This window comes from Citrobacter sp. On2M, assembly GCF_018035235.1.
Taxonomy (GTDB): Bacteria; Pseudomonadota; Gammaproteobacteria; order Enterobacterales; family Enterobacteriaceae; genus Citrobacter; species Citrobacter meridianamericanus.
Genome location: NZ_WPCV01000002.1, coordinates 519,045 through 634,387, shown reverse-complemented (window position 1 = coordinate 634,387; position 115,343 = coordinate 519,045). Strand labels below are relative to the sequence as shown.

The following is a 115,343-nucleotide window of genomic DNA, read 5'->3' as shown; positions in this document are numbered from 1 at the left end:
CATCGGCATTGAAACCTGCTTTCGCAACGATGCAGCGTGCTTCGCCTTTTTCGCTGTCCAGCAGCCAGAAAGAGTTCAGCAGGTCGTCGTTTGCAGCTTTAGTAATCTGGATACCTGTAATCATTTGATGCCTCCCCGGCAAAATTATTTGATCTCGGTTGGCCGTCATCCGGCCAATTGGTAAAACCATTGTTGCTTGAGTGTATATATACCCCTCACCCACCCTTGAATCTTTGATTTAAATCAACAAAAACCACACATCAAAAGTGGTGATAGGTGGATTTTATTGTTTTACATCAACTTACGTCATATTCAGCGCTAAACTTTTTACATAAATTTTCAACTATCTTTAAGGGGTAGCCCCTTGAGAAACGTACAGAATTTTGCGACGCTGAAAGAAGCAGTTAAGCTAGAGGGATTGAAAATTCGCAGGAGAGCGAGATGGCCACCGAATTAACCTGGCACGATGTGCTGGCTGAAGAAAAACAGCAGCCTTATTTTGTTAACACGCTGCATACAGTAGCGGGCGAACGTCAGTCGGGTATGACTATTTACCCTCCGCAAAAAGATGTATTTAACGCATTTCGCTTTACCGAACTTGGCGACGTTAAAGTCGTCATTCTGGGACAAGACCCCTACCACGGCCCAGGCCAGGCACACGGTCTCGCGTTCTCTGTTCGTCCGGGGATTGCCACTCCGCCTTCGTTGCTGAACATGTACAAAGAGCTGGAAGCAACAATTCCCGGCTTCACCCGCCCCACGCACGGATATCTGGAAAGCTGGGCACGCCAGGGCGTACTGTTACTCAACACCGTGCTTACCGTCCGCGCCGGCCAGGCTCATTCGCATGCCAGTCTCGGGTGGGAAACATTTACCGATAAAGTGATTAGCCTGATTAATCAACATCGGGAAGGCGTGGTTTTCCTGCTCTGGGGTTCTCACGCACAGAAGAAAGGCGCGATTATAGATGCGCAGCGTCACCATGTGTTGAAAGCGCCACACCCATCACCGCTCTCTGCGCATCGCGGGTTCTTTGGTTGCAATCACTTTGTACTGGCTAATAAATGGCTGGAACAACGAGGTGAAAAACCGATTGACTGGATGCCGGTATTACCCGCAGAAAGCGAGTAAAAAAATGCCAGCGATTCGCTGGCATTTTTATTATCAGGCTTTGTTCTGACGCCACCATTCCGCGAGCAGTACGCCGGTCGCGACAGAAACGTTGAGTGTTTCTACCTTGCCGGTACCGTCAATCGCCACGCACAGGTCGTCGGCTGAACATGCCGCTTCTGGCAGAGCTTCACGCTCACGCCCTAATACCAGCACCATTTTTTCCGGCAGCGTGGTCGTAAACAGCGGTTTGCCTTTCACGCTTGAGGTCATCACTACCGTGTAACCTGCGTTACGGAAATCGTCCAGCACATCGACAATACTGTCACCGGTAATCGGCTGAACGTGCTCTGCTCCACCTTCAGCAGTACGGATAGCCGCACCCGATTCCAGCAACGCCGCATCCTGCACCACCACGCCTTTCACACCAAAGTGCGCACAGCTACGCATCATGCCGCCCAGGTTATGCGGGTTGGCGATGTCTTCCAGCGCCAGTACGCAATCCTGCGCCCCCGCCTGACTCACCCACTGCTTAACGGTAGTACCGTTACGTTTTTTGATCAGGAAACAGACGCCACCATGGTGTTCAGTGCCGGAAGCTTTCGCCAGTTCGGCTTCGTCAACCACGTGGTAGGCTTTGCGGTTTGCCGCCATCCAGCGTAATGCTTCTTTAAAACGCGGGGTTACGCTCTGAACAAACCAGGCGCGGACGATAGCGTCCGGACGACTCTGGAACAGAGCCTGGCAGGCATTCTCACCGTAAACGCGCGTTTCTTCCGCGCGCTGGCGACGTAATACTTCCGGATCGATAAAGCTTTTGCCGCTGATACCGCCGTGATCGGCTTTTTCCGGTGCATCATCACTCGGTGCGCGGGACACGGTACGCCATGGTGAATCTTCACGTCTGCGGTCGCGTTCTACATCGCGGTCACGGCCACGTTCACGGCCTCGTTCGCTGTTCGGACCCTTTCTGTCATCACGGGCAGGGCGACGACCGCCTTCGGCTCGGGAAGTACCGGGGCGACCGCCGCCTTTACCAGTACGTGGATTTTGGGTGCGTTTGTCCGAGTCATCGTCACTGCGGACGTACATCACTTTGACCTTGCCGTTTTTGTTCTTCAGTTCGTCGCTCATGTTTTTCTCCACCTGCTCTGCGCGAAGCGCGCAGATTACCCGATGTGCACGTCGTTAGCCATTATTTCATTTAAAAGCTAAGGACTATTGTACTCATTGAATAAAACGCATTGTTGTTTAGAACAGACTCCCTGATAATATGTAACATAATAGAAACATACTGGCATTACTGCCGGGAAGTCCACTCCACTCATCCAGAGGTTAGTTATGAATACCGTTTGTACCAGCTGCCAGGCTATCAACCGCATCCCCGACGATCGTGTCCAGGAAGCGGCTAAATGCGGACGCTGTGGTCACGATCTGTTTGATGGGAAGGTGATCAATGCGACCGGTGAAACACTGGATAAACTGTTAAAAGACGATCTCCCGGTGGTGGTTGATTTTTGGGCCCCCTGGTGTGGTCCATGCCGCAACTTCGCCCCAATTTTTGAAGATGTCGCGGAAGAGCGTAGCGGTAAAGTACGTTTTGTGAAAGTGAATACGGAAGCCGAACGTGAGCTCAGCGCCCGCTTCGGTATCCGCAGCATTCCAACCATCATGATCTTCAGAAAAGGTGAAATCGTCGACATGCTTAATGGTGCCGTACCTAAGGCCCCGTTTGATAGCTGGCTTAACGAATCATTATAAACTCTGCGGGGCACATCTTGTGCCCCGTTTTGTCCTTTGAGACAATAGCATTTTTCAACGTGCTTCCCCATGACCAATAACGCCGTTCTCCAGTTACGTGCCGAGCGTCTTGCGCGCGCCACGCGCCCTTTTCTTGCCCGAGGTAATCGCATCCGTCGCTGTCAGCGCTGCCTGCTACCGCTGAAACTGTGCCTGTGTGAAACGTTGACACCAGCTCAGGCGAAAAGCCGTTTTTGCCTGGTGATGTTTGATACTGAACCGATGAAACCCAGCAATACCGGGCGTTTAATTGCCGATATCCTCCCCGAAACAACGGCTTTTCAGTGGTCACGTACCGAGCCACCGCAGGCGCTGCTGGAACTGGTGAAAAATCCGGATTACCAGCCGATGGTTGTATTCCCGGCCTCCTATGCGGGTGAAGAGCGTGAAGTGATTTTCACGCCACCAGCCGGTAAGCCCCCATTGTTTATCATGCTCGACGGCACCTGGCCTGAGGCACGCAAAATGTTTCGCAAAAGCCCGTACCTTGATAACCTGCCGGTGATCTCCGTCGATTTGTCACGCCTTTCCGCTTACCATCTGCGCGAAGTTCATGCCGAGGGGCAATATTGCACTGCCGAAGTGGCAATCGCTTTACTGGATCTGGCAGGCGATACGCAGGCAGCCGAAGGATTAGGTGAGCACTTCACGCGTTTTAAAACACGCTACCTGGCAGGAAAAACGCAACATCAGGGAAGCGTCACAGCAGACTCGCCAGAAAGCGTTTAAAATCATTCGGTCACTGGTGTCATTAAGGAAGCCGATATGAGTCAGCGTGGTCTGGAAGCACTCCTGCGACCGAAATCTATTGCGGTGATTGGGGCGTCAATGAAGCCTAATCGCGCGGGTTACCTGATGATGCGTAATCTGCTTGCAGGTGGTTTCAACGGACCTGTTTTACCGGTGACGCCCGCCTGGAAAGCGGTGTTGGGCGTACTGGCCTGGCCCAATATCAGCAGCCTGCCTTTTAGCCCCGATCTCGCCGTGTTGTGCACCAATGCCAGCCGCAACCTGACGTTGCTCGAAGCGCTTGGCGAGAAAGGCTGTAAAACCTGCATTATTCTCTCGGCTCCCACGACGCAACACGCGGAGCTGCTGGCCTGCGCATCACGCTACAACATACGTCTGCTGGGTCCCAACAGTCTGGGGCTTCTCGCGCCCTGGCAGGGGCTTAACGCCAGCTTTTCCCCCGTCCCCATCAAGCGCGGTAAGCTGGCATTTATTTCCCAGTCGGCGGCGATTTCTAACACCATTCTGGACTGGGCACAGCAGCGCGACATGGGTTTTTCCTGGTTTATCGCGCTGGGTGACAGCCTGGATATCGACGTTGATGAGTTGCTTGATTACCTTGCCCGCGACAGCAAAACCAGTGCGATCTTGCTGTATCTCGAACATTTAAGCGATGCCCGCCGCTTTGTCTCCGCCGCACGTAGCGCGTCGCGCAACAAACCCATTTTGGTGATCAAAAGTGGTCGCAGTCCGGCGGCTCAGCGCCTGCTGCATACCAGCGCAGGGATGGATCCGGCGTGGGATGCAGCTATTCAGCGCGCCGGTTTATTACGCGTACAAGACACTCACGAGCTGTTCTCAGCAGTGGAAACCCTGAGCCACATGCGCCCGCTGCGTGGCGACAGGCTGATGATCATTAGCAATGGAGCCGCGCCAGCCGCACTGGCATTAGATGAACTGTGGTCAAAAAATGGCAAGCTGGCGACATTGTGTGAAGATACCTGCCAGAAATTACGCGATGCGTTACCTGAACACGTTGACATCGCCAACCCGCTGGATCTGCGGGACGACGCCAGCAGCGAGCACTATGTGAAGACAGTGGATATTTTGCTTGCCAGCCAGGATTTCGACGCGCTAATGGTGATTCACTCACCCAGTGCAGCCGCCCCAGGAACCGAAAGCGCGCAAGCGTTGATCGAAGCAGTAAAGCATCATCCGCGCGGCAAGTTCGTCTCGTTGCTGACCAACTGGTGCGGAGAGTTTTCCTCACAGGAAGCACGCAGACTGTTTAGCGAAGCCGGATTACCAACCTACCGCACGCCAGAAGGCACCATCACGGCGTTTATGCATATGGTGGAGTACCGGCGCAACCAGAAGCAACTGCGTGAAACGCCTGCGCTGCCCGACAATCTGACCACCAACACCGCCGAAGCGCATAATCTGTTACAACAGGCGATTGCAGAAGGCGCAACGTCGCTGGATACCCATGAAGTGCAGCCAATTTTACAGGCCTATGGCTTACACACACTGCCGACATGGATCGCCAGCGACAGTGCAGAGGCCGTACACATTGCGGAGCAAATCGGCTACCCAGTGGCGCTCAAGCTGCGTTCTCCTGATATCCCGCATAAATCGGAAGTTCAGGGGGTAATGCTCTACCTGCGTACAGCAACAGAGGTGCAGCAAGCAGCCAATGCGATTTTTGATCGGGTGAAAATGGCCTGGCCGCAGGCACGCATTCACGGTTTATTAGTACAAAGTATGGCAAATCGCGCTGGCGCTCAGGAGCTACGCGTTGTCGTTGAACACGACCCGGTATTTGGCCCGTTGATTATGCTGGGCGAAGGCGGAGTTGAGTGGCGACCAGAAGAGCAAGCCGTGGTGGCCTTGCCGCCATTGAACATGAATCTGGCACGTTATCTGGTTATCCAGGGAATCAAAAATAAAAAGATCCGCGCTCGCAGCGCACTACGCCCGCTGGATATCGCCGGGTTAAGCCAGCTTCTGGTGCAGGTCTCCAACCTGATCGTCGATTGTCCGGAAATTCAGCGGCTGGATATTCATCCGCTGCTGGCCTCCGCCGGTGAATTTACCGCCCTGGATGTCACACTGGACATTGCCCCTTTTACGGGGGACAATGAAAGCCGACTGGCTGTCCGTCCCTACCCCCATCAGCTTGAAGAATGGGTGGAGTTGAAAAACGGGGAACGCTGCCTGTTCCGTCCCATTTTACCGGAGGACGAACCTCATCTGCAGCAGTTCATATCTCAGGTAACCAAAGAAGATCTTTATTATCGCTATTTCAGTGAGATCAACGAATTTACCCATGAAGATTTAGCCAATATGACGCAGATCGACTACGATCGGGAAATGGCCTTCGTTGCAGTACGCTGTAAAGATAATCAGCAAGAGATCCTCGGCGTAACGAGGGCAATCTCGGATCCTGATAACGTTGACGCCGAGTTTGCCGTGCTGGTACGTTCAGATCTCAAAGGGCTCGGGCTGGGTCGTCGGTTGATGGAAAAGTTAATTTCATATACCCGAGATCACGGACTTATACGTTTGAATGGTATTACGATGCCAAACAATCGTGGGATGGTCGCCCTGGCCCGAAAACTCGGGTTTGTCGTTGACGTCCAACTCGAAGAGGGAATTGTTGGGCTAACGCTTGATCTGGCCCAATTCGAGGAATCGTGAGTAAGGTACTGGAAATGTTGACCACATTAATGGGTACTGGTGGTATCATTGCCCGCTTATGTCGTCTGCATAGCACAGAGGACCCTCCAATGAACAGAGAAGAAATGCACTGTGATGTTGTCAAAATTTAAGCGTAATAAACATCAACAACACCTTGCCCAACTACCCAAGATTTCTCAGTCAGTTGATGATGTAGATTTCTTTTATGCTCCCGCTAATTTCAGGGAGACTCTGCTGGAAAAAATAGCCAGCGCGACGCGACGGATCTGCATTATTGCGCTGTACCTGGAACAGGATGACGGTGGCAAAGGCATTCTCGACGCGCTCTATGCGGCAAAACGGCAGCGTCCAGAGCTGGATGTACGGGTGCTTGTCGACTGGCACCGAGCCCAGCGTGGACGTATTGGTGCCGCGGCATCGAATACCAACGCTGACTGGTATTGCCGAATGGCGCAGGAAAATCCGGGTATTGATATCCCTGTCTACGGCGTTCCGATTAACACCCGCGAAGCGCTTGGCGTCCTGCATTTCAAAGGCTTTATCATCGATGATAGCGTCCTGTACAGCGGGGCCAGTCTGAACGATGTTTATCTGCATCAGCATGATAAATATCGCTATGACCGTTATCAGTTGATTCGCAACGCACAAATGGCCGATATTATGTTCGATTGGGTTACGCAGAACCTGATGAACGGTCGTGGCGTTAATCGCCTTGATGATATCAATCGCCCTAAAAGCCCGGAAATTAAAAATGACATCCGCCTGTACCGTCAGGAACTGCGTGATGCGTCATTCCATTTTCAGGGGGATGCGGATAATGAACAGCTTTCGGTTACGCCTCTGGTGGGCCTTGGAAAATCCAGTCTGTTAAATAAGACCATTTTCCACCTTATGCCCTGCGCGGAGCACAAGCTGACAATCTGTACCCCTTATTTCAACCTGCCAGCTATACTGGTGCGCAATATCATTCAGCTGCTGCGTGAAGGGAAAAAGGTCGAAATTATTGTCGGTGATAAAACCGCCAACGACTTTTTCATTCCCGAAGATGAGCCATTTAAGATCATCGGCGCGCTGCCTTATCTGTATGAAATTAACCTACGCCGTTTCCTGAGCAGACTGCAGTATTACGTGAATACCGACCAGCTGGTCGTGCGCTTATGGAAAGATGATGACAACACTTATCATCTGAAAGGCATGTGGGTTGATGATAAATGGATGCTGCTGACTGGCAACAACCTTAACCCTCGCGCCTGGCGTCTGGATCTGGAAAACGCCATTCTTATCCACGATCCTAAGCAAGAGCTGACTCCCCAGCGCGATAAAGAGCTGGAGCTCATCCGCACGCATACCACCGTCGTTAAGCACTATCGCGACCTGCAGAGCATTGCCGACTATCCAGTCAAAGTACGTAAGCTCATCCGTCGACTACGCCGTATTCGTATCGACAGATTAATTAGCCGTATTCTGTAACCAAGACCCCGTCCAGTGACGGGGTTTTTCCTATGGAGGCCACGGTGCGTCTGTTGATTCTTACCAGTATCCTGGTCATTTCTGGCTGCAGCCACATGGCTAACGACCGCTGGAGTGGGCAAGACAAGGCTCAACACTTTATCGCCTCCGCCATGCTTGCCGCAGCCGGAAACGAATATGCCCAACATCAGGGCAACAGCCGCGATCGCAGTGCGGCTATCGGCCTGATGTTTTCAGTCAGCCTGGGCGCGTCAAAAGAGCTGTGGGACAGCCGCCCCGCAGGGAGTGGCTGGAGCTGGAAGGACTTCGCCTGGGATGTTGCTGGCGCGTCTACCGGCTATGCGGTCTGGCAATTGGCACATTACTAGAGGCGCAGACCTTTCCCCTTCCCATGCAGCATCAATGATACCAAAAATGCGACGACTGCCAGCGCTGTAACGTACCAGAAGAATGTCGTTTCCATACCGACAGACTTCAGGGATAACGCAACATATTCGGCTGAACCACCAAACAGGGCATTAGCCACCGCATAAGATAACCCAACCCCCAGAGCGCGCACCTGCGCTGGGAACATTTCAGCCTTCAGAATACCGCTGATTGATGTATAGAAGCTCACGATCAACAAGGCACACATCACCAGAGTAAACGCCATGTACGGGGACGTCACGCTTTGCAATGCTGTCAGAATGGGAACAGTAAAAATCGCGGCCAACGCGCCGAAGCACAGCATTGAAGTACGTCTGCCAATCTTATCTGACAGAGCACCAAACAGCGGTTGCACCAGCATAAACACGCACAGCGCGGCTGTCATAATCCCACTGGCTACGTTGGCATGCATGCCGGCGGTGTTAACCAAATATTTTTGCATATAGGTTGTGAACGTGTAAAAACACAGCGAGCCAGCAGCGGTAAAGCCAAGCACCATGATAAACGCTTTACGATTACGCCACAGACCTTTCAGAGATCCCGCTTCTTTCAGCGCGCGAACATCCTGTTTCGAGGTTTCATCCAACTGGCGACGCAACCATAGCGCAACAATAGCCAGCACGGCTCCCAGCGCAAAGGGAATACGCCACCCCCACGCTCTTAGGGCTGAATCTTCTAACGTTTGCTGTAATATGACCACAACCAGCAATGCCAGTAACTGCCCGCCAATTAACGTCACATACTGGAATGAAGCATAAAAACCTTTCTTACCTTCAACGGCCACTTCACTCATATAAGTTGCACTGGTTCCGTATTCCCCCCCGACAGACAGCCCCTGAAAGAGTCTTGCCAGCAGCAATAGCGCAGGAGCCCATGTGCCGATGGTTTCATATCCCGGAAGACAAGCGATCACCAACGATCCCATACACATCATACAAACGGACAGTAGCATAGATTTTTTACGCCCATGCTTATCTGCGATGCGGCCAAACAGCCAACCGCCAATCGGTCGCATCAGAAAACCTGCAGCAAAAACGCCGGCGGTTTGTAAGAGTTGCGTTGTGGTGTTTCCAGATGGAAAAAAGATATGAGCAAAGTAGAGAGAGCAGAAAGAATAAATATAGAAATCAAACCATTCGACCAGATTCCCTGATGATGCTCCGACAATCGCCCATATACGGCGACGGGTATCGCCGTCTGTCAGCGCCCCGTTATCAGTTACACTGCTATCAGCCATTAAAATTGTACCCCTGCCAACGATCGCATGAATTTATCAATGATGGTTGTGTATTTTTTGGTGAATCAAATGTTATACATTTGTTATGCTTTATTGTGCGAGAAAGATCACGGTTTTAATTAGCAGAGAAAGGATTCAGATATGTTCGAGGAATAGATCCGAGTTATCGGTCAGATATAGTGCGGACTTTTGTGGGCCGGATAAGGCAGGCACGCCGCAGCCGGCGGATTTCACTGCGCACAGACGCAAAAAAGCCCATCCGGCAGGATGGGCTTCTTCACTTTATTTGATGCCTGGCAGTTCCCTACTCTCGCATGGGGAGACCCCACACTACCATCGGCGCTACGGCGTTTCACTTCTGAGTTCGGCATGGGGTCAGGTGGGACCACCGCGCTACAGCCGCCAGGCAAATTCTGTTTATCAACACACTTTTTAGTCTGTCGATGTCATCTGTATCAGGCTGAAAATCTGTCTCTTCGCCAAAACATCTTCGGCGTTGTAAGGTTAAGCCTCACGGTTCATTAGTATCGGTTAGCTCAATGTATCGCTACACTTACACACCCGACCTATCAACGTCATCGTCTTTAACGTTCCTTCAGGAGACTTAAAGTCTCAGGGAGAACTCATCTCGGGGCAAGTTTCGTGCTTAGATGCTTTCAGCACTTATCTCTTCCGCATTTAGCTACCGGGCAATGCCATTGGCATGACAACCCGAACACCAGTGATGCGTCCACTCCGGTCCTCTCGTACTAGGAGCAGCCCCCCTCAATTCTCCAGCGCCCACGGCAGATAGGGACCGAACTGTCTCACGACGTTCTAAACCCAGCTCGCGTACCACTTTAAATGGCGAACAGCCATACCCTTGGGACCTACTTCAGCCCCAGGATGTGATGAGCCGACATCGAGGTGCCAAACACCGCCGTCGATATGAACTCTTGGGCGGTATCAGCCTGTTATCCCCGGAGTACCTTTTATCCGTTGAGCGATGGCCCTTCCATTCAGAACCACCGGATCACTAAGACCTGCTTTCGCACCTGCTCGAGCCGTCACTCTCGCAGTCAAGCTAGCTTATGCCTTTGCACTAACCTCCTGATGTCCGACCAGGATTAGCTAACCTTCGTGCTCCTCCGTTACTCTTTAGGAGGAGACCGCCCCAGTCAAACTACCCACCAGACACTGTCCGCAACCCGGATCACGGGTCAACGTTAGAACACCAGCCATTAAAGGGTGGTATTTCAAGGTTGGCTCCACGCAGACTGGCGTCCACGCTTCAAAGCCTCCCACCTATCCTACACATCAAGGACCAGTGTTCAGTGTCAAGCTATAGTAAAGGTTCACGGGGTCTTTCCGTCTTGCCGCGGGTACACTGCATCTTCACAGCGAGTTCAATTTCACTGAGTCTCGGGTGGAGACAGCCTGGCCATCATTACGCCATTCGTGCAGGTCGGAACTTACCCGACAAGGAATTTCGCTACCTTAGGACCGTTATAGTTACGGCCGCCGTTTACCGGGGCTTCGATCAAGAGCTTCTCCTTACGGATAACCCCATCAATTAACCTTCCGGCACCGGGCAGGCGTCACACCGTATACGTCCACTTTCGTGTTTGCACAGTGCTGTGTTTTTAATAAACAGTTGCAGCCAGCTGGTATCTTCGACTGATTTCAGCTCCACGGGTAAACCGCTTCACCTACATATCAGCGTGCCTTCTCCCGAAGTTACGGCACCATTTTGCCTAGTTCCTTCACCCGAGTTCTCTCAAGCGCCTTGGTATTCTCTACCTGACCACCTGTGTCGGTTTGGGGTACGATTTCGTGTTACCTGATGCTTAGAGGCTTTTCCTGGAAGCAGGGCATTTGTCACTTCAGCACCGTAGTGCCTCGTCATCACACCTCAGCGTTAAAAGGTACCGGATTTACCTGGAACCTCCGCCTACATGCTTAAACCGGGACAACCGTCGCCCGGCCAACATAGCCTTCTCCGTCCCCCCTTCGCAGTAACACCAAGTACAGGAATATTAACCTGTTTCCCATCGACTACGCCTTTCGGCCTCGCCTTAGGGGTCGACTCACCCTGCCCCGATTAACGTTGGACAGGAACCCTTGGTCTTCCGGCGTGCGGGTTTTTCACCCGCATTATCGTTACTTATGTCAGCATTCGCACTTCTGATACCTCCAGCAACCCTCACAGGCCACCTTCAACGGCTTACAGAACGCTCCCCTACCCAACAACACATAGTGTCGCTGCCGCAGCTTCGGTGCATGGTTTAGCCCCGTTACATCTTCCGCGCAGGCCGACTCGACCAGTGAGCTATTACGCTTTCTTTAAATGATGGCTGCTTCTAAGCCAACATCCTGGCTGTCTGTGCCTTCCCACATCGTTTCCCACTTAACCATGACTTTGGGACCTTAGCTGGCGGTCTGGGTTGTTTCCCTCTTCACGACGGACGTTAGCACCCGCCGTGTGTCTCCCGTGATAACATTCTTCGGTATTCGCAGTTTGCATCGGGTTGGTAAGTCGGGATGACCCCCTAGCCGAAACAGTGCTCTACCCCCGAAGATGAGTTCACGAGGCGCTACCTAAATAGCTTTCGGGGAGAACCAGCTATCTCCCGGTTTGATTGGCCTTTCACCCCCAGCCACAAGTCATCCGCTAATTTTTCAACATTAGTCGGTTCGGTCCTCCAGTTAGTGTTACCCAACCTTCAACCTGCCCATGGCTAGATCACCGGGTTTCGGGTCTATACCCTGCAACTTAACGCCCAGTTAAGACTCGGTTTCCCTTCGGCTCCCCTATACGGTTAACCTTGCTACAGAATATAAGTCGCTGACCCATTATACAAAAGGTACGCAGTCACATCCCGAAGGATGCTCCCACTGCTTGTACGTACACGGTTTCAGGTTCTTTTTCACTCCCCTCGCCGGGGTTCTTTTCGCCTTTCCCTCACGGTACTGGTTCACTATCGGTCAGTCAGGAGTATTTAGCCTTGGAGGATGGTCCCCCCATATTCAGACAGGATACCACGTGTCCCGCCCTACTCTTCGAGTTCACAACCTGTGCATTTTGGTGTACGGGACTATCACCCTGTACCGTCGGACTTTCCAGACCGTTCCACTAACACACAAGCTGATTCAGACTCTGGGCTGCTCCCCGTTCGCTCGCCGCTACTGGGGGAATCTCGGTTGATTTCTTTTCCTCGGGGTACTTAGATGTTTCAGTTCCCCCGGTTCGCTTCATTACGCTATGTATTCACGTAATGATAGTGTGTCGAAACACACTGGGTTTCCCCATTCGGAAATCGCCGGTTATAACGGTTCATATCACCTTACCGACGCTTATCGCAGATTAGCACGTCCTTCATCGCCTCTGACTGCCAGGGCATCCACCGTGTACGCTTAGTCGCTTAACCTCACAACCCGAAGATGTTTCGTAAAACACCATCGTGTTGCGAAAATTTGAGAGACTCGAACACACCTTTTTTCATTTCTTATTACGGAGAAATGAAACAGTGTGTCGTTTCAATTTTCAGCTTGATCCAGATTTTTAAAGAGCAAAACTTCGCAGTGAACCTTTTCAGGTACACTCTGAAGTTTTCTTGGTTTGTTGCAGTAAAGATGGTGGAGCTATGCGGGATCGAACCGCAGACCTCCTGCGTGCAAAGCAGGCGCTCTCCCAGCTGAGCTATAGCCCCATCGTAGTTATCTCATTCACCTTAATTCTTGCTGAGACAAGGCGTGGAGCGGCGAAGCATACTGAAGTATGCGAGTCGTTTCACAACGCGGTATCAGAAAGAATTTGGTAGGCCTGAGTGGACTTGAACCACCGACCTCACCCTTATCAGGGGTGCGCTCTAACCACCTGAGCTACAAGCCTGCAGAGATTTTCTTACTGCTAATTTTCATCAGACAATCTGTGTGAGCACTACAAAGAACGTTTCTTTAAGGTAAGGAGGTGATCCAACCGCAGGTTCCCCTACGGTTACCTTGTTACGACTTCACCCCAGTCATGAATCACAAAGTGGTAAGCGCCCTCCCGAAGGTTAAGCTACCTACTTCTTTTGCAACCCACTCCCATGGTGTGACGGGCGGTGTGTACAAGGCCCGGGAACGTATTCACCGTGGCATTCTGATCCACGATTACTAGCGATTCCGACTTCATGGAGTCGAGTTGCAGACTCCAATCCGGACTACGACATACTTTATGAGGTCCGCTTGCTCTCGCGAGGTCGCTTCTCTTTGTATATGCCATTGTAGCACGTGTGTAGCCCTACTCGTAAGGGCCATGATGACTTGACGTCATCCCCACCTTCCTCCAGTTTATCACTGGCAGTCTCCTTTGAGTTCCCGGCCTAACCGCTGGCAACAAAGGATAAGGGTTGCGCTCGTTGCGGGACTTAACCCAACATTTCACAACACGAGCTGACGACAGCCATGCAGCACCTGTCTCAGAGTTCCCGAAGGCACCAATCCATCTCTGGAAAGTTCTCTGGATGTCAAGAGTAGGTAAGGTTCTTCGCGTTGCATCGAATTAAACCACATGCTCCACCGCTTGTGCGGGCCCCCGTCAATTCATTTGAGTTTTAACCTTGCGGCCGTACTCCCCAGGCGGTCGACTTAACGCGTTAGCTCCGGAAGCCACGCCTCAAGGGCACAACCTCCAAGTCGACATCGTTTACGGCGTGGACTACCAGGGTATCTAATCCTGTTTGCTCCCCACGCTTTCGCACCTGAGCGTCAGTCTTTGTCCAGGGGGCCGCCTTCGCCACCGGTATTCCTCCAGATCTCTACGCATTTCACCGCTACACCTGGAATTCTACCCCCCTCTACAAGACTCTAGCCTGCCAGTTTCGGATGCAGTTCCCAGGTTGAGCCCGGGGATTTCACATCCGACTTGACAGACCGCCTGCGTGCGCTTTACGCCCAGTAATTCCGATTAACGCTTGCACCCTCCGTATTACCGCGGCTGCTGGCACGGAGTTAGCCGGTGCTTCTTCTGCGAGTAACGTCAATTGCTGAGGTTATTAACCTCAACACCTTCCTCCTCGCTGAAAGTACTTTACAACCCGAAGGCCTTCTTCATACACGCGGCATGGCTGCATCAGGCTTGCGCCCATTGTGCAATATTCCCCACTGCTGCCTCCCGTAGGAGTCTGGACCGTGTCTCAGTTCCAGTGTGGCTGGTCATCCTCTCAGACCAGCTAGGGATCGTCGCCTAGGTGAGCCGTTACCCCACCTACTAGCTAATCCCATCTGGGCACATCCGATGGCAAGAGGCCCGAAGGTCCCCCTCTTTGGTCTTGCGACGTTATGCGGTATTAGCTACCGTTTCCAGTAGTTATCCCCCTCCATCGGGCAGTTTCCCAGACATTACTCACCCGTCCGCCACTCGTCACCCAAGGAGCAAGCTCCTCTGTGCTACCGTTCGACTTGCATGTGTTAGGCCTGCCGCCAGCGTTCAATCTGAGCCATGATCAAACTCTTCAATTTAAGTTTGATGCTCGTGAATTAAACTTCGTAATGAATTACGTATGTTCACTCAGAGACTTGGTATTCATTTTTCGTCTTGCGACGTTAAGAATCCGTATCTTCGAGTGCCCACACAGATTGTCTGATAAATTGTTAAAGAGCAGTTGCGACGCGCTTTAGCGCTCTGTCGCGAGGTCCCGTATATTACGTTTTCCTCATTCAGAGTCAACCCTCATTTTCAGGTTTTTCTCTTCAACCGGACCGGCTGTTTGTGTGAAGTGATTCACATCCGCCGTGTCGATGGAGGCGCATTATAGGGAGTCGAATCAGGAAGACAAGCGGAAAAATGCTTTTTTGTTTCAACCGCTCACCTTTTATCCATTACGCTTACTTTTGCTGCTTTTTTATCGCCATTGGCAGGTCTGCCAGACTATTTATGACCAAATCCGCCGCATTTTCTGCTTCCGGCGTAACAGGTTTCCCCGTGCGCACCAGAACCTTCGTGCCAACATTCGCAGCTGCCGCCGCCTGCATATCTTCTATTTTGTCGCCCACCATATAAGAAGCGGCCATATCGATGTGCAGGAAGTCTCGGGCGGAGATCAACATTCCAGGATGCGGTTTACGGCAGTCGCAAACCTGACGATACTCTTCTACAGTACCCTGCGGGTGATGCGGACAATAGTAGATGCCGTCCAGATCAACGTCGCGATCGGCCAGCGACCAGTCCATCCATTCGGTCAACGTTTCAAACTGTGCCTCAGTAAATTTACCGCGAGCGATACCAGACTGGTTCGTCACGACAATCAGCGCGTAACCCATATTTTTAAGTTCACGCATGGCATCAATAACGCCGTCGATAAACTCGAACTCGTCAATCTCATATACGTAACCGTGGTCCACATTAATGGTGCCATCACGGTCGAGAAAAATTGCGGGTACAGATTTTGCCACCTTTTATAGCTCCTGAATAAGGCATGTGGCCCTAGTATCGCATGTTTCGGCGGGCAAGAAAGTGCTCATCGTGCAAAGCCAGATTGATTTAGACGTCTGGATGCCTTAACATCCATCTTGTTGACGGCTTCGACCGTCCCTGACAGACGAAAATGCCACGACTAACTTAATTACGATAATAAATAACTAATGATAAAACTTTCGAATATCACCAAAGTGTTCCAGCAGGGGACTCGCACCATTCAGGCGCTTAATAATGTCAGCCTGCACGTTCCTGCCGGGCAGATTTATGGCGTCATTGGCGCCTCCGGTGCAGGTAAAAGTACGCTCATCCGCTGCGTTAACTTACTTGAACGCCCAACCGAAGGCAGCGTCCAGGTCGGCGGTCAGGAGCTCACGACGCTTTCTGAGTCAGAGCTGACCAAAGCTCGCCGTCAAATCGGCATGATTTTCCAACACTTTAACCTGCTCTCTTCCCGCACCGTGTTTGGCAACGTCGCGCTACCGCTGGAACTGGATAACACACCAAAAGAAGAAATTAAACGCCGTGTAACAGAGCTGCTGGACTTAGTCGGTCTTGGCGACAAGCACGACAGCTACCCGGCCAACCTTTCCGGTGGACAAAAACAGCGTGTGGCGATCGCCCGTGCGCTGGCAAGCAATCCCAAAGTGCTGCTGTGTGATGAAGCAACCAGCGCACTCGATCCGGCAACAACCCGATCGATTCTGGAATTATTGAAAGACATTAACCGTCGTCTGGGACTCACCATTCTGCTGATTACCCATGAGATGGACGTTGTAAAACGCATTTGTGACTGCGTGGCGGTCATCAGTAATGGTGAACTGATTGAACAAGACACCGTCAGCGAAGTGTTCTCACACCCGAAAACGCCGCTGGCACAGAAATTTATTCAGTCCACGCTGCACCTTGATATCCCGGAAGATTATCTGGAACGGTTAAAAGCCGAGCCAGAAGCAGACAGCGTGCCAATGCTACGCATGGAATTCACCGGTCATTCCGTTGATGCGCCATTGCTCTCTGAGACGGCCCGCCGCTTTAATGTGAATAACAACATTATTAGCGCGCAGATGGATTACGCCGGCGGTGTGAAGTTCGGCATCATGCTGACTGAAATGCACGGTACACAGGAAGATACACAAGCAGCCATTAACTGGTTGCAGGAACACCATGTAAAAGTAGAGGTACTGGGTTATGTCTGAGCCGATGATGTGGCTGCTGGTTCGCGGCGTATGGGAAACGCTGGCAATGACCTTTGTGTCCGGTTTTTTTGGTTTTGTGATTGGCTTGCCGGTTGGCGTGTTGCTGTACGTCACGCGCCCGGGGCAAATCATTGAGAACGCGAAGCTCTACCGTACACTCTCTGCGCTGGTTAATATTTTCCGTTCCATCCCGTTCATTATCTTGCTGGTATGGATGATTCCATTCACCCGCATGATTGTTGGCACATCCATCGGACTGCAGGCCGCTATCGTCCCACTGACCGTCGGCGCCGCGCCGTTTATCGCCCGTATGGTGGAAAACGCCCTGCTCGAAATTCCAACCGGGCTGATTGAGGCCTCCCGTGCGATGGGCGCCACGCCGCTGCAGATTGTACGTAAGGTTTTACTGCCAGAAGCGCTGCCTGGACTGGTCAATGCGGCCACCATAACCCTCATCACGCTGGTTGGTTACTCCGCGATGGGGGGCGCCGTTGGTGCCGGTGGTCTTGGGCAGATTGGCTATCAGTACGGTTACATTGGCTACAACGCTACCGTAATGAATACAGTGCTGGTATTGCTCGTCGTTCTGGTTTATTTAATTCAGTTATCCGGTGATCGCATCGTCCGGGCTGTCACGCACAAATAACGTTGCACACAACACAAAAAACTCATTAAGAAAAGGAAATAAGCATGGCGTTCAAATTCAAAACCTTTGCGGCAGTTGGAGCCCTGATCGGTTCTCTGGCACTTGTGGGTTGCGGTCAGGATGAAAAAGATCCTAACCACATCAAAGTGGGTGTTATTGTTGGCGCAGAGCAGCAGGTTGCCGAAGTCGCACAGAAAGTGGCAAAAGAAAAATACGGCCTGGACGTTGAACTGGTCACGTTTAACGATTACGTCCTGCCTAACGAAGCCTTGAGCAAAGGCGATATCGATGCCAACGCCTTCCAGCATAAACCGTACCTGGATCAGCAGATCAAAGATCGCGGTTACAAACTGGTTGCCGCAGGTAATACTTTTGTTTACCCGATTGCAGGCTACTCCAAAAAAATCAAATCACTGGATGAACTGCAGGATGGTTCACAGGTGGCGATTCCAAACGATCCGACTAACCTTGGCCGCTCCCTGCTGCTGTTGCAAAAAGTGGGCTTAATCAAACTGAAAGACGGTGTTGGCCTGCTGCCGACCGCGCTGGACGTGATTGAAAACCCAAAAAACCTGAAGCTGGTTGAGCTGGAAGCGCCGCAACTGCCACGTTCCCTGGACGATGCACAAATCGCACTGGCGGTCATCAACACCACCTACGCCAGCCAGATCGGCCTGACGCCGGCAAAAGACGGTATTTTTGTTGAAGATAAAGATTCCCCGTACGTAAACCTGATCGTGACGCGCGAAGACAACAAAGATGCTGAAAACGTGAAGAAATTCGTTCAGGCATACCAGTCTGACGAAGTATACGAAGCAGCAAATAAAGTCTTCAACGGCGGTGCTGTTAAGGGCTGGTAAATTTAGGCTGTTTCCAGAATCTGTAATATCATCAGGACGGGCGCTTGCCCGTCTTGTCATTTATGCAAGCACCTGATTCAATATCTGACGTTTAGATCATTCATTGAGGAAATATTATGCGTGCTTTACCGATCTGTTTAGTAGCACTCATGCTGAGCGGCTGTTCTATGTTAAGCAGATCCCCTGTTGAACCCGTTCAAAGCACCGCTACCCCACCTAAAGCGGAGCCGGAAAAACCAAAAGCACCGCGCGCGACGCCGGTAAGAATCATTACTAACGCTGAAGATTTAGTGGGCAAACCGTTCCGCGATCTCGGCGAAGTCAGCGGCGAATCCTGCCAGGCATCCAACCAGGATTCCCCTCCAAGCATTCCAACCGCACGCAAACGCATGCAGATTAACGCATCTAAAATGAAAGCAAATGCGGTATTGCTGCACAGTTGCGAAGTAACCAGCGGAACGCCGGGTTGCTATCGCCAAGCGGTTTGTATCGGTTCTGCACTGAACATTACGGCGAAATGAGCCATTTTCAGTTCGAGCAAATAGGCGTTATCCGCTCACCTTATAAAGAAAAGTTCGCTGTTCCACGTCAGCCAGGTTTGGTGAAAAGTGCCAGCGGCGAACTGCATTTGCTCGCACCCTATAACCAGGCCGATGCCGTTCGCGGCCTGGAAGCCTTCAGTCATTTGTGGGTGATTTTTGTTTTTCACCAGACAATGGAGGGTGGATGGCGTCCAACCGTGCGCCCTCCTCGCCTGGGCGGCAACGCCAGAATGGGGGTCTTTGCCACGCGTTCAACGTTTCGTCCTAACCCTGTTGGCATGTCGTTAGTTGAGCTGCGGGGTATTCGCTGTCATAAAGAGCATGTAATCCTTGAGCTCGGTGGACTGGATCTTGTTGATGGCACGCCGGTCATTGATATTAAACCGTATCTGCCGTTTGCCGAGTCGCTGCCCGACGCGCGCGCCAGCTATGCACAGAATGCCCCCCAGGCCAGCGTAGACGTGACGTTCAGTGACGAACTTGCTGAGCAACTACCAACGCTCGAAAAGCGTTATCCGCATCTTCGTCAGTTTATTGCCGAAGTGCTGGCGCAGGATCCGCGTCCTGCCTACCGTAAAAATGAGGAAGAAGGCAAAACCTATGCCGTCTGGCTGCTGGACTTTAACGTCCGCTGGCGTGTCACGCCGGCAGGATTTGAGGTCTTTGCGCTGGAAGCCCGCTAATTTGCGTCGTGTACTCTTTTGACATCCCTTTCTCGCTGGTAAACTAAACCACTTTTGTTTTGTGCCAGGCTCGTTTTGAGCCTGTTCGATCGTTCAACTGGAACCGTAACAACATGCGTACTAGCCAATATCTGCTCTCCACTCTGAAGGAGACACCTGCCGACGCCGAAGTCATCAGCCACCAGCTGATGCTGCGCGCCGGGATGATCCGCAAGCTGGCCTCCGGGTTATATACCTGGCTGCCGACCGGCGTGCGCGTCCTGAAAAAAGTCGAAAACATCGTGCGTGAAGAAATGAACAACGCCGGTGCGATCGAGGTGTTGATGCCGGTCGTTCAGCCTTCTGAACTGTGGGAAGAGAGCGGCCGTTGGGAACAATACGGCCCGGAACTGCTGCGTATTGCTGACCGTGGCGATCGTTCGTTTGTACTCGGTCCAACGCATGAAGAAGTGATCACCGACCTGATCCGTAATGAGCTGAGCTCTTACAAACAGCTGCCGCTGAACTTCTATCAGATCCAGACTAAATTCCGTGACGAAGTCCGTCCGCGTTTTGGCGTGATGCGCTCCCGTGAATTCCTGATGAAAGATGCCTACTCTTTCCATACTTCTCAGGAATCCCTGCAGGAAACGTATGATGCGATGTATACCGCATATAGCAAAATCTTCAGCCGTATGGGCCTGGATTTCCGTGCAGTACAGGCTGACACCGGCTCCATCGGCGGCAATGCCTCTCATGAATTCCAGGTACTGGCGCAGAGCGGCGAAGATGACGTGATCTTCTCTGACTCCTCCGACTACGCGGCCAACATTGAATTTGCCGAAGCGCTTGCGCCGAAAGAACCGCGCGCGGCGGCAACCCAGGAAATGACGCTGGTTGATACGCCGAACGCGAAAACCATCGCCGAGCTGGTTGAACAGTTCAACCTGCCGATCGAGAAAACCGTGAAAACCCTGCTGGTGAAAGCGGTTGAAGGCAGCAAATCTCCGTTGATTGCCCTGCTGGTTCGCGGCGATCACGAGCTGAACGAAGTCAAAGCGGAAAAATTGCCGCAGGTTGCCAGTCCGCTGACCTTCGCCACCGAAGAAGAAATTCGCGCGTTGGTGAAAGCAGGTCCGGGATCTCTGGGGCCGGTGAACATGCCGATTCCGGTAGTTATCGACCGTACCGTTGCGGTAATGAGCGATTTTGCCGCCGGCGCCAACATCGACGGTAAGCACTATTTCGGTATCAACTGGGATCGCGACGTGGCGACGCCGGAAGTAGCTGACATCCGTAACGTGGTTGCAGGCGACCCGAGCCCGGACGGTAAAGGTACGCTGATGATCAAACGCGGTATCGAAGTGGGCCACATCTTCCAGTTGGGTACCAAATACTCTGAAGCGATGAAAGCCGCCGTTCAGGGCGAAGATGGTCGTAACCAGACGCTGACCATGGGCTGCTACGGCATCGGTGTCACTCGCGTGGTTGCTGCAGCTATTGAACAGAACTTTGACGATCGCGGCATTGTATGGCCAGACGCTATCGCGCCTTTCCAGGTGGCGATTCTGCCGATGAACATGCACAAATCCTACCGCGTTCAGGAGCTGGCTGAGAAGCTGTACGCTGAACTGCGCGCGCAGGGTATCGAAGTGCTGATGGACGATCGTAAAGAGCGTCCGGGCGTGATGTTCGCCGATATGGAGCTGATCGGTATTCCGCACACTATCGTGCTGGGCGACCGTAACCTCGACAACGACGATATCGAATATAAATACCGTCGTAATGGCGAGAAGCAGCTGATTAAAACAGGTGACATCGTCGACTACCTGGTCAAAGCTATTAAAGGCTAATACCAGCGCAAGGCCCTGAGGATCAGGGCCTTTTTTACATGGATTGTATAAAATGCTTAAACCAATGGCGTATTACCGCCTGCACCTCCTCTTCTGTCTTCTGCTTTCAGCCTGCACGATTGACGTCAGTCAGCAAAATTCATCGGCAAAGGCTGTTGATGCCCAGGCAAAGAAATGGGAGGTAAAACTCCAGCATCAAAGCTCATTTACCGATCAAGCGCTGCATGAAATTACTGATACCGACCTCAGGCCAGGCGACCTGCTATTCTCCTCCAGTCTTGGGGTGACCTCATTGGGTATTCGCGCGTTCAGCACCTCTTCTGTCAGCCATGTGGCCGTTTACCTTGGCGGTAATGAAGTTGCCGAAGCGACCGGGGCGGGAGTACAAATCGTTTCGCTCAAAAAGGCTGAAAATCACAGTGATAAGCTTTTTGCTCTGCGGGTACCCGACCTCACACCGCAGCAGGCCGAAGAAATCAAAACATTCGCTTATAAAATCAAAGATAGCGGCTATAACTACCGCGGCATCGTCGAATTTATTCCGTTTATGGTGACCCGGCAAATATGTTCGTTGAATCCTTTCTCAGCGGATTTTCGCCAGCAATGCGTTAGCGGGCTGGCAAAAGCCCAGTTGAGCAATATCAGCGAGGGAGAAAAGAAGGCGTGGTTTTGCTCCGAATTCGTAACCGATGCGTTTGCCACCGCCGGACACCCGCTAACGCTGGCGCAGTCGGGCTGGATTAGCCCTTCCGACCTGATGCATATGCGCGAAGGTGATATTTCCGCGTTTAAGTCTGAAACGCAGCTACAGTATGTCGGCCACCTGAAATTAGGGATTTATATCAAAACCAGCCGTTTTGTTGGATTGACCCGATAAGGAAAAACTGCCCGGGCGATCGCCGGACAGTTTTTATAAGCAGCAGATCAATCAGCGCAACTCTGGCCAGGGATAAACTTAATTTCTTTATCCGCTCTTAAGGTTTTCACTGGCGCGCCCGTATCAGGATTTTCTTCCATCGTGAAGTGCCCTTCCACCGTAAGCAGAACTGCCTTATCCGTTGCACCACGCGCAGTCAGATAATCTCGCTCCAGTTGTGCATTGTTCGCGACAGAGACTCTTTTACCCGTCGCACAATCAGTGAAAGTTGCCGCGTCAGCCATATAGAAGTACATCCCTCGCATCGGCATTGGCGTCACCGGTAAGCTGGCGGAAACTGGCTGGAGGGTGTAGTTGAACTGCGACTCTATCGGATTACCTTCACGATCGAGCATTTCCAGCGCTTCACCTTTTGCGCGGTAGTACGATTTTTCGCCTTTACTGTCCGTCAGGACCAGTTTGTCGGCTGTACGCGCCCATGTGCCATAAGAGGCAAAAGAGGACGGTTCATCCCGTACGCCCTGGTAGCGTTCGTTCATCACCCATGTGCCGTCTTTTTCCAGGAACAGAGAAGTTTCAATCCCTTCGCAGTCCGCGCAAGGCAAAATGCCGCGCCAGCTTTGCTGCATCGGTTTTAATTCTGCCGCCCGCGTCGGCTGTAGTACTTCGACTTCAGTACGGTTGTTACAGCCGATCAAGGAAAAGAGCGTACATGCAGCGACTACAGACAATATTGCTGTTTTCACTATGAATTCCTTATAAATTTTAATTCCCGCTCGTCAGTCTTGCGTTCGACGAACTTTCCCGCGCAGTGCCTTCACTGTGGATTTTTGCGCCTTCGATGACAACCTGCGCTCTTTCGAGGCGCGCGTAGGGCGAGTTGCCTGTCGGCTTTTTTGCACCGCGGTTAATTCTTTTATCACCGCCACCAGCCGGGAGATTGCCGCTTCCCGATTTAGCTCCTGGCTACGGTATTCCTGCGCCTTAATGATAATCACGCCATCGCCTGTAATCAGATGATGGCTGGCAGCCAGCAAACGTTCCTTATAATACTCTGGCAGCCCAGAGGCCCGAATGTCAAAGCGCAAATGGATAGCCGTCGAGGTCTTATTAACGTGCTGACCGCCCGCGCCCTGTGCCCGAATCGCCGTGATTTCCAGCTCGTTATCTGGGATAGCGACATTTCGGGATATAACGATCATGAACGCGGCTGCCACGCGGCCAGATGAACTTCCAGATTATTCTGAGAATCGGACAGCCAGATAGCACCGTCCTGAATAGTCGCCTGTAGCGCCATTGTACGACCAGCAAAGTCACTCAGCTGTGCAAGCTGTTCATCATCCAGATACCACACGGTAAGATTTTTAAACTGCGCACACTTGCTCTGGTTTTGCTGCCACCAGATCTGAGCCGCACGGCTGTTGTAAGCAAACAGGGCTACCTCAGCGGACTGGGTACAGGCTTTCTTAATACGACGCTCATCCGGCAGACCCAACTCAATCCAGAGATCGATGCCCAGATGGTCGTTACGCAACCATGCTTCAGGCTCATCCTCCGCACTCAGGCCACGCGTGAACTGCAACCGTTCATCGGCATATTTAATCCAGGCCAGCAGACGCAGCATCATGCGTTCCTGGGTTTCAGAGGGATGACGCGCCAGCGTCAAGGCCGCGTCGAGGAACTGGTTGCGGTCAAGATCCGCGACGTTGACAACGGCTTTATAAATTGTCGCTTTAAGCGCCATGAGAGAACTCCTTTCGAATCAGGCGCACATTGTAGCGAAAACTACGGCAAAAGGCTGCTAACTGCTCCTGTATCAAGGCGCTGATATTGCTTGAATGAGTATGGTATAGTCACCTTGCTAAACAGAGTTTATCTTCGTAGGCTTAGACTTGCATCCACGGTTAAGTCAGAGTGCTGACAGGAGGGCATGTGGAAAAATATTGTGAGTTAATACGCAAGCGGTACGCGGAAATCGCCAGCGGAGATTTAGGGTATATCCCGGATGCGCTGGGTTGCGTATTGAAGGTGCTTAATGAAGTGGCGACAGACAACGCCCTTCCAGAGTCGGTCAGGGAAAAAGCGGCCTATGCTGCCGCGAACTTACTGGTGAGCGATTATGTCAATGAATGAAACATATCAACCCATCAACTGCGATGATTACGATAATCTAGAACTCGCCTGCCAGCACCATTTGTTACTGACACTGGCGCTAAAAGATGGCGAAGTTTTGCAGGCGAAAGCGAATGACCTGGTTTCACGCAAAAACGTGGAATATCTGGTCGCAGATGTCGCGGGCGAAACCCGGGAGCTTCGCCTCGACAAAATTGCCAGCTTCAGCCACCCGCAAATCGGTACCGTGGTAGTCAGCGAATCTTAACTTTTCTTGCACCTTATCCGGCCTACACATCCTCTGGAGAGTAGGCCGAATAAGCGCAGCACCATCAGACATGCCAAATCAGACTTACACCTTCTTCATCTACCGCCGCGCCCTCACGCGTCACAAAAACACCTGCAGCTGCAATCAACGTTTCACCATAAAACAGCAACGGCGTGGTATCTCGTCGCCAGGGTGGGATCCCCTGTTCCTGCCAGATTTTCTTTAATTTCCGCCCACCGTTACGCCCGACAATATGCAATACTCCTGGCGCTTTAAAACGGATGCTGACAGCTTCATCCGCTTGCGGCATGCGCAATTCGCCAGCAGAGATGAGCTGCACTGAGCCTAACCCGGCAGGCAGCGTCAGCGGCGTTTTCCAACATGGCCACGGAAGAACGGTTTCGCTTTGACCGTGGTTCGATTTAACCCACCACAGCTGTGACTGATAGCGACGAACCGCGTATTCTCCAAGGCGAAAACAGGGCGCAGCATCTTCCCGTGCCAACGCAACTTCCTGCCAAATACGTTCCAGCCCATCACGGGAAGGCATCGGCGCATTTAATCCCGCCAGCCAACGACGAAGCAGAGCGGCACGCCGCACATCGCTCATCATCATTAGCGGCGCCAGCAACAGTGTGCCCTGGGCCGTGACACAGTCGGCTAGATCGCTGGCAAGCAATTCATCCAGCAAGCACTCCTGCTCAGCGCACAGCGCGGCGCTACGGGCCGTGGCTTGTGCGAAGTGCGGCCAGCGCTGTTGGAGTAAGGGGGTAACGCGCAATCTGAGAAAATTGCGATCGTAGGTATCATCCTGATTGCTTTCATCTTCTATCCAGCATAATTCATGCTGTCGCGCCCATGCTTCAAGCGCCTCTCGCGTTTGCGCCAGCAACGGTCGAATCAGTTGGGTTCCGGCAAACGATGAGCTTTCCCCCATGGCGGAAAGTCCGGCGGGACCACTGCCGCGCTTAAGCGCCAGCAGGAAAGTTTCACACTGGTCATCCAGATGCTGGGCGGTCATCAGCACCTCACCCGGGAGTAAAGTCTGCGCAAATGCCTGATAGCGTGCTCGCCGCGCCTGAGCTTCAATGCCCAGCCCATCATCCTCAAGATGGACCCGCTCAACCACCAGCGGCACCTGCCACTGCGCACATACCGACTCACAGTGTTGCACCCAACCCTCTGCATGGGGGCTTAATCCGTGATGAATATGGATTGCGCGCAACACAACCCCAGGATTTTGTGCTCGCCACAGCACTAACTGATGCAACAGCACGGTAGAGTCCAGCCCGCCGCTAAAGGCGACCAGAATCGATTGGGAATTCAGCAGTGCAGTGTTCAACGTGAGTGTCGTCATGATGGTTTCTTACAATGGCATTGCCCGGCACGTTACCGGGCAAACGCCACAATGACAAGCCTTACAGCTCGTACAGTTCGAGGGGTAATCCGTCCGGGTCGTTAAAAAACGTAAAGCGTTTGCCGGTAAACGGATCGATTCGCACGGATTCGCACTTCACCTGGTGAGCTTCCAGGTGCGCGATCGCTTTTTCCACGTCATCTACGCTGAACGCCAGATGGCGCAAACCGCAAGCTTCCGGGCGGCTCGGGCGGCACGGCGGAAACGGAAAAGAAAACAGCTCAATCACATACTGTCCGTTCAATGCCAAATCGCCTTTCCAGGAATCACGTTCTTCCCGGTAGGCTTCGCTGATTAGCGTAAAGCCCAGCACATCACAGTAAAATCTCTTACTCGCCGCATAGTCTGTCGCAATAATGGCAATATGGTGAACCTGTTTTAATCCCAGCATAGCGTCATCGCCTCTTTCTTTTTTCTTTCAAAACGTTACTCGTGCGTAACAAGGTCAGGCAAGTCGTTATGCCATTTTCAGGACTCTCACGCGATACACACCATCCTCACCCAGTTTAGCGCCATGGATATCGGTTTCAAATCCAGGATAATGTTGCCCCACCGAACACAGCATCAGCAGAAAATCGAGCACCGTCCGGCTTTTCTCCGTGATCATTTCCCCTGGCATCAACAACGGCACGCCGGGAGGATAAGGCAGGATCATATTAGCGGAAACACGCCCCACCAGTTGATCGAGCGTCACCGTTTCGACTTCACCTTTGATCTGCCGCTGCCAGGCCTGATGCGGCGTCATTTTCATTTCCGGTAAGATATCAAACGCCCGCAACATCAGCCCAGAGAGATCGTGCTGGCGGATCAGTTTGTGGATCCCCAGCGCCAGCTCCTGAATACGCATATTACGATAGAAATCAGGATCTTCGGCATACAGATCCGGCAGCATATTTTTCACGCGTAAATTCAGGTCGTATGAACGTTTAAATTCCGTCAGGCCGCGTAGCAGCCCCATCGCCCGGGTTTTATCAATACCAATACTGAACAGGAACAACAGATTATACGGCCCTGTTTTCTCAACGACGACGCCGCGTTCATCGAGGAATTTCGCCACCAGAGCCGCGGGGATCCCCTCTTCGCTCATATTTCCTTGCTCATCCATCCCCGGTGTCAGAATGGTAACTTTCACCGGATCGAGGAACATGTGGTCGGCATCAGCATCGACAAATCCGTGCCAGTCTTCGCCTGGCGCTACCGGCCAGCACTCTGCTTCATCTACCTTTTCCGGCTGCCAGATATCAAAGAACCAACCATCTGACTCTTCTCGCAGCCGCTGGACTTCCTTACGGAAATGCAGCGCCCTCTCAACCGAACGATTGATCAGGCGCTTGCCTGAATTGCCACGAAGCATTGCCGCCGCCGTTTCGATAGACGCAACAATCGGGTAGCTCGGCGAAGTGGAGGTGTGCATCATAAAGGCTTCGTTGAACGTCTCTTCATCGTAGTCGCCCTTAATGTGGATTAACGAAGCCTGTGACAATGCCGCCAACATTTTGTGGGTAGACTGGGTTTCAAAAATCACCTTCCCTGGCACCCGCTCGCCGCTCATTCCGCTTTTCCCCTGATAGATCGGATGAAAATGGGTATATGGCACCCAGGCAGAATCAAAATGAATGGAGGGCACATCCAGGGTTTGCTTGATCCAGTTAGTGTTATACAACAGACCATCATAAGTGGAATTGGTGATGACCGCGTGGACTGGCCATTGCGCCTGAGGGCTCTCTTCTACCTTACGTTCTATACTTTCGCGAGTGAATTCCCGACGGGGTATACCGCCGAGGATCCCCAGCGCATTACGGGTAGGCTTCAGCCAGATTGGCACCACATCGCTCATCATCAGCAAATGCGCCAGCGATTTATGGCAGTTGCGATCAATCAGGAGCGTACTGCCTGAAGGCGCGGCATACATGCCGACAATCTTGTTCGACGTTGAGGTGCCGTTAGTCACCATATAGCTCTGTTCAGCGCCAAAGGTACGTGCGATGTACTCCTCGGCTTCCAGATGCGGACCGGTATGATCCAACAACGAGCCCAGCTCAGTCACGGAAATGGACACATCGGCCTTCAGCGTGTTACCGCCAAAGAAATCATAGAACAGACAGCCGACCGGGCTTTTCTGGTACGCCGTTCCCGCCATATGGCCCGGCGTGCAAAAGGTATACTTCCCTTCCTTCACATAGGTAAACAGCGCTTTGGTAAAAGGTGGCGTGATGTTGTCGAGGTATTCATTGGTGTACTGACGAATACGCGTAGCAATATCGTCAGACTGGCCCAATGCGTACTCAAAGAACCACAGCGCCATGCGTAGGTCGTGTGCGCTGACATCCATCGTCGAATGAGTATTAATAAAAGCGTAGAGCGGGAGATACTCATTGAGCTGATTGATGTCACTACACAGATCCAGACTGTATTCATCCCAGTCAAAAATGACGCCGCAAATTCGCGGGTTATGCTCGATAAACTTCAGCAGGTCGACGCTATTCTGCGGCCAGATAATCTGAAATCCCTGCTGCTGCAGCGCACGTTCAAGCTCCTTGATGGGCTCATCTTTATAAAAGACGCCATGCGGTCCCATGATGGCAATGATATTCATGCGTTCCTCCTGGAAAAACCTTAGTTAAGCATAGCCTGGTCAAACTGCAGGTAAAAAAAAGGGCCACAGCGTTGTGGCCCTTTTCAGAATTAATGCAGTTTACGCGTAACCATAGCTCATCAGACGCTGGTAACGACGGTTTTTCAAATCTTCTTTGCTTAACACGTCGAGATCGGCGAGATCGGCCAGCAGCTGTGCTTTCAGGGACGCCGCCATCACTTCCGGGTTACGATGGGCGCCGCCCAGCGGTTCCGGGATGATAGAGTCAATCAACTTCAGCTCTTTCAAACGAGGGGCGATGATGCCCATCGCTTCTGCGGCCAGCGGCGCTTTGTCGGCGCTTTTCCACAGAATGGATGCGCAGCCTTCCGGGGAGATAACGGAATAGGTGCTGTACTGCAGCATATTCACTTTATCGCCCACGCCGATCGCCAGTGCACCGCCGGAGCCACCTTCACCGATAACGGTACAGATAACCGGCACGCTCAGACGCGACATTTCACGCAGGTTGCGCGCAATCGCTTCAGACTGACCACGTTCTTCCGCGCCTACGCCCGGGTATGCCCCAGGGGTGTCGATGAAGGTAATGATCGGCATATTGAAACGTTCAGCCATTTCCATCAGACGCAGCGCTTTGCGATAGCCTTCCGGCGCTGGCATGCCAAAATTACGACGGATTTTTTCTTTGGTCTCACGGCCTTTCTGATGACCAATGATCATCACCGGACGGCCATCCAGACGCGCGATGCCGCCGACAATTGCTTTATCATCCGCATAGGCACGATCGCCCGCCAGCTCATCAAATTCATCAAATGCCAGGCGGACATAATCCAGGGTGTACGGACGCTGTGGATGGCGCGCCAGTTGGGCTACCTGCCATGCGCCAAGATCGGCGAAGATTTTACGCGTCAGTTCTACGCTTTTTTCACGCAGACGATGCACTTCTTCATCGATGTTAATATCCAGTTTCTCATCCTGACGGCTAACCGCAGTCAGAGAATCGATTTTTGCTTCCAGCTCTGCAATCGGCTGTTCAAAATCAAGGAAATTCAGACTCATAGTATTCCTGTATTAGTCAAACTCCAGTTCCACCTGCTCCGAACCAATAAGGCCACGGAGATCGTTTAGCAAACGATCGCTCGGAGAGACACGCCACGTTGCGCCAAAACGCAATCGCGCACGCGCATCCGCCCTCTGATAGTAGAGATGTACTGGAATTGTCCCAGAGCGGTGGGGTTCCAGAGACTGACGGAGTCGGTTTAAAAGCTGGTCATCAATTTGCCTGTCCGTCAGCGAGATAGCAAGCCCGCGAGCATATTTTTCCCGGGCTTCGTCAATATCCATGACTTCACGGGCCATCATTTTAAGCCCGCCGCTGAAGTCATCAAAGCTGACCTGTCCGCTGACGATAAGTATGCGGTCTTTTTCCAGCAATTGCTGGTATTTATCCAGAGCATCGGTAAATAACATCACTTCCAGACGCCCGGAACGGTCATCCAGTGTACAGATGCCGATACGATTGCCGCGCTTGGTGACCATTACCCGCGCAGCAATGACGAGCCCCGCAGCCGTGGTGACTTTACCACGTTCTGTCGGATGCATGTCTTTCAGCCTGTGGCCTCCAACATAGCGCTCAATTTCTTTTAAATACTGATTGATGGGGTGTCCCGTCAGATAAAGTCCTAACGTTTCACGCTCACCGTCTAATACCACCTGCTCCGGCCACGGTGTACAGTTGGCATAAGACTGTTCAATTTGTTCCGGCTCTTCCGCCAGTACGCCAAACATATCCGCCTGACCAATTGCCTCGGCTTTCGCATGCTGATCGGCGGCTTTTAGGGCATCGCTGAGTGAGTTCATCAACGCCGCACGATGCGGACCAAGGCGGTCAAACGCCCCGGACATGATTAACTTTTCCAGCACCCGGCGGTTAAGTTTTTTGATATCCGTACGCGCACAAAGATCAAATAGTTCGCGGAAGTAACCGCCTTCATTTCGCGCCTCAATAATAGCCTCAATTGGCCCTTCACCCACGCCTTTTATCGCGCCGATGCCGTAGACAATCTCGCCATCATCATTCACGTGAAAATGATAAAGCCCGGAGTTGATGTCCGGTGGCAGGATTTTGAGCCCCATGCGCCAGCATTCATCCACCAGTCCGACGACTTTCTCGGTGTTATCCATATCGGCGGTCATTACCGCCGCCATAAATTCGGCAGGGTAATGCGCCTTCAGCCACAGCGTCTGGTAGGAGACCAGCGCATAGGCTGCGGAGTGCGATTTGTTAAATCCGTAACCGGCGAATTTCTCCACCAGGTCAAAGATTTTCATCGCCAGTTCGCCGTCGACGCCGCGCTTTTTCGCCCCTTCTTCAAAGGTACCGCGCTGCTTAGCCATCTCTTCCGGTTTTTTCTTACCCATCGCACGACGCAGCATATCCGCGCCGCCAAGGGTGTATCCGGACAGCTCCTGGGCAATCTGCATAACCTGTTCCTGATACAGGATAATGCCGTAGGTCGGCTCCAGTACCGGTTTCAGACACTCATGCTGCCATTGTACGTCCGGGTAGGAAATCTCTTCACGACCATGCTTACGGTCGATAAAGTTATCTACCATCCCCGACTGTAGCGGACCAGGTCGGAACAGAGCCACCAGTGCGATCATATCTTCGAAGCAGTCAGGCTGCAGACGTTTGATCAGATCTTTCATGCCGCGGGATTCAAGCTGGAACACCGCCGTGGTCTCCGAACGTTGCAGCATGTCGAAGCTTTTTTTGTCATCCAGCGGGATAGCGGCGATATCCAACGGCGGTTCACCGTTCTTTTCACGGCGCGCGTTGATCATTTCCAACGCCCAGTTGATGATAGTGAGCGTACGCAGACCGAGGAAGTCGAACTTCACGAGGCCGGCGTATTCCACGTCGTTTTTATCAAACTGGGTGACCGGGTGCAGCCCTTGCTCATCACAGTACAGCGGCGCAAAATCAGTAATTTTGGTCGGTGCTATAACCACGCCACCGGCGTGCTTACCAGCGTTACGCGTGACGCCTTCCAGCTTGCGCGCCATATCGATCAGCGCTCTAACCTCTTCATCTGCCTCATAGATTTCCGGCAGTTGAGGTTCAGCTTCAAAGGCTTTGGCCAGCGTCATGCCCGGGTCGGGCGGCACCAGTTTCGAAATACGGTCAACGAAGCCATACGGGTGACCCAGTACGCGGCCCACGTCACGGATAACCGCTTTTGCCGCCATCGTACCGAAGGTAATAATCTGCGAAACCGCATCACGACCGTACATTTCCGCCACGTGTTCAATGACCTGGTCACGTTTTTCCATACAGAAATCAACGTCAAAATCGGGCATTGAAACACGTTCCGGGTTAAGGAAACGTTCGAACAGCAGGTCAAATTCCAGCGGATCAAGGTCGGTAATTTTCAGCGCGTAGGCGACCAGCGAACCAGCACCAGAACCACGTCCCGGGCCTACCGGTACGCCGTTATCTTTCGACCACTGGATAAACTCCATAACGATCAGGAAGTAACCCGGGAAGCCCATCTGGTTGATAACTTTAAGTTCAACTTCCAGACGTTCGTCATAAGGCGGTCGCTTCTGCGCGCGAACTTCAGGATCCGGGAATAAAAACGCCAGACGCTCTTCCAGACCTTCGCGTGATTTTGCCACAAGGAAATCCTCGGTGGTCATATCACCAGTCGGGAACTGTGGCAGGAAATACTCACCCAGACGCACCGTCACGTTACAGCGCTTGGCTATCTCAACAGTGTTTTGCAGCGCCTCCGGGATATCGGAGAATAGATCGCACATCTCATCTTCGCTGCGCATGTACTGCTGCGGCGAATAATTACGCGGTCGTTTTGGATCATCAAGGGTAAACCCGTCGTGGATTGCCACGCGGATTTCATGCGCGTCAAAATCACCGGTTTCAAGGAAGCGAACATCGTTGGTCGCCACCACCGGAAGACCACGCGTTTCAGCCAGTTCTACCGCAGCATGCAGATAATTTTCTTCATCCTGCCTGCCGGTGCGAATCAGTTCTAAAAAATAGCAATCAGGAAAATGTTCTTCATAAAACGCCACGCACTCATCAACCAGTGCGCTATTGCCGCGCAGCAGGCTGCGCCCGACGTCGCCCATACGGCCGCCGGAGAGCAAAATCAAACCTTCTTTTAGCTCGACCAGCCAGTCCCTGTCGATGACCGGCCCTTCTGCGCCATAACCGCGCTGATAGGCTTTTGATATCAACAACGTCAGATTCTGATAGCCGGTATTGTTAGCGGCCAGCACGGTGAGTTGCGTGAGTTCATCACCCAATAGCTCACTGCGGACATGAAAATCTGCACCAACAATCGGCTTGATACCCGCACCGTGACCCGCTCCGTAAAACTTCACCAGACCACACAGGTTGGTAAAATCGGTGATCGCCAGCGCAGGCATGCCTAACGCGGCCGCCTTTTTTACCAGCGGCCCGGTTTTCGCCAGCCCATCGATCATGGAGTAGTCGCTGTGCACCCGCAGGTGGACGAAACGAGGTTCAGACATCTTCAGATTCCTTCGACACAAGAATCAGGACGTGAGTCCCAGAGCGCGTTTGACGGGGCCAAAACTACGGCGATGGTGCTCTGTTGCACCATGTAGTGCCAACTTTTCCAGATGAAAAGCAGTTGGATAACCTTTGTGCTGTGCAAAGCCATACTGCGGGAAAACCGTATCCAGTGCCGCCATTTCAGCGTCACGGGTGACTTTTGCCAGTATCGAAGCAGCGCTAATCTCCGCCACGCGGCTATCACCTTTGACCACCGCCATTGACGGCATCGGTAATGCCGGGCAACGATTGCCGTCAATCAGTACGTATTCCGGCGCAATATGCAGACCCGCAACCGCACGCTGCATCGCCAGCATGGTGGCATGTAAAATATTCAGCTCGTCGATTTCATGCGGTTCCGCACGGCCCAGACTCCAGCTTAACGCTTTTTCTTTAATCTCATCAAACAGCGCCAGGCGACGTTTTTCCGACAGTTTTTTTGAGTCGTTCAGACCAATAACAGGACGAGCCGGATCCAGAATAACGGCGGCAGTAACAACCGCGCCGACCAAAGGACCACGTCCAACTTCATCCACACCCGCCACTAAATGCGTATGTGGATAAACAAACTCAATCATTGTGCTAACTCCAGGACTGCATCCGCCGCCTGCTCATCAGCATTGCAACGGATCTGCTGGTGCAGTTCACGGAATGTGTCGTGGATCGCATGGCTGGTTTTACTCTTCGCCAGCAACGGCAGCAGCGCTTGCGACAGCGCCTGCGGTTCACACTCTTCCTGCAACAACTCTTTAACCAGTTCTCTTCCTGCCAGCAGGTTAGGTAGCGAAACGTAATCCGTTTTCACCAGACGCTTCGCCAACCAGAAGGTAAAGGGTTTCATACGGTAGCCAACCACCATCGGGCATTTTGCCAGCATACATTCCAGCGCTGCCGTGCCTGAAGCCAACAGTGCTGCATCGCTGGCCACCATCGCTTCACGTCCCATCCCATTGAGCAGATGTACGGAAAGATCCGGTGCAACTTCAGCTTTGATACGCTCAAACTGCTCGCGACGTTTGGCATTCACCAACGGCACCACGACTTCGAGATCCGGATAATGCTGGCGCAACAGCTGCGCCGTTTTCAGAAAATCGGCACTGAGCATCTCCACTTCTGCGCCACGGCTTCCTGGCAATAGAGCCAGACAGTGAGCATCATGGGGAATACCCAGCACGTCGCGTGCCGCGTTTTTATCCGGATCCAGCGGCATGGCATCCGCCATGGTGTGGCCGATAAAGCGGCACGGAACGTTAAATTTGTCATAAAACGCTTTTTCGAAAGGCAGAAAGGCCAGCACCATATTGGTGGATCTGCCTATTTTGAAAACACGTTTCTGTCGCCAGGCCCATACAGAAGGACTGACATAATGAATGGTTTTTATGCCCTGCTTTTTCAGGTTGCCTTCGAGGGTAATATTGAAGTCAGGCGCATCAATGCCGACGAAAACATCCGGCTTAAGTTCAGTGAAACGGCGAGTGAGATCGGCACGAATATGTAGTAAGCGGCGCAGGCGTCCGAGCACTTCAACAATGCCCATTACCGCCAACTCTTCCATTTCGTACCAGGCCTCACAGCCTTCGGCCTGCATCAGCGGGCCCGCCACGCCAACAAAACGCGCATTGGGAACACGCGCCTTGAGTGCACGGATTAACCCTGCACCAAGAATATCGCCGGAGGTTTCTCCGGCGACGAGGGCTATCGTTAAAGGACGCTGTTCAGTCATTAACGAATCAGGCCACGCGTTGAGCGCTCAAAGAAATCGCTGAAAGCCTGGACTTCGGGGTACTGTTGCGCCAGTTCCGCGATTTCCGGCTTCGCTTCTTCCAGCGTTTTACCGTTACGGTACAACGCTTTATAGGCGTTACGAATCGCGGTGATCGCTTCGCGGGTAAATCCGCGACGCTTCAGACCTTCGATGTTAACGCCAAACGGCGTGGCGTGGTTGCCTTGGGCGATAACGTATGGAGGCACATCCTGGGCAACGCCAGAACAACCGCCAACCATCACATGCGCGCCGATGATGCAGAACTGATGCACCGCGGTCATGCCGCCGATGATAACAAAATCATCAAGCGATACATGTCCGGCAAGCGTGGCGTTATTTGCCAGAATACAGCGGTTGCCTACCGTACAATCATGCGCAACGTGCGCATTAATCATCAGTAAGTTATCGCTGCCCACCTTCGTCACTCCACCGCCCTGCACTGTGCCACGATGAATGGTGACGCTTTCGCGGATGCGGTTGCGATCGCCAATTTCCACGCGGGTTGGTTCGCCAGCATATTTCAGATCCTGGTTAACTTCACCGATGGAGGCAAACTGATAGATCTCGTTATCGCGACCAATTTTGGTATGGCCATTCACGACAACGTGAGACTTCAGTACGGTACCCTCACCAATTTCAACATGGGGTCCAACAATACAAAATGGGCCAATGTGAGCGTTAGCGCCAATGCTGGCGCCCTCTTCCACAATGGCGGTCGGGTGAATAAAGGCGGATTTATCAATCACGTATCAGGCCTCCCGGCTACGGGCACACATCATCGTTGCTTCGCATACAACTTTACCGTCGACCAGCGCAACCCCTTTAAAACGGGTCAGGCCACGGCGCGTTTTCTCGAAAGTCACTTCCATGATCATCTGATCGCCAGGTACGACAGGACGCTTAAAGCGTGCTTCGTCAATGCCCGCGAAATAGTACAGTTCGCCTGGTTCCAGTTTTCCTACGCTTTTAAACGCGAGGATGCCGGTGGCCTGCGCCATCGCTTCCAGAATCAGTACGCCTGGAAAAATAGGTTTACCCGGGAAGTGGCCCTGGAAGAAAGGCTCGTTAACGGATACATTTTTCACTGCGCGCAGAAAACGACCTTCTTCAAAATCCAGCACGCGGTCAACCAGCAAAAACGGAAAACGGTGCGGCAGAAGTTCTAGAATCTCTTCAATATGCAGAGTATGAGTGTTAGTAGTCAAAATACTCTTCCTGTCAAAATATACTAAAAGGCAATAATAACACGGCCTGTCGCAATCGTATGAATGGGACAGGCCGAAAAGTCAGACATGCAAAAAAGGTGCTTTAGTCTTGTTGATTAACCTTGCGCTCAATCGATTTGAGGCGCTTGCTCATATCATCAATGTTCATCACCAGTGCAGCTGTTTTACGCCATACCTTGTTAGGTTGCAGCGGAATGCCTGAGGAGTAGACGCCCGGTTCAGTGATAGGACGCATCACCATACCCATGCCAGTCACCGTGACTTTGTCGCATATTTCCATATGCCCATTAATCACGCTGGCACCGCCAATCATGCAGTAACGGCCAATCTTCAGGCTACCCGCCATAATGACGCCACCGGCTACCGCCGTATTGTCGCCAATCACAACGTTATGCGCAATCTGGCACTGGTTATCAATGATAACACCATTACCGATCACAGTATCGTCCAGAGCACCACGGTCAATAGTGGTACACGCGCCGATCTCGACGCGATCGCCAATAATCACGCGACCAAGCTGGGGGATCTTCACCCAGTTACCGCGATCGTTCGCGTAACCAAATCCATCAGATCCAACGACCGTGCTGGACTGGATCAGGCAATTCTCACCGATCTGAATGTCATGGTAAATCGTCACATTCGCCCACAAGCGTGAACCTGCGCCGATTTTAGTATTTTTTCCGACGAAGCAACCTGCGCCGATAACGACGTTATCGCCCAGTTCTACGCCAGACTCAATGACCGCATTTGCGCCCACAGAGACATTGTTACCCAGCTTCGCCGTCGCATCAATTACTGCACTCGGTGCAATGTTTTGTGCCGGCTGCGGCGTGGTATCTAAGATTTGCGCCATGCGAGCATAGGTCAGGTAGGGATTCTTCACTACCAGCGCTGCACTCTTAGCAAAAGGAAGATCGTCCTGCGTCATCACTACGGCAGAAGCCTGGCATACGCCTAAGTGCTCACGGTACTTAGGATTCACCATGAACGTAATATTGCCAGTTTGCGCAGATTGCATGGACGCTACGCCGGTGATGACGATATCGCCATCACCGTGTAATTCTGCATCCAACTGCTCTGCTAAATCAGCCAGTCGAATTGAAGGCATTACTTATTTAACCTGTTTCAGTACGTCAGCGGTGATGTCTTTTACATCGCTGCTGTTGTATGCAACGGTGTTTGCGTCAACGACCAGATCGATGCTCTGGCTGCTGGCAACAGATTTCACAGCAGTCTGGATACGAGTAACCAGTTTGCCACGTTCTTCGTTGGAGCGACGCGCACGATCCTGCTCAAAAGCCTGAGCTTTCTGAGAGAAAGTCTGACGCTGAGCCATAACGTCTTTTTCCAGCTTGGTACGATCGCTACCTGCTTTCATTGATTGCAGACGCTGCATCTTAGATTGCAGATCGGATTCCATACGCTGCAGTTCGCTGGCACGGCCTTTAAACTCGTTTTCCAGCGTAGCAGAAACGCCTGTCTTCTGTGCAACCTGTTGGAACAGGCTACCCATGTTGACGATTGCAATTTTGTCAGCCGCTTGTGCGGACGTTGCCATCGCTAAACCGAGACCTGCAGCTAATAACCACTTTTTCACAATTAACTCCTTACCATCCCATTTGCACCCGAGGGTACAGTTCTTTGCGTGGCCAGGCGATCCCATGCAAGATCGCCTAAAGTCATCGCTACACTACCACTACATTCCTTTGCGAAGAACAATTACCAGGTTTTACCAATGTTAAACTGGAACTGTTCCGCTTTGTCTCCATCGTACTTCTTGAACGGCTGGGCGTAGGAGAAAACCAACGGCCCCAATGGGGACATCCATTGTAAAGCGATACCCGCTGACATACGGATATTGCTTGGATCACTGTAGTCCGGCACACCTATAGCTCTTGTTTGAGCGCTATCCTGCCAGTTAGTATCCCAAACGGTACCCATATCCCAGAAGAACGAGGTACGGACCGAGTTAGCATACTTGTCACTAATGAACGGCGTTGGGGTAATAAACTCCAGGCTGGCGACAGCCATGGCGTTACCGCCCACTGCATCATCCGATTTACAGTCTTTACCGTCTGCGTTGGAACACTCTTCGTAATCGTTATTATCGGAACCACTGGCGTAGGCACCGTTTTTATAGACCGCTTTTGGACCGATGGTATTCGACTGGAAACCACGCACGGTGCTGGAACCACCTGCATAGAAGTTTTCATAGAACGGCATTTCTTTACTGCCAATGCCGTCACCATAGCCTACCTTCGTACGTCCTAAAACCACCCACTTGTGATCGTCATCGATCGGCACATAGGTCGCGGTATCCATCGACACTTTGTAGTATTCGTTATCAGAACCCGGAATGGTCACTTTACCGTTCAGGTTGACGCGTGTACCGTCCGTTGGGAAGTACCCACGGTCCAGTTTGTTGTACGTCCAACCATAGTTAAAGGTGAAGTCATCAGCGGCAAAGCTGTTGGTATTGGTCTCGCCCATTGACTCAAGATAACGATCCATCGCAACCTGCGGCTGCATGTTGGACAGTTTGTTGTGTACATAACCCAGGCCAGCACGCAACGTGTTGTATTCGTTTACCGGGAAGCCAAGCGTTACGTCTGTACCATAACTTTTGTTGGTATAGTCGGACAGATCCGCATCATTCGCTTCAAAGTCATTGTAGAAGACACGGCCACCCAGACTCACACCATCAACGGTGAAGTACGGGTTAGTCACAGACAACTCAGTATAGGTCTGGTAGTCGTTTTTGGTGCCATTGATACCAACAGAATAGCCAGTACCTAACCAGTTATCTTGCTGAACGCCAGCCTGGAAGCTCACGCCGCTCTCGGTACCGTAACCGACGCCGAAGTTAAAGCTACCGGTGTTACGCTCTTTGACCTTATAAACCACATCAACCTGATCCGGACTGCCCGGAATACGCTGAGTATCGGTATCGACGGTTTCAAAGTAACCCAGGCGGTTCAGACGCTCTTTACCCTGATCGACAAGATCGCTGCCCAACCAGGCACCTTCCATCTGACGCATTTCGCGACGCAGAACGGAATCTTTAGAAGTGTCGTTACCTTCAAAGCGAATCTTACGCACATAGAAACGGTTACCCGCATCCACGTTTACGCGCAATTTAACGGTTTTGTCTGCATCGTTGATTTCAGGCTGCGACTGTACGCGCGGATAGGCATAGCCATAGCGACCCAGAAGCTTCTTGATATCATCTTCCATTTTGGTCACTTTAGTGCCGTTATAGAGTTCGCCTGGTTCGATTTTCGTCAGGGTCTCAATTTCGGCAGAATGCCCGGCCAGATTACCGCTCACCTGTACCCCTGAAAGCTTGTACTGATCGCCTTCAGTGATGTTAACGGTAATATAGATACCTTTTTTATCCGGCGTCAGGCTGACCTGGGTGGAATCGATGTTGAAACGAGCATAGCCGCGATCCAGATAGTAGCTGCGCAGGGTTTCAAGGTCGCCCGCCAGTTTCTGTTTCTGGTATTTACGATCGCCCACCACGTTCCACCACGGAACTTCATCACGCAACTGGAAGTGAGAAATAAGTTCCTCGGTTGTGAAGGCATGGTTGCCGACGATATTGATCTGTTGGATCTTCGCCGAAACCCCTTCCTGGAAGACCAGTTTGAGGTCAACGCGGTTACGCGGCAAAGGCGTAACCACTGCTTTCACACTGGCGCTGTACTTACCGACGCTATAGTAGAAATCTTCCAGGCCTTTTTCGATATCAGCAAGCGTGGTGCGATCCAGAGACTCGCCAACACGCACGCCAGACGCCTCGAGATTCTGCTTCAACATGTCATCTTTCACCGATTTATTACCGGAGAAAGTGATGCTGGCAATCGTCGGGCGTTCTTTTACCTGAACCAGAAGGGTATCACCATCGCGCAGGACGCGGACATCCTCAAAGTTACCGGTGGCGAACAGAGCACGAATGGTATTACTGATGTCTTCATCATTAACCGTGTCGCCTGTGCGCACCGGCATACTGAGGAGAGCCGCACCAACGGCGACTCGCTGTAGGCCTTCGAAATGAATGTCCTTCACTACGAACCCTTCAGCACCGTATACGGTGGCGCTGCTAAACAGCAGCGACGCTATGAGCAACTTTTTCATCGCCATCGTTATTATGCGTTCTTCCTAACACTCTCTTACAACCGAGAGAAATCATTGAAAAGTGCAAGCCCCATTAACAACACCAGCAAGATAGAGCCAATGCGATAACTAAAGTCTTGAACCCGCTCGGATACCGGACCGCCCTTCAGCTTTTCAATCGCCAGGAACAGCAGATGCCCCCCGTCAAGAACGGGCAACGGAAACAGGTTGATTATCCCTAAGTTCACGCTGATAAGCGCAAGGAACATCAGGTAATAAATAACCCCGAACTCCGCTGACATCCCAGCCCCCTGGGCGATAGAAATCGGCCCACTGAGGTTGTTCAGTTTTACATCACCGGTAATCAATTTTCCCAGCATACTGACCGTCAGCTTCATCAACTGCCACGTTTTATCCGAGGCTTCGAGGATGGCGCTGAATGGCCCATACTGGCGTACAGTCTTATACTCATCAGGCAGAGGAATAACTTTAGGCACCACGCCCGCAAAACCCTCTGCCTTCCCGTTAACCTCTTTTGAATCTGGGGTTAACGTTAAAGACAAGGAACTTCCTTGTCTTTCAATATCTAGCGCTAACGGCTTATCCGGATTATCGCGCACCTGCGTGACAAACGTCATCCATTGTGTCAGCGGCTGACCATTGACTTTAACGATCCTGTCGCCAGCTTGCAAACCCGCCTTACTTGCAGCGGAGTTAACCTGCACTTCTGACAGCACCGGTTCAATCTGCGGACCGCGCGGACGAATCCCTAAACTGGAGACGGGATCCTGCTTGTCTGGCTCAAATGCCCACTGACGTAAATCCAGCGTTTTGTCCTGACGCTGGTTACTGCCAAATTGCGCTACGCTGAGAGTCGTATGCTGATCGCCAATTTTGGCTACCAGTTGCAATCTTACGGCATCCCAATCAGGGGTTTCGATACCATCAACCGCTTTTAGTTCCGTACCCGGCTGAATTTGCGCCTGCGCAGCAATCGAGTTGGGCGTTATTTCACCAACAACCGGGCGAACGCCAGGAACACCGATGATAAACACCAGCCAATAAGCGAAAATAGCAAAAAGGAAGTTTGCAATCGGACCTGCGGCGATGATGGCTGCGCGTTGTCCAACCGTTTTATTGTTGAAAGCGTAATGGCGCAACTCCGGTGCGACCGGTTCAGCGCGCTCATCCAACATTTTGACGTAACCGCCGAGAGGAATCAGGGCGATGACGTATTCCGTACCTGATTTATCGGTACGCCGCCAAAGCGCTTTTCCAAAACCAATGGAAAAGCGTTCGACGCGAACTCCGCAGCGCCGCGCAACCCAGAAATGACCAAATTCATGCACGGTGATAAGCACACCAAGTGCAACAATGAATGCAGCCAGATTCCAGAGAATACTCAGCATAAGACCATCCGTTAAAGCGTCCTGAATACCAATAACAACAGGCAGGCAAAGACCGGTACCGCAGCCGTCAGGCTATCAATGCGATCCAGAATACCACCGTGTCCTGGAATTAAGTGACCACTGTCCTTTATTCCTGCTTCACGCTTAAACATACTCTCGGTCAGGTCACCCAGCACGGAGGCCAGGGCTGCAACGATGGAGCAAATAAGCAAGGTGACAGGCGCAACCTCAAGATTCGCCCACATGCCATAACCCCATGAGATCACGGCCGCAGTGGCGAGTCCGCCAAAAAAACCCTGCCAGGTTTTACCAGGAGAAACCTTCGGCGCCAGCTTATGTTTGCCAAACAGCTTACCAAACATATAGGCACCAGAGTCAGCTCCCCAGACGAGGATCATGACATACAGCAGCCATAGCGCGCCACTATAATGATTCTCATCATAGTGCCATGCACGTAGCGCCAGCATTCCCCAAAAGAACGGGACAATGGTCAACACGCCGAAAATTATGCGTAATGTTTTGGAATTACGCCATACCGCCGCAGAGCCGGGATAAAACAGTACCAGCAACAGCGCCACGACCCACCAGCCCAGCGACGCCCACAGCGAGACTTCAACCAGAGGCTGATGAATATTGCGATGGTATTCTGGCAGTAAAAACAGCATCAGTGCCAGCAATAGCCCACACAAAACCGCCAGCCATACTCGCTGTGTACGCGTGGTAAAACCGCTTAACTGTCCCCATTCCCAGGCGGCCAGCATACAGACAACCAGCGTGACAATGGCGAACCCCACAGGCGGCAGCAAAAACAACGCCGCGATGACAACGGGTATTAAAACAAAAGCAGAAATCAGGCGATACTTCAGCAAAAGCGACCCCCATCAGGCTTTTTCATCACCGGGCTCGGTGCCGCCGAAACGACGCTCACGATTAGCAAAGGCATGCAGCGCACCTTCAAAGTCTTGTTCATCGAAATCGGGCCAGAGAACATCCGTAAAGTAAAGTTCGGCATAGGCAATTTGCCACAACAGAAAATTACTAATTCGATGCTCCCCCCCAGTCCTTATCACTAAATCCACAGGAGCCAGTTCATGCATACAAATTTGCTGCCCAAGCATCTCTTCATCGATTTGCTCTGGTCGCAGCAGACCATCCTGCACCTGTTGTGCCAGTTGCCTGACTCCCTGGACTATATCCCACCGTCCACCGTAATTCGCTGCAATATTCAGCGTCAACCCGGTATTCTGGGCGGTAATCGCTTCTGATTTGCGAATCCGTTCTTGCAAACGTGAGTTAAATCGACTGATATCCCCGATAATACGCAGACGTACGTTATGGCGGTGCAGGTTTTTCACTTCGCTATCAAGCGCCCACACGAACAGCTCCATTAACGCGCTCACTTCCTGCGCAGGTCGGTTCCAGTTCTCACTGCTAAAGGCATACAGCGTTAACGCATCAATACCGTTATTGGCAGCAAAAGAGACAGCCCGGCGGACGGATTTAGCTCCGGCCTTATGCCCAAAGGCGCGAATCTTCCCTTGCTTTTTCGCCCAGCGGCCATTGCCATCCATGATAATTGCTACATGGCGACAACCATGTGCTGGCAAATTTTCGCTTAATGGTTTAGTTGCAGACAACATAACGCGTTTTTAGTCCCTGAAAGGATTAACGGTACTCAGGAATACTGAAGCCCATCCACAAAAAAGCCGTGTCAAACCACGGCTTACCCGACCGGAAAAAAGCAAATACCCGCGATCGAGTGGCGCAGACTATATCACTGAAGCCCAACGCTAACAAATAGCGCGATTCTGCGTACAGGGATTATCATCAGCTTGAGAGTCGCATCACTTCTTTTCTGGCGACATCCCGCGCGATGGCATCAACCTTCAGCACATCATCAACGCTCTGTGGCTCCTGCAAATCCATCTTATCCAGTACGGATAAATTCAGGTCAGCAATATCGGTAAATCGGATCTGCTGCGCCAAAAATGCGGCAACGGTAATTTCATTCGCGGCGTTCAGCGCGGTCGTCGCCGCTTGCCCTTGCTCAAACGCGTCCATCGCCAGTTTCAGGCAGGGATAACGCTGATAATCAGGTGCGGAAAACGTCAACGCACTGAGTTGGCAAAAGTCGACAGGCTTAACACCAGACGTCACACGTTCTGGCCATGCCATCGTATGGGCAATAGGTGTACGCATATCAGGTTCCCCCAACTGCGCCAGAACGCTACCATCCTGATAACGAACCATCGAATGAATAACCGACTGCGGATGAATCAGCACTTCCATCTGACTCGCACTGGCATTAAACAACCAACGCGCTTCAATGTATTCCAGACCTTTATTCATCATGGTGGCGGAATCGACAGAGATTTTTCGTCCCATCGACCAATTCGGATGACGACATGCCTGATCGGGGGTCATAGAAATCAGATCGGACAATGGCGTTTCACGGAAAGGGCCACCAGACCCGGTAAGCAAAACTGACATGACGCCATTTTGCTCAAGGTCAGCGTATCCCAGATTGTGTTGGATAGGTTGCGGTAAACTCTGAAAAATCGCGTTATGTTCGCTATCTACCGGCAAAAGTTGCGCTTTGTGACGTTTCACGTCGTCCATAAACAGACGACCACAGGTCACCAGAGATTCTTTATTCGCCAGTAAAATGCTTTTGCTCGCACGAATTGCAGCCAGCGTCGGCAGCAATCCCGCCGCGCCAACAATCGCCGCCATCACCTGATCAACATCATCCAGCGCAGCCATATCACAGGCCGCCTGCTGTCCACTCATTACCTCAGTACGACAGCCCTGCTCCAGCAGAGCTATTTTTACCAACGTCGCGCTTTTTTCATCGTCCATTACCGCATAGCGAGGAGCAAACTCCAGGCATTGCTCGACCATACGGGCGACATTTTTACCCGCCACTAACGCAGCAACACGAAATTTTTCCGGGTTATGGCGTACTACATCCAGCGTACTGCAACCAATGGAACCGGTTGATCCCAGGATGGTTAATTGCTTCATGAGACATCCAGAAGAATTTTACCCTTTAAGGTATATAGGCAGAATAAAGCAAAACGCCGCTCTCCAGCCTTCTCAGGCCTTCTAAGCGGCGTTTTTAGCGTACAGGCGAATCAGAACTGCATCAGTTCCGTTTCTTTCTCTGCCAGCGCCGCATCAACTTTCTTGATAGCTGCGTCAGTCAGTTTCTGCACGTCATCCTGAGAACGGCGATCGTCATCTTCGCTGATCTCTTTTTCTTTCAACAATGCTTTCACTTTGTCGTTGGCATCACGGCGTACGTTACGTACGGCAACGCGCGCGCCTTCAGCTTCGCCACGCACGATCTTGGTCAGATCTTTACGACGTTCTTCAGTCAGCGGCGGCAGCGGAACGCGGATATCGGAACCCGCAGAGCTTGGGTTCAGACCGAGGTCGGAAGCCATAATGGCTTTCTCAACGGCTGGTCCCATAGAACGGTCAAACACGTTAATTTTCAGGGTACGGGAATCTTCAACCGTTACGCTTGCCAACTGGCGCAGCGGAGTCGGTGTGCCGTAATATTCCACGACAATACCATCCAGCAGGCTAGGAGAAGCACGACCCGTGCGAATTTTGCTGATTTGGTTTTTGAACGCTTCGACGCATTTGTCCATGCGTACTTCAGCATCTTTTCTGATATCGTTGATCACGTTACGAATCCTTGAAAGCTTGTTTCAGTCAGACCATACCCACCACGCAAGATGTGACAAGTATAGTCTTGATTAATTTTGAGGGACGTATCCCGCGACATTAAAGCGGAATATTACCTGCATTTAGCCGCAACGGGAATTATTCCGTGATTAACGTGCCTTCTTTTTCACCCATAACAACACGGCGCAGCGCACCCGGTTTGTTCATGTTAAAGACACGAATCGGCAATTTGTGGTCACGAGCCAGCGTGAACGCCGCCAGATCCATCACTTTCAGTTCTTTATCCAGCACTTCCGAATAGGTCAACTGCTCGTACATGGTCGCGGTTGGATCTTTAGCCGGATCAGCCGTAAATACGCCGTCGACTTTGGTGGCTTTCAGTACCACATCCGCTTCAATTTCAATACCACGCAGGCAGGCTGCAGAATCGGTGGTAAAGAATGGGTTGCCGGTACCCGCAGACAAAATAACAACGCGGTTGTTGCGCAGCAGGCTGATAGCCTCTGCCCAGCTGTAGTTATCACACACGCCATTCAGAGGAATAGCGGACATCAAGCGAGCGTTCACATAGGCGCGGTGAAGCGCATCGCGCATCGCCAGACCGTTCATGACGGTGGCTAACATGCCCATGTGGTCGCCCACAACACGGTTCATCCCTGCTTTCGCCAGACCAGCGCCACGGAACAGGTTACCACCACCAATCACTACGCCAACCTGGATACCCAGCTCAACCAGCTCTTTGATTTCCTGAGCCATACGGTCAAGGATGCTTGCATCAATACCGAAGCCTTCTGAACCTTGCAGAGCTTCGCCACTTAACTTAAGCAGAATACGTTTGTAGACGGGTTTTGCATTGGTAGCCATGTTTCTTTCCTGAGACTGTCAACGAATGAGATGAGTTAATTCCGGCGACATTGTATGCCGCTTTTCAGCATGACCACTATAGCGGTTCGCTGAATTTACAAGCCAGACACAAAAAGAAGCCGCCCTCAGGCGGCTCCTTTAAAAATTAAGACTGCTTGGACATTGCAGCAACTTCTGCTGCAAAGTCAGTCTCAACTTTCTCGATACCTTCACCCACTTCAAAGCGGATGAAGCCTGTTACGTCAGCATTGTGCTCTTTCAGCAGCTGACCAACAGATTTGCTCGGATCCATAACGAAAGGCTGGCCAGTCAGAGAAACTTCGCCGGTGAATTTCTTCATGCGGCCTTCAACCATTTTCTCTGCGATTTCTTTCGGCTTACCAGACTGCATCGCGATATCCAGCTGAACCTGGTATTCTTTCTCTACCACTTCAGCGGAAACGTCTTCCGGCTTAACGAATTCTGGTTTGCTTGCAGCAACGTGCATTGCCAGCTGTTTAACCAGTTCTTCGTCAGCGCCAGTTGCAGCAACCAGAACACCGATACGAGCACCGTGCTGGTAGTTACCCAGAACGTCGCCTTCCAGGGAAGCAACGCGACGGATGTTGATGTTCTCACCGATTTTAGCAACCAGTGCAACACGTTCTTCTTCGAACTGTGCTTTCAGAACTTCAACGTCAGTGATTTTGCCAGCAACGGCAGCGTCCAGTACTTTGTCAGCAAATGCCTGGAAACCAGCATCTTTAGCAACGAAGTCAGTCTGGCAGTTAACTTCCAGAATGAAAGCGATGTTGCCGTCGATTTTGGTTTTGATTACGCCGTCAGCAGCCACGTTGCCTGCTTTTTTCGCCGCTTTGATTGCGCCGGACTTACGCATGTTTTCGATTGCCAGCTCGATGTCGCCATTAGCTTCAGTCAGTGCTTTTTTGCAATCCATCATGCCTGCGCCAGTACGCTCACGCAGCTCTTTTACCAGGGATGCGGTAATTTCAGCCATTCTAAAATCCTCGGAAGATTTGATCTGCCCGGCATGAAACCGCACAGATTTAAAAGTGAAAAAGGGGGCCATATACAGGCCCCCTAACCAAACGTGATACTACCTGGCCTATATCCGTCATTCTTCAAGCTGCTGGTGCGTTGTTTTCCTTACTCACCCCAGTCACTTACTGACGTAAGCTCCGGGGGATTCGTTGCGTCAACGCCTTCCAGCAACTCGAATTATCCAGGATATATAAGGGGTCGCTCTAACGAGCGTGCCTTATTATTCAGCTTCTACGAAGCTTTCTTCCGCCTGGGAAGCCAGATCCTGAGAACGGCCTTCACGAACGGTAGTAGCTACAGCGCCCAGGTACAGGGTCACAGCACGGATTGCGTCGTCGTTACCCGGGATAACGAAGTCAACACCGTCCGGATCAGAGTTGGTATCAACGATAGCAAATACTGGGATACCCAGGTTGTTTGCTTCTTTGATAGCAATGTGCTCGTGGTCAGCATCGATTACGAACAGAGCGTCCGGCAGACCGCCCATGTCTTTGATACCGCCCAGGCTGTTTTCCAGTTTCTCAAGCTCACGAGTGCGCATCAGCGCTTCTTTCTTGGTCAGCTTTTCGAAAGTACCGTCCTGAGACTGAGTTTCCAGATCTTTCAGACGTTTGATGGACTGACGAACGGTTTTCCAGTTAGTCAGCATACCGCCCAACCAGCGATGGTTCACGAAGAACTGGTCGCAGTTGTTAGCAGCTTCTTTCACCGCTTCGCTTGCAGCGCGTTTAGTACCAACGAAAAGGATTTTACCTTTACGAGCAGAGATCTTGTTCAGTTCAGCCAGAGCTTCGTTGAACATCGGTACAGTTTTCTCAAGGTTGATGATGTGAACTTTGTTACGCGCACCGAAGATGAACGGCTTCATTTTCGGGTTCCAGTAACGGGTCTGGTGACCAAAGTGAACACCAGCCTTGAGCATGTCGCGCATGGAAACAGTTGCCATGATTAAAACCTCTATATATAAAAGTTGGGGTTAAGCCTCCACGCATCCCATATTACCGACCCAAAGGGCACCCCGGAATATGTGTCGATACGTGTGTGTTGTTACACAAAGTGAGATTTGTCGCTCCCGTCCATCGTGTGTAGTCTTCGAACGGATCGGAAGTCCGGCGCGCTTTATACCACAAATACGCCGCCGACACCAATAATTGTTGGCACTGTGTGCTGAATGAACGATGAATTTCGTGTTACAGGAAGGCGGCAAATTTTCGAATCTCCGGGAGCTTACATGTAGTAAGTGAGCGGAGTGAAAAAATACAGCCAACGCACCTGTGGCACGAAAGGCGAAGTTCAGAATGATTCTCAATTTGGCAGGGTACACCCCTGACTGATACCATTGGCAGCACTTAAACAATTATTGCCGATATCATCGGTACTGATGGACAGAATTCATGGCTATCTCAATCAAGACCCCTGAAGAAATCGAAAAAATGCGCGTCGCTGGTCGCCTGGCCGCTGATGTACTGGAAATGATCGAACCATTTGTTAAACCGGGCGTCAGCACTGGCGAGCTGGATCGCATCTGTAATGACTACATCGTGAACGAGCAGCAGGCTATTTCCGCATGCCTTGGCTACCACGGTTATCCGAAATCCGTGTGCATCTCTATTAATGAGGTGGTGTGCCACGGGATCCCGGACGACGCCAAACTCCTGAAAGACGGTGATATCGTCAACATTGACGTCACCGTAATTAAAGACGAATTCCACGGCGACACCTCGAAAATGTTCATCGTCGGCAAACCTACCATTTTGGGCGAGCGTCTGTGCCGCGTCACGCAGGAAAGCCTGTACCTGGCGCTGCGGATGGTAAAACCGGGTATTCGCCTGCGCACACTGGGCGCTGCGATTCAGAAATATGCGGAAGGCGAAGGGTTCTCTGTGGTCCGTGAATACTGCGGTCACGGCATCGGTCGCGGCTTCCACGAGGAGCCTCAGGTTCTGCATTACGATGCAGACGACGGCGGCGTGGTACTGCAGCCGGGCATGACCTTCACCGTAGAACCTATGCTGAATGCCGGTGATTACCGCATCCGCACCATGAAAGACGGCTGGACGGTAAAAACCAAAGACCGGAGCTTGTCTGCTCAGTACGAGCATACTATTGTGGTGACGGAAAACGGCTGTGAAATTCTGACGTTACGCAAGGATGACACCATCCCGGCGATCATCACACACGGCGAATAATGTTTTGCCTGATGGCGATGCCCCTGCATCTTATCAGGCCTACAAGTTGCACCTTTACTCAAAATCATTCGAATTGATTCAAGACGGCAAGAGAGTGAACCTCCAGAAGCGTACAAAAGTACGTGACTGGAGTGAACGAGCGCAGCCAACGCAGAAGCAGCTTGAAGGATGAAGAGTAAATCCGTAGGCCGGGTAAGGCGCATTAGCCGCCATCCGGCTTTTTAATGGGTGGCGCAAAATGAATACTCTTCCTGAACAGCACGCAAATACTGCCCTCCCCACCCTGCCTGGCCAACCGCAAAATCCCGGAACCTGGCCGCAGCACGACCTCAACTGTCCCGGCATTAAAGCGCATATCGACGCGTTCCAGCACTGGTTAGGTGAAGCGTTTGACAGCGGGATCTCCGCTGAACAGCTGATTGAGGCCCGCACCGAGTTTATTGACCAGTTGCTTCAGCGTCTGTGGATTGAAGCTGGTTTTGGTCAAATTGCCGACCTGGCGCTGGTTGCAGTTGGCGGTTACGGACGCGGCGAACTGCATCCGCTTTCCGATATTGACCTGCTAATCCTCAGTCGTAAAAAGCTCCCTGACGCGCAGGCCGAAAAAGTCGGCGAGTTGTTAACGCTGCTGTGGGACGTGAGGCTCGAGGTTGGGCACAGCGTGCGCACGCTGGAAGAGTGTCTGCTGGAAGGATTGTCAGACTTAACCGTCGCCACCAACCTGATAGAAACACGCCTGCTGATTGGCGACGTGGCGCTGTTTCTTGAGCTACAAAAGCATATTTTTAGCGAAGGTTTCTGGCCGTCCGATAAATTTTACGCCGCCAAAGTGGAAGAGCAAAATCAGCGCCACCAACGCTATCACGGCACGAGCTACAACCTGGAGCCGGATATCAAAAGCAGCCCCGGCGGCCTGCGCGATATTCATACTCTGCAATGGGTCGCCCGCCGCCATTTTGGCGCTACCTCGCTGGATGAAATGGTCGGCTTTGGCTTCCTGACGCTGGCAGAACGCGCCGAATTGAATGAATGTCTGCACATCCTCTGGCGCATTCGCTTCGCCCTGCATCTGGAGGTCAGTCGCTACGATAACCGCCTGCTGTTTGATCGTCAGCTCAGCGTGGCGCAACGCCTGAACTACGGCGGTGAAGGCAACGAGCCAATCGAGCGGATGATGAAAGACTATTTCCGCGTTACGCGGCGGGTCAGCGAACTGAACCACATGCTGCTGCAGCTATTTGACGAGGCAATCCTCGCCCTGCCCGCCGATGAAAAACCTCGTCCGATTGACGACGACTTTCAACTACGCGGCTCGTTGATTGATCTGCGCAACGACGACCTGTTTATCCGCAAACCCGAAGCGATATTGCGGATGTTTTACATCATGGTGCGTAACAGCGCGATCGCTGGGATTTACTCCACCACGCTGCGCCATCTGCGTCATGCCCGCCGTCATTTAACCCAGCCGCTGTGCTACATCCCGGAAGCGCGCTCACTATTTCTGAGTATGTTGCGCCATCCGGGAGCAGTGAGTCGCGGCCTGCTGCCGATGCATCGCCATAGCGTTTTGTGGGCCTATATGCCGCAATGGTCACATATTGTCGGCCAAATGCAGTTTGACCTGTTTCATGCCTACACGGTGGATGAACACACCATCCGCGTGATGCTCAAGCTGGAAAGTTTTGCTAACGAAGAGACCCGCCCGCGCCATCCGCTGTGCGTGGATCTGTGGCCGCGCTTGCGACAACCTGAACTGATTCTGATTGCCGCGCTGTTCCACGATATCGCCAAAGGTCGCGGCGGCGATCACTCGGTTCTCGGCGCCCAGGACGTGCTCAAATTCGCCGAACTGCACGGTCTGAACTCACGTGAAACGCAGCTGATCGTCTGGCTGGTGCGTCAGCATTTGCTGATGTCGGTGACCGCTCAGCGCCGTGATATTCAGGATCCAGAAGTGATCAAGCAATTCGCTGAAGAAGTACAAACGGAACACCGTCTGCGCTTTTTAGTGTGCCTGACCGTCGCGGATATTTGCGCTACTAACGAAACGCTGTGGAATAGCTGGAAGCAAAGTTTGCTGCGTGAGTTGTACTTTGCCACGGAAAAACAGCTACGTCGCGGGATGCAAAACACGCCGGATATGCGCGAACGCGTTCGCCATCATCAGCTTCAGGCGCTGGCGCTACTGCGTATGGATAACATTGATGAAGAAGCGCTGCACCACATCTGGTCGCGCTGTCGCGCCAACTATTTCGTGCGCCACAGCCCAAATCAACTGGCCTGGCATGCGCGTCATCTGCTGCAACACGATCTCAGTAAGCCGCTAATCCTGCTCAGCCCGCAGGCCACGCGCGGCGGAACAGAAATATTCATTTGGAGCCCCGATCGCCCTTACCTGTTTGCCGCCGTTTGCGCCGAACTGGACAGGCGCAATCTAAGCGTCCACGATGCGCAGATCTTTACCACCCGCGATGGGATGGCGATGGATACGTTCATTGTACTGGAGCCGGACGGTAGCCCGCTGTCGTCAGACCGACACGAAGCGATCCGTTTTGGACTGGAACAGGCGATCACGCAGCGGAGCTGGCAGCCGCCGCAGCCGCGTCGCCAACCGGCAAAATTACGCCACTTTACCGTCGATACCGAGGTCACTTTCCTGCCGACCCATACCGACCGAAAATCATTCCTTGAGCTTATCGCCCTCGACCAGCCTGGACTGCTGGCGCGGGTCGGGCAGATTTTTGCCGATCTGGGAATTTCGCTGCATGGCGCCCGAATTACAACCATTGGCGAGCGAGTAGAAGATTTATTCATAATCGCCACTGCCGACCGGCGCGCCCTTAATAATGAGCTGCAGCAGGAAGTACATCAACGGTTGACAGAGGCCCTCAATCCAAACGATAAAGGGTAATGTTTTTATTTATTATGGAAAGAGTTTAACAATGCAGCAGTTACAGAACGTTATTGAGTCCGCTTTCGAGCGCCGTGCCGACATTACTCCGGCAAATGTAGATACCGTAACCCGCGAAGCGGTGAATCAGGTTATTGCTTTACTGGATTCCGGTGCACTGCGCGTCGCAGAGAAGATTGAGGGTCAGTGGGTCACGCATCAGTGGCTGAAAAAGGCGGTCCTGCTCTCTTTCCGTATTAACGATAATCAGGTTATCGAGGGTGCGGAAAGTCGTTACTTCGATAAAGTACCGATGAAATTCGCCAACTATGATGAAGCACGCTTCCAGAAAGAGGGTTTCCGCGTGGTTCCGCCAGCAGCCGTACGCCAGGGTGCGTTTATCGCACGTAACACCGTACTGATGCCTTCTTACGTAAACATCGGCGCTTATGTTGATGAAGGTACAATGGTTGATACCTGGGCGACCGTGGGTTCCTGCGCGCAAATCGGTAAAAACGTTCACCTGTCCGGTGGCGTTGGCATCGGCGGCGTACTGGAGCCGTTACAGGCTAACCCGACCATCATCGAGGACAACTGCTTCATCGGCGCGCGCTCTGAAGTGGTTGAAGGCGTGATCGTCGAAGAAGGCTCTGTTATCTCTATGGGCGTGTACATCGGTCAAAGCACCCGTATTTACGATCGCGAAACCGGCGAAGTGCATTATGGCCGCGTTCCGGCAGGCTCTGTGGTTGTCTCCGGCAACCTGCCGTCGAAAGATGGCAAATATAGCCTGTACTGCGCGGTAATTGTGAAGAAAGTCGATGCCAAAACGCGTGGCAAAGTAGGAATCAACGAACTGTTACGCACCATCGACTAACAGTGATTTGAAAAAGCGGGCTTAGCCCGCTTTTTTTACATCTACGAGTGGCATAAACAAGGCTTTTCGTTAATTATTCAATGGTTATAGTGAGCTTAAGGGTACCGCTATGTATGACAATCTGAAAAGTCTGGGCATTACTAATCCTGAAGAAATCGATCGTTACAGCCTGCGGCAAGAAGCCAACAACGATATCCTGAAAATCTATTTCCAGAAGGATAAAGGTGAGTTTTTTGCCAAGAGCGTGAAGTTCAAATATCCCCGTCAGCGTAAAACGGTTGTCGCCGATGGCGTCGGCCAGGGTTACAAAGAAGTGCAGGAGATCAGCCCCAACCTGCGTTATGTGATCGACGAACTGGATCAGATCTGCCAGCGCGATCGCAGCGAAGTCGATCTTAAACGCAAGATCCTCGATGATTTACGTCATCTGGAAAGCGTCGTGACCAACAAGATCAGCGAAATTGAAGCCGATCTGGAAAAGCTAACGCGTAAATAACCGCGAGTGAATGTGTTCGTATGCCGGGTAAGGCGAAGCCGCCCCCGGCATTTTGCCAGATAAGCGTAATACCATCAGGCAATGAATTAATGCTGCTCATCCAACTGTAACGCGACATACAGAAGCAGTCGGTCGTCAAAATTCCCTAAATCCAGCCCAGTCAGCTCTGAAATTCGGTTCAGGCGATATTCCAGCGTATTGCGGTGGATAAATAACGCTTTTGAGGTCGCCAGCGGCTGAACGTTATGCCGAAACCACGCCGCTAATGTGCGACGCAGTAAGCCGTTGTTATCCATTGCTTTCAGCCGTACCAGCGGACGCGCCAGCTCGTTAGCCTGCCAGCCACCGCGCAAACTGTCCAGCAGCACCGGCAGCATTAAATCCTGGTAGAAATAGCTACGGCTTTCCGGCATCCGTTGCTTACCGACCATCATGGTCGTGCGCGCCGTACGATACGAACGGGCAATACTGCCAGGCCCGGTAAAATAGTTGCCCAGCGACACGCGAAAACGCAGCTGTCCGTTCTCTTTCATGCGAGCAATGAGCTGCTCAACCCGCTTGCGATGATCCTCAGCGTCCCAGCGGCCAAACTGATTGAGAGCCGGTTTCAACACCACCATCTCGGTCAAAGAAACAATCGCAATCAGATTATTACGTTCGGGCGTAGTCAATGCGCTCTGCAATTGCTGTAGCTCCGCCATCGCACTATCAACACCAAGCTGACCGCTATCGACCTCCACCACAGCCACCACACGCGGCTGGTTTAAATCAATGCCTAATCGCTGCGCCCATTCCATCAGCGCTGGCGTATTCTCTTCTGCCTGGATCAGGTTCATCACCAGTTCTTCACGCAGGCGACTATCCTGCGCTAACAGATGCATCAGACGCGACTGCTCCAGCATCATTTCCGCGGTCATACACACCAGTTCGCCATACTTGCGCAGATGTTCCGGTTCGCCGGTAAGCCCGATAACGCCAACGATTTCGCCTTCAAGACGCAACGGCAGGTTTATCCCCTGCCGCACACCGTGTAAATGCCGGGCCACCGCATCGTCAATGTCCACCACCCGACCCTGCGAAAGCACCAGCAGCGCACCTTCGTGCAATTCACCAATACGTTCGCGATCGCCGCTGCCAATGATCCGCCCACGGGCATCCATTACGTTGATATTGGTATCAATAATGCGCATGGTTCGCGCCACGATATCCTGTGCCATTTTGGTATCAAGATGCCAGCCAGCCATAAACCCCTCCTGTGAGCAGAGCTCAAGCATAGGGAAGATAATAAGCGGCGACATTGTGCAAATGCACAAAGCAGAAGGGATAAATATGGAGTTGTGGGAGGTATCACAAAAAGAACCCCTTCCTGTGCAGGAAGGGGTTGAGGGAGATTACTGCATCAACAGATAGATGGAGCTGTCGCCACGCTGAATGTTCAGCGCCAGTACAGCCGGTTTGCTCTCGAGGATTTTGCGCAGTTCGGCGATGTTTTTCACCGGCTGTTGGTTCGCACCGATAATCACATCACCTTTCTTCAGGCCGATCTGTGCAGCCGGACTATTCGGTTTAACGTCGCTAACCACGACCCCTTTGTCCTGACCTTTGTTGCTCATATCGGCACCTTCAATGCCTTTGAAGATAGAGCTGGAATCAACCTGAGTCTGGCTGCTCTGCTGCAGTTCCAGATTCACGGTGACTGGCTTACCGTCGCGCAGCAGGCCAAGGCTAATTTTACTGCCTACCGGCATTGTCCCCACTTGCGCACGCAGAGCGGCAAAGCTGCTGATAGGTTTACCGTTCAGGGAGGTAATCACATCCCCGGCTTTAATACCTGCTTTCGCTGCCGAAGAGTTTGGCATCACCTGGCTGACAAATGCGCCGCGCTGAGCGTCAACTTTCATCGCTTTCGCCAGCTCAGAGCTCAGCTCGGTTCCCATAATACCCAGCTCACCACGTTTAACCTGGCCAAACTCAACCATCTGCGAAGTCAGGTTTTTCACCATGTTGCTTGGGATCGCAAAACCGATACCGATGTTACCGCCGTCCGGTGCGAGGATCGCGGTGTTAATGCCGATCAGCTCGCCGTTCAAATTGACCAGCGCACCACCGGAGTTACCCCGGTTAATCGCGGCATCTGTCTGAATAAAGTTTTCGTAGTTCTCCGCGTTCAGGCCGCTACGCCCCAGCGCAGAAACGATACCGGAAGTCACGGTCTCACCGAGGCCAAACGGGTTACCAATCGCCACGGTGTAATCCCCCACGCGTAACGCGTCGGAATCTGCCAGCTTAATTGCTGTCAGGTTTTTCGGATCCTGAATTTGGATCAGCGCGATATCAGAACGTGGATCTTTACCCACGATCTTCGCGTCAAATTTACGACCATCGCTCAACTGGACTTTAATCACCGTGGCATTATCCACCACGTGGTTGTTAGTCACGACATATCCTTTCGCGGCATCAATAATTACGCCGGAACCCAGCGCCATAAATTTCTGCTGCTGGCCGCCGCCATTGTCAGCGCCCGGCGCGCCGCCCTGGCAGAACGGAGAACTCTGGAACGGAGAACCGTCCTGACAGAACGGTGAATTATCACCAAAGAACTGCTGGAAATTACGCGGCATACGCGGCGTATTCACCGTCGTGCTCCCCTCGACGTTAATACTTACCACCGATGGCATCACTTTTTCGAGCATCGGGGCCAGGCTTGGCATCTGTTGGGCGGTCATTGCTGAAGACGACGTCTCAGCCGCAGTTGCAGACAGAGGGGACAACGCCAAGCCTAAACTCAGAGCCAGTGCACTCATTGCTAATGTGGTTTTTTTCATGTGTTTCGTTCTCGATTAACAGGTAACGCAAAATTGCTGTATACGTCAGAGTCGTTTTATAGCGCTAAGTTCCAGAATTGAGTTTAAGGAAAAAGTAAAATTTTATTGGTCGTCTTTACAAATGAGTATTTATTGTTCTACGGCCATCAAGCGACGATATTCATCCCAGGCATACAAATCTGTCATACCGCTGATATAATCCTGAATCAGCCGGCAGCGATAATAATATTCCAGTACCGAAAACTCAGCGCAACCTGTTGATATTTTACTAACCGCCTCTACATAAGCAAGACGATGGCGAGTAGACAACTTCTGAAATAATCGTGATTCGATAGGGAAACGTTTAACTCTTTCATTGTCGACCAGTTCAGTAAAATCTGACTGGGACATTTTTAATAAAGGCTGATAGATCTCCAGCAACCCGCTGATGACTCGGTAGCCCTGCAATTCCAGTTGCTCAACGTCTGGATGGCTAAACACATGTTTTACCGCCACGTTTTTATAGACACCCAGCAACTGACTGAAGCTACTCGCATCTTCTAACAGCGCGTGATTAAAGCTACCCGCAAAAATCTGCGGTAAATTATCAATAAACCGCTGGGCCGCATACGGCACCAGTTTATTCAGCGTATTGACGCGTAAATACATAAAGAACTGATCTTCGGTGCTGCGGCTTAATGTATTTGAACGTGATTTTTCCCAGGCGTTCTCAACAACCTGACTAAACAGGGAACCCTTTTCATGGTGTCCCCACGCCTCATACAAATGGTGATAAAGTTGCTCGACGCTGAAGATTCTTTTCTCAACGGCATCCTCAAGATCGGCTACGCAATAAGAGATATCGTCGGCAGCTTCCATAATCCAGGTTAATGGAAAACGACTGTAAGGCGCTAATGATAATTCTTTACGCAACCGCTCAATATACGGTTCCTCGGAAAGATAATAGCCCGGTTTCTTCATTAAATAGTTATGTGTTTCAGGTGTACTGCCGCGCCACCATGCCGGACGGGTATATTTTAAAATACCGCCAACCTGCGCCCAGGTAAGATTCATTCGCATCAAAGTATGCACCAGACGAATACCCTGCGCATTGCCTTCAAAATGACAGAGATCCTGACGCACCTTGCGGCGAATATCATTCAGCGACTCTTCGCCTTCGCGTAAACGTAGCGCCGCAACCAGGCAGCGGTCGTCGCTAAGGGGCTGACTTTCCGCGTCGGCGGGATACAGTCGCTGGCGGAACCAGTCATTGATCGCCGCTTCACCAAAATGGCCAAACGGTGGATTCCCGATGTCATGCATCAGGCACGACATTTCGACAATACTCTCAAACGGCCCCGTCAGTTCATCCAGGCCATACTGCTCCAGCAGCTTGAGTTCTTTCAGCCGACTGAGGATCTCTTTCGCGATATAGCGCCCAACCTGCTGAACTTCCATCGAGTGCGTCAGGCGCGTGCGCACCGCGGCATTACGCTCCAGCGGAAAGACCTGGGTTTTTTGCTGCAGCCGGCGAATAGCAGGAGAGTTGATAATACGTCCACGATCGCTTTCAAAAATACGCAGGATCTCATGCTCCGTCTTCATGCCCTGCGGCGAACGGTAACGACGATGCCAGTTTATTTTTTTTCGGAAATCGATCTGTACCATATCCTCTCCCGCCTGAGAAATGCGCTACCCCTTAAGCGCATGATAGACTATGCCCTCAAATCTGGCTTATCGCGAGTAAATCTATGAAAATCGGCATCATTGGTGCAATGGAAGAAGAAGTTACGCTGCTGCGTGACAAAATCGAAAACCGTCAGACCATCGCTCTCGGCGGTTGTGAAATTTATACCGGCCAACTGAACGGTACTGAGGTTGCGCTACTGAAATCGGGTATCGGTAAAGTGGCTGCGGCGCTGGGCGCAACGCTACTGCTCGAACGCTGCAAACCAGATGCCATCATTAATACCGGTTCCGCGGGCGGCCTGGCCTCTACGCTGAAAGTTGGTGATATTGTGGTTTCTGACGAAGCGCGTTATCACGACGCTGACGTCACCGCCTTTGGCTATGAATTTGGTCAGCTCCCGGGTTGCCCGGCAGGTTTTAAAGCCGATCCCGCACTTATCGCTGCGGCGGAATCCTGCATCGCAGAACTCAACCTGAACGCCGTTCGTGGTCTTATCGTCAGCGGTGACGCCTTCATTAACGGTTCTGTTGGTCTGGCAAAAATTCAGCATAACTTCCCGCAGGCCATTGCAGTAGAAATGGAAGCCACTGCAATTGCGCACGTTTGCCACAACTTTAACGTGCCGTTTGTCGTGGTTCGCGCCATCTCTGACGTCGCCGATCAGCAGTCCCACCTTAGCTTTGACGAGTTCCTGGTGGTTGCCGCCAAACAGTCAAGCCTGATGGTTGAAACGCTGGTGCAGAAACTGGCGCATGGCTAAATCATTCTCCAGGGCGCTGGTCGCCCTGCTTTTCACTCTCCCGGCGTTCCTTTACGCCGCGCCGCGTGTTGTGACGCTTTCTCCTGCCAATACCGAACTTGCCTTTGCCGCTGGCATTACGCCCGTAGGCGTCAGCAGCTACTCGAACTATCCGCCCGAAGCGAAAAATATCGAAGAGGTATCAACCTGGCAAGGCATGAATCTTGAACGCATTGTGGCGCTCAAACCGGATTTAGTCGTCGCCTGGCGCGGGGGCAATGCTGAACGCCAGGTGAATCAATTGACCGCCCTGGGAATTAAGGTCATCTGGGTGGATGCCGTTACCATTGAGCAAGTCGCTGATGCGCTCCGCCAGCTGGCAGCGTGGAGCCCTAATCCTGAGCAGGCCAAACAGGCGGCGCAAACCCTGCTTGATGATTATGCTTTACTAAAATCTCAGTATGGCAACAAACCCAAAAAACGGGTGTTTCTCCAGTTTGGCGCAAATCCTCTGTTTACCAGTGGAAAAGGCTCCATTCAGCACGAGGTTCTTGAGGTATGCGGCGGAGAAAACATCTTTGCCGGCAGCCGGGTTCCCTGGCCACAGGTTAGTCGCGAGCAGGTCCTGGCACGCGCCCCTCAGGCAATTGTTGCAACCGGAGGTCCGGGCGAAACTCTGAAAATTGAGCAATACTGGGGAAACCAGCTAAAAATTCCCGTTATTACGCTGAATAGTGACTGGTTCGAACGCGCGAGCCCGCGTATTATCCTCGCCGCAAAACAACTCTGTAATGCGCTTTCACAAGTGAAATAGAGCCTGCCTGTCGGGCTATCAGTGGGGATTCGACAATGCTCGTCTATTGGCTTGATATTGTAGGCACTGCGGTATTTGCTATCTCTGGCGTATTACTGGCCGGAAAATTACGTATGGACCCGTTTGGTGTCCTGGTGCTTGGCGTGGTTACCGCCGTTGGCGGCGGTACAATCCGCGATATGGCGCTGGATAATGGGCCAGTTTTTTGGGTTAAGGATCCGACCGATCTGGTCGTGGCGATGATCACCAGCATGCTGACGATCGTACTGGTACGCCAGCCCAGACGAATACCTAAGTGGATCCTTCCGGTACTCGATGCCGTTGGCCTGGCGGTGTTTGTAGGTATTGGTGTAAATAAAGCGTTTCTCGCCGGAACCGGGCCGTTAGTGGCGATTTGTATGGGAGTGATTACCGGCGTCGGCGGCGGGATCATTCGCGACGTGTTAGCACGTGAAGTTCCGATGATTTTGCGCACCGAAATCTACGCCACCGCGTGTATTATCGGCGGGATCGTGCATGCGACGGCGTTTTATACTTTTAATGTTTCGCTGGAAAACGCCAGTATGATGGGAATGGTTGTCACCCTGCTAATTCGGCTCGCCGCTATTCGCTGGCATTTGAAATTACCCACGTTTGCGCTGGATGATAACAGCAGATAGCAAAAAGCCGTGTCATTAACACGGCTTTTTCATTCTCGCATACTTAAATGCTGAAAGAAGAACCACACCCGCAGGTGCTTTTCGCATTCGGGTTAGTCACAACGAAGCGGGAACCTTCCAGGCCTTCGGTATAGTCAACCGCGCCGCCCACCAGATATTGCAGGCTCATTGGGTCAACGACCAGACCAACACCTTGTTTCTCAATGGTCATATCACCATCGTTTACCTGATCGTCAAAGGTGAAACCGTACTGGAAACCGCTGCAACCACCGCCAGTGATATACACGCGTAATTTCAGATTCGGGTTATCTTCGTCAGCGATCAGGCTTTTTACTTTATTGGCTGCTGCTTCAGTAAATTGCAGTGGCAGCGCTACGTCATCACTCATATTTTGCTCCAAACGACATCGGCAATTGGGTAAATTTCAACCCAATATTTTGGGCCATTATCTAATACCCTGGTATTTCGTTCAAGTATTCTCGCCCGTGGCGGCACTCTGGCTTTTTGCCGCCTGCTCCGCTTCCTGTTTCGCCAGCGTACGGGCAAGGATTGTCGAGTATAGCGGCTTCCCGCCCATAAATTGGGCTAATAGTGTTGCGCCAAGACAGGTAATAATCATTGGCAAAATGAGCTGATAGTTATCGGTCATTTCCAGTACCAGTATAATGCCCGTTAACGGCGCGCGCACCGAGGCCGCCAACAATGCCCCCATACCGGCAATGGCAAAGGTTCCGGCCTCCAGATGATAATGGGGAAACGAGGCCGCTGCCGCCATACCGAACGCGGTGCCAAGTAACGTGCCTAATGCCAACATCGGGGCAAATATCCCGCCTGGCGCGCCGGACGAGAAGCACAGCAACGTGGTAATGACGCGGGCAATAAAGATAAACAGCAGTAAACCAACGCTGAAATTCCCTGCCGCAGCGATAGGTATCAGGTTAAACCCGCCACCAGCCGCTTCAGGCGTAATTAAGCCAAGGATCCCGCACAGACCGCCGATCGCACCGCCCATCAGCACCCATTTTTTGAGATCGCCGCCGTGGAAACGCTGGAACATATCCTGAGTCCGCAACACCATGGTGTTGAACAACGGTCCGACACAGCCAAAAATAATCCCCAGGACCAGATACAACCACAGCGTGTTCACTGGCGCATTGGAGAGTTTACCAACCTCAATGAGCGGGGCCTCGCCGTTGAAAACACGAAACACAATGCTCGACATGATGACGCCGGTAAACACGGCTTTGATCGACACAAGGCTATAGCGAAACTGCGGGCGCATCTCTTCAATAATGAACAGGATCCCCGCCAGCGGAGCGTTAAACGCCGCCGAAAGCCCCGCAGCCGCGCCGGTCGCCAGCAGAGTATGCCGCGCCTCAGCGCTGCGCATGCGGAAAATATCCAGCACCATGCGCCCAATATTACCGCCAATCTGTACGGTCGGTCCTTCACGTCCGAGCACCATACCGGCACCCAGCGTACCCATACCGCCGAAAAATTTCACCGGCAGTACGCGCCACCAGCGCACAGGCCGCAGCTCTTCCAGCGCGCCTTCAATCTCTGGTATCCCTGAGCCGCCCGCTTCCGGGGCAAATTTACGCACCAGAAAGTAGCCGACCATCGCCAGCAATGCAGAGAGAATAAACGCCAGAGGCCACACCAGAACGGCATGGTCGGCAACCTGAACCAGCGCGCCAATGCGTTGATTCTGTACCCAAGTCACCGCTTTCTCAAATGCCACGCCAACCAACCCTGTTACGGTACCAACTACCGCTGCCATCAACAGGATCGCCAACGGCGTTTTGTCTCGTTCCAGGAGTCGACGGATTTGATCCCTACGGCGTAAACGCACAATTTGCTGTGCTTCAAAAGAGGGAGTGTCTGTCTTCATCAGATGATCATTAATTGGTAATACAAATACGAAATCGGCATTCTACTCGCACATTTCACGAAAATCCCCTGCAAATCGCATTGTTTCAAATGCGTAAAACTTTCATAACCTTCGCTGAATAACTAGAATAGCCCGCATTCACTTTTTCTACGAACCAGGACCCCATCCATGAGTAAGTCTGAAAACCTCTACAACGCAGCACGCGAACTTATCCCCGGCGGTGTTAACTCCCCCGTTCGTGCCTTTACCGGCGTGGGTGGCACTCCGTTGTTTATTGAAAAAGCCGACGGCGCGTATCTGTACGATGTCGATGGTAAAGCCTATATCGATTACGTCGGATCCTGGGGACCGATGGTACTGGGTCATAACCATCCGGCAATCCGTAATGCGGTGATTGAAGCCGCAGAGCGCGGTTTAAGCTTCGGCGCACCAACCGAGATGGAAGTGAAAATGGCGGAGCTGGTCACTGAACTCGTGCCGACCATGGACATGGTGCGTATGGTGAACTCCGGTACGGAAGCGACAATGAGCGCCATCCGCCTGGCGCGCGGTTTCACCGGCCGCGATAAGATCATCAAATTTGAAGGCTGCTACCACGGTCATGCCGATTGCCTGCTGGTCAAAGCCGGTTCCGGCGCGTTAACGCTGGGTCAGCCGAATTCTCCAGGCGTTCCGGCTGATTTCGCGAAACACACCCTGACCTGCACTTATAACGATCTCGTTTCAGTACGTGCAGCATTTGAACAATATCCGCAGGAGATCGCCTGCATCATCGTTGAGCCAGTCGCAGGCAACATGAACTGTATCCCGCCGCTGCCGGAATTCCTGCCGGGCCTGCGTGCACTGTGCGATGAGTTCGGTGCGCTGTTGATTATCGATGAAGTGATGACCGGTTTCCGCGTAGCGCTGGCCGGTGCGCAGGATTATTACGGTGTCGTGCCGGATCTCACCTGCCTGGGTAAAATCATCGGTGGCGGCATGCCCGTTGGCGCATTCGGCGGCCGTCGCGATGTGATGGACGCACTGGCACCGACCGGACCAGTTTACCAGGCGGGTACGCTTTCCGGTAACCCGATTGCGATGGCGGCAGGTTTTGCCTGTCTGACCGAAGTAGCCCAACCGGGTATTCATGAAACGCTGAACGAACTGACGACACGTCTGGCGGAAGGTCTACTGGAAGCCGCCGAGGAAGCAAACATTCCGCTGGTGGTTAACCATGTGGGTGGGATGTTCGGGATTTTCTTCACCGATGCCGAAACCGTGACCTGCTATCAGGACGTAATGGCGTGCGATGTTGAACGCTTCAAGCGTTTCTTCCATATGATGTTGGATGAAGGTGTTTATCTGGCGCCGTCCGCCTTCGAAGCGGGCTTTATGTCCGTGGCGCACAGCGAAGACGATATCAATAACACCATCGACGCCGCGCGTCGGGTATTTGCAAAGTTGTGATCCATTCGCCTCGCCTGTAAAGGCGAGGCGTTTACATTACCGGCTCTGCTTTCTCAGCAGATAGATAAAGTACGGCGCGCCAATAAACGTCGACAGTAACCCCGCCGGGATCTGATACGGAAACAGCACCATTCGCCCACACCAGTCAGCAAAGACCAGCAACACGCCGCCCGCCAGCGCCGAAATCAGCATATGCGGCATCGCCCGGCGAAAGCCCATCATACGAGCAATATGCGGCGCCATTAACCCGACAAAACTCAACGGTCCAATCGTCATGGTTGCGGTTGCCGTCAGCCCCGCAGCCAACAGCAGTAACCCTACGCGCGACGGCGTGATCGCCATCCCCACCGCCCGCGCCGTATCGCCGCCCAGCGGTAATATCGTCAGCCAACGACGACACAGTGGCGTCATCGCCAGCAGGATAACCATTACAATCCCGGTGCGCAGCACCTGTTCGCCACTCGCGTTATAGGTTGAGCCGGAGATCCAGGTTAGCACCCCCGCCATCCGCGGATCGCCGCTGGCCTGCAGCATCATCAGCAGCATTGTAAACGCCGTGCTGAGCGCCATCCCTGCCAGCAACATGCGGTGCGGCGAAAAGCCCCCGCGCCCGGCGGCAATCATAATGATAAGCAAGGTGGCTGCCGCCCCGAGGCTCCCGGCCGGCATCAGCCAGCCAAAGGCATTTCCGGGGACCAGAAATAACATTAATACCACGCCAAATGCCGCCCCGGAGCTAATACCTAATACTTCCGGGCTGGCCATTGGGTTTCCGGTCAGACGCTGAATAATACAGCCAGCTACCGCCAGCATCACCCCGGCAATCAGCGCTGCCAGAACACGTGGCCAGCGCCAGGGCATGAGTTCATCCAGCATCGCGCCGCTGGCCCATGTCCAGCCGTGCGCATCACGGCCAAACGCGAGCGCCACAATAACGGTCAGCAGCAATATCGCCCCACCCGCCAGCGCAAACATCAGTATATTCTGACGCTCAGCGGCGATACGGTTGCCGGCATTCATATCCGGCGCGCTCATACTCCTCAGGCGCGGCAACAGCCACAGCAACAATGGCGCGCCAATCAGCGCCGTCACCGAACCAGTGGAAACTTCCATCCATACGCGGGTCAGCCACAGAATAATTTGGTCAGAGAGCCAGAGGATTAATGCCCCAATCAGCGGAGCCAACATCAGACGCGACAGCAAACGCCGCGCGCCAAGCATTTTCGCCAGCAGCGGCGCAAACAGGCCAATAAAACCGATAATCCCGACGGCGTTAACCAGCAATGCGCTGAGAACAATCGCCAGCGACAAGGCCGCCAGGCGCGCCAGCGATAACGCCAGACCGAGGTTACGCGCTACGCCGTCATCCAGTCCCATCAGCGTCATTGGGCGCAGTAACAGCAGCGTCAGCATCACGCCGCCCAGCAACTGCGGCCACAGGCGTTGTACGCCGCTCCAGTCGGTTTGGGTTAACGTACCGCTGCTCCATAAAAACATGCTTTGCAGTTGATCGTGATGGAAGATAACCATCAACTGGTTAATCGCCCCGCAGTACAGGCTGACCACCAGCCCGGCAAGGATTAACGTCACCGGGGAAAGACGCTTGCCCCAGGCGACGCCAAACACCAGCGCCCCAACGACACATGCACCCACCAGCGCCGCAAATTGCGTGGTCAGGGCACCAGGAATCGACCATAGCGTGGTGACGGTAATGCCCAATTGCGCACCGGTCGCGACGCCCAGCGTGGTTGGCTCTGCCAGCGGGTTACGCAGCACCTGCTGAAACAAGACGCCAACCAGCCCCAGTCCGGCGCCGACCAGCAGCGAAATCGCCAGCCTCGGCAGCAGACTGTAGTGGAAAACCATCTGCTCAATGAGATTGATGTTTGGTGACCAGATAGCCTGCTGCCACTGGCTGCGCGGCAACGCAACGGAAAAATTCATCCAGGTCAACCAGCAGGCAGCCACAAACAGAATCGCCAGCAGAAGGGGCGGGAAAAGCGCAATTCGTTTACTCACGCTTTGCCTCCCAGCGCATTATCCAGAATGCGGGCAAAATGCATCGCCGAGAGTGTGGCGCCATAGAACCAGACGGCAGGTACACGCTGAAAACGTCCGCTGCGGACAAACGGCATTGCCTGCCACAACGGCGTAGACATCAGCACAGCCATCTCTTGATCGTTGCCGTGGTCAAAGCACAAAACATCGGCATCCTGAAAGGCTGCCAGACGGTCAATACTCACGGCAGTACTGCCCCAAAAGTTTGTCTCGCCCTGCCAGGCGTTGGGGATCGCATATTCGTCCAGCACGTCCTGGAACAGACTGTTCGGACCAAACACCAGCATATGTCGCGAATCAAGCAAGGATGTCAGCAGCACGGGACGCGCACCACGTTGAATAAAGCGCGGTTTCAGGCTGGCGATAAAACGATCGTACTCGGTCAGATGGCGTTCAGCAGAGGCTTGCAGATTGAACAATTGCGCCATTTCCTGCAGCGATCGTCGCGCAACGGCCAGCGGCTTTTTACCGTCACTGAAGTTAAATCCCCGGCCAGGCGCAATTCGCGCCAGCTTTTCGGGAGAAGGACCATAGCCTGCCGACCACAGCAGAAATGAGGGTTTCATTTCGGTCAGCAGTTCGAGATTGGGTTCCGTGCGTAGCCCAACGTCAATCACCGAGTCTGGCAACGGGGGCTCACTGACCCACAGCTTGTAGTTAGGGATATCCGCGATGCCATACGGCGTAATACCCAGCGCCAGCAGTAGTTCTACCGGTAGCCATTCCAGCGCCACAATGCGTTGCGTATCAACCACTGCAGCGTGTGCCGTATTCATCCGCCACAGCAGCGGCGACAGCGCCATCGCCGCAAGCAGCCGCCGACGGGTAATATGATGTAATTCAATCATTAATAGACAAAACTCACGGGTGCGGCACCAGCCGGATGTGGCAAAATGCCCATCGGGATACCATAAATCTGTTCCAGAGTTTCACTGCGCATCAGCTCAGCAGGCGACCCTTGGGCAATCATTTCGCCACCGCGCAGCGCCACCAGATAATCGCAGTAGCGAGCCGCCATGTTGATATCATGCAGTACGGCAATCACCGTCAGCCCGCGCTGCTGACTTAAGCGATGCACCAGCGCAAGCACATCAACCTGATGGGCAATATCCAGCGCGGAAGTCGGTTCATCAAGCAGCAGGCAGCGGGTGTCCTGCGCCACCAGCATCGCAATCCACGCCCGCTGGCGTTCCCCGCCGGACAGGCTGTCGACCAGACGATGTGCCAGCGGTTTTAAGCCGACCAGCGAAATAGCTTCTTCTACTTTCTCTCTGTCAGCCACACCAAAACGTCCCAGTGCCCCGTGCCACGGATAACGCCCAATCGCCACCAGTTCCCGCACCGTCATTCCTTCCGCTTGCGGCAGCTGTTGCGGCAGATAGGCGACCTTACGGGCAAACGCTTTACTGCTCCAGTTCTCCAGCGGCTGTTCGTCGAGCAGAATTTCACCTTCCGACGGCGGCTGATGGCGCCCCAGCATTTTCAATAACGTCGATTTTCCGGAACCGTTGTGGCCGATAAGGCCAGTTACTTTCCCCACAGGAAAAGTTAAAGAGAGAGGATGCAAAAGCGTGCGGCCAGGCACACGAAAGGAGACATTATGCAACGCAAAGGTGGTGTCGGGATGGGATCTGTTTTCCTGCATAGCAGCCAACTTGTAAAACGGGCACGCAAAGCGTGCCCAAAAGAAATTAGAAACGGAAGGTTGCGGTTGCAACGACCTGGCGTTCTGCGCCCCAGAAGCAGCCATAGGTATTGAAACAGCTGGCGACGTATTCGCGGTCAAACAGGTTGTTCACATGCAACGCCACGTTGGAGCCCGCCATGCCGACACGAGCCAGATCATAACGAACTAACGCATCCACCAGCGTGTAGCTCCCTACTTTAAAGGAGTTTGCCGGATCGCCATAGCTGGAGCCAGTATAACGAACGCCCGTACCCAACGTCAGCCCGGAAAGCACACCGTCATAAAGGGTATAATCGCCCCACAGCGATGCCATGTGTTTTGGCACCTGCGCAGGCGTATTGCCTTTGTAGTTGGTGTCGGTGGTGTATTCCGCATCGGTATAGGTATAAGAGCCGACAACGTTAACACTGGCAGACAGCGCCGCTTTCGCTTCAATTTCCACTCCGCGAGAACGAATTTCACCGCCTTCCACTGACCAGAACGATCCGTTCGGATCGGCCATCAGATTGTTGGTTTTGGTCAACTGATAGACAGCACCGGTGATCACGATTGGACGATCGTTCGGCACGTACTTCACGCCAGCTTCGTACTGCTTACCTTTGGACGGCGCAAAGATATTACCGCTTGCCCCCGTCTGGGAAGCTGGTTCAAACGACTCGCTGTAGCTGAAATACGGGGTTACGCCGTTGTCGAACAGATAGTTAACCCCACCGCGCCAGGTGAATTGCTTATCATCGCGGGAATCCGTTACGCCAGAAACACGGTTCAGAGAGTCCTGTTTAGCCCAGTCGTAACGGCCGCCCAGAGTAACCAACACCTTATCCCATTGCGCCTGATCCTGGACATACAAGCCGGTCTGCTTCTGTTTGTTCAGCACTTTGTAAGGACCTGAAGGGCCTGGGTGTGAGCCAAAATCGAAGTCGCTACGGTCGAGGTTATAGATATCGGACGGCGCAACAGAACCCGCATAGCCAAACCAGGAGTTGATATCATTACGCATACGCATAAAGTCAACGCCGGTCAGCAGCGTGTGATCCACATCAGCAGTCGCGAACTTGCTTTGCAACTGGGTATCGACGGAGAAGTTCTGCAATTTCTCATTGTCGATAACATACTGACGAGTCAGCGTGTGATTCCAGTCGGCCTGAGGAACGCTGGCGCAAGGACTGTTAGCCGGATCCTTGGTATAGAGTGGATCGGAGCACATACCGTAGCCATACACGCTGTTCTGCGAGACTTTATTTTGCGCGTAACGCAGGTTCTGACGCACGGTAAAGGTGTCGTTAAATTCGTGGTCGAAGCTGTAGCCCACCATCTTCTCGTTACGAGAATAGGTATTGTTGTTCGCACCTTCGTTGAAATCGGTAGGCAGACGCTTGCCGTTCGGCAGCTCAGTCACCGTCCCTTCTTTCGGCAACCAACCGTAATAACCGGTTTCCGGCTCGTTCTGGAAGTAGGAAAGGAAGGTGAAGTTTGTCTTATCGTCCGGACGCCATGAGAAAGATGGCGCGATGGCATAGCGTTGTTCTTCTGCGCCCTGTTGCTGGGCATTCGCGGAACGCGCCAGGCCAGTTAAGCGGTAAGAGTATACGCCGTCATCATCCAGCGCATCGCTGAAATCAAAACCGGTCTGGAACAGGCTGTCAGTGCCCATCTTGAACTGAATTTCTTTCAACGGCTCTGTGGTCGGGCGTTTGCTGACCATGTTCAACAAACCGCCTGGGTTACTTTTTCCGTAGAGAACGGAAACCGGACCGCGCATCACTTCGGCACGCTCCAACATATACGGGTCGATCACGGCATCATTGTAGAAATTGCCCTGCATTTTCAGGCCATTCAGATAGTTATTCTGACTTTGGCCATCAGCAGCGAAGCCACGGATGATCAGGTAATCATACGTATTCGATGCGCCACGAGTACCCACTGCCACACCAGGTGTGTAGCTGAGCGCCTCTTTAACTGATTTCGGCTGATGCAACGCCATCTCTTCGGCGGTGACCACTGAAATAGACTGAGGAACTTTTTGAATCGGTGTGTCGGTTTTGGTCGCCGTCGCTGACTGACGAGCAGCAATCGTCGCCGCGGGGCCCCATGCGCTTTCTTGTACGGCAGGTGCTGCGGTGACAGTGATGGTTTCTTCTTTCGGTTGAACCGCCGCCTGTGCATAGACAGACATGCCGCTAACCGCTGTGGCTACCACGACTGCGATTTTACGCAGCGATGAGTTTGGCTTAGCAGTTTTAAAACGCGCCATTGGTGTTTCTCTGATGAAAGTGAATGATAACGTAAACGAGAATTATTATTATAACGATGGGAATAATAGGCCAAAATTTGATGCGATAGCAAGCAATACAGCCCCCTACCAAAACTAAGGGCTCAAGAAATAACCAGATGAAAATAAAGGGTTAATAAAATAAGATGGAATGTTGAATCAAAGAAAACCCCCGGTTTCAGGGCAAGCAGAGGCTGGCTTTAGCGATAATACACTTCAAAGGTTGCCACTGCGCTGACCTGCCCTCCCTTCACAGTTCCGGTTTTGGCATAACGCGCTTTCAGCGGAATCGTGACAGACTGATCCTGCGTAGTCTGCGCAACCGCCGTGTAGTTTTGATCAAACCGAAGAACATTATCGTGGCTATCCAGAATTTGAATACCCACCCCGCTGGCGGCATTGTCACCATTAGCAATATTCAAAATAGTGCCGTCCGTCACACCGGTTGAGCCTGCAGAAGTAAACTGATAGTCAACTTGAATCCCGGCATCACAATTATTTAACTGGATTTTAAAACGATCGTCCGAAACGACTTTTGAGACATTATTCGTAAACTCCCCAGCGGTAATATCATTTAATGGCACCGTAATATTTTTTTCTGTTAGCTCGCAGGTTTGTGATTGTACAAAAACGCTTATATCGGAAAAACGCAGTTTCCCCATCACCAGATTGTCATATTTCCAGTCTGCATAAAACTGTGGGGTATGCACAACGCCACCGCCAGAATAAACGGTACCGGTTACCACAAACTGAATAATGGCATGAAGCTTTATGGGATAGTAACCATCTGATTTACGTACTTTTGAACTGCCCATATGCCAGAGGCTAATTAATGCCCCCTCATTTAATGTTGCGTTAGTATTATTCGCCCAGGCAGCGCGAAAACCAATCCCCGGAATATTCGTTGCATAAACACCTTTAAGCGGATTGTCCGGTCTGGCATCATCTGGCATTAAACCATTATTGTATCCTTGATAAATATCGCCGTCGGCATCACATGTCACCGCAATCGAAGCGCTTGTGGCTTCTGCCGTGTAAATAATAGTTCCTGGCGGTGCATCACTATTCACAATCAATTGAGGAATGGTAAAATTCACCTCCGCTGGATTTCCTCCACCACCAGAAAAATAACACGAGGCCAATACTGCCGGTGACAACCAAAAGGATATAAATGCTATTAAAATTAGTATACTGCATCTTATTTTTTGTGAGTTCATTCGCTAGCCTTCCGTTATTGGCAATTCACTGTAGCCGTAAGAATTCCTGCGCCTACGTTCTCCGGCACGCTCACGCGTCCCGAACATTTGGTCTGTGCGGTATTTCCCCATTGCGCCTCAAAACGTTGCGTTCCTTTGAGCCCTGTGACATACGCTTCACCATCGTCGCCGACGATTGATGTCGTCCCGTCCATACTCACCACTGCGCCAAACGGCACCACGCCCTGGCCATGCCGCAGCGTCAGCAAGGCCCGTTTCCCCGAACGAGCACTAAAGTGAGCCGCCACCACCGCGCCTTTCGTGGGAACCACATCCACAGCAGCATCCTGAATATCCAGATCGTCACGCCCCACGGTATTCACAGTGACAGTATTACGCCGATAGTTAGTTAAATTCGGCACGATCGCATTACCCCAGCGATCGGTGTATATCCCCTGCGCATTCTGTATTTTAACGTGGTCACCATCGGCGATATGCACCAGGGCGAAGGCATCCTGAATTGACTGCCCGAGCGTAATCCCCTGCGAATGCGCCACCACAGATCCTTGCGCGCTATAGCCCCACTGCTTGCTATTTTTTTGATAGCTGTAATTGGCGCTGAATTCACCCGCCGAAGCCCGATAGCGTGACGAGAGATACGCCCCATAGCCCACGTTGTTATCCGTGTAGGTTTGCTGGAGGTTGTAATTTAAATTGTTGTTTTCCAGCAATGTACCGTTAACGCCAACCTGATGTGACGTGTTGCCTGTTTTCGAACTCGTCAGGTTATACGTAGCCCAGGCATTCGGCAGCCAACGCGAAAGCGGAACGTTAATCGATACTGAAAACTGCTGGTCGTTATCCGTTGACGGCGTTTTGGTGAGGCTGTAATTCAGCGACCAGTTCACACCCTGCCAACTGCTGCTGTAGCCCATGCTGACGCTGCGCTCATGGCCTTGCATTCCCCAGTAGTCCTGCTGATAAGCGTTGGCATACACCGATCCCCAGCTCTGTAACGACTGCGACACGTTCAGTTGCAGGCGGCTGCGACGGTTGTAGCTGTCGCGGTAGCTGTAGATGCTGTCGTCGTCATAGCGACTATTTCGCTTGTCGAGCGCCTCCTGAAAGGTATAAAACCCGGACGTGGAGTAACGATAGCTGGCTAACGTGACCGTGGTATCGGTCAGCGGAAAATCTTTGGCGTACTGCACGCGCCACGACTGGCCGCTGGTATCAGAGCGACTGTCGTCAAAAGCCGTTTTGGCCATGGTTAAATCCATCGACAGCGAGCCCAAATGATGTAAATCCGCCCCGATACCGACCAGCCCGGCATGGTACATTGACGCGCCCTGCACACCGCCGTAAGCGGTAATGCCATACGGCAAGCCGTAAATCAGCGTTGCCTGACCAAATTCTGGTTTCTCATGGCTATCCGTATCGCGATATTTCCCCATCGCCAGGCTGTATTTCAACGCGCCATCACGCTGCATGATCGGCACCGAGGAGCTCGCCTGAATAAAGCTCCTTTCCGTGCCATCGGCTTCCGTCACAGTGACTTCCAGATCCGCCCCTGCCGTCACCTGCGCTAAATCACGGATTTCAAATGGGCCCGGTGAAACGTTTGTCTGGTAAACGGTGTAACCATTTTGCTTAACGGTCACTTTGGCATCGCTGTTGGCGATGCCACGAACGACCGGCGCAAATCCCTGCAACCCGCTGGGCAGCATGCTGGTATCCGTTTCCAGCTTCATACCCGTCATTTGCACACTGTCGAACAGTTCACCATTGGTAGCGGTTTGCCCAAACTGAAGCTGGCTGCGTAAACGCTTGATATCACGGGACAGCGTCGTACTAATGGATTGCCAGCCATCATCATTTCCCCAGTTACTGGCGTTACGCAAACGCCAGGGGCCGATATTCATTCCAGAATTGAAGCTCGCCCAGTTGGATACATTGCTGTCGCCGTTCAATTGTTGATGCGTCCCCGAGACATAGTAGCTCGTCCACAGCGCCGGAATGCCGTCATCCCAGGAAGCGGGGTTGCTTTCCCCCGACATTTGCCGGTCACGGTATATCTGAGGGATGCGTAATTGCAGTACCTGGGTCTCCGGGTTGAAGTCATCGTGTGCATCGACGATATATTCGCTGATATCGCCCAGCAGCGTATTATCATCAATATTCTTTAATGTCGGTATGGCATCCACTTTCACACCGAGCTCGCGCCATTCTGCTTTGGTCAGTTGTGGAACCAGTTTTTTATTATCTTTTGAAAGGAGGTAATTTATATTTCGCTTATCAATTCGGTCCTGATCCCAGACAATCGATGTTAAATAACGCCCGGGTGATAACCCGTTATGCTGTAAATAAGATTCAAGCGCCCCCGTATTTTCCAATGGTGTTCCCGTTTCCAGAACATCGAGATTAAAATAATCCTCGGCATAGACTGCACCACTCATCGTAAATAAAGCCAATGTCAGCGAATTGAGGGCCAGTATCCGAACAGTATGATCAGAAGCCATAAATACCACCCGTGATAAATCAATAGTTGATTTACAGCGACTGTTTGTGCTGCCCGGTTTCTGAACCGAAATCATTAATTGCAGTCCAGACCACATCCCCTTTCACCGATGATGATAAAGGGAAACGCTGCTCGCCAAACGGCGCGACCATCATCGCTAATGCAGAAGGTGTTTTCCCATCTGCAGCGGGTTTAATTTCTTTTCCAGCAACGGTGAGTTGGCCAAAAGTGACGTAAAATGGCGTAGGATTCTTCACGATAAGCTGGTTTTGGCTGCGACTAAACTGCAGTGACTGCCAGGCGGTTTTAGCCTCGCTCTCTTTCAACGATACCGGGCGGTAGAACAACTTTAATTTGGTTTTAATGGCAAATTGCAGTGTATTATTATCACGCAATGCTTCAGGAATCGCGGAAACGGATTTAACATTTGCCATATACAATGATTCACGATCCTGAGGGACAGAAGATTGACTGCCGGTATAAACGACATGCAACAATGTCTGATGATTTTCATCGAGTTTATAAATTGGCGGAGTAATAATAAAGGGGGCTTTGCTGTCATCAATATTACTTACCCAGCTATGAACAAGATAGCGCTTATCATTATCCTTATTTTTCAGCGCAACCTGAACTTCCGCCTGATTAGCAGGATAAATAACGCGAGTTCCCCCCAATACAACACCAGCATGGGCAAGATGAATCCCGATAGTGAAAATAGCGGTTAATGCGATAATAAATCGTTTCATATTTCCATTCCATTGAAATACTGGCCCAGCCTGGGCCAGGTTAGACAGGTACTAACGGTAAAGCAGGGTGTAAGTAGCTTGTGCCGAGTAATCACCGGCGGTCGGCGCAGTGCTACCAACCTGAATCACTTCAGCCTTATAGTTAAATATTACGTTCCCAACGTTGGCCTTATTTAGCGCGACATCCGGTTCTGAACCATCAAATTTCACATAATTACTGCTCCCTTCAGGCAGCATACGAACCCCGACATTCTTTGCCTCTCCTCCAGGCTGCAATACTTCCTCGTTGTATCCGGGGATGCTTGCCCCATCAAACTTGATATTGAGGTTTTGAACCGCCTCATCACAACCCGTGATGGTGATGGCAAAAGATTGCGAATCGCCAACTTTCTTATCTGCGCCAAACGCAGTTTTTGACAACTGATTAAAGGTAACCGTCCCCTCTCCTCCAGCGCCATTGACATCGACTACGCAAGAGTCAGGGACAATCTTCCCGGTAAAAGTAATGCTTCCCGTATCAACAGCTAACGCTGGGGCCACAATCCCTGCCAACATACCGCCCATGAACAAGTCGGTGAGAATTTTTTTGCACATAACGCATTCCTTACATATGCTCATAAAAATCAACATTAAAATAAATGGATTGCATCAAAGGAAATACAGAGTCTGGCTGCAAATGATGATGAGCAATATATTTCCATGAATATTATACAAACATCAGATCTATCAACATCAAAATATTCCCTTTGATGATTTATCATACGAGGATAAACGAATAAAAGCGAATAGCCTTCCCACACACAGTGAAATAACATAACAATCAACACATTGATTAAATTAAGAATATCCCCATAAATTATTTATACTTAATTCAACATTAAGAAGATAAAAATACATACACCAAAAGAATACTTTAGATGGATTTAATTATTTTCATTATGGAATTCACTGTAAAATGCAACCAGAAAACGAAAACAAAAAAATTTAACGTTTAATTGTCACAGAAATAAATACAAAAAAATTATTGTTTATGATTGGCACATAATAATCGAATCGATTTTCAATGCTATTTGCTTTAAAAACTGGAGGTTAGTCAGGAAGCGGCGTAAAAACAGGGATGTCAAACAGGGGGAAATCCCCACATCAGCACGCATTGGCATCATGCTGATATGGGGGAAAGTACAACGGTAGCGAGATTAATTCCCGCCAAACATATCCTTAATCCAGCCCGCTACGCCATCGCTGTCTTTCTTCTCTTGCTGCGGTGGCTGCTGTTGCTGCTGTTGCTGCTGCGGTTGAGAAGATTGATCGAACGGATTTCCGGTCGGCTGCTGCATCATTTCACCCTGCTGACACAGTGAATCAGGATCGGTAGTCCAGACCGGCAGCGTGCGCATACCGCCGCTACACACGAAGTTACCATCGTAGTCCACGCCCATATCCACCACATCTTCCGGCGGCGTCAGCACCAGCGGCGTTGGCGTTTGGTTAGCCAGATAACGCTGATAAATCGACATTGCACCGCTGGCACCGTACAGCTTGGTTGGCTGGTTGTTATCACGTCCCACCCAGGTGATGGTCACCTGGCTGCCGTCGATCCCGGCAAACCAGGTATCCACGTTGTTGTTAGTGGTCCCGGTTTTCCCTGCCAGATGCAAGCCTGGATATTTCGCGCCAAGCTGACGACCCGTACCACGCTGAACCACCTGCTGCATGGTCCACAGCGTCATATACGCCGCCTGTGCTGGCACGGCGCGCTCGGCCTGCGGGAAGCTCTGATACAGCACGGTGCCATCTTCAGCAATTACCGAACGCAACGCCGAGAGCGGCGCGCGGTTGCCGCCGCTGGCGATAGTCTGGAACGCCTGCGCCACTTCGATCGGCGTCAGGTTCAACGCCCCGAGCAGCATGGCCGGAACCGGGTGGAGCTGATCCTTCGGCACACCCAGTTTAATCCAGGTATCAGTCACAGCAGGCAAGCCCAGCGCCATCCCCAGATTTACCGTCGGTACGTTCATGGAGCGGGTTAACGCATCCACCAGCATCACTTTTCCGCTTTCGCTATAGCGACGATCATCGTTCTGTGGCGACCAGACCTGTCCGTTCGGCTGACGCAGCGCAATCGGCGCATCAGCAATCCAGGTATTCAGGCGATACAGTTTCGGCTGACTGAGCGCGGTCAGATAAGTCGCTGGCTTTGCCAGAGAACCAATCGAACGACGCGCCTGCATCGCACGGTTATAGCCCGCAAACTGCGGTTCTGCTCCACCAACCATGGCACGCACTTCGCCACTGAAGCGGTCAACCACTACAATCGCGGTTTCCAGATCGCTCAGCTTACGCTGTTTCTTCAGCACCGGAATGCCTTCCACCGCCGCTTTTTCCGCAGCGTCCTGCGCCACGGAATCAAAGGTGGTGAAAATCTTCACGCCGGAGAGATCTTTAACTTTATCGCCCAGCTTCGCCTGGAGCTCCTGACGCACCATCTGCATAAAGGCTGGCTGCGGCGAGATCACTCCACCACGCGGCTGTACGCCTAACGGACGCGCGCTCAGCATGTCATACAGATCCTGGTCGATAATCTGCTGCTGTTGCAGCAAACGTAGCACCAGGTTACGACGCTCCAGCGCCAGCTTCGGGTTACGCCATGGGTTATAGATTGACGCCCCTTTAACCATCCCCACCAGCAACGCCTGCTGGTCGAGGCTCAGTTCTTCCACCGGACGACCGAAATAATAGAGGCTCGCCAGCGGGAAGCCGCGAATTTCATTATCGCCGCTTTGACCGAGATAGACTTCGTTCATGTACAGCTCAAGAATGCGATCTTTGCTGTAACGCGCATCCATCAGCAGCGCCATGTAAGCTTCGTTGGCCTTACGCCAGTAAGAACGTTCGCTGGACAGGAACAGGTTCTTCACGAGCTGCTGAGTCAGCGTACTCGCCCCCTGCACCGTGCGACCGGCCGTCAGGTTGGCCAGCACCGCACGACCAATCGAGTAGAGGCTGACGCCATCATGCTCATAGAAGTGACGGTCTTCGGTTGCCAGTAGCGTATCGACCAGCAGATCCGGGAATCCACTGCGCGGGACAAACAAGCGCTGCTCGCCATTAGGTGAAGAGAGCATGGTAATCAGGCGTGGATCGAGACGGAAGAAACCGAACTGGCGGTTGTTATCCATATTCTCGATGGTGTCCAGATGATCACCGTCAAAGGTCAGACGCGCGCGCACCTGCCCTTCTTTACTGTCCGGGAAGTCAAACGGACGACGAATCATCTCAATGCTTTTCGCCTGCACGGTGAATTCGCCTGGACGCGTCATCTTCGTTACCTGACGGTACTGCGTGGCTTCCAGCAACTTCACCATTTCGTTCTTGCCGATCGGCATTTCTGGCTCAAGGTTAACCATGCGACCATATACTGCAGCAGGAAGCTGCCAGACTTTACCGTCTATACGGCTACGGATTTTTTGGTCCAGATACACGCCGTAAATGGCGATCAGCACCAAAAAAACAATCGACAGTTTTACCAGCAGCCAGAACCAGCCGCGTTTACCACGAGGCTTACGCCCTTTGCCTTTACCCTTACGCGGCATCGGTTCTTCATCCTCATAGTCATCATCATCATAATCGTCGTCATACTCTTCATCTCTGAGTTGACGACGGCTCACCTTTTGTTTCACCGGACGCGAGGGTTTCCCTTTACGTCCAATTGGCTCGCGGTCATTCCCCGCCATGCTTTTTCTCCGCAACATTCAGGCGCAAAGGCCGATTCTCAGTTCTTCCGCCCTGCGACAGAAGAAGAAATCTCTCAAATTATGAATACTTTTTGGTGCGCCGCGTTGGCGCGGTATTCGCCGGATCGTCCGGCCAGACATGTTTGGGATAACGCCCTTTCATCTCTTTTTGCACCTCGCGGTACGATCCCTGCCAGAACGCGCTTAGATCGCTCGTCACCTGTAGCGGTCTTTGGGCCGGAGACAACAGCTCCAGCACCAGCGGCACGCGTCCCTGGGCGATAGTCGGAGTGTTTGCTTCACCAAACATTTCCTGCATCCGAACGGCCAATACAGGAGGATTATCCTCATGATAGCGAATGGCTATCCGGCTTCCCGTTGGCACAGTGTAATGCGCTGGCAGTTCACTATCCAGACGTTGCAGCATTGACCAGTCCAGCAAACCTCGCAATGCCTGACCCACATTGAGTGCTTTTAACGCGCGTAAAGAGTGCACACCGCTCATGTGTGGCAGCAGCCAACGCTCCAGCGTCTTCAACAGAGAATCCTCATCTACCGCGGGCCAGTCGTACTCCGGCAACCAGATTGTCGCACATTGCAAACGCAGCCGAAGCTGCTCGGCCTCCGGTGTCCAGTTGAGCACACTTAGCCCTTTATCGCGAATACCATTCAGCATCGCCTGATGCAACTCCTCTTCCGAGGGCTTGGCCAGTGGCTGCACTTTTAGCGTCAACTGGCCTATCCGCGTACGGCGCAGTGCTTTTAACGTTCCCTGGACTTCATCCCATTCGATGGTGTCGGACTGTTGCAGCAGTTCAGGACACCTCTGCATCAACACTTCAATATCCAGCGGCAAGGCCAGTAAAATACGCGCATCTGGTGACGCGCTGCCTTGCAATAACAACGGCGCAATCAACCATTCATGGCGTCCAAGAGCGTCATCGGCATCCAGCATTGCCCCCATGCCGTTGGCCAGTTGATAGCGTCCTTCTTGTCCACGTCGACGCGCGATCCGATCGGCAAACGCCTGCGCCAGCAACGAGGAGAGCAGCGCGCTATCTGGCTGCCCGCTGCGAACGTTAAGCCGTTTCAGTAATTGTTGACTACGCTGCTGCCAGACGGGCTGATTTCGTGAAAACACAACAGCCAAATCGCTACTGCCACCGCGCGGCGGCTCTTCCAGAATTGCTGCCAGTTTTGCCGCCGATGCCGCTTCATCGTCACTGTTGGTGCTAACCAGCATAGCCGCTAAACGGGGATCGTTACCCAACGCCGCCATTTTTTGCCCCGTGACGCTGAGTCTGTCGCCCTCAAGCGCGCCCAGCATCTGCAACAGCCGTTTTGCTGCCTGCAGGTTGATAGCTGGCGGCGTATCCAGCCAGTTCAACTGCGCAGGATCGGTGCATCCCCATTGCAGCAGTTCCATCAACAGTCCGGACAGATCGCTCTGTAATATCTCGGGTTCTCCCTGCGCCGCCGCTCTTTCGGCCTGCTCTTTGGCAAGCAGATGCAGACAGATACCGGGCTCCAGACGACCTGCACGCCCGGCTCGCTGGATCATCGATGCCTGGCTAATGCGCTGGGTAATCAACCGCGTTAAACCGGTGCGCGCGTCATAGCGCGCCACTCGCTCCTGGGCGCAGTCGACCACCAACCGGATGCCTTCAATCGTTAAGCTGGTTTCGGCAATATTGGTCGCCAGCACCACTTTGCGCTTACCTTGCGGCGCGGGCAAAATCGCCTGACGCTGCTCGGCAAGCGTCAATGCACCGTATAGTGGACATAGCAGCACATCACTGCCCACACGTGATGTCAGCTGTTCCTTCACGCGCAGGATTTCCCCCACGCCCGGTAAAAACAGCAGCAGCGACCCGCTTTCATGGCGCAAGAATTCTGCCGCCGCTATCGCTACCGCTTCATCAAAACGCAGGTGTGCCGCCAACGGCTGATACCGCCGTTCAACAGGAAATGCCCGGCCTTCAGAGACAATCGTCGGCGCATCGGGTAACATCTGCTGCAAACGCCCATTATCCAGAGTGGCGGACATGATCAACAGCTTCAGGTCGTCGCGCAGCCCTTGCTGCACATCCAGTAACAGCGCCAGCGCCAGGTCAGCTTGCAAACTCCGCTCGTGAAATTCGTCGAGGATCACCAGCCCAACGCCCGACAACTCAGGATCGCGCTGGATCATGCGCGTCAGGACACCTTCCGTCACCACCTCAAGGCGGGTCTGCGGCCCTACGCAACTTTGCGCACGCATCCGGTAGCCGACAGTCTCACCAGGCTTTTCATTCAGCAATTCCGCTAATCGTTGCGCCACATTACGCGCAGCCAGACGCCGAGGCTCCAGCAAAATAATGCGCCCCTTGATGCCGCGGTGCTCAAGAAGTCGCAACGGCAGCCAGGTCGATTTCCCGACACCAGTCGGCGCCGTCAGCAAAACCTGCAACGAGGCATCAAGGGCGGTAAGCAGTTCAGGCACTACGGCGGCAACGGGCAACGACGTCACAAATGGCTCCAGAGGGTTAACATTCTTCGCGCTGCATTGTAGCATCGCGTTAATTCATAACCGAGTATCCATCATGACTGAGCCAAAAAGGCTGTTCTTTGCGATTGAATTGCCAGGCGAGGTTCGGGAGCAGCTCATCCACTGGCGGGCCGCGCAGTTTCCCGCTGAAGCGGGTCGTCCCGTCGCCGCTGATAATCTGCATCTGACGCTGGCCTTTTTAGGCGACGTCAGCGCGGAGAAACAGCAGGCGCTGTCACAGCTTGCCGGACGTATTCGCCAGCCGGGTTTTACCCTCAAACTTGATGATGCCGGACAATGGCTGCGCTCGCGGGTTGTGTGGCTGGGAATGCGTCAGCCGCCGCGCGGCCTGCTGCAACTGGCGAATATGCTGCGGGCGCAGGCCGCACGAAGCGGGTGCTACCAAAGTCCACAGCCGTTTCATCCACATATCACACTGCTGCGCGATGCGGGTCATGCGGTATCTCTCCCCGCACCTGGCTTTGGCTGGTCATTTCCGGTCACGGAGTTTGCGCTGTATTCCTCTTCACTATCGCGGGGACGCACGCGTTACACGCCACTGCAACGCTGGATGCTGACTGAATAATCAAAGGGACTGTTCATGCAATTTTCTCCACCTTTACAACCTGCCACGCTCATCCTGCGCTATAAGCGTTTTTTAGCGGATGTGATTACACCGGATGGCACAGCGCTAACATTACACTGCCCCAATACGGGAGCGATGACCGGATGTGCAACGCCGGGGGACACAGTCTGGTATTCGACATCAGAAAATACTAAACGGAAATATCCCCATACCTGGGAATTAACACAAACGCAAAAGGGCGCTTTTATTTGTGTTAACACGCTGTGGGCCAACAAATTAACGAAAGAAGCTATTGAGAATGAGCTCATTTCAGAAGTTTCAGGCTACAGCACCTTGAAAAGTGAAGTAAAATACGGCACCGAAGGGAGTCGCATAGACTTTTTGTTACAGGCGGATTCCCGACCTGACTGCTATATTGAAGTGAAATCAGTCACGTTGGCGGAAAAAGATCAGGGTTATTTTCCCGATGCCATTACTGAACGAGGTCAGAAACATCTTCGGGAATTGATGAGCGTAGCGGCTGAAGGCAAGCGTGCCGTGATATTTTTTGCGGTGTTGCATTCAGCCATTACACGGTTTTCACCCGCGCGTCATATCGATGCTAAATATGCGCAATTATTAGTTGAAGCACAGCTTAAGGGGGTAGAAATTCTGGTTTATAAAGCGGAACTTTCTGCCCATGGTATGACTCTTAAAGAGCCATTGCCCATTACCTTGTAATGGTGTAAACATTTGGTTAATTAGTATTCTGGGCGCGTGGGCAAATACGCTTTTCCTCACAGGGTTGTCAAGTGTTACGTTTAGATAATTGCTATCCGGAAAAGCATCTGCTATTTATAGCGACCTGATTTTTCCCCCGAACATGGGGATCGATAGTGCGTGTTAAGGAGAAGCAACATGCAAGAAGGGCAAAACCGTAAAACATCGTCCCTGAGTATTCTCGCCATCGCTGGGGTGGAGCCGTACCAGGAGAAACCGGGCGAAGAGTATATGAACGAAGCCCAGCTGTCGCACTTCAGGCGTATTCTTGAGGCATGGCGTAATCAACTTAGGGATGAAGTTGATCGCACCGTATCTCATATGCAAGACGAAGCGGCTAACTTCCCTGATCCGGTGGACCGTGCCGCGCAGGAAGAAGAATTCAGCCTTGAGCTGCGTAACCGTGATCGTGAGCGCAAACTGATCAAAAAGATCGAGAAGACGCTGAAGAAAGTAGAAGATGAAGATTTCGGCTACTGCGAATCATGCGGCGTAGAAATTGGTATTCGCCGTCTGGAAGCGCGTCCAACAGCCGATCTGTGCATCGACTGTAAAACGCTGGCAGAAATCCGCGAAAAACAAATGGCAGGTTAATTCCGGCCATTTTACCACGTTGACTACAGGCGGGAGCTTCTCCCGCCTTATTATTTGTTAGCCCGCAAAATGAGCGATTCACACTATACTGGCCGCTTCGCCCCTTCCCCCTCTGGCGAGCTACATTTCGGTTCACTGATTGCCGCCCTCGGGAGCTACCTGCAGGCGCGGGCTCATCGCGGAATCTGGCGCGTACGTATTGAAGATATTGACCCCCCTCGTGAAGTTCCCGGTGCTGCAGACACAATTCTGCGTCAGCTGGAACATTACGGACTGCATTGGGACGGCGATATTTTATGGCAATCTCAACGTCATGACGCTTACCGCGAGGCACTCGCCTGGCTGCATCAGCAGGATCTGAGCTATTACTGCACCTGCACACGTGCGCGTATTCAAAGCGTCGGCGGTATTTACGATGGTCACTGCCGTGAGTTACGTCATGGGCCAGAGCAGGCGGCGGTACGTATTAAACAGCACCATCCGGTACTGCAGTTTACCGACCAACTGCGCGGTGTGATTCAGGCTGACCCGCAACTCGCAAGGGAAGATTTTATCATCCATCGGCGTGACGGGCTGTTTGCCTATAATCTCGCGGTGGTGGTGGACGATCACTTCCAGGGCGTGACGGAGATTGTGCGTGGTGCCGATCTTATCGAACCAACGGTACGGCAGATTTCGTTGTATCAACAGTTCGGCTGGCAAGCACCAGACTATATTCATCTGCCACTGGCGCTCAATGAACAAGGCGCTAAACTTTCCAAGCAGAATCATGCGCCTGCACTGCCCAATGGCGATCCGCGCCCGGTACTGATTGATGCATTACGCTTTTTGGGGCAGCCCAGTTATAACGACTGGCGGGATATGTCAGTGGCACAACTCCTGCAATTTGCCGTGGCTAACTGGGATCTCACCAGGGTACCAGAACAGGTAAGCATAAATCCGGCATTCTCAAATGCCTCATGCTGAGCTATGATTAGCCGCGATTTTTACACAGCAACACTTGTCTTTACTGAAGTTTGACACTACCGAGGTGCACTATTTTTACCCGAGTCGCTAATTTTTGCCGCAAGGTGCTAAGCCGCGAGGAGCGCGAGGCCGAGCTTGCCGTCGCCCGTCCACATATGACGGTAATCCCGCGTGAGCAGCACTCTATCTCCCGCAAAGATATCAGTGAAAATGCCCTGAAGGTAATGTACAGGCTCAATAAGGCCGGATACGAGGCATGGCTGGTAGGCGGTGGCGTACGTGATCTTTTGCTGGGCAAAAAGCCGAAAGATTTTGATGTCACCACCAATGCAACGCCGGATCAGGTGCGAAAACTGTTTCGTAACTGTCGCCTGGTTGGGCGTCGATTCCGTCTGGCCCATGTCATGTTTGGCCCGGAAATTATCGAAGTCGCGACCTTTCGTGGACACCATGAAGGCAGCGAGTCCGATCGCACAACGTCACAACGCGGGCAAAACGGTATGCTGCTGCGCGACAACATCTTCGGCTCCATCGAGGAAGATGCTCAGCGTCGCGACTTCACGATTAACAGCCTGTATTACAGCGTGGCCGATTTCACCGTACGTGATTACGTCGGAGGCATGCAGGATCTCGAAGATGGCGTCATCCGCCTGATCGGTAATCCAGAAACGCGCTATCGTGAAGATCCTGTACGTATGCTGCGTGCCGTACGCTTTGCCGCCAAGCTCGACATGCGCATCAGCCCGGAAACCGCAGAACCGATCCCGCGTCTGGCAACGCTGCTTAACGATATTCCTCCCGCGCGCTTGTTTGAAGAAGCGCTCAAGCTGTTACAGGCGGGCTATGGGTATGAAACCTATAAAAAACTGCGTGAGTACAGCCTGTTCCAGCCGTTGTTCCCAACTATTACGCGCTATTTCACCGAAGACGGCGACAGCCCGATGGAGCGCATCATCGCCCAGGTGCTGAAGAATACCGATAACCGCATCAACAATGATATGCGCGTTAACCCGGCGTTCCTGTTCGCCGCCATGTTCTGGTATCCGTTACTGGAAGCCGCGCAGAAAATCGCGCAGGAGAGCGGTCTGGCCTACTACGACGCTTTCGCGCTGGCGATGAACGACGTACTGGACGAAGCCTGCCGCTCGCTGGCTATTCCTAAGCGCCTGACCTCGTTGACCCGCGATATCTGGCAGCTACAACTACGTATGTCCCGCCGTCAGGGCAAACGCGCCTGGAAGCTGATGGAGCATCCAAAATTCCGCGCTGCCTACGACCTACTGGCCCTGCGCGCCGAAGTGGAACACAACGCAGAGCTGCAGCGTCTGGCGCAGTGGTGGAGTGAATTCCAGGTTTCCGCGCCGCCGGAACAAAAAGGCATGCTGAACGAACTCGACGAAGAACCAGAGCGCCGTCGACATCGTCGCCCGCGTAAACGTGCCCCGCGTCGTGAAGGTTCTTCGTGACCCTCGTTTATATTGCGCTCGGCAGTAATTTAGCCTCACCTCTGGAGCAGGTTAATGCTGCCGTGCAAGCGATAGGCGATATTCCCGACAGCCGCATCGTCGCAGTTTCCTCGTTTTACCGTACACCGCCGTTAGGCCCACAGGATCAGCCAGACTACCTGAACGCCGCCGTGGCGCTGGAAACGACTCTCGCGCCCGAAGAACTGCTTAATCACACCCAACGCATTGAGCTACAGCAGGGACGCGTGCGTAAAGCCGAACGCTGGGGGCCGCGTACGCTGGACCTTGATATAATGCTGTTTGGTGATGAAGTGATGAATACCGACCGTCTGACCGTGCCACATTATGACATGAAGAACCGTGGATTTATGCTGTGGCCACTGTTTGAAATAGCCCCTGAATTACGCTTCCCCGATGACAACCAGCCGCTGGCTATCTGCCTGCGTCACGTGTCACCCTGCCCCGAACGCTGGTAATATTGCGCTTATAAAGCAGGCACGAATCATTCAGCTTGCGTCACAACACGTGCCTGAGTTTTGAGTAGATGACGAGTATCACCATATAATCTATCGAGAAATATTAAATCAATCTACCGAAACGCCTTTAATATTAGCTGAAATTTTAACCCACATCTCCTTATATCTTCTAACAAAACAATTCAAAAATTCTAAATAACGCAATTACATCATTAAAACAAATAATATAAATAATATACCGACACTCCTCTAATATTTAATAACCATTTCGACATGTATTAAAACCACCCCAAAACGAATAAAAAAACAAAAAAATGCTCATTTCATTCAAAAATTAATCAAAACCTATGGTTTAGCGTAAAAAAGACATATCAATGACATCTTCTTCAAGACAAAGGAGATAACGTAAAAAAATAATATTCAATTTATGAATGATAAAACTTTTTAAATTCAACTCATGGATTTTACAAAGTAACCACATTCAGGTTTAATTCACACGAATTAATTTCATATAAACCATATTTTTATTTACCAGATAAAAAATTGCGCCACATATTAACTTTATATAAGGATATTCTTGTGAAGAAAAAAATCATCGCACTATCGGTTGCTTTCTCCGCTGCCCTGCTCTCCGCCTCTGCACTTGCAGCATTAGACGGCGGTCAGGTCGACTTCGCTGGTCTGGTGAGTGACAACACCTGTGCGCCACATGTAAACGGTGGCAGCCAGGACGGCCAGGTACAGCTGAAAACCGCCAAAACCGCTGATATCACTGCCAACCCCGGCGTATCAGACACCACACCGGGCGTTATGCCAGAAAGATTCTATATCACCGTAGACTGCGGCGCTGCGACGTCGAATACCAAAGCCAATCTCAGCATGGCTTCCACGTTCTTCAGCAATGCCAACGGCACACTGAACAACGATAAAGCCATCATCAACCCGGCAAGCGGCGTTAACCTGGCGATTCACATGGTCGATTCGTCTGGCGCTGCCGTGGCGTACAAACAGGTGAAAGTCAACAATCCCGCAGATACTCACCAGGTGTCGTTCAAAAGCGGCATCGCCACCTTTAACTTTGTGGCGTCCTACGTCAGACAGGCCAGCGCAGTTCCTGTAACGCCGGGTTACGTGAAATCGAACACTGCCTATACTCTGACCTACGAGTAAAGGTCCGGTTCTGGAGCTATCGGCAGTAATGGGATAGCTCCTCGTTTTCCTGCTACCGCATAATAAGCACATAGCAGGCGGATGCGGTTTTATCCTGCCGCAACAATAGACAGCGAAAATAATAAAAAGCACAAACAAAATAATTTCATATAATCAATGGTGTAAACAGCAAGATTGCGAAAAATGGCCCCAAAAATAATAATGCATAATTATCCAAAGTGTCATAAAGGATAAAAACACCGAGGCTTTATATCGCATATACATGAGGCAATAAACAAGAATCATCACCCTGATTAATAATTTAAAATAAAATCATCCAAATGTTATATTTTTATATTTCATTGACGCTCCATATAATGAGCGCTGCTTTACATGAAATTATTTTTAACAAGGATATTTCTACATGAAATTAAAGTTAATAGCTTTATCGCTGGTGCTGTCTGCTGCATCAACCACAACGGCATTTGCAGCATTAGACGGTGGTCAGGTCGACTTCGCCGGTCTGGTCAGTGACAACACCTGTACGCCGCACGTAAACGGCGGCAGCCAGGACGGCCAGGTGCAGCTGAAAACCGCCAAAACCGCTGATATCACTGCCAACACCGGCGTAGCAGACACAACACCGGGCGTTATGCCTGAGAAGTTCTACATCACCGTAGACTGCGGCGCTACTACGACGAATACCAAAGCCAACATCAGCATGGCCTCCACGTTCTTCAGCAACGCCAACGGCACGCTGAACAACGATAAAGCCATCATCAGCCCGGCCAGCGGCGTTAACCTGGCGATTCATATGGTCGATTCGTCTGGCACTGCCGTGGCGTACAAACAGGTGAAAGTCAACAATCCCGCAGATACTCACCAGGTGGCGTTCAAAAGCGGCATCGCCACCTTTAACTTTGTGGTGTCCTACGTCAGACAGGCCAGCGCAGTTCCTGTAACGCCGGGCTACGTGAAATCGAACACCGCCTATACGGTTACCTATGAGTAATCGTTAACGCTTTATAAGGGAATAAAGAATTCCATTATTCCCTTTTAATCAAAAACATGGAGGAATAATAATGACCAGGATGCGTCGTTCTACTCTTATTACATTATCTCTACTCGCCACCACCTCGGCTATTAACCCGGCGAGGGCCGATATTATTCTGTCAGGCACCCGAATCGTTTACAACGAAGCCCAAAAAGACACCACTATTCGGCTGGAAAATAAAGGTTCGCGCCCGGCATTAACGCAAAGCTGGCTGGATGACGGCAATCAAAACGCCGACCCAAGCACGATTAATCTTCCTTTCAACGCCACGCCGCCGGTGTCGCGCATTGAAGCGGGCCGCGGGCAGACAGTGAAAATCACCTTTACCGGCGGACGCGCATTACCGAAAGATCGGGAAAGTATCTATTGGTTTAACGTCCTTGAAGTGCCGCCCAAAATGAAAGACGAAGACGTTAACGAAAAAAATCTTCTGCAGCTGGCATTCCGCACGCGAATTAAAATGTTCTACCGCCCAGCCGGGCTGGACGGCAACGCCTCGGAAGCGCCGCATAAATTACAGTGGCGCCTGCAGCAAAAAGCGGGCAAACCCGTGCTGCACGTCACCAATCCCACTGGCTATTTTGTTTCGTTTAATAAAGTAGAAACCAACGTAAATGGCCGAAAATACGTCGCTTCATCATCCATGGTCGCACCGAAAGCGGAAGCGGATTTTGCCATCCCTGGCTTAACCGGCATGCCGGGTAAAGCCAGTGTCAATTATATGGCCATTAATGATTTTGGCGGTGCCATCAACGGTAAAGCCGATCTTTAAATTTAGCTTCTGGACACCTTGATGAATATGTCGTCAAACAAGTTCGCTGTTTCGCTGTTAGCCCGCGTGATTATGTTCGCCGTTTGTTCGGCTTGCCCTCTCGCATGGGCCGAAAATGAAAACGTCGAATTTGACAGTTCATTTCTCATGGGGCCAGGTTCTAACAGCGTCGACCTTAGCCGCTACGCCAGCGGCAACGCCATTGCCGCCGGGATCTATGACGTCAGCGGCTATGTCAATAACACGCTGGTATCCACGCTAAAACTTGAATTTATTGACACCAATAACGGCAAAACCGAAGCCTGTATTACGCCCAAAATACTCAGCCAGTTGCACGTCCGCCTGCCCGACGATATGCCGGAAGATGCCATATGGCTCAAGCGCGACGATCGCGTGAACAGCTGCCTTAAGCTGTCGCGTGCCATTGACCAGTCAAGCGTTCACTTTGATGGCGGCGACCAGCGTCTGGATATCGGCGTGCCGCAAATGTGGGAGCAGAAAGGTTTTGCCAACAGCGTTGACCCTTCGTTATGGGACGATGGTATCCCAGCCGCCATGCTGTCGTATAACCTCAATGCCTGGAAAAACCAAAACAATGAAGGTACCGATGACAGCGTATACGCTGGCTTTAATGGCGGGGTCAACCTTGGCGCATGGCATTTTCGCGCTCAGGGCAACTACACCTGGCAGAAAAACGGCGACAGCCGCATTGACTACCAAAACCGGTACGTCCAGAGGGACATTGCTTTTCTGCGTTCGCAGCTCATTCTCGGCGAGTCTGGTACCAGCGGTGAAACCTTCGACACGGTGAATATTCGCGGCGCGCGCCTATACAGCGAGTCGCAAATGCTGCCGCCACAGCTTGCCAGCTTCGCGCCGACCATACGCGGCGTCGCCAAAAGCAACGCCCGCGTCTCCATCACCCAGAACGGCTATAAAATTTACGAAACCACCGTCCCGCCTGGGCCATTTGTTATTGACGATCTTTCACCGTCCGGCTATGGCGCGGATTTAGAAGTCACCATCACCGAGGCCGATGGCACGAAACATACCTTCACCCAACCGTTCTCATCGCTGGTGCAAATGATGCACCCTGGCGTCGGCCGTTGGGACGTCAGCATAGGCGAAGTCAATGACGACAGCCTGCGAGATAAACCCGGCCTGGCGCAGGGCACCTTTTATTACGGCTTCAACAGTACGTTTACCGGCTATAGCGGCATTCAGACCACAGATAACGGCTATCTCGCCGGGCTGCTCGGCCTGGGGATGAATACCTCGGCGGGCGCCATCTCCTTTGACGTGACGCAATCGCAAGCCAGGATTCCGGAGGATCAAACCTACTCCGGCCAGAGCTATCGCGTATCGTGGAACAAATTTTTCACACCGACCGATACCTCACTGAATATCGCGGCCTACCGCTACTCCACGAAAGAGTACCTGGGGCTGAAAGATGCGCTGACGTTGATCGATGATGCGAACCACAGTAGTGGCGACAGAGTCCGCAACATGAATAACTACGCGCGGATGAAAAACCAGTTCACCATCAGTCTTAACCAAACCCTGCAAAGCGGCGACGAGAGCTACGGCTCCATATACCTTACCGGCAGCTGGTCTGATTATTGGGTCACCAATGATTCACGCAGTAGCTTCTCGGCAGGCTACAGCAACAACTGGGGCTGGGCCAGCTATAGCGTGAGCCTGCAGCGCACCTACGATGAAGACAATAACCGCGACGACTCGGTGTATCTCAGTCTGACCATTCCACTGGATAAATTACTGGGTAGAGAAACCAGCGGCGGTGGTTTCCACACTTTAAACAGCAGCGTAAACAGCGATTTTAACGGCAGCAACCAGTTCAACACCAGCGCCAGCGGCTACAGTGCCGACAACCGCTGGAACTACAGTGTCAGCACCGCCTATGACATGCGCAAAGAGGATAAAAACCTCTCCACCGTCAGCTCTTACGTCAGCTATGACTCTGGGTATGGCAGCCTGGCCGCGTCCGCCTCTGCCAGCAACGATAGCTCGCGTCAATATTCCCTTAACACCGACGGCGGCTTTATTTTGCACCGCGGTGGCCTGACCTTCAGCAACCAGAGTTTTGGTGATAGCGATACGCTGGTGCTGATAGAAGCGCCTGGCGCCAAAGGGGCGCGAATTGACTATGGCAACAGTACGGTTGACCGCTTTGGCTACGGCGTGGGCAGTTCGCTGACCCCGTACCGGGAAAATATGGTCTCGCTGGATATTGACCAACTGGAAAACGACGTCGAACTGAAAAGCACCAGCTCGACGGTAATTCCACGCCGTGGCGCGGTGGTACTGAGTCGATTTGAGACCGACCAGGGCCGCGCAGCCATTATTAACCTCGTACGCAGCGACCATAAACCGGTTCCGTTCACCGCCGAAGTTTACGACGAGAAAAAGACACTATTAGGCACCGTAGGCCAGGGCAGCCAGGCCTTTGTACGCGGCATTGGCGACAGCGGCGATCTGGTGGTGCGCTGGACGCTCAAAAACCAATCCCAAAGCTGCCGCCTGCACTACCGGGTGACGCAGCAAGATGAGCAGAATAGCGGCAAAACGCTCGTGTTCAATGCCGTTCCCTGCATAATGCAGTAGATTACGAGGAAAGATGATGAAAATACGCCGCGTAATCTCCGCGTTGAGCCTCACCGGCCTGCTGTTTTCCCCGGCCTGTTTTGCAGGCCAACAGGGGTTGAGCGTCGACTTTACCGCCGTGATAGCGGAAACCACCTGCAGCATGAAAGTCAGCAGCGTGACGAACACCACGGTCAGCGGCAATGACCCGCAATATTCGCTTAAGATACCCGCCATGGCGCTGACGGCAGTGGTTAATACCACAGCACAGGCCGAAGGCAGCTTCAAACTTCTGCCGCAAGAGTGCAATAACAATATTACCACGCTGAAAATGACCATATGGTCAGCCGACCGAATGTCCAACAGCGACTACAAGCTGCAAAACAGCCTGAGCGGCGGCGCAGAAAACATTGCGCTTGGCTTTAAGCCCAAAGGCAGCGATGACGGCGCACTTTTCCGCCTGGATGGTTCACAAGAAGTGTTATGGCGCGCCGACCAGATAGAGAACGGCTTTGATATCAGCGCCTTTTTCCGTCGTAGCAGTACATCAATCGCCCCCACCAGCGGGGATTTTCAGGCCAAGGCGACGTTTACGTTTACCTATGAATAGCAATGAGGCTACGTTGATGCGATCTCTCTTCTCACTCTGCGGTGCGCTCCCGGCCCTGCTGATCGCCTTTCCTGGGTTTGCGGGCATCAACGCGCTGGAGATGACGGTGTCCACCACCTTCCTCCAGCCAACCTGCGAAACAACGATCACCGACAGCAGCGGTACGGTGAACTCGGTGGTCAATATCGGCGATATTTATCTTCCGCAGGTGGTGAATAAAACCAATTTCCGCACCTTTTATTTGGCCTTCAAAAACTGCTCCGGGCTGGTGAAGAATCAGGCCTCAGTCACCCTGACACCCAGAACCGGTTGCGATGGTCTTTCCGGCAGCGGCAACGGATTTCGTAACGCGCTCAACGGTAGCGACGATGCCGCTGGCGTCTCGGCGGAAGTGTGGACCACCGCCTCACCGGGCAGCAGCGGCAGCGTACAACTGCAGTGCAACAACCCGGTTAAACAAGCAGTTAATGTCACTGATGCGCACGACGACAATATCGTCAAGTGGCCGCTCAGCGCCCGCATCGTAATAGCCAATGGCAACACTATCGCCGATATACACACCGGGGGATTCTCCACCCAGGGCCTGTTCACCGTCACCTATGAGTAAAACGCCATGAGCACACTATTGGGCCGCACGCTGGCGATTGGCCTGTTGTTATTCACCTCTCTCGCCCACGCCGATAACGAGGTGGAAATCAGAGCCAATATTCTGAACACCAGCTGCGAAATCTCCCTGGATAACAATGGGCTGGTGGCATTAGGCACCAAAGATATCGACTATTTCGCGCGCGGCATTACACCGGAAGACCCCTACCAGGGGGGCGCTACGTTCTATGTCCGTGTGAAAAACTGTATGCCGGTCAGCGGGAAAGAGCCGTCGAAAATCACCCTCAACTTTTCGCCGCTTTCCGGGCGTTTCGCCACCGGGTCAACGCAAATTTTCCCCAACGACGCCACGCCGGGCGCACAAAACGTAGGCGTGGTGATCTTCTCCACTCAGGACCCCAGTCATATCGTCAACGTGATGAACCCCGACGGCACGCCACGCAGCCAGTATGACGTGACCGCCGCCACCTATCAGGACAGTCTGTACACTTTCTATGCCAGGATGCAGAAAGTGGTCTCTGCGCAGTCGATTACCGGCGGCCCGGTCAAAAGCAGCGTGCTGATTTCCGTTTATTATGAATAAGGAATTGAACATGATAAGGACATTATTCGGCCCACTCGGCGGGAAAGGCGTTACCGCCCTCCTGCTCGCCAGCCTGCTGTCTGGCGTCAGCACCGATAGCCTCGCAAAAAAAACCTATGTGTTGGGCGAGAAGCAAAGCGTCAGTTACCAGGTCGGCAGCGGCCCCTCAAAAGATGGTACGATTAATACCACCTATGATGCCGCCCCCACGGTGGTATTTAGCCGTAACGCCACCCTGGCCCCGGCCAACGTGGTGTTGAAATGGGATAACAACCACGGTTCAGGAAAAAGCTCAGAAAGTGCGTACTGCACCCAGTCAAACAAGGGCTCGGGAAACGGATTTTCGATAGACTCGGCTTTTGTAAGCGCTGGCAGCTATAACGGGGTGGAAATCTTTAAAACCAATATCCAGGGGCTCTATTTCTCGGTCAATATACATGATATGAGCGCCGCAGGGGAATTTACGTTTAGCGTCGATAACCTGAATATTCGCAGTGGCTATCAGAGTCAGGCGCTGATCCCTGTTCCCACGAGTTCAACCTGGTGCGACAGAACCAGTACCGGAAAGACAGTGGAATACTCCACCCGAGGCGGCGTCGGTTTTTACAGCACGCTCACCTTTTACACCGACCAGACCTATATCCCTGGCGCAAGCTCTATAGAACTGCTGAAGACGAACAGCTATCACTTTCGTATCTGGAATGACAACCCCGGCGCTGGCATAGCCTCAAAATCCATCCTTGTCACTTACGATATCAGCAAAATCAAAATCAGCGAACCCACCTGCTCGGCAATACCGGTCGCCAGTGGCGCCAGCGTCAAAAACAACGTTGTTGACATGGGGCGCTATAACCCGCGCGATATTCTCACAGGCGCAACGCCAGTGCCTTTCGCTATTCAGCTCGCAGGCTGCAGAGGGCTCAACAATATTAACGTCACGCTCGCCTCAAGCGCTGTGGCTAGAGACCGTAGCCTGCTCGCCAATGCGTTAGCCAACGATCGGGCCGACGGCGTGGGAGTGCAAATCAGCGGCGCGGCAAATAACTACAGCCCGCAGACCATTCTGGTGCCAAATGACGAGAACTCGGTGTATCGCGATCGGCACGATACCACCGGTGAAAACAACATCTATGATGGCACGGTTGTGGGTAATGAGCCGGGCGTAGCGCAATCTCAAACCCTCAATTTCCTGGCAACGCTGAAGCAAGACAGTAATCAGCCCATTTCCGCGGGTAATTTCAAAGCCACCGGTATCTTCACGATGGACTACCCGTAACGCTCACTCCCGGCTGGCTATGGCCGGGAGATCCCCATAAAGGGCTAACTTTCCATCGTCGCTTCCCCTACAATGCGGCCATTATATTCAGATTATTGATGACCAACAGGGGTTATGATGAAACCAACCACCATCGCCTTGCTGCAGAAATGCAAACAGGAAAAGAAACGCTTCGCCACCATCACCGCCTATGACTACAGTTTTGCCAAACTGTTTGCTGACGAAGGCATTAACGTGATGCTGGTCGGCGACTCCCTGGGAATGACCGTTCAGGGTCATGATTCTACCCTGCCTGTGACCGTTGAAGATATTGCCTACCACACCCGCGCCGTGCGTCGCGGTGCGCCCAACTGCCTGCTGCTTTCAGACCTGCCATTTATGGCTTATGCCACGCCGCAACAGGCGTTTGAAAACGCCGCGGTGGTTATGCGTGCGGGCGCCAATATGGTGAAAATTGAAGGCGGTGCCTGGCTGGTTGATACGGTGAAAATGCTCACCGAACGTGCCGTACCGGTTTGCGGCCACCTGGGATTAACGCCGCAGTCGGTGAATATCTTTGGTGGCTACAAAATTCAGGGCCGCGGCAATGCCGGAGACGTTCTGCTGGAAGATGCGCTAGCGCTGGAAGCCGCTGGCGCTCAGTTGCTGGTGCTGGAATGCGTACCGGTTGAGCTGGCGAGGCGAGTCACAGATGCGCTGTCTATTCCGGTTATCGGTATTGGCGCAGGTAACGTCACTGATGGACAAATCCTCGTCATGCACGATGCCTTCGGCATTACCGGCGGCCATATCCCTAAATTTGCCAAAAATTTCCTCGCTGAAGCGGGCGACATGCGCGCCGCAGTACGGCAGTATATTGCTGAGGTTGAATCCGGCGTCTATCCGGGTGAAGAACACAGTTTCCATTAAGGAGTCAACGTGTTAATTATTGAAACTCTGCCATTGCTGCGCCAGCATATTCGTCGTCTGCGTCAGGAAGGCAAACGCGTCGCGCTGGTCCCTACCATGGGGAACCTACACGACGGCCATATGAAGTTGGTTGATGAAGCAAAGGCTCAGGCTGATGTCGTGATCGTCAGTATTTTCGTTAACCCAATGCAATTTGATCGTGTGGAAGACCTGGCGCGCTATCCACGCACGCTGCAGGAAGATTGCGAAAAACTGAACAAGCGTAAAGTCGATGTCGTCTTTGCACCGTCAGAGAAAGAAATCTACCCACAGGGCACAGAAGGCCATACCAATGTAGATGTTCCTGGACTATCTACTATGCTGGAAGGCGCCAGCCGTCCGGGTCACTTCCGCGGTGTTTCCACTATCGTCAGCAAGCTGTTTAACCTGATCCAGCCAGATATCGCCTGCTTTGGCGAGAAAGATTTCCAGCAACTGGCGTTGATCCGCAAAATGGTAGCGGATATGGGTTATGACATTGAGATCGTCGGCGTACCCATTATTCGTGCCAAAGACGGCTTAGCCCTCAGCTCACGTAACGGCTATCTCACGGCAGAGCAGCGTAAAATCGCCCCTGGTTTATACAAAGTAATGAGCCATATCGGTGAAAAATTACAGGCTGGTGAGCGCGATCTGGAAGAGATTGTCGCCATTGCTGAGCACGAACTGAATGAAAAAGGCTTCCGCGCCGACGACATTCAGATCCGTGATGCCGACACACTGTTGGAGTTGACTGAAACCAGCAAACGCGCAGTGATTCTGGTCGCCGCCTGGCTGGGTCAGGCGCGTCTGATCGATAATCAAAGCGTTACATTAGCCCAGTAGACAGGGGTTAAAAATCAGGCAATACTGCCTGAAAATTCTCAAAGCAGGTCAATTGCGCCTGCTTAGCCAAGATAAACGACAGGGTATAGAAGTTATGATTCGCACCATGCTGCAAGGCAAGCTCCACCGTGTAAAAGTCACGCAGGCAGACCTGCACTATGAAGGCTCCTGCGCCATTGACCAGGATTTTCTTGACGCCTCTGGTATTCTGGAAAACGAAGCGATTGATATCTGGAACGTGACCAACGGGAAACGATTCTCCACCTACGCGATTGCGGCTGAACGCGGCTCCAGAATTATCTCAGTGAACGGTGCGGCAGCGCATTGCGCCGAGGTTGGCGACATTGTGATTATTGCCAGCTTCGTCACCATGTCTGATGAAGAAGCCCGTACCTGGCGTCCAAAAGTAGCCTACTTTGAAGGCGACAACGAAATGAAGCGCACCGCGAAAGCCATTCCGGTACAGGTTGCCTGACAGCCATTACCCCTGCGGCTGGTTGCTTATCAGCCGCGACATTGTCTCCAGCGAATCCGTTCTTAAAATATAAAGTCTTTTCAATAAGAACGGATTATCTCCCGGCTTAACCTTCCCTCTCACCGTGGTGACCGCCATATGGAATCCTGCGTCGCCTGCGGCTTTTACCGCCGTGGCGTTATAACCGCCAAACGGATACGAAAGATACAGGACGTAAGGATTAAACTGGGACAACGCCCGGCGCGAACGGGCGAAATCGAACAGAATATTGTGATAGCTGCGACTCAGCAGGATCGGTCGGTGATTCGCATCAACCCGATGTAAAAAATGGGTATGCGACTGGAAGTCGAACACATCCCGGATCTCGTTCAGTTCAGAGAGGCTCATAAACTGCAGCGATTTCGGATCCCACTTCTGCGGGTGGCGCTTGATGCGTGAGGAGATGATAAACGCCGTGGCCTTCATACCGTACTGCTTCAAAATGGGGTAAGCATAACGGCTCACCGACTTGAGACCATCATCAAAGGTCAGCACCACCGCCCGCGCCGGGAGATTCATTTTATTCTGCACGTAGCCTTCCAGTTGATACATCGTCAACGTGGTGTAGCCACGATCCTGGAGCCAGGCCATCTGGTTGCTGAACGCGCGTACGGAGGTTGTGGTGGAGGTATGGCGAAAGCGGGTATTCTCTTCATCGCGCAGAATATGATGGTAAGTTAGCACCGGAATACCGTTGTCTTCCTGCGCATCCAGCGCGCTAACATAGGCCAGTCGGCCACCAATGCGGATCTGGTACCAGGTCTGGTTGAGTCGGTCTTTAAGCTTGCTGATAATCGGATAACGCAGATTATCAGCCAGCACCCCAAATGGGGCGCTACCGACATCCGGAGCGTTATAAACCGATGTGTCTTTCCAGGTTATCAGACTTTGATTACTCAGCGGTTTATTGAGATCGCCCAGGCCATCATCGACTTTCTGCCGCCCCTGAACAGGCTCCAGGTGCCCCTTATCAATAAACCCGGTGCCAAAACCAAAGGCAAATTCGTAATAGTCTGCCGCGATGGGCTCAACGGCGAGGATCTGCCCGGCGCGAATATTCCCGACCGTCACCATTTTATTGCCAATCTGCGCCCATACGGCGGCGGCTTCGGTGGTTTGCATATAGCGAGCAGGCAAAGCCGCAGTGACGCTGCCAGAAAACAGGAGCAATAAAATAAGCAGAACGCGCATAACCATATGAGATAACCGAGGCGAGAAACCCTGGCTATTGTAGCAAAAACGCCATCAATACCAATGATTAATACTCATACAAATCATGCTTCAACACGAAGGGGGGATTTTTTTGTTGCTGATGCCAGAGACTGGAGACTTCAGGCCCGCCAAGCGCGACGATGCTGTCGCGAAACGCAGCACTGCTCATCGATTCCCGTGACGACAGCATTCGCTCAAGTAACGGATAAGTGATACCTGAAATCACTTCACACTGGGGGTGTTTATGGCTCATTAACGAAGCCACACGGTAAGGCGCAGCCCCGGCCATATCGGTCAGGAATATCACGCCCTCGCCCGAGTCTGTAGCATGCAGGGCATGGCACATCATGCGACTTAGCATGTTCGAGCTGAGCCCTCGCCAAAAACTTACCGCCTGACACTGGACCAAAGGACCGTGTTTTGTTTCCAGACGATGCAGCATATCCTGTGCCTTATCATCATGACAGGTAATTACCCAACCCAGCATCGCAACTCTCCCAATGAGTCTGAATCAGCAAATAGCTTATCATACACCGGACCTGCATGTTTCTTACTGTTCCAGCGCGTATATTAATATTTTCTTAATTTTCGATCTTAATCCGAAAATCATTGACCTACCTATTTACAGGAAAAATAAAAAGAACCTTAATGAGAATAAATTTATATTTAAATAAGCGCCGCGACTAACTATTTATTAGCTATAATTGAAGGGCCGTTAAGAAAAATTACATATATTTCTCACGCCAGCCAAAATATAATGTTATATGAAAAAACATTCATGTAGCGAATGCTATTAATATTTTTTATCTTTCTCTTATTATAAAGAGCGAGATAATTTTATATTTATCTTCTATAAAGGATTAGCAATGAAAAAGGTATTTTTAATTTCGGCATTATCCCTGGCAACACTGATGTCCAACGCTCACGCCGCAGATACCACCTTACTGAAAGTAAAAGGTCTGCTGACCAACGCAGCCTGTACCCCTGCGCTGGATCAGGTCGGTGTTGCTGACTATGGCCGTATCTACCTCGGCGATCTGAGCCCCACTGCAACCAACCAGTTAGGCAAAAAAAATGTCAGTCTGAATATTACCTGCACCACCGCCACCAAAGTGGCATGGACGCTGACCGATAACCATGCCGACACGCTGGCTACCGGTATCACGGTGAAAAACGCGGACGCAGCAGGTGGAGAAGCCACGGGCGCAACGACGACGGCGGGCCTGGGTAAAGCAGGCGCAGTAAACATTGGTGCCTGGGCGGTATATGTCGACACGACGGGCGTGAAAGCAAACACCGCTGCAGCTGACCTGATCTCCAGCGATGTCGCCACCGTAAGCTGGTCAAAATCCACCACTGGTGCGGTCAAAATGCAAAATGCCGGTATGCTCTCTCTGGCAACAACCGGAACAACTGAGCCGGTAGCGGTCACATCGGCGGAATTCCCACTGGTGGTGTCTGCAGCCATTCAGGATACCACGACCCTGGCTATCACTGATGACACCAATCTCGACGGTGAAGCAACCATCACGCTGAAATATCTCTAATCCGGACATGCAACACCGCCGGCACAATTGCCGAAGGGGTAGCCTGGCGGTTAGCGAACGTTTCATACGCGGCTGACCTGTATATCCCCTCAATAATTCGAGTTGCAGGACAAAACGCCTCTGCGTTTTCAACGCCGCTTGCCGCGGCTCTTTAGGAGCCGGATAAGCCTGCGCACCTGCAACCTGGAGAATGACGGGGATAAGAGAGAAAAACAAATACACCGTTTAGTTGCTTTACCTGTAAGGATTAACAATGAAAAAAACACTTTTACTTTCAGCGTTATCGCTGGCTCTGCTGGGATCCGCCGCTCACGCAGCGGATACTGCCACTCTGAAAGTCGCAGGGAGGCTCACCAATGCCGCCTGTACGCCCACCATGAGCGATGCGGGCGTGGCCGACTATGGGAAGATTTACCTCGGTAACCTGAGCGCTACCGCAACCAACCAGTTAGGGCAGAAGAATATCACGCTAAGCATTAACTGCACGGCGGCCACCAAAGTGGCCTGGCGCTTTATGGACAACCGTGCTGGTACCCGCCCGCTTGGTATAGAAGTGGCCAATGCAGATGTCTCGGGGGCTGCAACGACAGATTCTGTACGCACGAATGGCTTCGGCAAAACGGCCGGGGGCGTCAAGCTTGGTGGCTGGGCTCTCTATGTTGACCTGCCAAACCTGAAAGCCAACGGCGTGGCCGTGGATTTTCTTGAAGGCGACAACACGTTAACGCATGCCTGGCAGAAATCAACCACCGGCGCGGTGAAGAACACTTCCGGAAATGAATTCTGGTACAGCACCGCCACCACGGGCAGTCTGGAAGCGCTGGCCATTACCAACGCGGTTTTTCCACTGGTTGTCTCTGCCGCAGTTCAGAATACCGCGACGCTTGCCATCACCGACGATACCCCACTTGATGGTGAAGCCACCATTACCCTGGCCTATCTGTAATCGGTTCCCCGCTCTCCACGGGATGTGGAGAGCGTATTTCCCCATGGAGGATAACAATGATTTCCCTGCAATACCTGACATCCAAACGCGCATTACTGGTGCTGTCTCTTTCCCTGTGCCCAATAATAGCGGCACATGCCGCTGGCATGGTGCCGGACACCACGCTGCTGGTCATTGATGAATCAGATGGCGGTGGGGTCATGAACGTCAAAAATACTGACGACTACCCGGCATTACTGTACACCACCATCACTGACCTGCCCGACGACAAAGGCACCCAGGTACACGTCACCCAGCCCGTGGTGCGCGTAGAGCCGGGGCAACAGCAGCAGGTGCGTTTTATTCTGCAAACCACCGAGCAGCTCACGGTAGAGCATTACAAACGCGTCGTCTTTGAGGGAATTCCACCCAAAGACCCAACCAAAAAACGCAAAATTAGTTTTAATATTCGCCAGGATTTACCGGTGCTAATCCGTCCGAAAAGTTTACCCGTGGTTACCGACGCCTGGAAACTGCTCACCTGGTCAGGCAGCGGGCAACATCTCACGGTGAAAAACCCGTCGCCTTACGTAGTGCGCATGGACATGAACGTTACGTATCAACCTTCCGGCACGGCGGGGAGACTGCCTAAAACCTATATTCTGCCCGGTGAAACGATGAATGTTGCGGTGCCCAAAGCCATCGCCGCAGACAAATCGGTACGCTTTTCGCCTGCCAGCCGTTATGGCATTGAAGTTCCAACCTTTACCGCTCCATTAGTTCCCTGATCAGAAGGATAGATGAGTGAATAAGCTCAAGCCACTGACTTGCAGTATTCGCCATGCGCTCTGCTGTTCACTGACGATCTGTTTATTCCCGCTCACGGCAGCCGATGCCAGAGAAGTGACATTCAGTACCGACATTCTCAAAGCGCGGGGGATCAGTACCAGCGTGGCACAATACTTTGCCAACGAAGCCCGTTTTCTGCCAGGGCGGCACGCGGTTTCACTCAAAGTGAATGGCACGGAAAAAGGCACGCTTGCCCTGCGCTTTGGTGATAAAGGGCAACTTTGCGTAGATAATGATTTTACCGACGCGGCGGGGCTGCGCACGTTGTCCATCTCCGCCAGCGAAACGTGCCACGAAATTCACAGCGATTATCCTGACGCCACCCTCAATTACCGCCCCAACGATGAAACCGTAGAACTGTTTGTGCCCACCGTGGCGCTGGATAACGACTTTTACACACAGGAAAACTACGCCACTGGCGGCACGGCGGGGCTGCTGAACTATACGGTATTCAACTCACACAACGAGTTTGACACCGCCAGCAACGATTATTCACAGGCAGATCTGGAAGCGGGAATGAATATCGCTGACTGGACTCTGCGCAGCCGTTATATCGTCACCGATGATAACGGTGAACGCAATGCCGACAGCCTCTATACCTTTGCTGAGCACGTGTTTATGCAGCAGAAAATACGCGCTCAGGTTGGCCAGATCAACGTGCAGTCGGCACTGTTTAGCGGTGCGCCGATAAGCGGCGTGCAGATTCAACCAGAGCAAGGACTTATCTCAAATTTCTCCGGGGTGAGCGTTTCCGGCATTGCCCGCACCCAGCAGGCTCGCGTGGAAGTGCGTCAGTCCGGGCAGCTTATTTACTCCTCCGTGGTTCAGGCCGGGCCGTTTACGCTCGAGAATGTGCCGATCGTGCGGCACAATGCCAACCTGGACGTCAGCGTAGTGGAAACCGATAACTCGGTGACCCGTTTTATGATCCCGGCCGCCTCTTTCCGCCGTAATGGCCTGTCGCGCCCGACAGGATTAACGATGTCATTGGGTAAAGTCCGCGAGGTGGAAGGCGACTATAGCAACCCGTGGGTTTATAACGTCTCTGATGGCTGGCTGTTACATCCGCAGCTTTCTTTGCAGGCGTCCGGCGTGGCAGCACAGGATTATCAGGCAGCCGGAACGATGCTTGATTGGGCGGTGAACGATAGCTGGACGCTCTCGTCGAGTTTGCTCGGCAGCCGCGAATCCTTTGGCAGTGCGCAAAACGGCATGAAAACGGAGTTACAAAGTAATCTGTACCTCACCAGTAACTTCGCGTTATCCCTCAATGCGGCGCATTATTCGAACGGCTATCGCGAATTAACCGAAGCGCTGGATGATGAGTTTGAGCGCAGCAAAAATAGCTGGGGCGGCAACCTGAGCTGGAGTGCGCCGCTGGTGGGCACCTTTTCGCTGGGTTACAACTATGAACAGGCAAGCGACAGCGACACGGAAGACTCTCGCTATATGATCGCCTCATGGAGTAAATCGTTCCAGTATGAGTCCGTGAGCGTCAACTGGCAGCATGCGTTAAACAGTCATATCAGTGACGATAACGGTAGCCGCTACAACGATGATGACATGGTGTATGTCAATCTCAGTATACCGCTTGGCGCAAATCAGAATATCAGCGCTTATATGCGCGATCAGGGCGACCGAACCGCCTATGGCGTACAAAATAGCGGCATTATTGGCAGAAATACCAACTATTATCTGGCGGTAGAGCGTGAAAGCGCCGAACGCGACGTCAATTCGCTAAGCGGAGGCCTCAGCACCAACCTGCATTACACGCAGCTGAGCCTCGCGGCTACTGCCGACAGCGATCGGCAGCGCACTTACAACGGAACACTGTCGGGTGGAGTGGCAATTCACGATCATGGCCTCACCTTCTCGCCTTACGCCATCAAAAATACCTTTGGCATCGCGCGGTTAAGCGAATCACAAAGCGGTGTCGAAATTTCCACGCCGCAGGGCTCCGTGTGGACTGACGTCTGGGGGCAAGCGGTGATCCCGGGCGTGTCGGAGTGGCGAAAATCACGTATTGAAATTAATGCCAACAGCTTGCCGCAAAATATGGATCTGGCGAACGGGATCAAGAGCGTGGTTGCCGCCCACGGCTCGGTAAGCAAAGTGGATTTTAACGTACTGAATACACGTCGGGTCATGCTGACGGTAAAAGGTGCGGACGGGCAATGGTTACCGAAAGGAATGAGTATCGTTGATGAGCACGATAATTATCAGGTCAGTGTGGTAGACAGCGGTCGCGTCTTTATCAGCGACGTGGAAGGCAACCCTGCACTTTATGCCGTGGATGACAATATGCAGCGGATTTGTCGCATACATTACACGCTCAGCGACGAGCAGGATAAAGAGGCGTTTTATGAAACCGTGGAGGGAACCTGCCAGTGAAGATAAATGGGATTTATGGGGTCGTTGCCGCTTTGGTGCTCTCTTCCCCCTCTGCAATGGCGCAGAGTGAGTGTCAACTGACTTTATCTCAACCGACCGTGGGGTTTAACACGTTCCGACGGGAAGATAGTGTCAACACACGCCAGCAGTGGCATCAAATGCCAACGAAAGAGATCAGTGTGAACGCTTACTGCCCGCAAGACACCGTAATGGGTGTGTTTGTACAGGGAAGCGCTGGCCCGCAAGGGCGTTTTTTATTTGGTAACGGTGGCGGGCTCGCGGTACGGGTGAGCCAACTGGTCGTTGATGGGCGCCACTATTCGGTGGCAAAAACCAGCGACCGCCAGAATCTGACCGCCGAAGAAAATGCCGGCGAGACGCTGTTAATACATAACAATGACGGTATTGTGGCGGTAGAAAACCATGCGCAGGTATCGGGAAAGCAGATGTCATTTACCCTGACGCTAACCCCAGTACTCAACGATAACCAGTTTTCGCATACCACCGATGTCACCAGTCTGGAGGCGGACTTACGCTGGGAGTTGCTCACACGATAATGCTGGCCGGATGCGCCGCTCAAAACGCCATCCGGCACAACGCAACGTTAGCTGCGCAATCCTCGACCGCGCTGAATCAGGTACCAGCACAGCAAATAAAACACAGCGATAAACACCACCAGCACGCCAAATGTGGTGACCAGGGGAACATCATGAATCCCCAGGAAGCCGTAGCGGAAGCCGCTAATCATGTAGACGATCGGATTCAGATGCGAAAGCCCCTGCCAGAACGGCGGCAGCAGTGTTAACGAATAGAACACACCACCCAGATAGGTCAGAGGGGTCAGCACGAAAGTTGGGATCAGGCTGATATCGTCAAAGGTTTTGGCGAAAACCGCGTTCAACAAACCGGCCAGCGAAAACAGCACTGCCGTTAACACCAGCGTGAGCGCCACAAAGACCCAGGAATGCACCTGGAACGGCACGAAGAACAGTGAAATCGCCGTGACCAGGATCCCGACGCACAGGCCACGCGCCACGCCACCGCCGACAAAACCGGCGATGATCACGTGTGTTGGCACCGGGGCGACCAGCAACTCTTCAATATTGCGTTGAAACTTGGCGCTGAAGAATGACGATGCCACGTTAGCGTATGAGTTGGTGATCACTGCCATCATAATCAGACCCGGCACGATAAACTGCATATAGCTAAAACCGTGCATTTCGCCAATACGCGAGCCGATCAGGTTACCAAAGATAATAAAATAGAGCGTCATGGTGATGACGGGGGGAACCAGAGTCTGGACCCAGATACGCATAAAGCGGTGAATTTCTTTCGCCCAAATGCTTTTCAGCGCAACCCAATAAAGCTGCATCATGCGCCATCTCCTTGTTTTTCATGCACCAGAGAAACAAACAGTTCTTCCAGTCGGTTTGCTTTGTTCCGCATACTCAATACCTGAATCCCCTGAGCGCTCAGTTGGGAGAAGACGCTGTTAATGCCCTGCTCGCGCAGAACTTCCACTTCCAGCGTGGAAGTATCCACCAGACGATACTGATAGCCTTCCAGTTTTGGCAACGGGCTTTTCGGCGCCAGATCGAGAATAAAGGTCTCGGATTTCAGTTTAGAGAGCAGGCTCTTCATTGAGGTGTTTTCCACCAGCTCACCATGCTGAATAATGCCGATATTGCGACACAGCATTTCAGCTTCTTCGAGATAGTGGGTGGTCAGAATAATCGTGGTGCCTTTGTCGTTTAAATCTTTTAAAAAGCCCCACATTGAACGGCGCAGCTCAATATCCACGCCCGCCGTCGGTTCATCAAGGATGAGTAATTTGGGCTCGTGCATGAGTGCCCGGGCAATCATCAGACGGCGCTTCATCCCACCGGAAAGCATGCGCGCGCGCTCGTTGCGTTTTTCCCATAAATCGAGCTGCTTTAAATATAATTCGCTGCGTTTGACCGCCTCTTTATGCTCAACGCCGTAGTAACCGGCCTGGTTAACCACGATCTGCTGCACGGTTTCAAACGGGTTAAAGTTAAACTCCTGCGGGACCAGCCCAAGCTGGCGTTTGGCGTTAACCGTATCTTTATCGAGATCGTAGCCGAAAACGCTAACCCGTCCGGAGGTTTTATTCACCAGCGAGCTGATTATCCCGATGGTGGTGGACTTCCCTGCGCCGTTAGGTCCCAGGAGCGCATAGAAATCGCCCGCTTCGACTTGCAAATCTATGCCGCGTAGCGCCTGAACACCACCGGGATAGGTTTTCTTAAGTTGTTGAAGTTCCAGAGCAATGGTCATGGTTTTTTACTTACCTTACGTTCTGACATTTTATATATAGTTTAAATAATGTTGGAGTTAACCTATATTAGCCCATCGAATTTATCTGGCTTCGGGTCGTACAACTCCATGAAAGACATAGATACACTCATCAGCAACAATGCACTATGGTCAAAGATGCTGGTAGAAGAGGATCCCGGATTTTTTGAAACGCTGACACATGCGCAGAATCCGCGTTTTCTATGGATTGGATGTTCCGATAGCCGCGTACCCGCTGAACGATTAACCGGTCTTGAGCCGGGCGAATTATTTGTCCACCGTAATGTTGCCAATCTGGTTATTCACACCGACCTGAACTGCCTCTCAGTAGTGCAGTATGCGGTGGATGTGCTGGAAGTGGAACATATTATTATTTGTGGTCACTATGGTTGCGGCGGCGTCCAGGCGGCTATTGAAAATAAAGAACAGGGACTGATTGATAACTGGTTACTGCATATTCGCGATATCTGGTTTAAACACAGCTCACTACTGGGCGAAATGCCACAGGAACGCCGCATTGATACCCTTTGCGAACTGAATGTCATGGAGCAGGTCTACAACCTCGGCCACTCAACCATTATGCGTTCAGCCTGGAAGCGCGGTCAGAAAGTCACAATTCACGGCTGGGCTTACGGTATTCATGATGGCCTGCTGCGCGATCTTGACGTCACCGCCACCAGTCGCGAAACGCTGGAGCAGCGCTATCGCCAGGGGTTGTCTAACCTCAGCCAGAAACATACCAATCACAAGCAGATGCCAACAAACGGCAGCGACGCGTAAGCGACTTTTCGGCCTGCGGAAGTAACGTGCAGGCCGAATAAGCGAAGCGCCAGCAGGCGCTCCCAATATTACTCATCCAACAGCACCACTTTGCCAACATACGGCAGATGGCGATAACGCTGGGCGTAGTCAATGCCGTAGCCAACAACAAACTCATCTGGAATAGAGAATCCGATAAACTCAACCGGAACATCCACTTCACGACGGGAAGGTTTGTCCAGCAACGTACAGATGGCCAGGGATTTCGGCTCGCGCAGGCTCAGAATCTCACGCACTTTAGACAACGTATTGCCGGAGTCAATAATGTCTTCGACAATCAGCACGTCCTTGCCACGAATATCTTCATCCAGGTCTTTCAGGATTTTAACATCACGCGTGGTAGACATTCCGCTGCCGTAGCTGGATGCAGTCATGAAATCGACTTCGTGGGAGACATGCACTTCACGGCACAGGTCGGCCATAAACATAAATGAGCCGCGTAACAGACCAACCAGCACCATATCGCTGCCGCTGTCCTTATAACGTTCGTTAATTTGACGTCCCAGTTCAGCAATACGCGCTTTGATCTCCGCTTCCGGGATCATGACTTCAACAGTATGTTTCATATCTCTAACCATATGATTTAAAAACAAATCACTCAATGCTTACTTGTAATAAGCGAGCATCTAAGCGCAAGGTACGCAGTATACCAGTAAAAGCATTCACACGCGGCATCTGTTGATAAAGTTCATAACGTGACGAGTATCACGCGTTTTAGCTCCTATAATTAACTGCGAATAAATAAATAACACGCGTGATGGTATTTTTTATGGCAAATAACAACGTACGTTCTCAACGGCTTATCGTGACCCTGAGCGCCCTGTTCGCGGCACTTTGTGGACTCTATCTCCTGATTGGCGGAGGCTGGCTGGTCGCTATCGGAGGCTCCTGGTACTACCCGATCGCGGGCCTTGTCATGCTCGGTGTGGCTTTCCTGCTGTGGCGAAGTAAACGTTCTGCTCTCTGGCTGTATGCTGTCCTACTTCTCGCCACCATGATTTGGGGTGTTTGGGAAGTCGGCTTTGATTTCTGGGCACTGACGCCGCGAAGCGACATCCTGGTTTTCTTTGGTATCTGGCTTATTTTACCTTTCGTCTGGCATCGTCTGATAATCCCATCCAGCGGTGCGGTAGCCGCGCTGGTTGTGGCCCTGCTGATAAGCGGCGGCATCCTGACCTGGGCTGGCTTTAACGATCCGCAAGAGGTTCACGGCACGCTGAGTGCTGATGCCACCGAGGCCGACGCAATCTCGCCGGTTGCCGATGGGGACTGGCCTGCTTATGGTCGTAATCAGGAAGGCCAACGCTATTCTCCGTTAAAACAAATTAACGCTGACAACGTTCATCAGTTGAAAGAAGCGTGGGTATTTCGTACCGGTGATTTAAAACAACCGAACGATCCTGGTGAAATCACCAATGAAGTTACCCCCATAAAAGTGGGCGACAGTCTTTATCTGTGTACCGCCCACCAGCGGCTGTTTGCCCTCGATGCGGCCAGCGGGAAGGAGAAGTGGCATTTCGATCCACAGCTCAATACCAACACCAGCTTCCAGCACGTCACCTGTCGTGGGGTGTCTTATCATGAAGCAACGGCGGCGAATGCTTCGTCTGACATGGTGGCCGACTGTCCGCGTCGCATTATTCTGCCGGTCAACGATGGGCGCATTTTTGCTCTCAACGCTGACACCGGTAAGCTGTGCGAATCCTTTGCGAACAAAGGTATTCTGAACCTGCAAACCGATATGCCGGTAACCACGCCAGGTATGTACGAGCCGACATCTCCGCCGATTATCACCGATAAAGTGATAGTAATTGCCGGAGCGGTGACTGATAACTTCTCTACCCGCGAGCCGTCAGGCGTAATTCGCGGCTTTGACGTTAACAGCGGTAAACTGTTGTGGGCCTTTGACCCAGGTGCGAAAGATCCAAACGCGATCCCGCAGCCGGGCGGGCACTACACCTTTAATTCTCCGAACTCCTGGGCGCCTGCGGCCTATGACGCGAAGCTGGACCTGGTGTATCTACCGATGGGCGTCACCACCCCGGATATCTGGGGCGGTAACCGCACGCCGGAACAGGAACGCTACGCGAGTTCGATTCTGGCATTGAATGCCAGCACCGGTAAGCTTGCCTGGAGTTATCAGACCGTTCACCACGATCTGTGGGATATGGATTTACCGGCGCAGCCGACCCTTGCAGATATCACCGTTAAAGGAGAGAAAGTTCCGGTCATTTATGCTCCGGCGAAAACCGGTAATATCTTCGTCCTCGACCGCCGTAATGGCGAGCTGGTGGTACCTGCCCCGGAAAAACCGGTGCCGCAAGGCGCAGCTAAAGGGGATTATGTCAGCCCAACCCAGCCGTTCTCCGATCTCAGCTTCCGTCCGAAGAAAGATCTCAGCGGGGCCGACATGTGGGGCGCAACCATGTTTGACCAGCTGGTGTGCCGCGTGATGTTCCACCAACTGCGTTATGAGGGGATATTCACCCCGCCATCTGAACAAGGCACGTTGGTCTTCCCTGGTAACCTCGGTATGTTCGAATGGGGCGGTATCTCCGTTGATCCTAACCGTCAGGTCGCTATTGCTAACCCGATGGCGCTGCCGTTCGTTTCGAAGCTGATCCCACGCGGTCCCGGCAACCCAATGGAGCCGCCGAAAGATGCCAAAGGCAGCGGTACGGAATCCGGTATTCAGCCGCAGTACGGTGTGCCGTTTGGCGTCACGCTGAACCCGTTCCTTTCGCCATTTGGACTACCGTGCAAGCAACCGGCCTGGGGATATATCTCCGCGCTCGATCTGAAATCCAATAAGGTAGTGTGGAAAAAACGTATTGGTACACCGCAGGACAGCATGCCGTTCCCGATGCCGGTTCCGGTGCCATTCAATATGGGGATGCCGATGCTGGGTGGACCAATCTCCACTGCGGGCAACGTGCTGTTTATTGCCGCAACTGCCGATAACTATCTGCGCGCATACAACATGAGCAACGGTGAAAAACTGTGGCAGGGGCGCTTACCGGCCGGTGGCCAGGCAACACCGATGACGTATGAAGTTAACGGTAAGCAGTATGTGGTTATATCCGCCGGAGGCCACGGCTCATTTGGGACGAAGATGGGCGATTATATCGTGGCGTACGCGTTGCCGGACGACGCTAAATAACTGAAAAGCCCGGTGGCGCTAATGCTTACCGGGCCTACGGATGCGACATGTCGGCCGGGCAAGGCGAAGCCGCCCCCCGGCTTTTTTTATACCGTGAATCCGAGCATCATGCCGGTATCTTCATGCTCTAACAGATGACAGTGCGCCATATAGGCATGCTCTTTTGGCGCGTCGTGGTCAAACTTCACCAGCACCTCGCTGACGCCGCCCTCTACCCGCACCGTGTCTTTCCATCCTGTACGGTGGGCAGCAGGCGCTTTGCCATTTTCAGACAGAATGCGGAACTGCGTGCCGTGAATGTGGAACGGATGCAGCATCATGTCGCCCTGGCCAGAAATCACCCAGCGTTCGTGCTGACCTTTCGCCGCGGCGAACATCGGTTTATTCATATCAAACGCCAACCCGTTAATCCGGTTAGCATTATGGAAATCGAATGTACCCTCCTGCTTCATGTTGCCCATGCCGCCATGCTGCATATTCCCCATCTCACCGTGGTTCATATTGCCATGATCCATGTTCCCGTGACCCATATTGTCGTTATTCATATGGCCCATCATCTTCCCATGATCCATCCCTGCCATGGCCTGCCCGCCGTATTTCTTCATCAGCATTTGCATGCCCATCATGTCGAGCATCGGATCCATAGACAACTGCAGTTTGCGTACCGTCAGCCCATCAAGCGACGGCAGCACTGGCATAGATGTCAGCATATCCGGTAACGTGCCGGAGGCGGTAATCAGCAGCGGCTGAACGCGCATGACCGGGTGCGGTTTATCAAACGGCGCCACCGCCATGCCCATCTGACTGACAGGCAATGTGACCAGATCAAAAGCTTTACCGTCGCTCACATCCACCAGCACTTCGAAGCGTTCGCCCATCAGCATAGGAAGCTCGGTCACTTTTACCGGCTCCGCCAACAAACCGCCATCGCTGGCAATGACATACAGCGGGCGATTATCGCTGGCCGCGATATTCAGTGAGCGGGCATTACACCCATTAAGCAGACGCAGGCGCAGCCAGCCGCGCGGCGCCGCATGCTGAGGAAAAATCGCCCCGTTGGTCAGCAGCGTATCGCCAAACCAGCCGACGGCAGCGGTCATGATGTCCAGTTGATAGTTAATCTGTCCATCCGCGGAAAACTGCTTGTCCTGCATGATTACCGGCACATCATCAATGCCCCACTGCTTAGGCAGCAGCAGCTTGCGAATCTCTTCATCTTCAATCAGCACCAGCCCGGCCAGCCCCATCGCCACCTGACGACCAGTCTTGCCATGCTGATGTGGGTGGATCCAACAGGTTGCTGCCCGTTGATCCGGCGTAAAGGTCACGGAGCGTTTCCCGCCTGCAGGAATAATGCCTTGCGGCCCGCCATCGACTTCACCGGGGATTTCCAGTCCGTGCCAGTGTAGCGTTGTCTCTTCGGTAAGCTGGTTATGAATGTCGACGGTCACCGATTGCCCTTTATTCAGCTTGACCGCCGGTCCGAGCAGATTGCCGTTATATCCCCAGGTCGTGGCCGTTTTACCGGCAAAGTTTGACTGCCCGGTTTGCACGATCAGCTGGATGCGATTCGAAGCATCGGCGGTTAACAGATCAGGAATGGGTAAGGCGGGACGGTCGGCGGCAAATACGCTCCGGCTCCATAAAGGTAACGCTGACGCGACGCCCAGCGCCACGGAGTACTTTAAAAAGTCACGACGTTGCATTCTCACTTCCTTATATTCAGCAGCTTAAGCAGGCTATCTTTTAAGCATAAGCCTTCCCCTTACGGGAAGGTCAAGTGAATGGCAAATAATAAAGGTCGTCGCTTCGCTCGCAGTGTGCTAACGTTTAAATTCCGTGATGCAGTGGTAGAAGCAATGAAGACGTTTTTCAGAACAGTTTTGTTCGGCAGCCTGATGGCCGTATGCGCAAACAGCTATGCGCTGAGTGAGTCCGAAGCCGAAGATATGGCCGATTTAACGGCAGTTTTTGTTTTTCTGAAAAATGACTGTGGATACCAGAATTTACCTAATGGGCAGATTCGTCGCGCACTGGTCTTTTTTGCCCAGCAAAACCAGTGGGACCTAAGTAATTACGACACCTTCAATATGAAAGCGCTGGGTGAAGACAGCTATCGCGATCTCAGCGGTATCGGCATTCCTACGGCAAAGAAATGCAAAGCGCTCGCGCGTGACTCCCTGAGCCTGTTGGCTTACGTTAAATAGATAGTTATGCGGAGCCTACAGGCTCCGCATAAATTAACGCTGTTGCACAAATTCGCGGTATGCCGCCACTACCTGAAGAAAATCCTCTACGCCGCAAAGTGAAAAGCTCTCTTCGTCGTAATAGCTCATCCCCTCTTCTATTTCATCTCCGGAGAACTCCAGTTGATTGGCGCGTACCATCACCTCTTCGCCATCCAGCCAGAGCGTGTATTCATGTCCTGCCCGCTGCCAGGAGCGCTCACTGCCCTTCACCGCACGCGCCGCCTGTTCCACTTCATCAAGTAAGGCCAGGTTTTCTTTCACTTCTTCGTTAAACCAGTGCCCCACCACTTCGTGGCCCATGGACATACGCACTTTTACCACTCCGGTAATATCGCGCAGAAATTCGTAATCCATAATGTCTTCCTCTGCTCCCGGCAATGCGCCAATACCGCATTGCGCCTTGCTGTAATTATCGCAGCAGCGCCGCAGAAAAAAAGCGTAGCGGGTATAAGGAATAGAAATAAAAATGCCCGGAGAAGCCGACTTCTCCGGGCATTGATGCGTTTTTACACAAAACGCGTTAGCGCATTACACCGCGGTCTGGAAAATCACGCCGTCGGCTTTCTCAGTGTACTGAGACAGCTGGTCGAAGTTCAGATAACGGTAGGTGTCGACAGCGGTTTTATCCACCTGCGCCACATAGGTTTGATACTCGTCCGGCGTCGGCAGTTTGCCGATCAGTGCCGCGACCGCCGCCAGCTCCGCAGAAGCCAGGTAGACGTTCGCCCCGGTCCCTAAACGGTTCGGGAAGTTACGGGTAGAGGTCGACACCACGGTTGAGTTGTCCGCCACGCGCGCCTGGTTACCCATGCACAGTGAACAACCCGGGATCTCAATACGCGCCCCGCTCTTGCCAAAGACGCTGTAGTAACCTTCTTCGGTCAGCTGCGCGGCGTCCATACGGGTTGGCGGCGCCACCCACAGACGCGTCGGCAGCTGGCCTTTGTGCGCATCCAGCAGCTTACCGGCCGCACGGAAGTGGCCGATGTTGGTCATACAGGAACCGATGAACACTTCGTCAATCTTCTCGCCCTGCACGTCAGACAGCAGACGCGCATCGTCCGGATCGTTCGGCGCACACAGGATTGGCTCTTTAATATCCGCCAAATCGATGTCGATCACCGCCGCGTATTCTGCGTCAGCATCGGCTTCCAGCAACTGCGGATCCGCCAGCCATTTTTCCATCCCCTGCACACGACGTTCCAGCGTACGGCGATCGCCGTAACCTTCTGCGATCATCCACTTCAGCAGTACGATGTTAGAGTTCAGATACTCAACGATCGGCTCTTTGTTCAACTTGATGGTACAACCGGCAGCGGAACGTTCAGCGGAGGCATCGGTCAGTTCGAACGCCTGCTCCACTTTCAGATCCGGCAGACCTTCGATTTCCAGGATGCGGCCAGAGAAGATGTTTTTCTTGCCTTTCTTCTCAACGGTCAGCAGCCCCTGTTTGATCGCATACAGCGGAATGGCGTGTACCAGATCGCGCAGGGTGATGCCCGGCTGCATTTTACCTTTAAAACGAACCAGAACGGATTCCGGCATATCCAGCGGCATCACGCCGGTCGCCGCGGCAAACGCGACCAGACCCGAACCTGCCGGGAAGGAGATGCCAATCGGGAAACGGGTATGGGAGTCACCGCCGGTGCCGACAGTATCCGGCAGCAGCATGCGGTTCAGCCAGGAGTGGATGACGCCATCGCCAGGACGCAACGACACCCCGCCACGGTTCATGATGAAATCTGGCAGCGTGTGGTGCGTGGTTACGTCAACCGGCTTCGGATACGCGGCGGTATGACAGAAGGACTGCATCACCAGATCAGCTGAGAAGCCCAGGCACGCCAGGTCTTTCAGTTCATCACGGGTCATCGGGCCGGTAGTATCCTGAGAACCCACGGAGGTCATCTTCGGTTCGCAGTACGCGCCCGGACGAATACCTTTCACGCCGCAGGCGCGGCCAACCATTTTCTGTGCCAACGAGAAGCCGCGGCTGCTTTCCGCCACGTCTTTCGCCTGACGGAAGACGTCTGAGTGCGGCAGACCCAGCGCTTCGCGCGCTTTGGTGGTCAGGCCACGACCGATGATCAGCGGAATACGGCCACCGGCACGCACTTCGTCGATCAGCACGTCGGTTTTCAGCTCAAAGCTGGCCAGCAGTTCGCCGGTTTCGTGGTTACGCACCTCGCCTTTGAACGGGTAAACGTCAATCACGTCCCCCATGTTCATGTTTGAAACGTCGACTTCAATTGGCAGCGCACCCGCATCTTCCATGGTGTTGAAGAAGATCGGCGCAATTTTGCCGCCGAGGCACAGACCGCCACCGCGCTTGTTCGGCACATGCGGGATATCATCGCCCATGAACCACAGCACGGAGTTGGTCGCGGATTTACGCGAAGAGCCGGTACCGACAACGTCACCCACATAAGCCAGCGGGTAGCCTTTCTTCTGCAATTCTTCGATCTGTTTGATCGGGCCTACCACGCCCGGCTGATCCGGGTTAATGCCTTCACGGGCGTTTTTCAGCATCGCCAGCGCGTGCAGCGGGATATCCGGGCGAGACCATGCGTCCGGTGCCGGAGAGAGGTCATCGGTGTTGGTTTCACCGGTCACTTTAAAGACGGTAACGGTTATTTTTTCAGCCAGAGCAGGACGGTTCAGGAACCATTCGGCATCAGCCCAGGACTGCATTACCTGCTTCGCATATTCGTTGCCCGCTTTGGCTTTTTCTTCCACATCGTAGAAGTTATCGAACATCAGCAGCGTTGAAGAGAGCGCTTTGGCGGCAATCGGCGCCAGTTTGGCATCGTCCAGCGCGTCGATCAGCGGATGAATGTTGTAACCACCCTGCATGGTGCCCAGCAGTTCAATGGCTTTTTCTGGTGTTACCAGCGGGGAGGTGGTGTCGCCTTTCGCGACGGCAGCGAGAAAACCGGCTTTAACATAAGCGGCTTCATCTACGCCAGGAGGAACACGGTTGATCAACAGGTCTAACAGGAATTCTTCTTCGCCCACAGGCGGGGTCTTCAGCAGCTCGACAAGTGCGGCCATTTGGGTTGCGTCTAAAGGTTTTGGCACAATCCCCTGGGCAGCACGCTCAGCTACGTGCTTACGGTATTCTTCTAGCACGACGATATCTCCTCGCTCTCATTGTCATAATGCGGCGCTTTTGTAGATGGGCGATTCTCTTCACGCTCCTGTGAGAC

99 protein-coding genes, 2 tRNA genes and 3 rRNA genes (1 of these 104 only partly in view) are annotated in these 115,343 nt (G+C 52.5%); 48 read left to right on the top strand and 56 right to left on the bottom strand.

The genetic code is table 11. From position 1 onward, the window contains the following. Positions 1 to 124 carry the 5' portion of an autonomous glycyl radical cofactor GrcA gene (gene grcA / locus On2M_RS05170; RefSeq protein WP_003037563.1) on the bottom strand. The gene continues 260 nt to the left of window position 1, outside the view, so 124 of the gene's 384 nt are visible here — the first part of the coding sequence; it begins with the start codon at positions 122 to 124; its stop codon lies beyond the left edge, outside the window. A gap of 317 nt (positions 125 to 441) precedes the next feature. Here grcA and ung point away from each other — a divergent pair, with 317 nt between their 5' ends. Further along, a complete protein-coding gene (gene ung, locus On2M_RS05165; RefSeq protein WP_151224102.1) occupies positions 442 to 1,131 on the top strand; it encodes a uracil-DNA glycosylase in 690 nt (229 codons plus the stop codon). A 33-nt stretch (positions 1,132 to 1,164) separates the two neighbouring features. Here ung and On2M_RS05160 read toward each other — a convergent pair whose 3' ends face one another. After that, positions 1,165 to 2,244 carry a tRNA/rRNA methyltransferase gene (locus tag On2M_RS05160; RefSeq protein ID WP_151217694.1) on the bottom strand — a complete coding sequence of 360 codons (1,080 nt, stop codon included), beginning with the start codon at positions 2,242 to 2,244 and terminating at the stop codon, positions 1,165 to 1,167. 207 nt (positions 2,245 to 2,451) lie between these two features. On the opposite strand from On2M_RS05160, the gene trxC reads away from it, so the two are divergent. The 5 genes from trxC (at position 2,452) to On2M_RS05135 (ending at position 8,174) form a co-directional block, all read left to right on the top strand. After that, positions 2,452 to 2,871: a thioredoxin TrxC gene (gene trxC, locus On2M_RS05155; protein ID WP_200058354.1), complete on the top strand. Its 420-nt coding sequence runs from the start codon at positions 2,452 to 2,454 to the stop codon at positions 2,869 to 2,871. Positions 2,872 to 2,940: 69 nt separating this feature from the next. Beyond that, positions 2,941 to 3,639: a tRNA-uridine aminocarboxypropyltransferase gene (tapT, locus tag On2M_RS05150; RefSeq protein WP_151217695.1), complete on the top strand. Its 699-nt coding sequence runs from the start codon at positions 2,941 to 2,943 to the stop codon at positions 3,637 to 3,639. A 36-nt stretch (positions 3,640 to 3,675) separates the two neighbouring features. Continuing rightward, a complete protein-coding gene (pat, locus tag On2M_RS05145; RefSeq protein WP_187253578.1) occupies positions 3,676 to 6,336 on the top strand; it encodes a protein lysine acetyltransferase in 2,661 nt (886 codons plus the stop codon). 114 nt (positions 6,337 to 6,450) lie between these two features. Further along, positions 6,451 to 7,806: a CDP-diacylglycerol--serine O-phosphatidyltransferase gene (pssA, locus tag On2M_RS05140; RefSeq protein WP_003835350.1), complete on the top strand. Its 1,356-nt coding sequence runs from the start codon at positions 6,451 to 6,453 to the stop codon at positions 7,804 to 7,806. Positions 7,807 to 7,850: 44 nt separating this feature from the next. Beyond that, complete coding sequence (locus tag On2M_RS05135) at positions 7,851 to 8,174, top strand: YfiM family lipoprotein (protein WP_151217696.1); 324 nt, start codon at positions 7,851 to 7,853, stop codon at positions 8,172 to 8,174. On the opposite strand, the gene On2M_RS05130 is transcribed toward On2M_RS05135, so the two are convergent. The 7 genes from On2M_RS05130 to gmhB all read right to left on the bottom strand — a co-directional run bounded on the left by On2M_RS05130 (position 8,171) and on the right by gmhB (position 15,886). Next, positions 8,171 to 9,469 carry an MFS transporter gene (locus tag On2M_RS05130; RefSeq protein ID WP_210904466.1) on the bottom strand — a complete coding sequence of 433 codons (1,299 nt, stop codon included), beginning with the start codon at positions 9,467 to 9,469 and terminating at the stop codon, positions 8,171 to 8,173. The two genes, On2M_RS05135 and On2M_RS05130, sit on opposite strands and share 4 nt — an antisense overlap. A 291-nt stretch (positions 9,470 to 9,760) precedes the next feature. Next, a 5S ribosomal RNA gene (gene rrf, locus On2M_RS05125) occupies positions 9,761 to 9,876 on the bottom strand. Positions 9,877 to 9,969: 93 nt separating this feature from the next. Further along, positions 9,970 to 12,876 (bottom strand): 23S ribosomal RNA (locus On2M_RS05120). A gap of 206 nt (positions 12,877 to 13,082) precedes the next feature. Continuing rightward, positions 13,083 to 13,158 (bottom strand) — tRNA-Ala (locus On2M_RS05115). Positions 13,159 to 13,263: 105 nt separating this feature from the next. Continuing rightward, positions 13,264 to 13,340 (bottom strand) — tRNA-Ile (locus On2M_RS05110). A gap of 71 nt (positions 13,341 to 13,411) precedes the next feature. Beyond that, a 16S ribosomal RNA gene (locus tag On2M_RS05105) occupies positions 13,412 to 14,953 on the bottom strand. The 16S, 23S and 5S rRNA genes sit together here with 2 tRNA genes alongside, the layout of an rRNA operon. A 366-nt stretch (positions 14,954 to 15,319) precedes the next feature. Beyond that, positions 15,320 to 15,886 (bottom strand): D-glycero-beta-D-manno-heptose 1,7-bisphosphate 7-phosphatase, encoded by a 567-nt coding sequence (gene gmhB, locus On2M_RS05100; protein ID WP_210904465.1) that lies wholly within the window; start codon positions 15,884 to 15,886, stop codon positions 15,320 to 15,322. Between the two features lie 189 nt (positions 15,887 to 16,075). Between gmhB and metN the strand changes: the two genes are divergently transcribed. The 7 genes from metN (at position 16,076) to On2M_RS05065 (ending at position 22,547) form a co-directional block, all read left to right on the top strand. Continuing rightward, positions 16,076 to 17,107, top strand: a complete 1,032-nt coding sequence (metN, locus tag On2M_RS05095) for a methionine ABC transporter ATP-binding protein MetN (RefSeq protein WP_003018468.1) — start codon at positions 16,076 to 16,078, stop codon at positions 17,105 to 17,107. After that, entirely contained in the window at positions 17,100 to 17,753 is a 654-nt protein-coding gene (locus On2M_RS05090) for a methionine ABC transporter permease MetI (protein WP_003018471.1), read from the top strand. The genes metN and On2M_RS05090 overlap by 8 nt, the downstream gene beginning before the upstream one ends. Before the next feature lie 44 nt (positions 17,754 to 17,797). Further along, positions 17,798 to 18,613, top strand: a complete 816-nt coding sequence (metQ, locus tag On2M_RS05085) for a methionine ABC transporter substrate-binding lipoprotein MetQ (protein ID WP_151216812.1) — start codon at positions 17,798 to 17,800, stop codon at positions 18,611 to 18,613. 116 nt (positions 18,614 to 18,729) lie between these two features. After that, a complete protein-coding gene (gene rcsF / locus On2M_RS05080; protein WP_151216811.1) occupies positions 18,730 to 19,134 on the top strand; it encodes an Rcs stress response system protein RcsF in 405 nt (134 codons plus the stop codon). Then, positions 19,131 to 19,838, top strand: coding sequence for a tRNA (N6-threonylcarbamoyladenosine(37)-N6)-methyltransferase TrmO (gene tsaA / locus On2M_RS05075; RefSeq protein ID WP_151216810.1), 708 nt, complete (start codon positions 19,131 to 19,133; stop codon positions 19,836 to 19,838). Before rcsF ends, tsaA begins: the two co-directional genes overlap by 4 nt. Before the next feature lie 113 nt (positions 19,839 to 19,951). Then, complete coding sequence (gene proS, locus On2M_RS05070) at positions 19,952 to 21,670, top strand: proline--tRNA ligase (protein WP_187253762.1); 1,719 nt, start codon at positions 19,952 to 19,954, stop codon at positions 21,668 to 21,670. Positions 21,671 to 21,722: 52 nt separating this feature from the next. After that, positions 21,723 to 22,547: a YaeF family permuted papain-like enzyme gene (locus tag On2M_RS05065; RefSeq protein ID WP_151224589.1), complete on the top strand. Its 825-nt coding sequence runs from the start codon at positions 21,723 to 21,725 to the stop codon at positions 22,545 to 22,547. Between the two features lie 47 nt (positions 22,548 to 22,594). Here On2M_RS05065 and nlpE read toward each other — a convergent pair whose 3' ends face one another. The 3 genes from nlpE to On2M_RS05050 are packed head-to-tail and all read right to left on the bottom strand — an operon-like array spanning position 22,595 to position 24,291. Then, positions 22,595 to 23,296, bottom strand: coding sequence for an envelope stress response activation lipoprotein NlpE (gene nlpE / locus On2M_RS05060; RefSeq protein ID WP_151216807.1), 702 nt, complete (start codon positions 23,294 to 23,296; stop codon positions 22,595 to 22,597). 30 nt (positions 23,297 to 23,326) lie between these two features. Beyond that, entirely contained in the window at positions 23,327 to 23,749 is a 423-nt protein-coding gene (gene arfB / locus On2M_RS05055; RefSeq protein WP_151224588.1) for an alternative ribosome rescue aminoacyl-tRNA hydrolase ArfB, read from the bottom strand. Beyond that, positions 23,746 to 24,291 carry a YaeQ family protein gene (locus On2M_RS05050; protein WP_151216805.1) on the bottom strand — a complete coding sequence of 182 codons (546 nt, stop codon included), beginning with the start codon at positions 24,289 to 24,291 and terminating at the stop codon, positions 23,746 to 23,748. Before On2M_RS05050 ends, arfB begins: the two co-directional genes overlap by 4 nt. 188 nt (positions 24,292 to 24,479) lie before the next feature. On the opposite strand from On2M_RS05050, the gene On2M_RS05045 reads away from it, so the two are divergent. Next, positions 24,480 to 24,680 (top strand): YaeP family protein, encoded by a 201-nt coding sequence (locus On2M_RS05045; protein WP_151216804.1) that lies wholly within the window; start codon positions 24,480 to 24,482, stop codon positions 24,678 to 24,680. Then, on the top strand, positions 24,667 to 24,927 hold the full coding sequence (rof, locus tag On2M_RS05040) for a Rho-binding antiterminator (RefSeq protein ID WP_003018503.1): 261 nt from the start codon (positions 24,667 to 24,669) through the stop codon (positions 24,925 to 24,927). The genes On2M_RS05045 and rof overlap by 14 nt, the downstream gene beginning before the upstream one ends. A gap of 64 nt (positions 24,928 to 24,991) precedes the next feature. On the opposite strand, the gene tilS is transcribed toward rof, so the two are convergent. From tilS to rpsB, 20 genes are all read right to left on the bottom strand, one after another. After that, on the bottom strand, positions 24,992 to 26,284 hold the full coding sequence (gene tilS / locus On2M_RS05035) for a tRNA lysidine(34) synthetase TilS (protein ID WP_210904464.1): 1,293 nt from the start codon (positions 26,282 to 26,284) through the stop codon (positions 24,992 to 24,994). Between the two features lie 61 nt (positions 26,285 to 26,345). After that, positions 26,346 to 26,735 (bottom strand): VOC family protein, encoded by a 390-nt coding sequence (locus On2M_RS05030; RefSeq protein ID WP_151216802.1) that lies wholly within the window; start codon positions 26,733 to 26,735, stop codon positions 26,346 to 26,348. A gap of 66 nt (positions 26,736 to 26,801) precedes the next feature. After that, the gene (ldcC, locus tag On2M_RS05025) at positions 26,802 to 28,940 is read right to left on the bottom strand and encodes a lysine decarboxylase LdcC (protein ID WP_210904463.1); all 2,139 of its coding nucleotides are present in this window, start codon (positions 28,938 to 28,940) and stop codon (positions 26,802 to 26,804) included. Positions 28,941 to 29,039: 99 nt separating this feature from the next. Then, positions 29,040 to 29,999 carry an acetyl-CoA carboxylase carboxyl transferase subunit alpha gene (accA, locus tag On2M_RS05020; protein WP_061067282.1) on the bottom strand — a complete coding sequence of 320 codons (960 nt, stop codon included), beginning with the start codon at positions 29,997 to 29,999 and terminating at the stop codon, positions 29,040 to 29,042. Positions 30,000 to 30,011: 12 nt separating this feature from the next. Next, entirely contained in the window at positions 30,012 to 33,494 is a 3,483-nt protein-coding gene (gene dnaE, locus On2M_RS05015) for a DNA polymerase III subunit alpha (RefSeq protein WP_210904462.1), read from the bottom strand. A 24-nt stretch (positions 33,495 to 33,518) separates the two neighbouring features. Continuing rightward, positions 33,519 to 34,115: a ribonuclease HII gene (gene rnhB, locus On2M_RS05010; RefSeq protein WP_187253757.1), complete on the bottom strand. Its 597-nt coding sequence runs from the start codon at positions 34,113 to 34,115 to the stop codon at positions 33,519 to 33,521. Beyond that, a complete protein-coding gene (lpxB, locus tag On2M_RS05005; protein ID WP_210904461.1) occupies positions 34,112 to 35,260 on the bottom strand; it encodes a lipid-A-disaccharide synthase in 1,149 nt (382 codons plus the stop codon). The genes rnhB and lpxB overlap by 4 nt, the downstream gene beginning before the upstream one ends. Continuing rightward, entirely contained in the window at positions 35,260 to 36,048 is a 789-nt protein-coding gene (gene lpxA / locus On2M_RS05000) for an acyl-ACP--UDP-N-acetylglucosamine O-acyltransferase (RefSeq protein ID WP_151216799.1), read from the bottom strand. The genes lpxB and lpxA overlap by 1 nt, the downstream gene beginning before the upstream one ends. 3 nt (positions 36,049 to 36,051) lie before the next feature. Then, complete coding sequence (gene fabZ, locus On2M_RS04995) at positions 36,052 to 36,507, bottom strand: 3-hydroxyacyl-ACP dehydratase FabZ (protein WP_003018528.1); 456 nt, start codon at positions 36,505 to 36,507, stop codon at positions 36,052 to 36,054. Positions 36,508 to 36,610: 103 nt separating this feature from the next. Further along, entirely contained in the window at positions 36,611 to 37,636 is a 1,026-nt protein-coding gene (lpxD, locus tag On2M_RS04990; protein ID WP_151216798.1) for a UDP-3-O-(3-hydroxymyristoyl)glucosamine N-acyltransferase, read from the bottom strand. Positions 37,637 to 37,639: 3 nt separating this feature from the next. Further along, positions 37,640 to 38,125: a molecular chaperone Skp gene (skp, locus tag On2M_RS04985; RefSeq protein WP_003018533.1), complete on the bottom strand. Its 486-nt coding sequence runs from the start codon at positions 38,123 to 38,125 to the stop codon at positions 37,640 to 37,642. A 122-nt stretch (positions 38,126 to 38,247) separates the two neighbouring features. Next, positions 38,248 to 40,671, bottom strand: a complete 2,424-nt coding sequence (gene bamA / locus On2M_RS04980) for an outer membrane protein assembly factor BamA (protein ID WP_151216797.1) — start codon at positions 40,669 to 40,671, stop codon at positions 38,248 to 38,250. Positions 40,672 to 40,700: 29 nt separating this feature from the next. After that, complete coding sequence (gene rseP / locus On2M_RS04975; protein ID WP_151224585.1) at positions 40,701 to 42,053, bottom strand: sigma E protease regulator RseP; 1,353 nt, start codon at positions 42,051 to 42,053, stop codon at positions 40,701 to 40,703. Between the two features lie 11 nt (positions 42,054 to 42,064). After that, positions 42,065 to 42,922 (bottom strand): phosphatidate cytidylyltransferase, encoded by an 858-nt coding sequence (cdsA, locus tag On2M_RS04970; protein ID WP_151216795.1) that lies wholly within the window; start codon positions 42,920 to 42,922, stop codon positions 42,065 to 42,067. Between the two features lie 12 nt (positions 42,923 to 42,934). After that, on the bottom strand, positions 42,935 to 43,693 hold the full coding sequence (gene ispU, locus On2M_RS04965; protein ID WP_003018543.1) for a (2E,6E)-farnesyl-diphosphate-specific ditrans,polycis-undecaprenyl-diphosphate synthase: 759 nt from the start codon (positions 43,691 to 43,693) through the stop codon (positions 42,935 to 42,937). Between the two features lie 187 nt (positions 43,694 to 43,880). Further along, positions 43,881 to 45,077, bottom strand: a complete 1,197-nt coding sequence (gene ispC / locus On2M_RS04960; RefSeq protein WP_151216794.1) for a 1-deoxy-D-xylulose-5-phosphate reductoisomerase — start codon at positions 45,075 to 45,077, stop codon at positions 43,881 to 43,883. A gap of 110 nt (positions 45,078 to 45,187) precedes the next feature. After that, entirely contained in the window at positions 45,188 to 45,745 is a 558-nt protein-coding gene (frr, locus tag On2M_RS04955) for a ribosome recycling factor (protein ID WP_016151760.1), read from the bottom strand. A 139-nt stretch (positions 45,746 to 45,884) separates the two neighbouring features. After that, positions 45,885 to 46,610, bottom strand: coding sequence for a UMP kinase (pyrH, locus tag On2M_RS04950; protein ID WP_151216793.1), 726 nt, complete (start codon positions 46,608 to 46,610; stop codon positions 45,885 to 45,887). Between the two features lie 145 nt (positions 46,611 to 46,755). Beyond that, positions 46,756 to 47,607: a translation elongation factor Ts gene (tsf, locus tag On2M_RS04945; RefSeq protein ID WP_151216792.1), complete on the bottom strand. Its 852-nt coding sequence runs from the start codon at positions 47,605 to 47,607 to the stop codon at positions 46,756 to 46,758. Positions 47,608 to 47,871: 264 nt separating this feature from the next. Further along, entirely contained in the window at positions 47,872 to 48,597 is a 726-nt protein-coding gene (rpsB, locus tag On2M_RS04940; protein ID WP_016151758.1) for a 30S ribosomal protein S2, read from the bottom strand. Positions 48,598 to 49,045: 448 nt separating this feature from the next. On the opposite strand from rpsB, the gene map reads away from it, so the two are divergent. The 4 genes from map (at position 49,046) to On2M_RS04920 (ending at position 54,103) form a co-directional block, all read left to right on the top strand. Next, positions 49,046 to 49,840, top strand: a complete 795-nt coding sequence (gene map, locus On2M_RS04935) for a type I methionyl aminopeptidase (protein WP_151216791.1) — start codon at positions 49,046 to 49,048, stop codon at positions 49,838 to 49,840. A 238-nt stretch (positions 49,841 to 50,078) separates the two neighbouring features. Beyond that, entirely contained in the window at positions 50,079 to 52,751 is a 2,673-nt protein-coding gene (glnD, locus tag On2M_RS04930; RefSeq protein ID WP_151224583.1) for a bifunctional uridylyltransferase/uridylyl-removing protein GlnD, read from the top strand. Positions 52,752 to 52,782: 31 nt separating this feature from the next. Beyond that, positions 52,783 to 53,607, top strand: a complete 825-nt coding sequence (gene dapD, locus On2M_RS04925; protein ID WP_003837532.1) for a 2,3,4,5-tetrahydropyridine-2,6-dicarboxylate N-succinyltransferase — start codon at positions 52,783 to 52,785, stop codon at positions 53,605 to 53,607. Between the two features lie 109 nt (positions 53,608 to 53,716). Next, on the top strand, positions 53,717 to 54,103 hold the full coding sequence (locus tag On2M_RS04920; protein WP_003018562.1) for a DUF3461 family protein: 387 nt from the start codon (positions 53,717 to 53,719) through the stop codon (positions 54,101 to 54,103). An 86-nt stretch (positions 54,104 to 54,189) separates the two neighbouring features. Here the strand turns inward: On2M_RS04920 and cdaR are convergent, their stop codons facing one another. From cdaR to dgt, 3 genes are all read right to left on the bottom strand, one after another. Then, complete coding sequence (cdaR, locus tag On2M_RS04915; protein WP_151216789.1) at positions 54,190 to 55,347, bottom strand: DNA-binding transcriptional regulator CdaR; 1,158 nt, start codon at positions 55,345 to 55,347, stop codon at positions 54,190 to 54,192. Between the two features lie 147 nt (positions 55,348 to 55,494). Beyond that, positions 55,495 to 56,928, bottom strand: a complete 1,434-nt coding sequence (gene degP / locus On2M_RS04910; protein WP_187253755.1) for a serine endoprotease DegP — start codon at positions 56,926 to 56,928, stop codon at positions 55,495 to 55,497. Between the two features lie 129 nt (positions 56,929 to 57,057). Then, on the bottom strand, positions 57,058 to 58,575 hold the full coding sequence (gene dgt, locus On2M_RS04905; protein WP_151216788.1) for a dGTPase: 1,518 nt from the start codon (positions 58,573 to 58,575) through the stop codon (positions 57,058 to 57,060). An 83-nt stretch (positions 58,576 to 58,658) separates the two neighbouring features. Between dgt and mtnN the strand changes: the two genes are divergently transcribed. Genes mtnN through On2M_RS04890 form a run of 3 tightly spaced genes read left to right on the top strand, consistent with a single transcriptional unit; the run spans position 58,659 to position 60,809 of the window. Continuing rightward, positions 58,659 to 59,357, top strand: a complete 699-nt coding sequence (gene mtnN / locus On2M_RS04900) for a 5'-methylthioadenosine/S-adenosylhomocysteine nucleosidase (protein ID WP_123268747.1) — start codon at positions 58,659 to 58,661, stop codon at positions 59,355 to 59,357. After that, entirely contained in the window at positions 59,350 to 60,150 is an 801-nt protein-coding gene (btuF, locus tag On2M_RS04895; protein WP_210904460.1) for a vitamin B12 ABC transporter substrate-binding protein BtuF, read from the top strand. The genes mtnN and btuF overlap by 8 nt, the downstream gene beginning before the upstream one ends. A gap of 35 nt (positions 60,151 to 60,185) precedes the next feature. After that, positions 60,186 to 60,809: a TRIC cation channel family protein gene (locus tag On2M_RS04890; protein WP_151216786.1), complete on the top strand. Its 624-nt coding sequence runs from the start codon at positions 60,186 to 60,188 to the stop codon at positions 60,807 to 60,809. Positions 60,810 to 60,852: 43 nt separating this feature from the next. Here On2M_RS04890 and erpA read toward each other — a convergent pair whose 3' ends face one another. The 3 genes from erpA to clcA are packed head-to-tail and all read right to left on the bottom strand — an operon-like array spanning position 60,853 to position 62,700. Beyond that, positions 60,853 to 61,197, bottom strand: a complete 345-nt coding sequence (erpA, locus tag On2M_RS04885; protein WP_003018581.1) for an iron-sulfur cluster insertion protein ErpA — start codon at positions 61,195 to 61,197, stop codon at positions 60,853 to 60,855. Continuing rightward, positions 61,190 to 61,255: a small protein YadW gene (gene yadW / locus On2M_RS04880; RefSeq protein WP_122973801.1), complete on the bottom strand. Its 66-nt coding sequence runs from the start codon at positions 61,253 to 61,255 to the stop codon at positions 61,190 to 61,192. The genes erpA and yadW overlap by 8 nt, the downstream gene beginning before the upstream one ends. 23 nt (positions 61,256 to 61,278) lie before the next feature. Continuing rightward, a complete protein-coding gene (clcA, locus tag On2M_RS04875; RefSeq protein WP_151224580.1) occupies positions 61,279 to 62,700 on the bottom strand; it encodes a H(+)/Cl(-) exchange transporter ClcA in 1,422 nt (473 codons plus the stop codon). 168 nt (positions 62,701 to 62,868) lie between these two features. Between clcA and hemL the strand changes: the two genes are divergently transcribed. After that, positions 62,869 to 64,149 (top strand): glutamate-1-semialdehyde 2,1-aminomutase, encoded by a 1,281-nt coding sequence (gene hemL, locus On2M_RS04870; RefSeq protein WP_151216785.1) that lies wholly within the window; start codon positions 62,869 to 62,871, stop codon positions 64,147 to 64,149. Positions 64,150 to 64,185: 36 nt separating this feature from the next. On the opposite strand, the gene fhuB is transcribed toward hemL, so the two are convergent. From fhuB to hrpB, 10 genes are all read right to left on the bottom strand, one after another. Next, positions 64,186 to 66,168 (bottom strand): Fe(3+)-hydroxamate ABC transporter permease FhuB, encoded by a 1,983-nt coding sequence (gene fhuB / locus On2M_RS04865; RefSeq protein ID WP_210904459.1) that lies wholly within the window; start codon positions 66,166 to 66,168, stop codon positions 64,186 to 64,188. After that, a complete protein-coding gene (gene fhuD, locus On2M_RS04860; RefSeq protein WP_151216783.1) occupies positions 66,165 to 67,055 on the bottom strand; it encodes a Fe(3+)-hydroxamate ABC transporter substrate-binding protein FhuD in 891 nt (296 codons plus the stop codon). Before fhuD ends, fhuB begins: the two co-directional genes overlap by 4 nt. After that, positions 67,055 to 67,852, bottom strand: a complete 798-nt coding sequence (gene fhuC / locus On2M_RS04855; RefSeq protein WP_187253752.1) for a Fe3+-hydroxamate ABC transporter ATP-binding protein FhuC — start codon at positions 67,850 to 67,852, stop codon at positions 67,055 to 67,057. The genes fhuD and fhuC overlap by 1 nt, the downstream gene beginning before the upstream one ends. A 46-nt stretch (positions 67,853 to 67,898) precedes the next feature. Further along, a complete protein-coding gene (gene fhuA / locus On2M_RS04850; RefSeq protein WP_151216781.1) occupies positions 67,899 to 70,148 on the bottom strand; it encodes a ferrichrome porin FhuA in 2,250 nt (749 codons plus the stop codon). A gap of 218 nt (positions 70,149 to 70,366) precedes the next feature. Then, a complete protein-coding gene (locus tag On2M_RS04845; protein ID WP_210904458.1) occupies positions 70,367 to 71,383 on the bottom strand; it encodes a fimbrial protein in 1,017 nt (338 codons plus the stop codon). 14 nt (positions 71,384 to 71,397) lie between these two features. Then, the gene (locus tag On2M_RS04840) at positions 71,398 to 73,881 is read right to left on the bottom strand and encodes a fimbria/pilus outer membrane usher protein (protein ID WP_210904457.1); all 2,484 of its coding nucleotides are present in this window, start codon (positions 73,879 to 73,881) and stop codon (positions 71,398 to 71,400) included. Positions 73,882 to 73,912: 31 nt separating this feature from the next. Beyond that, on the bottom strand, positions 73,913 to 74,626 hold the full coding sequence (locus On2M_RS04835; RefSeq protein ID WP_210904456.1) for a molecular chaperone: 714 nt from the start codon (positions 74,624 to 74,626) through the stop codon (positions 73,913 to 73,915). Positions 74,627 to 74,677: 51 nt separating this feature from the next. After that, the gene (locus On2M_RS04830; protein WP_151216777.1) at positions 74,678 to 75,220 is read right to left on the bottom strand and encodes a fimbrial protein; all 543 of its coding nucleotides are present in this window, start codon (positions 75,218 to 75,220) and stop codon (positions 74,678 to 74,680) included. A gap of 602 nt (positions 75,221 to 75,822) precedes the next feature. Next, a complete protein-coding gene (gene mrcB, locus On2M_RS04825; RefSeq protein ID WP_210904455.1) occupies positions 75,823 to 78,360 on the bottom strand; it encodes a bifunctional glycosyl transferase/transpeptidase in 2,538 nt (845 codons plus the stop codon). A gap of 79 nt (positions 78,361 to 78,439) precedes the next feature. Next, the gene (gene hrpB, locus On2M_RS04820) at positions 78,440 to 80,869 is read right to left on the bottom strand and encodes an ATP-dependent helicase HrpB (protein ID WP_210904454.1); all 2,430 of its coding nucleotides are present in this window, start codon (positions 80,867 to 80,869) and stop codon (positions 78,440 to 78,442) included. Positions 80,870 to 80,942: 73 nt separating this feature from the next. Here hrpB and thpR point away from each other — a divergent pair, with 73 nt between their 5' ends. The 17 genes from thpR to panD all read left to right on the top strand — a co-directional run bounded on the left by thpR (position 80,943) and on the right by panD (position 96,633). Next, positions 80,943 to 81,473: an RNA 2',3'-cyclic phosphodiesterase gene (gene thpR, locus On2M_RS04815; protein WP_187253746.1), complete on the top strand. Its 531-nt coding sequence runs from the start codon at positions 80,943 to 80,945 to the stop codon at positions 81,471 to 81,473. Between the two features lie 15 nt (positions 81,474 to 81,488). Continuing rightward, positions 81,489 to 82,193 (top strand): DNA/RNA nuclease SfsA, encoded by a 705-nt coding sequence (gene sfsA / locus On2M_RS04810; RefSeq protein WP_151216775.1) that lies wholly within the window; start codon positions 81,489 to 81,491, stop codon positions 82,191 to 82,193. A gap of 177 nt (positions 82,194 to 82,370) precedes the next feature. Continuing rightward, a complete protein-coding gene (dksA, locus tag On2M_RS04805; protein WP_003018625.1) occupies positions 82,371 to 82,826 on the top strand; it encodes an RNA polymerase-binding protein DksA in 456 nt (151 codons plus the stop codon). Between the two features lie 69 nt (positions 82,827 to 82,895). Continuing rightward, on the top strand, positions 82,896 to 83,792 hold the full coding sequence (gene gluQRS / locus On2M_RS04800; RefSeq protein WP_210904453.1) for a tRNA glutamyl-Q(34) synthetase GluQRS: 897 nt from the start codon (positions 82,896 to 82,898) through the stop codon (positions 83,790 to 83,792). 71 nt (positions 83,793 to 83,863) lie between these two features. Then, positions 83,864 to 85,258, top strand: a complete 1,395-nt coding sequence (gene pcnB, locus On2M_RS04795; RefSeq protein WP_210904658.1) for a polynucleotide adenylyltransferase PcnB — start codon at positions 83,864 to 83,866, stop codon at positions 85,256 to 85,258. Then, positions 85,255 to 85,734: a 2-amino-4-hydroxy-6-hydroxymethyldihydropteridine diphosphokinase gene (folK, locus tag On2M_RS04790; RefSeq protein WP_210904452.1), complete on the top strand. Its 480-nt coding sequence runs from the start codon at positions 85,255 to 85,257 to the stop codon at positions 85,732 to 85,734. Before pcnB ends, folK begins: the two co-directional genes overlap by 4 nt. A gap of 579 nt (positions 85,735 to 86,313) precedes the next feature. Then, positions 86,314 to 86,904, top strand: coding sequence for a fimbrial protein (locus tag On2M_RS04785; RefSeq protein ID WP_210904451.1), 591 nt, complete (start codon positions 86,314 to 86,316; stop codon positions 86,902 to 86,904). 403 nt (positions 86,905 to 87,307) lie between these two features. Continuing rightward, positions 87,308 to 87,895, top strand: a complete 588-nt coding sequence (locus On2M_RS04780) for a fimbrial protein (RefSeq protein ID WP_210904450.1) — start codon at positions 87,308 to 87,310, stop codon at positions 87,893 to 87,895. Positions 87,896 to 87,965: 70 nt separating this feature from the next. Further along, on the top strand, positions 87,966 to 88,709 hold the full coding sequence (locus tag On2M_RS04775) for a fimbrial chaperone (protein WP_210904449.1): 744 nt from the start codon (positions 87,966 to 87,968) through the stop codon (positions 88,707 to 88,709). Positions 88,710 to 88,730: 21 nt separating this feature from the next. Next, the gene (locus On2M_RS04770) at positions 88,731 to 91,331 is read left to right on the top strand and encodes an outer membrane usher protein (RefSeq protein ID WP_210904448.1); all 2,601 of its coding nucleotides are present in this window, start codon (positions 88,731 to 88,733) and stop codon (positions 91,329 to 91,331) included. Positions 91,332 to 91,344: 13 nt separating this feature from the next. Next, positions 91,345 to 91,920, top strand: a complete 576-nt coding sequence (locus On2M_RS04765) for a fimbrial protein (RefSeq protein WP_210904447.1) — start codon at positions 91,345 to 91,347, stop codon at positions 91,918 to 91,920. A gap of 16 nt (positions 91,921 to 91,936) precedes the next feature. Next, positions 91,937 to 92,527, top strand: a complete 591-nt coding sequence (locus tag On2M_RS04760) for a fimbrial protein (protein ID WP_247604920.1) — start codon at positions 91,937 to 91,939, stop codon at positions 92,525 to 92,527. A 6-nt stretch (positions 92,528 to 92,533) separates the two neighbouring features. After that, positions 92,534 to 93,109: a fimbrial-like protein gene (locus tag On2M_RS04755; RefSeq protein WP_210904445.1), complete on the top strand. Its 576-nt coding sequence runs from the start codon at positions 92,534 to 92,536 to the stop codon at positions 93,107 to 93,109. A 10-nt stretch (positions 93,110 to 93,119) separates the two neighbouring features. Then, positions 93,120 to 94,385 (top strand): fimbrial protein, encoded by a 1,266-nt coding sequence (locus tag On2M_RS04750; protein ID WP_210904444.1) that lies wholly within the window; start codon positions 93,120 to 93,122, stop codon positions 94,383 to 94,385. Between the two features lie 117 nt (positions 94,386 to 94,502). Then, positions 94,503 to 95,294 (top strand): 3-methyl-2-oxobutanoate hydroxymethyltransferase, encoded by a 792-nt coding sequence (gene panB / locus On2M_RS04745; RefSeq protein WP_210904657.1) that lies wholly within the window; start codon positions 94,503 to 94,505, stop codon positions 95,292 to 95,294. Between the two features lie 9 nt (positions 95,295 to 95,303). Then, the gene (panC, locus tag On2M_RS04740) at positions 95,304 to 96,158 is read left to right on the top strand and encodes a pantoate--beta-alanine ligase (RefSeq protein WP_210904443.1); all 855 of its coding nucleotides are present in this window, start codon (positions 95,304 to 95,306) and stop codon (positions 96,156 to 96,158) included. Between the two features lie 94 nt (positions 96,159 to 96,252). Next, positions 96,253 to 96,633, top strand: coding sequence for an aspartate 1-decarboxylase (gene panD / locus On2M_RS04735; protein WP_000621526.1), 381 nt, complete (start codon positions 96,253 to 96,255; stop codon positions 96,631 to 96,633). Positions 96,634 to 96,639: 6 nt separating this feature from the next. On the opposite strand, the gene On2M_RS04730 is transcribed toward panD, so the two are convergent. Both On2M_RS04730 and On2M_RS04725 read right to left on the bottom strand, forming a co-directional pair. Then, a complete protein-coding gene (locus tag On2M_RS04730; protein WP_210904442.1) occupies positions 96,640 to 97,869 on the bottom strand; it encodes a polysaccharide deacetylase family protein in 1,230 nt (409 codons plus the stop codon). Between the two features lie 61 nt (positions 97,870 to 97,930). Continuing rightward, the gene (locus tag On2M_RS04725; RefSeq protein WP_187253734.1) at positions 97,931 to 98,371 is read right to left on the bottom strand and encodes a PTS sugar transporter subunit IIA; all 441 of its coding nucleotides are present in this window, start codon (positions 98,369 to 98,371) and stop codon (positions 97,931 to 97,933) included. A gap of 379 nt (positions 98,372 to 98,750) precedes the next feature. Between On2M_RS04725 and On2M_RS04720 the strand changes: the two genes are divergently transcribed. From On2M_RS04720 to On2M_RS04700, 5 genes are all read left to right on the top strand, one after another. Continuing rightward, on the top strand, positions 98,751 to 99,431 hold the full coding sequence (locus On2M_RS04720) for a DUF1120 domain-containing protein (RefSeq protein WP_210904441.1): 681 nt from the start codon (positions 98,751 to 98,753) through the stop codon (positions 99,429 to 99,431). A gap of 253 nt (positions 99,432 to 99,684) precedes the next feature. Next, positions 99,685 to 100,377: a DUF1120 domain-containing protein gene (locus On2M_RS04715; protein ID WP_210904440.1), complete on the top strand. Its 693-nt coding sequence runs from the start codon at positions 99,685 to 99,687 to the stop codon at positions 100,375 to 100,377. A 56-nt stretch (positions 100,378 to 100,433) separates the two neighbouring features. Then, positions 100,434 to 101,144 (top strand): fimbria/pilus chaperone family protein, encoded by a 711-nt coding sequence (locus On2M_RS04710; RefSeq protein WP_210904439.1) that lies wholly within the window; start codon positions 100,434 to 100,436, stop codon positions 101,142 to 101,144. A gap of 16 nt (positions 101,145 to 101,160) precedes the next feature. Further along, entirely contained in the window at positions 101,161 to 103,596 is a 2,436-nt protein-coding gene (locus On2M_RS04705; RefSeq protein WP_210904438.1) for a fimbrial biogenesis usher protein, read from the top strand. Beyond that, positions 103,593 to 104,153: a hypothetical protein gene (locus On2M_RS04700; protein ID WP_255588896.1), complete on the top strand. Its 561-nt coding sequence runs from the start codon at positions 103,593 to 103,595 to the stop codon at positions 104,151 to 104,153. Before On2M_RS04705 ends, On2M_RS04700 begins: the two co-directional genes overlap by 4 nt. A 47-nt stretch (positions 104,154 to 104,200) precedes the next feature. Here On2M_RS04700 and On2M_RS04695 read toward each other — a convergent pair whose 3' ends face one another. Both On2M_RS04695 and On2M_RS04690 read right to left on the bottom strand, forming a co-directional pair. Continuing rightward, a complete protein-coding gene (locus tag On2M_RS04695; protein ID WP_042312267.1) occupies positions 104,201 to 104,971 on the bottom strand; it encodes an ABC transporter permease in 771 nt (256 codons plus the stop codon). Beyond that, positions 104,968 to 105,894: an ABC transporter ATP-binding protein gene (locus tag On2M_RS04690; RefSeq protein ID WP_151216760.1), complete on the bottom strand. Its 927-nt coding sequence runs from the start codon at positions 105,892 to 105,894 to the stop codon at positions 104,968 to 104,970. The genes On2M_RS04695 and On2M_RS04690 overlap by 4 nt, the downstream gene beginning before the upstream one ends. A gap of 108 nt (positions 105,895 to 106,002) precedes the next feature. On the opposite strand from On2M_RS04690, the gene can reads away from it, so the two are divergent. Then, entirely contained in the window at positions 106,003 to 106,692 is a 690-nt protein-coding gene (can, locus tag On2M_RS04685) for a carbonate dehydratase (protein WP_151216759.1), read from the top strand. Positions 106,693 to 106,760: 68 nt separating this feature from the next. Here can and hpt read toward each other — a convergent pair whose 3' ends face one another. Beyond that, positions 106,761 to 107,297 carry a hypoxanthine phosphoribosyltransferase gene (gene hpt / locus On2M_RS04680; protein WP_042312274.1) on the bottom strand — a complete coding sequence of 179 codons (537 nt, stop codon included), beginning with the start codon at positions 107,295 to 107,297 and terminating at the stop codon, positions 106,761 to 106,763. Between the two features lie 203 nt (positions 107,298 to 107,500). On the opposite strand from hpt, the gene On2M_RS04675 reads away from it, so the two are divergent. Then, a complete protein-coding gene (locus On2M_RS04675; RefSeq protein WP_210904437.1) occupies positions 107,501 to 109,891 on the top strand; it encodes a glucose/quinate/shikimate family membrane-bound PQQ-dependent dehydrogenase in 2,391 nt (796 codons plus the stop codon). Between the two features lie 86 nt (positions 109,892 to 109,977). On the opposite strand, the gene cueO is transcribed toward On2M_RS04675, so the two are convergent. Next, positions 109,978 to 111,597, bottom strand: a complete 1,620-nt coding sequence (gene cueO, locus On2M_RS04670) for a multicopper oxidase CueO (RefSeq protein WP_210904436.1) — start codon at positions 111,595 to 111,597, stop codon at positions 109,978 to 109,980. A 153-nt stretch (positions 111,598 to 111,750) separates the two neighbouring features. Between cueO and On2M_RS04665 the strand changes: the two genes are divergently transcribed. Further along, complete coding sequence (locus On2M_RS04665) at positions 111,751 to 112,098, top strand: YacC family pilotin-like protein (RefSeq protein ID WP_003018667.1); 348 nt, start codon at positions 111,751 to 111,753, stop codon at positions 112,096 to 112,098. Positions 112,099 to 112,131: 33 nt separating this feature from the next. Here On2M_RS04665 and yacL read toward each other — a convergent pair whose 3' ends face one another. After that, the gene (gene yacL / locus On2M_RS04660) at positions 112,132 to 112,494 is read right to left on the bottom strand and encodes a protein YacL (RefSeq protein ID WP_151216757.1); all 363 of its coding nucleotides are present in this window, start codon (positions 112,492 to 112,494) and stop codon (positions 112,132 to 112,134) included. A 174-nt stretch (positions 112,495 to 112,668) separates the two neighbouring features. After that, positions 112,669 to 115,266, bottom strand: coding sequence for a bifunctional aconitate hydratase 2/2-methylisocitrate dehydratase (gene acnB / locus On2M_RS04655; RefSeq protein ID WP_151216756.1), 2,598 nt, complete (start codon positions 115,264 to 115,266; stop codon positions 112,669 to 112,671). Positions 115,267 to 115,343: the final 77 nt, after the last annotated feature.

Excerpts from the sequence above, each read along its gene's own strand:
- On2M_RS04890 (WP_151216786.1), top strand. The coding sequence starts at position 60,186 with ATGCTCGTCTATTGGCTTGATATTGTAGGCACTGCGGTATTTGCTATC.
- metN (WP_003018468.1), top strand. The coding sequence starts at position 16,076 with ATGATAAAACTTTCGAATATCACCAAAGTGTTCCAGCAGGGGACTCGC.
- fhuD (WP_151216783.1), bottom strand. The coding sequence starts at position 67,055 with ATGATTGAATTACATCATATTACCCGTCGGCGGCTGCTTGCGGCGATG.
- gluQRS (WP_210904453.1), top strand. The coding sequence starts at position 82,896 with ATGAGCGATTCACACTATACTGGCCGCTTCGCCCCTTCCCCCTCTGGC.
- On2M_RS04765 (WP_210904447.1), top strand. The coding sequence starts at position 91,345 with ATGATGAAAATACGCCGCGTAATCTCCGCGTTGAGCCTCACCGGCCTG.
- hpt (WP_042312274.1), bottom strand. The coding sequence starts at position 107,297 with ATGAAACATACTGTTGAAGTCATGATCCCGGAAGCGGAGATCAAAGCG.
- fhuC (WP_187253752.1), bottom strand. The coding sequence starts at position 67,852 with ATGCAGGAAAACAGATCCCATCCCGACACCACCTTTGCGTTGCATAAT.
- On2M_RS05065 (WP_151224589.1), top strand. The coding sequence starts at position 21,723 with ATGCTTAAACCAATGGCGTATTACCGCCTGCACCTCCTCTTCTGTCTT.
- On2M_RS04725 (WP_187253734.1), bottom strand. The coding sequence starts at position 98,371 with ATGCTGGGTTGGGTAATTACCTGTCATGATGATAAGGCACAGGATATG.
- On2M_RS04710 (WP_210904439.1), top strand. The coding sequence starts at position 100,434 with ATGATTTCCCTGCAATACCTGACATCCAAACGCGCATTACTGGTGCTG.
- On2M_RS05130 (WP_210904466.1), bottom strand. The coding sequence starts at position 9,469 with ATGGCTGATAGCAGTGTAACTGATAACGGGGCGCTGACAGACGGCGAT.
- dgt (WP_151216788.1), bottom strand. The coding sequence starts at position 58,575 with ATGGTACAGATCGATTTCCGAAAAAAAATAAACTGGCATCGTCGTTAC.
- dnaE (WP_210904462.1), bottom strand. The coding sequence starts at position 33,494 with ATGTCTGAACCTCGTTTCGTCCACCTGCGGGTGCACAGCGACTACTCC.
- On2M_RS05030 (WP_151216802.1), bottom strand. The coding sequence starts at position 26,735 with ATGCTGGGATTAAAACAGGTTCACCATATTGCCATTATTGCGACAGAC.
- panB (WP_210904657.1), top strand. The coding sequence starts at position 94,503 with ATGAAACCAACCACCATCGCCTTGCTGCAGAAATGCAAACAGGAAAAG.
- mtnN (WP_123268747.1), top strand. The coding sequence starts at position 58,659 with ATGAAAATCGGCATCATTGGTGCAATGGAAGAAGAAGTTACGCTGCTG.
- ldcC (WP_210904463.1), bottom strand. The coding sequence starts at position 28,940 with ATGAATATCATTGCCATCATGGGACCGCATGGCGTCTTTTATAAAGAT.
- On2M_RS04840 (WP_210904457.1), bottom strand. The coding sequence starts at position 73,881 with ATGGCTTCTGATCATACTGTTCGGATACTGGCCCTCAATTCGCTGACA.
- On2M_RS04690 (WP_151216760.1), bottom strand. The coding sequence starts at position 105,894 with ATGACCATTGCTCTGGAACTTCAACAACTTAAGAAAACCTATCCCGGT.
- ispC (WP_151216794.1), bottom strand. The coding sequence starts at position 45,077 with ATGAAGCAATTAACCATCCTGGGATCAACCGGTTCCATTGGTTGCAGT.
- map (WP_151216791.1), top strand. The coding sequence starts at position 49,046 with ATGGCTATCTCAATCAAGACCCCTGAAGAAATCGAAAAAATGCGCGTC.
- rof (WP_003018503.1), top strand. The coding sequence starts at position 24,667 with ATGTCAATGAATGAAACATATCAACCCATCAACTGCGATGATTACGAT.
- On2M_RS04775 (WP_210904449.1), top strand. The coding sequence starts at position 87,966 with ATGACCAGGATGCGTCGTTCTACTCTTATTACATTATCTCTACTCGCC.
- ung (WP_151224102.1), top strand. The coding sequence starts at position 442 with ATGGCCACCGAATTAACCTGGCACGATGTGCTGGCTGAAGAAAAACAG.
- yacL (WP_151216757.1), bottom strand. The coding sequence starts at position 112,494 with ATGGATTACGAATTTCTGCGCGATATTACCGGAGTGGTAAAAGTGCGT.
- On2M_RS04760 (WP_247604920.1), top strand. The coding sequence starts at position 91,937 with ATGCGATCTCTCTTCTCACTCTGCGGTGCGCTCCCGGCCCTGCTGATC.
- thpR (WP_187253746.1), top strand. The coding sequence starts at position 80,943 with ATGACTGAGCCAAAAAGGCTGTTCTTTGCGATTGAATTGCCAGGCGAG.
- rnhB (WP_187253757.1), bottom strand. The coding sequence starts at position 34,115 with ATGATTGAGTTTGTTTATCCACATACGCATTTAGTGGCGGGTGTGGAT.
- rseP (WP_151224585.1), bottom strand. The coding sequence starts at position 42,053 with ATGCTGAGTATTCTCTGGAATCTGGCTGCATTCATTGTTGCACTTGGT.
- ispU (WP_003018543.1), bottom strand. The coding sequence starts at position 43,693 with ATGTTGTCTGCAACTAAACCATTAAGCGAAAATTTGCCAGCACATGGT.
- tilS (WP_210904464.1), bottom strand. The coding sequence starts at position 26,284 with ATGACGACACTCACGTTGAACACTGCACTGCTGAATTCCCAATCGATT.
- clcA (WP_151224580.1), bottom strand. The coding sequence starts at position 62,700 with ATGAAGACAGACACTCCCTCTTTTGAAGCACAGCAAATTGTGCGTTTA.
- On2M_RS04720 (WP_210904441.1), top strand. The coding sequence starts at position 98,751 with ATGAAAAAGGTATTTTTAATTTCGGCATTATCCCTGGCAACACTGATG.
- On2M_RS04695 (WP_042312267.1), bottom strand. The coding sequence starts at position 104,971 with ATGATGCAGCTTTATTGGGTTGCGCTGAAAAGCATTTGGGCGAAAGAA.
- pyrH (WP_151216793.1), bottom strand. The coding sequence starts at position 46,610 with ATGGCTACCAATGCAAAACCCGTCTACAAACGTATTCTGCTTAAGTTA.
- On2M_RS04665 (WP_003018667.1), top strand. The coding sequence starts at position 111,751 with ATGAAGACGTTTTTCAGAACAGTTTTGTTCGGCAGCCTGATGGCCGTA.
- On2M_RS04920 (WP_003018562.1), top strand. The coding sequence starts at position 53,717 with ATGTATGACAATCTGAAAAGTCTGGGCATTACTAATCCTGAAGAAATC.
- erpA (WP_003018581.1), bottom strand. The coding sequence starts at position 61,197 with ATGAGTGATGACGTAGCGCTGCCACTGCAATTTACTGAAGCAGCAGCC.
- cdaR (WP_151216789.1), bottom strand. The coding sequence starts at position 55,347 with ATGGCTGGCTGGCATCTTGATACCAAAATGGCACAGGATATCGTGGCG.
- lpxB (WP_210904461.1), bottom strand. The coding sequence starts at position 35,260 with ATGACTGAACAGCGTCCTTTAACGATAGCCCTCGTCGCCGGAGAAACC.
- On2M_RS04750 (WP_210904444.1), top strand. The coding sequence starts at position 93,120 with ATGATAAGGACATTATTCGGCCCACTCGGCGGGAAAGGCGTTACCGCC.
- On2M_RS04715 (WP_210904440.1), top strand. The coding sequence starts at position 99,685 with ATGAAAAAAACACTTTTACTTTCAGCGTTATCGCTGGCTCTGCTGGGA.
- degP (WP_187253755.1), bottom strand. The coding sequence starts at position 56,928 with ATGAAAAAAACCACATTAGCAATGAGTGCACTGGCTCTGAGTTTAGGC.
- bamA (WP_151216797.1), bottom strand. The coding sequence starts at position 40,671 with ATGGCGATGAAAAAGTTGCTCATAGCGTCGCTGCTGTTTAGCAGCGCC.
- proS (WP_187253762.1), top strand. The coding sequence starts at position 19,952 with ATGCGTACTAGCCAATATCTGCTCTCCACTCTGAAGGAGACACCTGCC.
- On2M_RS04730 (WP_210904442.1), bottom strand. The coding sequence starts at position 97,869 with ATGGTTATGCGCGTTCTGCTTATTTTATTGCTCCTGTTTTCTGGCAGC.
- On2M_RS04755 (WP_210904445.1), top strand. The coding sequence starts at position 92,534 with ATGAGCACACTATTGGGCCGCACGCTGGCGATTGGCCTGTTGTTATTC.
- On2M_RS04830 (WP_151216777.1), bottom strand. The coding sequence starts at position 75,220 with ATGTGCAAAAAAATTCTCACCGACTTGTTCATGGGCGGTATGTTGGCA.
- metQ (WP_151216812.1), top strand. The coding sequence starts at position 17,798 with ATGGCGTTCAAATTCAAAACCTTTGCGGCAGTTGGAGCCCTGATCGGT.
- On2M_RS04835 (WP_210904456.1), bottom strand. The coding sequence starts at position 74,626 with ATGAAACGATTTATTATCGCATTAACCGCTATTTTCACTATCGGGATT.
- On2M_RS05050 (WP_151216805.1), bottom strand. The coding sequence starts at position 24,291 with ATGGCGCTTAAAGCGACAATTTATAAAGCCGTTGTCAACGTCGCGGAT.
- On2M_RS04770 (WP_210904448.1), top strand. The coding sequence starts at position 88,731 with ATGAATATGTCGTCAAACAAGTTCGCTGTTTCGCTGTTAGCCCGCGTG.
- pat (WP_187253578.1), top strand. The coding sequence starts at position 3,676 with ATGAGTCAGCGTGGTCTGGAAGCACTCCTGCGACCGAAATCTATTGCG.
- trxC (WP_200058354.1), top strand. The coding sequence starts at position 2,452 with ATGAATACCGTTTGTACCAGCTGCCAGGCTATCAACCGCATCCCCGAC.
- arfB (WP_151224588.1), bottom strand. The coding sequence starts at position 23,749 with ATGATCGTTATATCCCGAAATGTCGCTATCCCAGATAACGAGCTGGAA.
- cueO (WP_210904436.1), bottom strand. The coding sequence starts at position 111,597 with ATGCAACGTCGTGACTTTTTAAAGTACTCCGTGGCGCTGGGCGTCGCG.
- lpxD (WP_151216798.1), bottom strand. The coding sequence starts at position 37,636 with ATGCCTTCAATTCGACTGGCTGATTTAGCAGAGCAGTTGGATGCAGAA.
- tsaA (WP_151216810.1), top strand. The coding sequence starts at position 19,131 with ATGAGCCATTTTCAGTTCGAGCAAATAGGCGTTATCCGCTCACCTTAT.
- glnD (WP_151224583.1), top strand. The coding sequence starts at position 50,079 with ATGAATACTCTTCCTGAACAGCACGCAAATACTGCCCTCCCCACCCTG.
- panD (WP_000621526.1), top strand. The coding sequence starts at position 96,253 with ATGATTCGCACCATGCTGCAAGGCAAGCTCCACCGTGTAAAAGTCACG.
- On2M_RS04845 (WP_210904458.1), bottom strand. The coding sequence starts at position 71,383 with ATGAACTCACAAAAAATAAGATGCAGTATACTAATTTTAATAGCATTT.
- can (WP_151216759.1), top strand. The coding sequence starts at position 106,003 with ATGAAAGACATAGATACACTCATCAGCAACAATGCACTATGGTCAAAG.
- rcsF (WP_151216811.1), top strand. The coding sequence starts at position 18,730 with ATGCGTGCTTTACCGATCTGTTTAGTAGCACTCATGCTGAGCGGCTGT.
- dapD (WP_003837532.1), top strand. The coding sequence starts at position 52,783 with ATGCAGCAGTTACAGAACGTTATTGAGTCCGCTTTCGAGCGCCGTGCC.
- On2M_RS05090 (WP_003018471.1), top strand. The coding sequence starts at position 17,100 with ATGTCTGAGCCGATGATGTGGCTGCTGGTTCGCGGCGTATGGGAAACG.
- On2M_RS04675 (WP_210904437.1), top strand. The coding sequence starts at position 107,501 with ATGGCAAATAACAACGTACGTTCTCAACGGCTTATCGTGACCCTGAGC.
- btuF (WP_210904460.1), top strand. The coding sequence starts at position 59,350 with ATGGCTAAATCATTCTCCAGGGCGCTGGTCGCCCTGCTTTTCACTCTC.
- On2M_RS04780 (WP_210904450.1), top strand. The coding sequence starts at position 87,308 with ATGAAATTAAAGTTAATAGCTTTATCGCTGGTGCTGTCTGCTGCATCA.
- hemL (WP_151216785.1), top strand. The coding sequence starts at position 62,869 with ATGAGTAAGTCTGAAAACCTCTACAACGCAGCACGCGAACTTATCCCC.
- fhuA (WP_151216781.1), bottom strand. The coding sequence starts at position 70,148 with ATGGCGCGTTTTAAAACTGCTAAGCCAAACTCATCGCTGCGTAAAATC.
- pssA (WP_003835350.1), top strand. The coding sequence starts at position 6,451 with ATGTTGTCAAAATTTAAGCGTAATAAACATCAACAACACCTTGCCCAA.
- accA (WP_061067282.1), bottom strand. The coding sequence starts at position 29,999 with ATGAGTCTGAATTTCCTTGATTTTGAACAGCCGATTGCAGAGCTGGAA.
- tapT (WP_151217695.1), top strand. The coding sequence starts at position 2,941 with ATGACCAATAACGCCGTTCTCCAGTTACGTGCCGAGCGTCTTGCGCGC.
- On2M_RS05160 (WP_151217694.1), bottom strand. The coding sequence starts at position 2,244 with ATGAGCGACGAACTGAAGAACAAAAACGGCAAGGTCAAAGTGATGTAC.
- rpsB (WP_016151758.1), bottom strand. The coding sequence starts at position 48,597 with ATGGCAACTGTTTCCATGCGCGACATGCTCAAGGCTGGTGTTCACTTT.
- sfsA (WP_151216775.1), top strand. The coding sequence starts at position 81,489 with ATGCAATTTTCTCCACCTTTACAACCTGCCACGCTCATCCTGCGCTAT.
- dksA (WP_003018625.1), top strand. The coding sequence starts at position 82,371 with ATGCAAGAAGGGCAAAACCGTAAAACATCGTCCCTGAGTATTCTCGCC.
- tsf (WP_151216792.1), bottom strand. The coding sequence starts at position 47,607 with ATGGCTGAAATTACCGCATCCCTGGTAAAAGAGCTGCGTGAGCGTACT.
- mrcB (WP_210904455.1), bottom strand. The coding sequence starts at position 78,360 with ATGGCGGGGAATGACCGCGAGCCAATTGGACGTAAAGGGAAACCCTCG.